The sequence below is a fragment of the Nonomuraea sp. NPDC050680 genome (assembly GCF_040654555.1).
Lineage (GTDB): Bacteria > Actinomycetota > Actinomycetes > Streptosporangiales > Streptosporangiaceae > Nonomuraea.
In genome coordinates this window covers 227,276-325,180 of record NZ_JBFAIF010000011.1, presented here as the reverse complement: position 1 = coordinate 325,180, position 97,905 = coordinate 227,276, and the positions used below count along the sequence as shown (strand labels likewise).

Below are 97,905 nucleotides of genomic sequence, written 5' to 3'. Positions count from 1 at the left end.
CCCGGTGCGCTTAGCAGCGCACGCCGGGTTCGGGAGGCGGTTCGGGGAGACCCACCAGTGGCAACACCGGCAGGGCGCCCCGGACCGACCTCACTGTGTGTGTCAACGGCCGATTGCGTGTCGCCGCTGGTGGCCGGATTGAGGTCCCCAGCCAAGTGACGTTGACTACTTCTTGGTGAGGGATCCCGGGCCGCGTTTGCGGGCTTGGCGCATGCGGAAGGACTCGCCCTCGGTGACCACGACGATGCTGTGGATGGTGGCCTTCAAATCGGCCGGCCCCACGTACCGATAGGTGCGCCTCCGGTCATTCATGCGAGCCAACCTAAGGCAGTTCCGCGACAAGCCCCATGGCGATCAGAGCGGGAAGCCTCACCGGACCAGCCCAGAAAGTAGAGCCTGCCATGTGGCCTGTCCCCCTCGTGTACTCATGCGGTGCGTCTCGAAGGCCTTCCCAGAGACTGGGTCGGTGCGCCGGAGGAACGTTTGGCCGCCCGTGGCGCACAGTTCGTAGACGACGTCATCGCAGTGGCGGGTCCAGAGGAGTGCCCTACGCCGTGGCTCGTTTCGTGCCTTGAGCCAAACCAGGTGTGTGCAGTTCGGTTGCGGCTCGGGGAGGTGCGGGGATAGGCAGTCGCTCATGTGGCTGGGTTCGCGGGGGTGAGTGGGATGAGCGCCCAGACGGTGCGGCCAGCGTCGTCGCCGTGTACGCCCCAGCGGGTGGTCAGGGTCTCCACCAGGTGCAGGCCGCGCCCGTTCTGGTCCTCGTCTTCGGCCTGGTGTAGGTGCGGGGTGGCGGGGCCGCCTTCGTCGAGGACGGCGAGGATCAGGAGGGTGCTGCCTGCGTGCAGGGTTACGCCGAATCGACCGCCAGGTAGCCCACTGCGGGTGTGGCGGATGGCGTTGGTGGCGAGCTCGGAGACGATCAGTTGCACTGTGTCTGTTTCGGGGCGGTCTCCCAGGTAGCTGCTGACGAACTGGCGCGCCTCGCGGATCTGGCTCCTTGTGCCGGGGAAGTTGCGACACCATCGGTAGATTTCTGCGGGGTTGTTGAGCGCTGGGGACATCGCGGTTTCCTCGCGTTCGTGCAGGTCAAAGCACTTCCAATCGCCATTGATACTTAAAGTACTGGTGCTATACTTCAAGTACAAGCGACTTGGTGTACTTGCGCCGCACAATAAGTACTGGTCGACTAAAGAAGCCGGACCCCAGACGTCGGCGGCGACCCAGGAGGGTGCACATGTTCGGACTAATGGTCCGTTTCACCTGTAAGGACGAGGCGAGCGCTACGACGTTCGACACCCTCGTCGGTGAGACAATCGAGGCGATCCGCCGGCACGAGCCGGGAACGATCGTGTACGCCTCGCACCGGGTGGACGGTCAGCCGCTGCAGCGGATCTTCTACGAGCTGTACCAGGACCGCGACGCCTTCGACGCCCACGAGCAGACCGAGCACACCAGGCGCTTCCTGGCAGCTCGCGACGAGCTGCTGGCCTCGGTTGAAGTTGACTGGCTAGACCTGCTGAGCGGGAAGGGCACGACGTCGTGAGCATGGAGTATCAGCGGGCGCTTGGACGGCGTATCGCTCAAGAGCGCAAACGGCGTGGCCTGTCGCAGGCCGAGTTGGCCCGGCTGGTCGATCGGTCGGTGGCGTGGATCTCGCAGGTGGAGCGGGGCGTGCGCAAGGTCGATCGCATGTCCGTGCTGGAGAAAGTCGCCGAGACGCTGGATGTGCCGCTGTCGGAACTGGCCGCCGAAGCGCCCGTGGTCGCCGCCACCAATGAGGAGATGCCGGGAACGGCCGGGCTGCGACTGGTGTTGTCCGGCTCTCACTCCTTGCAGGCTACGTTGCACGCCACGCCGGTGCCGGCCATCGATCAACTCAAGCCGCAGGTAGATCACGCGTGGGAGCTGACGCATCAGAGCCGGTATGTCGAGCTGACCGAGTTGCTGCGCGGCCTGGTGCCCACTTTGGAGAGCGCGGTGCGATCCGCGCCCGCCGAACGCCAGGCCGAGTTGTTCGAACTGCTGGCGGTGACCTATCAGGCATGCGCGGCATCGCTGGCCAAGCTGGGCGAGCCGGATGCGGCGTGGATCGCGGCGGATCGGGCCATCAGCGCGGCCGAGAGGGCAGGCAACCCGTTGCTGATGGCGGCGGGGGCGTTCCGGCTGGGGTTCGTGTTCCTGGGGGCACGTCACTTCGATCAGGTGGAGGAGACGGCCCGTACGGCTGCTGAGGCGCTGTGGTTCCTGACCGATCAAGGCAGCATGGAGGCAATGTCGCTGTGGGGCGGGCTGACCTTGCAGCGGGCGGTGGCGGCCGCGCGGCTCAATCAGGCCGACATGGCCTATGAACACCTGTCACGAGCCCGTGAGATGGCGGCGCGGGTCGGCGAGGGGCGCAACGACTACAACACCGAGTTCGGCCCGGCCAACGTGGCACTGCATGAGGTGGCCGTGGCGGTGGAAGTGGGCGACGCCGGTCACGCCCTGCGCGTCGGAGCCGCGGTGGAAACCTCGTCACTGTCGGCGGAGCGACGGGCGCGGCTGGCCATAGATCTGGCGCGGGCGCATGCGCAGCGTCGTCAGGTTGATGAGGCAGTGACGCAACTCCTCGAAGCTGAAAGCATCACGCCTGAACAGGTCCGTAACCATCGGATCGTCCGCCAGCTCACCTCCGACCTGTTGTCGATGCAAGATCAGGCTTCACCCGAGCTGCGGGAATTGGCTGAGCGGGTGGGGGCGTAATCGTCTAACGAATCGGCGAAGCGGGTTTTGGCTGGGGGTTTGGGGGGCTGCGCCCCCCAATGCCACAGCCCGAGCCCCAGGCGCGAAGCGCCCCAACGAGGACCACGCCTGTGAAGCCGGGGGCTTGGGGGGTCGCACCCCCCAATGTCACGGCCTGAGCCCCCGCGAAGACGATGCTTGTGGGCTATTTGAGAAGCTGCCGGGCCATCACCATGCGCTGGATCTGGTTGGTGCCCTCATAAATTTGGGTGATCTTGGCATCGCGCATCATTCGCTCCACCGGGTAGTCGCGTGTGTACCCGTACCCGCCCAGCAGTTGCACCGCGTCCGTGGTGATCTCCATTGCCGCGTCCGAGGCCGCGCACTTCGCGGCGCTCGACAAGAACGTGAGGTCCTTCTGTGGCTGGCCATGCATGGCCAGTTCGGACTTGGCCGCCGCGTGGTACGTCAGCTGCCGGGCCGCCTCCAGCTTCATCGCCATGTCCGCGACCATGAACTGCAGCCCCTGGAAGTCCGCGATCGGCCGGCCGAACTGCTTGCGCTCCTTGATGTACCCGATGGCGTAGTCCAGCGCCCCCTGAGCGATGCCCAGGGCCTGGGCGGCGATGGTGATGCGGGTGTGGTCGAGGGTCGCCAGGGCGGTCTTGAAGCCGGTGCCCGGGTCGCCGATCATGCGGGAGGCGGGGATGCGGACGTTCTCCAGGATCACCTGGCGGGTGGGCGAGCCCTTGATCCCCAGCTTCTTCTCCTTTGGCCCGAAAGAGACGCCTTCGTCGGATTTTTCCACGATAAAAGCGGAAATGCCGCGAGGGCCGGCCGATTGGTCCGTGACCGCCATCAGCGTGTAGTACTCCGAGACGCCCGCATTGGTGATCCACATTTTTGTGCCGTTGAGCACGTAGTGGTCGCCGTCCAGCACCGCCCGGGTGCGCATGGCCGCGGCGTCCGAGCCCGCCTCCCCCTCAGAGAGCGCGTACGAGAACATCGCGTCCCCACGGGCCACCGGCGCCAGGTAACGGGTCTTGAGGTCGGCCGAGGCCGACAGCAGCAGGGGGACCGTGCCGAGTTTGTTCACCGCCGGGATGAGCGAGGACGACGCGCAGGCGCGGGCCACCTCCTCGATCACGATCACCGTGGCCAGCGCGTCCGCCCCGGCGCCCCCGTATTCTTCCGGGACGTGAACGGCGTGCAGGTCAGCCGCCACGAGCGCCTTGTAGACGTCCCAGGGGAACTCCTCGGTCTCGTCCGTCTCCGCGGCGCGCGGGGCGATCTTCTCGTCGGCGAGGGCTCGAATCGTCTCCCGGAGCATGTCGTGCTCTTCGGCGGGCGCGTACAAAGGGAAGTCCATGGCGAAATACTAGGACGTCCGACCATCTTGTTACTAGGCGGTACAGTTTGCGGAAACGCCCAGGTGGCACAGAACGAGGTAGCGCGGGCCGGTAACATGCCTGGCACTCGAAAGGAGCTCTCTCGTGCCATATCGCCTCACGGTGATCGGGACCGGATACCTGGGCATCACGCATGCGTCCTGCATGGCGGATCTCGGATTCGACGTCCTGGGCCTTGATATAGACGCCGACAAGGTTCGCCGGCTCAACAGCGGTGAGCTCCCGATCCACGAACCGGGGCTCGAACCCGTTCTCCGTCGTGGACTCGACTCCGGTCGCCTGCGCTTCACCACGTCCTACGAGGAGGCGGCGGCCTTCGGCGACGTGCACTTCGTCTGTGTGGGCACGCCGCAGAAGCGCGGCGAGTACGCCGCCGACGTCTCCTACATGGACAACGCCATCGAGTCGCTGGCCCCCCACCTCGACCGCGAGTGCCTGGTGGTGGGCAAGTCGACGGTGCCGGTGGGCACCGCCGAGCGGCTCGCCGACAAGCTGGCCCGGCTCGCCCCCGCCGGGGCCGAGGTCGAGCTCGCCTGGAACCCCGAGTTCCTGCGTGAGGGCTATGCCGTCGAGGACACGCTCAAGCCCGACCGCATCGTGATCGGCGTGCGTTCCGAGCGGGCGGAGAAGGTGCTGCGCGACGTCTACCAACCGCTCGGGGAGATCCCGATGGTGGTCACCGACTTCGCGACGTCCGAGCTGGTCAAGACGGCCGCCAACGCGTTCCTCGCCACCAAGATCTCCTTCATCAACGCGATGGCCGAGGTCTGCGAGGCCGCCCACGCCGACGTCACGCAGCTGTCGGAGGCGCTGTCGTACGACGACCGCATCGGCGGCCGGTTCCTCAACGCCGGGCTCGGGTTCGGCGGCGGCTGCCTGCCCAAGGACATCCGCGCGTTCATGGCGCGGGCGGGCGAACTGGGGGCGGACCAGGCGCTGACGTTCCTGCGCGAGGTCGACGCGATCAACATGCGCCGCCGCGCCCGCATGGTGGACCTGGCGCGCGAGCTGGCGGGCGGTTCCTTCCACGGTTGTACGGTCGGCGTGCTCGGCGCCGCCTTCAAGCCGAACTCCGACGACATCCGCGACTCCCCCGCCCTCGACGTGGCCGTCACGATTGGCCAGCAGGGCGGCCAGGTGACCGTGTACGACCCGATCGCGCTGGACAACGCCCGAAAGGCACATCCCGAGCTGCACTACGGCGGATCGGCTCTGGAGGCCGTCCGAGGGGCACATGTGGTGCTGCTGCTCACGGAGTGGCCGGAATTCGTCGACCTGGACCCGGAGGAGCTCGGCCAGGTGGTCGCGGCCCGCCGCATCGTCGACGGCCGCAACGCTCTGAACACCGAAACCTGGCGCTCAGCGGGCTGGCACTACCGCGCCCTCGGCCGCCCCTAAAGCACCAATACCCCTGTAGCACCAATACCCCCGCTAAAGCACTGATACCCGCCCGGCCGGCCGAAGGGCAGCTGCCCAACGGCCGGCCGGCGGGCACTAACCGCTCAGCCGAGCCACTTCCGCGCGGAGGCGTTCGCCCTTGGCGTGGGCCTGTTCCTTCAGCTCGCCCTGGAACTTCTCCATGCGTCCCCGCAGCTCAGGGTCCGACACCGCCAAGATGCGTACGGCCAGCAGACCCGCGTTACGCGCCCCGCCCACGGCCACAGTGGCCACCGGCACCCCGGCCGGCATCTGGACGATCGACAGCAGCGAATCCATCCCGTCCAGGTACTTCAGGGGCACCGGCACCCCGATCACGGGCAGCGGCGTCACCGAGGCCAGCATCCCCGGCAAGTGGGCCGCGCCCCCCGCCCCGGCAATGATGACCTGGACGCCGCGCGCCGCGGCCTGACGGCCGTATTCGATCATCTCCGTCGGCATCCGGTGCGCGGAGACCACGTCGGCCTCGAACGGTACGCCGAACTCCGCCACCGCCTCAGCCGCGGCCTTCATCACCGGCCAGTCGGAGTCACTGCCCATCACAATGCCGATCATCGCGATGCCCCCCATGCCCACAGAGATCTCACGTGTACTCCCCAGTGGTCAGGTAGACGGCGGCGTGCCTGGCACGGGCGCGTACGGTCTCGAGGTCGTCACCCACAGCGGTCACATGGCCGATCTTGCGGCCGGGCCGGACCTCTTTGCCGTAGAAGTGCAGTTTGATGCCGGGATCGTGGGCCATCACGTGCTCGTACCGCTTGAACAGGTCAGGGTCGTCGCCGCCGAGCAGATTGGCCATGACGACGACGGGCGCGCTCATCGACGGCGAGCCGAGCGGCAGGTCGAGCACGGCCCGCAGGTGCTGCTCGAACTGCGACGTGCGGGAGCCGTCGATCGTCCAGTGGCCGCTGTTGTGCGGCCGCATGGCCAGCTCGTTGACCAGCAGCCCGTCGGCCGTCTGGAACATCTCCACGGCCAGCAGCCCGGTCACGCCCAGCTCGTGCGCGATCTGCAGGGCGATCCGCTGGGCCTCGGCGGCCTCCTCCGGGTCGAGGCCGGGGGCGGGCGCGAGCACCTCGACGCAGATCCCGTCCTGCTGCACGGTCTCCACGACCGGGTAGCTGACGCCCTGTCCGTGGGGCGAGCGGGCCACGAGTACGGCCAGCTCCCGCTCGAACGGCACGAACGCCTCGGCCATCAGCGGCACGCCACCGCTCAGGGCCTCCTCGACCTCGGCAGGGGTCCGGCAGACCCAGACCCCGCGGCCGTCGTAGCCGCCCCTGATCGCCTTCAGCACGACCGGCCAGCCGTGCTCGGCGGCGAAGGCCGACACCTCCTTGACGCCCTCAGCGCCGGACGCCGAGACGCCCTCGGCAGCGGAGGCCGAGACACCATCGGCGGCGCCGCCCGACACGCGGGTCCAGGCCGGGCAGGGCGCGCCGAACGAGGTCAGCCGCTCGCGCATCACGGCCTTGTCCTGGGCGTGCACCAGCGCGTCGGCCCCTGGCCGAACCGCGTAGCCGTCGGCGGCCAGCGCCCTGATGTGCTCGGTCGGCACATGCTCGTGGTCGAACGTGATCGCGTGACAGCCCGTGGCGAATTCGCGCAGGTCGGCCAGCTCACGGTAGTCGCCGAGCCGCGTGTCGACGATGACCCTGGCGGCGCTCTCGTCAGAGGTGTTGGCCAGCACCCGCAACTCGACGCCCAGCGCGATGGCGGACTGCTGCGTCATCCTGGCCAGCTGGCCGGCGCCGACCATGCCGACGACCGGCCCGATAGGACTGTTTGCACTCACGCCAGCTGAGCTTACCCAACCTGCTCAGGCGGGGCCGCGCCGCACGCCGACCGTGGTCAGGCCCCGCGCCGCCTTGATGACGCCGGCCAGCACGATGATCTCGGCGTCCTTCTTCAGCGGGTGGGCCAAGACTGACGCGCCCGCCTTCGGGCGCTGCCGGTAGACGACGCGCAGCGCGTCGAAGACGAGCATGGTGTCGGCCGACAGGGGGATGGCCATCGTGGGCTGTTCGGGCAGCTCGACGTCGATGTCGAGCCGGTCCGGCCGGACCCGCCCGGGCAGCCCGGCCAGCTCGTCCCGCAGGGCTCGTACCGGATCCCCTGGTGGGAAGCGCACGCCCGCCACCCCGGCCGGGTCGGTGAGGTAGGTGAGGTGGCGCTGCGCCACCACCCGGGCCTGGCTGATCAGCCCCGCGTCGGGGGTGATGGTGGTCGGCGTCTCCGGCGGCGCCCCGCGCGCGGGGATGGGGCCCGCGCCGAGCCGCCAGCGTCCGCCCTCGCGCAGGAACACGAAGTACGCCGGCGACGGCTTGCTCGCCAGGGCCGCGAACCAGTCGCCGTCGCCGGGCAGGAAGAAGACGGGGTCGCTGTAGAGAGCCGGGCGGCCGTTCCGGGTGCCCTCACAGGCACGACCGCCCAGCGTCCTCTCCACCCACGTGGTCAGGTCGGCGACGGCGGCGCAGTCCCGCCGCTTCCATGCCTGGTCGAGCTGGCCGAGCAGCTGGAACGCCTGTTCGGCCGTCGCCGTGTCGACGCCGTGGGCGGCCGCCGGAGCGGAGGTCGGACCCTCGGGAGGCGCCACCGTGGCGACGCCTGCGGTGCCGCAACCGGCGGCCATGACGGTCAGGCCGACGAGCAGGACGAGCAGTCGAAGCGGCACAGGTGAACCCCGAGGGTCGTGGCCGTCTGCGACGGCGGTCCGTCTGAGCCCATCGCCGGTACGTACCGGCGATCTGCCACCGCAGCGTAACGCTCCCGATTCGTAATTGTCGGGCATAAGGCGATATTTGTAAGCGTGTTGATAGGGGTGGGATGTCATCCGCCATGGCCCACCACCAGCCTGACGGCCGGTACGCTGAAGTGGTCATGACCTGATTTGCGCCACGACCGGGAAGGGCCGAGTTGCAGACGTGAACTTCGCCAAGGGGCTCTACCAGCGGTTCTCGTCTCTCCTGCATGAGCTGACGAAGTTCGGGACCATCGGCATCATCGCCTTCGTGGTCGACACCGGCACGCTCAACCTCTTCCGAGGGGCCTTCGGCATGGGCCCCATGACCTCCAAGGTCCTGGCCACGATCATCTCAGCGACGGTCGCCTACCTGGGCAACCGCTTCTGGACCTTCCGACACCGCGAGCAGAGCGGCCTGCGCCGCGAATACTTCCTGTTCTTCCTGCTCAACGGCATCGCCCTGCTCTTCGGGCTGCTGGCGATCGGTTTCACCCAGTACACCCTCCGCCTGGAGAGCCTGCTCGCCTTCAACATCGCGAACATCGTGGGCGTCGCTCTCGGCACGCTGTTCCGCTACTGGTCGTACAAGAAGTGGGTGTTCCTGGAGGCCACCGAGCCCATCCCCGCGGAGCTGCCCGGGGTCAAGCAGGACCGCTGACCACGCGGGTCCGGTCGTTCTCCTCGGCGTGGCGCAGGAAGATGGCGAACGTCGCCGGACGGCGCCGTACCAGCTCCAGACGACCGCCGTCGGCGGCGGCCAGCGCGCGGGCCAGGGTCAGCCCCAGGCCGGTGCCCCCAGCCCCGCTGACGTTGCGTTCGAAGACCTTGGGGGCGATGTCGTCGGCGATGCCGGGGCCCTCGTCGGACACCTCGGTCACCACGTAGTTGTCGCCACTGGTCGTGGTGACGGTGACGGTGCCGCCGCCGTGCCGCAGGGAGTTCTCCAGCAGTGAGGCGATGACCTGGCCGAACCCGCCGGTGGTGGCCAGCGCCCTGAGCCCGCGCGAGCCTTCGAGCAGCAGCGAGCGGCCCTCGCCGCGGAAGACCGGCTCCCACTCGGTGACCTGCTGGACCAGGACCTCGTCGATGCCGACGGGCTTGGCCTGGGCGTGCCGCTGGCGGCGGGCGGCGGCCAGCAGCTCGTCGATCACGGCGGTGAGCCGCTCGGCCTGCACGATGGCCGCCTCCCCCTCCTCACGGACCACCTCCGGCTCCTCGCAGGCGGCCACGATCTCCTCCAGGCGCATGGTGAGGCCGGTCAGCGGGGTGCGGAGCTGGTGGGAGGCGTCGGTGGCGAACTCGCGTTCTCTGGTGAGCAGGTCGGAGATGCGGGTGGCGCTGCGGTCCAGCACCTGAGCCACCCGGTCGAGCTCGGGTATGCCGTAGCGATGTTTGCTGGGCCGGGCGTCCCCGGACCCGAGCCGGTCGGCGATCTTCGCCAGGTCCTGCAAGGGCAGCGTCAAGCGGCGTGACTGCACGATGGCCAGGCCGACCGCCACCGCCAGAGCCGCGACGGCCAGGGCCACGATCAGGAGCAGGCGTGCTCGAACATCCTGCTCCACCTGGTCCCGGTCGCGGCTCACCCGGACATAGATCCCGTTCTCGGACTGGGCGTCCGCGGTCATCTCGTGGCCGGGCGGCGGTGGGGCGCCGACGATGGTCGCCTTGGGCTGGGTGGCGCGCTCGTAGATCTGGATATAGCGGTCGGGGTACTTCTGTTTGAGTTGCTGAGGATCGAGAGGTGTGTCCTGGATTCGGGCGTACTCGACCTCCCCCACCAGGCGCGTCGCCTCCGCCCTGAGCTCCTGGGCCGCCTCGTCGACGATCAGACGGCTGACCACGATGCCCAGGGGGACCCCCAGCAGCAGGACCGCGATGACCGCGACGAGCAGGGTGGATGTGAGCAGGCGGCGGCGCATCTCCTACTCGCGTTCGAAGCGGAAGCCGACTCCTCGGACGGTGGTGATGTAGCGAGGCTTGGCCGCGTCGTCGCCCAGCTTGCGGCGCAGCCAGGAGATGTGCATGTCCAGGGTCTTGGTGGAGCCCCACCAGTTCGTGTCCCACACCTCCCGCATGATCTGCTCGCGGGTGACGACCTTGCCCGCGTCGCGGACGAGCACGCGCAGCAGGTCGAATTCCTTGGTCGTAAGATGCAGCTCCTTCTCTCCCATCCAGGCTCGGCGGGAGTCGGCGTCGATGCGGACGCCCTGCACCACCGGCGTCTCCGAGGTGCCCCGGCGCAGCAGCGCACGCACCCTGGCGAGCAGCTCGGCGAGCCGGAACGGCTTGGTGACGTAGTCGTCGGCGCCGGCGTCGAGGCCGACGACGGTGTCGACCTCGTCGACGCGGGCGGTGAGTATCAGGACCGGAGTGCCGTGCCCTTCGGCGCGGATCCGGCGCGCGACCTCCAGCCCATCCATCTCTGGCAGGCCGAGGTCAAGAACGATGAGGTCGATGCCACCCGACAGGGCCCTTTCCAGGGCCTGCGGGCCGTCGGGGCTCACCTCAACCTGATAGCCCTCGCGGCGCAGCGCACGCGCGAGCGGCTCGGAAATCGAGGTGTCATCCTCGGCGAGAAGTACGCAGGTCATAAAGCGATCGTAGGACCTTAGGCGATCGTTTCCCGGTCACAGCGCGCGGTTTGACTCGTCGTTGACCTATCCATTGACCTGGGCAAACACAGATAAATGTCGGTTAGTCCCGCTTAAATTACCGCACTTGCCGGAGACAAAGGCGATTCCCGATCTTGCAGAATCGCAAAACCTTCTGTGCCGCCCGGCGTGTCGCGAAAACGCGCGCGCCCGCCGGGAGTACCGGCGGGCGCGCGTGGGACGGCTCGGTGGAGACTCACTCATCCGAGGAGGGCGGTTCGGCGTAGCGGGCCAGGTAGAGCTGCTCGCCCAGTGCCCCGATCAAGGACAGCTCGGTCTCCAGGTAGTCGATGTGGAGCTCCTCGTCCGCGAGGATGTCCTCGAAGATCCGCGCGGAGGTCGCGTCGCCCTTCTCCCGCATGAGCTGGATGCCCGGCCGCAGCCGGGTCACGACCGACAGCTCCACCTCCAGGTCGGCCCGCAACTGCTCCTCGACCGTCTGTCCGATGTGCAGGGTGCCGAGGCGCTGGTAGTTGGGCAGCCCCTCAAGGAAAAGGATGCGATCGGTGAGGCGCTCGGCGTGGCGCATCTCATCGAATGATTCGGCTCGGGTGTGCTCCGCGAGCTTGGTGTAGCCCCAGTTCTGCTGCATCTTGGCGTGCAGGAAATACTGGTTGATCGCGGTCAGCTCAGCGGTGAGCTGCTCGTTGAGCAGCTCTATGATCTGGATGTCGCCCTGCATGAACGGGCTCCTCGTGCTATGCGGTTGCGAGTTCCTCAGACCGCTTCAGGATCGCACATATCTTCCTGACACAAGTCGCGCAGTCGCCCCCTGCGCCCGTGGTGTCGCGGATCTGCTTGGCGCTCCTCGCACCCGCGGCAATGCAGTCGTGGACCTCGTTCTCGGTCACGGCACGACAGACACAGACGTACATGCGGAGAAAAGCCTCTCGCGACGAAGGGACACCAAAGGTTAGGCACACCTAAGGTAACTCACTTCGGTAAGGCTTGCCTATGTTAGGTAGGACACAGATCAGTGACCCCGGGCGATCCACTCCTCCAGGTGCGGCGCCTCGGCCCCGATCGACGTCGAGTCGCCGTGGCCGGTGTGCACGACCGTCTCGCCCGGCAGCCCCAGCAGCCGCCGGGCGATCGAGTCGACGATGGTGTCGAACGACGAGAACGACCGGCCGGTCGCGCCGGGGCCGCCCTTGAACAGCGTGTCGCCGCTGAACAGGACGCCCAGGTCGGGGGCGTACAGGCAGACCGCGCCGGGCGCGTGGCCAGGGGTGTGGAGCACCTCCAGCGCGATCCCGCCGACCCCGATCTTCTCGCCGTCGGCCAGGGGTTCGTACGGCACCTCCTGGCCGTACACCTGGTCCCAGAGGACCTGGTCGGCGGGGTGCAGCCGGATCGGCGCCCCGGTCAGCTCGGCGAGCTCCTGAGCGGCGTTGATGTGGTCGTTGTGCGCGTGCGTGCAGATGACGGCCTTGACCGTCCGCTCGCCGACGCGGTCGGCGATGGCCCGCGCGTCGTGCGCCGCGTCGATGACGACCACCTCGCGGGCGTCGCCGACCAGCCAGACGTTGTTGTCGACGTCCCACGTGCCGCCGTCGAGCGAGAACGTCCCCGAGGTGATGACTCTGTCGATCATCTAGAGGACCACCACCGAGCGCAGTACCTCGCCGCGGTGCATCTTGGCGAAGGCCTCCTCGACCTCGTCCAGCGCGATGGTCTCCGACACGAACTTGTCGAGCGGCAGCCGCCCCTGCAGGAACAGGTCGATCAGCATGGGGAAGTCGCGCGAGGGCAGGCAGTCGCCGTACCACGAGGACTTGAGCGAGCCGCCGCGCCCGAACACGTCGAGCAGCGGCAGCTCCAGCGCCATCTCGGGCGTCGGCACGCCGACGAGCACGACGGTGCCGGCCAGGTCGCGGGCGTAGAACGCCTGCTTGTACGTCTCCGGACGGCCGACGGCCTCGATGACCACGTCGGCGCCGAAGCCGCCGGTGAGGTCGCGGATCGCCTCGACCGGGTCGTTCGCCCGCGAGTTGACCGTGTCGGTGGCGCCGAAGCCGCGGGCCCACTCGAGCTTGTTGTCGTCCACGTCGACCGCGATGACCTTCGCGGCGCCGGCGAGCGAGGCGCCCAGGATCGCGGCGTCGCCCACGCCACCGCAGCCGATGACGGCGACCGTGTCGCCCCTGGAGACGTTGCCCGTGTTGAGCGCGGCCCCCAGCCCGGCCATGACACCGCAGCCGAGCAGCCCGGCCACCTCGGCGGGCGCGTCGGCGGAGACCTTGGTGCACTGCCCCGCGGCGACCAGCGTCTTGCCCAGGAACGCGCCGATGCCCAGCGCGGGCGAGAGCTCGGTGCCGTCGGCCAGCGTCATCTTCTGGGCGGCGTTGTGGGTGTTGAAGCAGTACCACGGGCGCCCGCGCAGGCAGGCCCGGCACTGGCCGCACACGGCCCGCCAGTTGAGGATCACGAAGTCGCCGGGCTCGACCCCGGTGACGCCCTCGCCCACCGCCTCGACCACGCCTGCGGCCTCGTGCCCGAGCAGGAACGGGAAGTCGTCGTTGATGCCGCCCTCCCGATAGTGCAGGTCCGTATGGCAGACCCCACAGGCCTTGACGGTCACCACCGCCTCCCCTGGTCCGGGGTCGGGCACGAGCACCGTCTCGACCGACACTTCCTGGCCCTTACCTCGGGCGATGACTCCCTGCACTTCGTACGGCATGGCAGCCATCTTGTGTCAAGGGGATGATCTCCGCAAGGCGTAGGGCTGCACCATCCCGATCCCCCGCGCCGGCCTGCGCCGGATCCTGCGGAGCTCGAAGCCGGTGTCGCCGTCGAGACCCTCGGCCAGTTCGGCGTCCACGACGATGGTGCCGGCCCGGGCGATGGCAGTAAGCCGGGCGGCCAGATTCACGGTGGTGCCGAAGACGTCGCCCAGCATGGGCAGGACCGGCCCATAGGCCAGGCCGATGCGCAGGTCGCCCGGCTCCACCAGGTCGAGCGCGATCGCCGCCGCGTCGGCCGGGGTCTGGGCGGTGAACAGGACCTCGTCGCCGAGCGTCTTGACCAGCCGGCCGCCATGCGCCGCCACCACGTCGGAGGCCCGCGCCTCGAACCCTTCGACCAGCTCGGCCAGCTCCCGCTCGTCGAGCTCGCGGGCGCGCCGGGTGAAGGAGACGAGGTCGGCGAAGCCCACCGCGATCGACACGCGGGCGGGGATGTTCTCCTCGTCGAGGTCGGCGACGGACAGCAGCCGGGTGCCCGCGGCGGCCAGCTGGGCCCGCCAGACGTGGATCAGTACCTGCTCGAAGTCGGGCAATAGCTGCCGGGCGGTGTCGAGCACCCGGCCGAGGTCGTCGTCGGAGGGCCGCTCGCCGGGCGGCAGCATCGCGCCGATCATGATCTCGGCCTGCCACTGGGCCAGCCTGGCCGTGGTCTGGCCGAGCGCGCGGGCCATCCGGATGACGGTCGGCTCGTCGAGCAGGCCGCCGTCGAGCATCCCGCTCACCCGCCGCAGCGCGTCGACGTCACCGTCGGAGAAGGCCACCGCGTCGTCGGCGAGCGAGGCGAAGCCCAGCGCCCGCCAGATGCGCTCGGCCAGCGCCGGCGACACGCCGGCCTCGGCCGACACCTCCGCCTTGGTGTGACGGGCGGGCATGCCGACCAGCAGCCGGTCGATCTCCTCAGCGGTGGGTCTGTTCAATGGCCGTCGATGTCTCCGTCGGAAGCGTCCTCCAGAAGGCGGAACAGGTCGGTCCTGACGTCCTGGATGTGGGGGATGTCGCGCAGGGCGATCTGCCCCCGGTCCCCCGCCGACTCGACGGTGAGCGTGCCGCAGCCGAGGATGCGCTCGAAGAAGGTCTGGTCGGAGCTGACCGTGTTGACCTTGGCCATCGGGATCTCGTCCGTCGACTTGTTGAGCACGCCCGTGCTGATCGTGAAGCGGTGGGTGGTGAGCACGTAGCCGGTGTTCTTCCACTGCAGGTACGGCACGAACGACCAGACCGTCAGCAGGAGCACGGCGACGATGCCGACGGCGATCCTGGCGTAGTTGGCGTACTCGAAGCTGCCGGGGATGAGGAAGAGCGCCACGCCCGAGGCGGCGACGATCAGCACGAGCGCGATGAAGGGCACCACGAGCCGCTTCCAGTGCGGGTGGAACGACCTGATGCGTCGCTCACCCTGCGTCAAGTGGTGGTCGGGGAGGGTCATGGGCAAATGGTGTCACCTCCGCGCCCCCGGGGCTACGAGGACGCGCGAACGTGGACGACGTCGCCCGCGCTCAATGTGTGCCGCTGGCCGTGGGAGGTCACCTGGAGGTGTCCGGCCTGGTCGATGCCGGTCGCCTGGCCGGTCAGCACCTGGTCGCCGGGCAGCTCGATCCGTACCTCCCGGCCGATGGTGGCGCTCGAGGCCTGGTAGGCGGCGCGCAGGCCGCACGCGTCGGCGTCGCCGCCCGCCTCGGACCAGTCGCGGTAGTGCCTTTCGACCTCCCTGAGCACGGCCCTGAGCAGCGGATCCCGGTCCACGCACGCGGCCTGCTCGATGGCCAGCGAGGTGGCCGTCTCCACGGGGAGTTCCTCGGGCTTGAGCGAGACGTTCAGGCCCATCCCGATGACCACGGCGTCCTCTGCCCGCTCGGCCAGGATCCCGGCCAGCTTGCGCTCACCGATCAGCAGGTCGTTCGGCCACTTGAGCCGTACGTCCACCTCGGCCAGCCGGCGCACGGCCGAGGCCGCCGCCACGCCGTACAGCAGCGCCAGCCACCCCTGCGCGGCGACGGGCACCCGCGGGCGGAGCAGCACGGAGACGGTCAGGCCGGAGCGCGGCGGCGCGGTCCAGGTGCGGCCCAGCCTGCCCCGGCCGGCCACCTGCGACTCGGCGACCAGGATCCGGCCTTCCTCGGCGCCCTGTCTCGCGGTCTCGGCGAGGTCGGCGTTGGTCGAGCCGGTGCTCTCGACGACGCTCACGCCGGTCCACAGGCTGCCGGGGCGTACGAGGGCGCGGTTGAGCGACGCCTCGGACAGAGGCGGGCGGTCGAGGTCGGAGTAGCGCGAGTCCGGCATTCCTCCATCTTCGCGCAAGCTCGACTGTCCTCTGGCGCCCCACACGGGTGAAGATGGGGAGATGAGCAGACGTCTGGATCCGCGTAACTGGGCCTCGTGGCGGCCGTTCGGTCTCGGGTTGCGCAAGCCGAACAACTATCTGGAGCTGCTGAAGGCGTTTCGATCGGTCAAGGGCAACAGGCATTACGCCTGGCGGATTCTCCAGCAGGGCACGTGCGACGGGTGCGCACTGGGCACGCGGGGCATGCGCGACTGGACGATGGACGAGATCCACCTGTGCAACATCCGGCTGCGGCTGCTGCCGCTGAACACGATGCCGGCGCTCGACGTCTCACTGCTGGGCGACGTCTCCGGGCTGGCCGGTAAGAAGAGCGCCGAGCTGCGGGAGCTGGGGCGGCTTCCGTACCCCATGCTCCGGCGGGCGGGAGAGCCGGGCTTCCGGCGGATCTCGTGGGACGAGGCGCTGGGAGTGGCCGCCGACGGGCTGCGGGACGCGCGCTTCGGCACCTACCTGACCAGCCGTGGCATGCCGAACGAGAACTACTACGTGGCGCAGAAGGCGGTCCGCGCGCTGGGCACCAACAGCGTGGACAACGCGGCGCGCATCTGCCACTCCCCCTCGACCGTCGCGCTCAAGCAGACGATCGGCGCGGCGGCCACCACCTGCTCCTACACCGACTGGATCGGCTCCGACCTGATCGTCTTCATCGGGTCGAACCCGTCCAACAACCAGCCCGTGGCGATGAAGTACCTCTATCACGCCAAGAAGGCCGGCACCCGTGTGGCCATGGTCAACGCCTACCGCGAGCCCGGCATGGACCGCTACTGGGTGCCGTCGAACGCCGAGTCGGCGGTGTTCGGGACGAAGATCACCGATGAGTTCTTCGGCGTGAACGTGGGCGGCGACATCGGCTTCCTCAACGGCGTGCTCAAGCACCTGATCGAGAACGACTGGGTGGACAAGGCGTTCGTCGACCAGCGGACCTCCGGTTTCGCGGAGGTACGTCAGGCGCTGGCGGACCAGTCCTGGGAGGCCCTGGAGGCGCTGTCCGGGTCGACCCGCGACGAGATGCTCCGGCTGGCCCGGCTGCTCGGCGAGGCGAAGTCGGCGGTGCTGGTCTGGTCGATGGGCATCACGCAGCACGCCTTCGGCGAGGACAACGTCCGCTCGATCGTGAACCTGGCCCTGGCGCGCGGGTTCCTGGGGCGCGACAACTGCGGGCTGATGCCGATCCGCGGGCACAGCGGGGTGCAGGGCGGGGCCGAGATGGGCGCGTACGCCACCGGCCTGCCGGGCGGCCTGCCGATCACGCCAGAAAACGCCGCCAAATTTACCGATATTTGGGGATTTGAGGTGCCGACGGCGCCGGGTCTGACCGCGACCGACATGATCGACGCGGCCCACTCGGGCGACCTGGACGCGCTCATCTCCTCGGGCGGCAACTTCCTGGAGGTGCTGCCCGATCCCGGCTACTGCCGGGAGGCGCTGGCCCGGCTCAAGCTCCGGGTGCACATCGACATCGTGCTGTCCTCGCAGATGCTGGTGCCCTCCGAGGGCGACGTGCTGCTGCTGCCCGCACAGACCCGCTACGAGATGACCGGCGGGGTGACCGAGACCTCCACCGAGCGCCGGATCATCTTCTCGCCCGAGATCGAGGGCCCCCGGATCGGCGAGGCGTGGCCGGAGTGGAAGATCTTCGGCGAACTGGCCGCCCACACAAACCCCGAAATTTCGGCAAAAGTCCGCTTCACCGGGACCTCGCGGATCCGCGAGGAGATCGAGCAGGCGGTGCCGTTCTACCAGGGCATTTCCGGCCTCAAGGCTTTCGGGGACAACGTCCAGTACGGCGGGCGCCACCTGTTCGCCGACGGCCGCTTCAACACCCCTGACGGGCGGGGCGTGTTCTCCGCCGTCGAGCCGCCCGCGCTGGAGCGCCCCGACGGCACGTTCATGGTGGCCACGCGGCGCGGCAAGCAGTTCAACAGCATGGTCCACGAGCGCCTGGACGGCTTCAACGGCGCGATGCGCGAGGCCGTACTGATGAGCCCCTATGACGCCGACCGCCTCGGCCTGCCCGACGGCACGCCGGTCGAGCTGCGGTCGGGCGAGCGTACGTACAAGGGCAAGATCCTCCGGGCCCCCCTGATGCCCGGCAATCTGCAGATCCACTGGCCGGAGGGCAACGTACTCCTCGACGAGACCAGACGCTCCCCTCAGGCCAGGATCCCGGACTACAACGCACTCGTCACCGTGCGGCGGCTATGACCGACCGGCTGACCCGCGTGGGTCCCACCACCCGCATCCGCGTCCGCGAGCTGTCCGGCTCCACGGTCCGCGACCGGCGCGACGACCTGGCCACCGAGGAGCCGCTGGAGATCCGCCTCACCGCGCTGGACGGGACGCGCAAGACCGTCGCCATCACCATGCGCACCCCCGGCCACGACTTCGAGCTGGCCGCCGGGTTCCTGCACGGCGAGGGCCTGGTCAAGCCCGGCGGCATCGCGGCCATCGCGTACTGCACCGACGAGGACCTCCCGCCGGAGGCCCGCTACAACACGGTCACCGTACGCCTGCACGGCCCGATCCCCGACCTGCCCACGCTGGACCGCCACTTCCTCACCTCCAGCGCCTGCGGCGTGTGCGGCTCGGCCAGCCTCGACGACCTGCACGACCGCTGCGCGCCGCTCCCCCGCGGCACCCTCGAACTCACCCCCGAGATCCTGTACGGCCTGCCGGACGCGCTGCGGGCGGCCCAGGGGGTGTTCGGCAAGACGGGGGGCCTGCACGCGGCCGGGCTGTTCCGGCCCGACGGGACGCTGGTGGCGCTCAGGGAGGACGTGGGCCGGCACAACGCGGTGGACAAACTGGTCGGCTGGGCATCACTCGGCCAGCGACTCCCCCTGGCCGAACACGTACTGATGGTCAGCGGCCGGGCCAGCTACGAGATCATGCAGAAGGCGCTGGCCGCGGGCGTGCCCGCGGTGTGCGCCGTGTCGGCCCCCTCGTCGCTGGCCGTGGACCTGGCCAGGGAGTTCGGCATGACGCTCGTCGGGTTCCTGCGCGGGCAGCGGTGCAACGTGTACGCGGGACAGGAGCGGATATTGGCGGAATGAAGCGTTCCGTTCTGCTATAGTTGGAACAGAACAACCCGTTCCGACAAGGAGCCCGCGATGAGCGTTCACCCCTTCCGCATCGACATCCCCCAGGCCGACCTCGACGACCTGCGGACCCGCCTCGCCATGACCCGCTTCACCGATGAGATCGCGGACGCCGACCAAGGGGTGGGCGTGGAGCGGGTACGCCGCCTGGTCGGCCGCTGGCTCGACGGCTTCGACTGGCGGGCCCAGGAGGCCAGGCTCAACGCCTACCCGCAGTTCACCACGGAGATCGACGGGCAGAACATCCACTTCATCCATGCCCGCTCGGCCAACCCCGACGCCCTGCCCCTGATCCTGACCCACGGCTGGCCCGGCTCGATCGTCGAATACCTCAACGCCATCGAACCGCTGTCGCGGCACTTCCACCTCGTCGTGCCGTCACTCCCCGGCTACGGCTTCTCCGGCCCGACCACCGAGCTGGGCTGGAACAACCAGCGCATCGCCAGGGCCTGGGCCGAGCTGATGTCCCGCCTGGGCTACGACCGCTTTGGCGCGGTGGGCAACGACGCGGGCTCGATGATCTCCCCCGAGATCGGCCGGCTCGCCCCCGAGCACGTCGTCGGCGTCCATGTGACGCAGCTGTTCTCCTTCCCCTCCGGTGACCCGGCCGAGTTCGCGAACCTGAGCGAGGAGGACCAGGCCGGGCTGGCCGTACTCGACTGGTTCTGGAAGGAGAAGGGCGCCTTCAACGTCCTGCAGTCGCAGCAGCCGCAGACGCTCGCCCACGCCATCACCGACTCACCCGCCGGGCTGGTGGGCTGGCTCGCCCAGCTCTTCGACGAGGACCTCGACGACGACTTCGTGCTGACCAACGCGGCGATCCACTGGTTCACCGGCACCGCCGGCTCGGCCTTGCGCCTGTACTGGGAGAACGCCCGCGCCGAGACCCCGACGGAGCCCACCACCGTACCGACCGCGCTGGCCATGGCGGAGGGCGACTTCAAATCCATCCGCGCCTTCGCCGAGCGCGACCACACCGGCATCGTCTCCTGGAAGACCCTCGCCGCCCCGGCCCACGGCCACTACACGGCCCACACCGCCACAGAAGCCATCACCACCGACATCAGAGCCTTCTTCGACGGCCTCCGCTGAAGCTTTCGGCAATGTGAGCTTTCAGGAAACTGAGCTTTCAGCAGGCCGAGCTTTCGGCAAACCAGGAGCGGCGCGGTCAGACTCCTTCGACCGGGCCGCTCACTTACGTATATGTTCCGTGCAGCATCGCGCCACATCCACGCGTATCTGGTCGAACGATCGGTTGCGGCCCACCGGCCTGCCCAGAACGCCGAGCTTCGCCGCCTGGTCGAGGATCTCAGGAGCATCGGACTCGCGGTAGCGGCGGCCGGCCCCACTGACCTCATTCATCAAGATCTTCTTAGGGTCCGGGAGCCGCCCTGTGTCCTTGCCCTTGTGCTTGGCGGGGAGAGACCAGGACGCGGCGATGGCCGACAACGCATCGGGGAAGAGCAGCAGCAAGGCTTCGATCTCCGACACCGCGAGGGCGTAGTGGACGTTACCGAGGGCGGATTCGAGTGCCTTCTGGACGCGTTCGCGGATGATCGGATAGGCGTCGCTATCGGTGTTGTCGAGGTCCTCGTGGACGAACACGCATGCCACGCTGGTGTCATCCCGTACAGCCCGCGCCCGCACCTTGCTCGCCAGGGTTTCGGCACGGGCGGCGAGGTTCGGCCCACTGGCCTGGTGCAGCCGCACCTTGTCGTTGATCTCCACAATCCGGCCCGCCATCTGCGGACAAAACTCCTCAAGGAGCACACGGAGGGCGAGACGGTCGTTCCTGTCCTCTCCCGCTACGACCACGACCGGCTTCTTCGTGGGCCGGACACGGGTGCCTCCCCGCCGGCTCACAGATCACCACCCAGCACGCCGGAAAACCACAGCTCGCCAAGCGGGAGTCCTTCGCTGGCCCGGACGATCTCCTCGACCTTGACCGTGGAGATGGCCGGGATCAGCGAGGAACCGTCGTCGCCACGCTCGCAGATGACGATCTCCTCGGGTTTGAGCCGGTCGGCGAGAGCGGGAGAGTGGGTGGCGATGATGAACTGGGTCTTCTCGCTCGCCTCCCGGACCCGTTCCACCAGCAGTTCGAGCGCCTGTGGGTGAAGACCATGGTCGATCTCCTCAACACAGGTCAGCGCGGGTGGAGCGGGGTCGTACAGCATGGCCAGGAGACCGAGCAGGCGGATGGTTCCGTAGGAGGCGTCGAGCAGGGAGGTGGGTTCGCGCAGACCGCGCTCCCTGAGTACGACCACGACCGAGTGAGCCCCCCCGGACGGATACTCGAAATCGAGGGATTCGACTTGAGGAAGCGCCTCCACGGCATCGGCCTGGAGCCGACTCCAGGCATCCTCATCCGAGTTTCGGAGGGCGAGAAGGAACGCCGCGAGATTGGCGGCATTGTCGGCGATCGGTTCTTGCCCGCCACGATGCACCCGTGATGGCAGGCTCGCTTTGGAGACGTCGACGTCGAAGACCCTGAAGGCCCGCAGCATGTCCGCCACGAGGGTGGGCGCCATGCTGAACTTCTTTTCCGCCAGTCGTGGGAGTGTGGAAAGTCCGCTGCTCAGGGGCTGGATGCCGACCTCGTCCGACTTCCGGTCGGCGGTGTCGACCCCGAGCGGTGGCCATTCGGAGCGACTCTCGAACTCGCCTTCGCCGACGGTCCGTAGCTGAGCCTTCGCCCTCGTCCCTTCCACTGTGATGGTCCGCAACCGATGCTGCACGTCGGCGGACCTGAAAACCTCCTCCCTGGCGAGAGGAGTATTTGTGATCTTCAATACGTATTCGTCGGGAGCCCCTGCCAAAGAGGTAGACCATGCTCCTTTGATCCCGATGAGGAGATGGCCAGGCCGCTCGGCACCGCCCCTGAACACCAGCTCATCGAAGCCACCGCGGGCAGCCAGTACAGGCTCCAGGTCGGTTCTGACGATGTCGGCCAGAAAGTCGAAGACCTTCAGCACATTCGTCTTACCCGCGCCATTCGGCCCGACCAGCACGTTGACGGGCCCGAGGGGCATGGTGATCTGTCGCAGACTGCGAAAGTTCTCCACCCGTAGTTCGGAAAGCCGCTGCTCCGCCATGCTGGTCATCTTCTCATCCGGGAGGCGTCTCAACCGGTGTTCTGCAGGCCCGCCGCCACCCCGTTGACCGAGAGCAAAAGCAGCGTCGAGAGGCGTTCGCGTTCGTGGTCCGACAGGGTGCCGGTGCGCATGGCCGTCAACGCTCGTAGCTGCAGGTGCGACAGCGCGTCCACGTACGGGTCGCGGAGCTGGACGGCGCGGGAGAGGACCTTGCGGTTCTCCAGGAGGCGGGTGTGGCCGGTGACGCGCAGCACCAGGCTGCGGGTCCGGTCGTACTCCTCCATGACCTGGCGGCCGAAGTCGTGGCGGCCGCCGAGTGCCAGGTAGCGTTCGGCGATCGACCTGTCGGTCTTGGCCAGGGACATCTCCGCGTTGTCGAGCATCGCGTTGAACAGCGGCCACTCGGCGTAGGCCGCCTTCAGCTCGTCGAGTGAGGCCACCGCGGCCAGGCCGGTGCCCAGGCCGTACCAGCCGGGCAGGTTGACCCGGGTCTGGGCCCAGGCGAAGACCCAGGGGATGGCGCGCAGGTCGTCGAGCGAGCGCGGGGCGCCGAGGCCGCGGCGGGCGGGGCGGGAGCCGAGGCGCAGGGAGCCGATCTCCTCCAGCGGGCTGACCAGGGCGAACCACTCCGGGAAGCCGGGGGCTTCGGTGAGCGAGCGGTAGGCCTGCTCCGAGGCCGTGGCCACCTGCTCGGCGAGCGAGCGGAAGCGGTCGGCCGCGGCGGCGGTGCGGGAGCCGACCGTGGGTGAGGAAGCCATCAGCACCGCGTTCGTGACCTGCTCCAGGTGGCGGCGGGCGATGGCGATGTGGCCATAGCGGGCGAAGATGACCTCGCCCTGCTCGGTGACCTTGAAGCGGCCGGCGACCGAGCCGGGCGCCTGGGCGAGCACCGCGCGGTTGGCCGGGCCGCCGCCACGGCCGAGCGCACCGCCGCGGCCGTGGAACATGCGCAGCTTCACCTCGTGCTTCAGCGCCCAGGCGGTCAGCTGCTCCTGGGCCTCGTACAGGCGCAGTGTCGCGGCGGCCGGGCCGAGCTCCTTGGCCGAGTCGGAGTAGCCGAGCATGATCTCCATGCGCCTGCCGTTGGCGGCCAGCCGCTCGCGCATCGCCGGCAGCTCCAGCATGCCGGACAGCACGTCCGGGGAGTTGGCCAGGTCCTGGCCCGACTCGAACAGCGGCACCACGTCAAGCACGGGCGCGCGCTTGCCGAGCGCGTGCTCGGCCAGCTCGTAGACGGCGGCGATGTCGTCGGCGGAGCGGGTGAAGGAGACGACGTAGCGGGAGCAGGCCGTGATGCCGAACCGCTCCTGGATCCAGGCGATCACCCGGATCGTGGCCAGCACCTCCTCGGTGCGCTCCGACAGCTCGCCGCCCGCCCTGATCTCCTCCAGCGCGGCCGCGTGCACCTGGGAGTGCTGGCGTACCTCCAGCTCGGCCAGGTGGAAGCCGAACGTCTCGACCTGCCAGATGAGCTGCTGCAGCTCCCCGTACGCCTGACGCGCGGCATTGCCGGACAGCGACTCCTGAGCCAGGCGCAGGTCGGCGAGCAGCTCGGCCGGCGCGCGGTAGGCGAGGTCGAGGTCGCGGCGGAGGGTGGCGGCGATGCGGGCGGCCACGAACATCAGCCACTGCCGGTGCGGCTCGCGCGGCGAGCGGGTGGCCATCTCCGAGACCACCTCGGGATGGGCGTCGACGGCCGCGGCCAGCGCCGCCCTGAGCTCCGGCGACGGCGGCGCGAACTGCTCGGCCGCGGTGAGCGTGCGGGCGATGCGGGTGCAGGCCGTCTCCAGGGCGGTCAGCACGTGGTCGGACTGGATCTGGACGGTCTCGCGGGTGACCTTGGCGGTCACGTTGGGGTTGCCGTCGCGGTCGCCGCCGATCCAGCTGCCGTAGCGGATGAAGGGCCGGGCCAGCGGCGGGCGGGTGCCGGTGCCGTCGCCGAGCGCCGCGTCGAGCGAGCGGTAGACCTGCGGCACCATGCGGAACAGCGTCTCGTCGAAGGCGGCCATGGCCGTGCGTACCTCGTCGAGCGGGTCGAGCTTGGTGGAGCGCAGCTGGGCCGTACGCCACAGCAGGTCGATCTCCTCCAGCAGCCGCCGGCGGCTCTCGGCGCGCTCGGAGGCGCCGCGCCCGGCGGCGTTGTACTCGCTGAGCTGGCCGCTGACCCGCTGGATCGCGGTGACGACCGCGCGGCGGCGCGCCTCTGTCGGGTGGGCGGTCAGGACCGGGTGCAGCTCCAGCCCCTCGACCAGCTCGGCGACGCGCTCGTGTCCCAGCTCGTGTACGGCCTGCGCCAGCGACTCCCGCTCGACCCGGCCCTCGGTGTCACGTTCGCGCAGGATGCGGATGCGGTAGTGCTCCTCGGCCAGGTTGGCCAGATGGAAGTAACAGGTGAACGCGCGGGCGATCTGCACGGCCCGGTCGATCTCCCACTGCGCGACCATGGCGGTGATCTCGTCACCGGTGACCTCGCCCCTGCGGGCGGCGATCACGGCCTTGCGCAGGCGTTCGACGTCGGCCAACAGGTCCTCGCCGCCCTGCTCGGCGATCACCTGTCCGAGCAGCTTGCCGAGCAACCGCACGTCATTGCGCAGCTCATCGGGCATCTCGGTGACCGCGGCACTGCGACGCTCAATCCCCTGGTCAATCATGCTTCCACGGTATCCACAAGCGTGGAATGTCCGGAAGGCGGTCTCACGTATTGGACTAGACCAATGGTCAGGTGGGCCGCGACACCGCGGCGAGCAGCTCGGGGAGCCGGGGGAAGCCGATCTTCGCACCGAGCCGCCGGCCCAGCACCTCGGCCAGCAGCCCGTAGAACGGCGCGAGCACGGACACCCAGAGCAATCCGAAGAGCAGCGGCACCACGAACGGCAGCGCCAGGAGGGAGATGCCCAGCAGCGCGCCCAGACCGGAGACGAACGCCTGGCCGCCCTGACCGGGCGCGGCCCCGCTGAAGGCGTTCATCCGTTCGGGCATGGTGTAGGGAATGACGACGCTGGTCACGGAGCCGACGCCGAACCCGGTCCCGAGCGCGCCCAGGCCGATGAGCACCGCCGGGACGATCGACTCCGGGTGGCCGGCGAACAGCCCGGCAGCGACGGCGATCACCGCGAGCAGCGGCGCCGCGACCAGCGCGCCGGCCAGGTGGCGCCCGGCCAGGTCGGTGCTGAGGCCGCGCTCCGAGCCCATGGTCACGGCGTTCATCCAGAGCGAGCGGCCGTCGATGCCGAACGAGTTGGCCGACTGCAGGGCGATCATCATCCCGGCCGACGCGGTGAGCAGGATCGGCATCGACGGCCCGACCTCTCCGGAACGGGTGACCGAGAAGCCCAGCACGAGGGCCACCAGGACGGAGGAGAACCAGCCGACCCGGTAGCGGGGCTCGCGCCTGATGTACTTGAGCTCCTTGGTGACCACGGCGGCCAGCGGCCCACTCGGCACGAACCGGTCGACCAGGCCGCTCCCCCTGCGTACGGAGGCCGCGCGGGTGGAGGAGTCGGGTGTGACCAGGGCCCGGCTCAGCGCCTTGATCCACAGCCAGCCGACCACCACCACCACGAGGGCCACGACGACGAGCTCGGCCAGCCCGGTCAGGCCGCCGTCTGCCATCGCGTGCGCGGCCAGGCCCGAGGGCGTCCACCTGAGCAGGGCCGAGACTTGGCGCAGCATCCCCGCCGGGTCGCCGATGTTGCTGTTGAGCAGCAGGTTCGGCAGCTGTGCGAGCAGCACGACGAAGATCGCGGCCACGGCCAGCACGTCCCGGCCGCGCCTGGTGCGCATCGCGCTGGACAGGGCCGTGGTGACCAGCCGGGAGGCGACCAGGCAGAGCGCGAACTGCAGGAGCACGGCGACGATCCCGACCAGGACGCCGCCGACGCCGGTGGCGAGCCCCACCAGGGCGCCCGCCGTGACGATCAGCGTGGCCAGCGGCCAGACGCCGGTGGCGGAGGCGGTGAACATGCCGACCGCGAGCCGGGAGGTGGGTAGCGGGAACAGCGACAGCCGCGCCGGGTCGAGCGTGTCGTCCAGGCCGAACGCCAGCAGCGGCACGACCATCCAGCCGATGAGCATGACCGAGAACACCACGACGACGATCGACGCCGCGACGTCGTGCGGCGCCAGCCGGAGCAGGCTCATCAGCAGGAAGCCGATGACGCTCACGAACACGGACATGATGAGGGTGAAAATGAAGCCGAGCTTGCGCTGTATGTCGCCGCGGAGGTTGCCGACCAGCAACCGGAGCTTGAGCTGGGCGAAGAGCGCGACAGTATTCACGCCGGCTCCTCTCCCCGCCCGTGCTCTTCTCGCCCAAGCTCTTCTCGCCCGTGCTCTCCCCGCCCAAGCTCTTCTCGCCCGTACTCCCCCCGCCCGAGCTTGCCCCGCCCGAGCCAGGTCAGGCCGGAGTCGCCGTTGTCGCGCGGCCCGCCGACCAGCTCCAGGAATGCCTGGTTGAGGCTGCGGCCGGCGCGTACCTTCTCCAGCGGGCCCTGGGCCACGATGTGCCCCGCGCTCATCACCGACACCCAGTCGCACAGCCGCTCGACGAGGTCCATCACGTGGCTGGAGAAGATCACGGTCGAGCCCGACGCGGTGAAGCGCCGGAGCACCTCGGTGAGGGTGTTGGCGCTGACCGGATCGACGCCCTCGAACGGCTCGTCGAGGAAGAGCACGGAGGGGTTGTGCAGCAGCGCCGCCGCCAGGCCGATCTTCTTGCGCATGCCGGTGGAGTAGTCGACGACGAGCTTGTCGGCGGCGTCTGCCAGGTCCATCACCTGCAGCAGCTCGCCGGTGCGCTGCTCGACGTCGGCCTTGGCGATGCCGCGCAGCCTGCCGTTGTAGAGGAGTAACTCGCGGCCCGACAGGCGTTCGAACAGCCGCAGCCCCTCGGGCAGCACGCCGATGCGGGCCTTGACCTCGATGGGGTCGCGCCACACGTTGAAGCCGTCGATCTCGGCCTGGCCTCCGTCGGGGCGGAGCAGCCCGGTGATCATGCTCAGGGATGTCGTCTTGCCGGCGCCGTTGGGGCCGACGAGCCCGGCGAAGCTGCCTGCCGGGACCACGAGGTCGATGCCGGCCACCGCGATCTGCGGGCCGTATCGCTTGAACAGGCCGTGCGTGTGAACCGCCTCCGTCATGGATCCACTGTAGGAGCCGGGTTAATGTTGCGCGCATGACTGCTGCCGAGGCCGTACCGGACCCGCCGGATATCCACACCACCGCCGGGAAGATCGCCGACCTCGAACGCCGGCTCGACGAGGCGGTCCACGCCGGCTCGGCGGCGGCGGTGGCCAAGCAGCGCGCCAAGGGCAGGATGACCGCGCGGGAGCGGGTGCTGGCGCTGCTCGACGAGGACTCGTTCGTGGAGTTCGACGAGTTCGCCAGGCACCGGTCCACGATGTTCGGGCTGGAGAGCAGGCGACCGTACGGCGACGGCGTGATCACCGGCCACGGCACGATCGACGGGCGCCAGGTGTGCGTGTTCTCGCAGGACGCGACCGTGTTCGGCGGCTCGCTCGGCGAGGTCTACGGCGAGAAGATCGTCAAGGTGCTCGACCTGGCGCTGAAGACCGGCTGCCCGATCATCGGCATCAACGAGGGCGGCGGCGCCCGCATCCAGGAGGGCGTGGTCGCGCTCGGCCTCTACGCCGAGATCTTCAAGCGCAACGTGCATGCCTCGGGCGTGATCCCGCAGATCTCGCTCATCATGGGCGCCGCAGCCGGCGGGCACGTCTACTCCCCCGCGCTGACCGACTTTGTGGTGATGGTCGACCAGACGTCGCAGATGTTCATCACCGGGCCCGACGTGATCAAGACGGTGACCGGCGAGGAGGTCACGTTCGAGGAGCTCGGCGGCGCGCACACGCACAACACCAAGTCGGGCGTGGCCCACTACCAGGCCACCGACGAGAGCGACGCGCTCGACTACGTCAAGGCGCTGCTGTCCTACCTGCCCTCCAACAACCTGGACGAGGCGCCGGTGTTCGAGAGCGCCGGTGACCTGGAGCCCGATCCCGAGCTCGACCTGCTGATCCCGGACTCGGCGAACCAGCCCTACGACATGCACCGGGTGATCGAGCACGTGCTCGACGACGGTGAGTTCCTGGAGGTCCACGCGCTGTTCGCGCCCAATGTGGTGGTCGGGTACGGCCGGGCCGACGGGCAGGCGGTAGGCGTGGTGGCCAACCAGCCCATGCATTTCGCGGGGTGTCTGGATATCAACGCCTCCGAGAAGGCAGCCCGCTTTATTCGAACATGTGATGCTTTTAATATCCCGATCCTGACTTTTGTTGATGTCCCGGGATTCCTCCCAGGGACCGATCAGGAATGGAACGGAATCATCCGCCGCGGCGCCAAGCTCCTCTACGCCTACGCCGAGGCGACCGTGCCACTGGTGACGGTCATCACCCGCAAGGCGTACGGTGGGGCGTACGACGTCATGGGGTCCAAGCACCTGGGCGCGGACGTCAACCTGGCGTGGCCCACGGCGCAGATCGCGGTCATGGGCGCGCAGGGTGCCGTCAACATCCTCTACCGGCGCGAGCTCTCCGCGGCGGGCGACGATGCCGACGCCGAGCGGGCCAGGCTGGTGACCGAATATGAGGACACGCTGGCCAACCCGTACATCGCGGCCGAGCGCGGCTACGTCGACGCGGTGATCAGACCCGCCGAGACACGGGCTCAGGTCGTCAGGGCGCTACGGGCGCTACGGAACAAGCGGGCCTCGCTGCCGCCGAAGAAGCATGGGAACATCCCGCTATGAGCGCCTATCTGCGGATTGTTCGTGGTGACGCCACGCCGGAGGAGCTCGCCGCCCTCGTGGCCGTTCTCGCCATCCGGCAGGCCGCGCCGGAGCCGGCGGTCGTACCGCGAAGTCAAACATGGCGAAACCCGGCGAGAGCGATGCGTAAGGCAGTCGTACCGGGGAAGTCGAGTTGGCGGATGAGCGCCCTTCCCTAGATAGATCCCGGGAATCGGGTGTCAAGTTCTCGTGGAGTTGGGACTATCTAGAGAAAGTAGGCGTATATAGTCAGCCGATCAACTAACCGCGGCCTGGAGGACACATGGCCATCCCAGACCTCATGCCGCATGCTGTGGCAGCGAAGTACGCCGTCCTGGTGGACGTCGGTTATCTCTATGCTGCCGCAGGCGAAGTGCTGCTGGGCGCCAAGGAGCGCAAAGAATATCGAGTTGCCGCCGACGAGCTGATCCAGAGTCTACAGAAACATGCGCTGGAACGTATATCTGGCGAACTGCTGCGGATCTATTGGTATGACGCCGCTCGCGACCGTGTGCCGACCGTCGATCAGCGGGTCATCGCCCAGTTGCCCTGGGTCAAGGTACGGCTTGGCAACCTGAACGCCCGTGGCCAGCAGAAGGGCGTGGACGCGCAGATCAGGAGCGACCTGGAGGCCCTGGCCCGGCATCATGCGGTGACTGACACGATCTTGCTCGCCGGGGACGAGGACATGGTCCCCGCGGTGGAGGCGGCGCAGGCGTACGGGGTGCGCATCCACCTGTGGGGCGTCGAGCCGCCGTACGGCACCAACCAGGCCGAACGGCTGGTTTGGGAGTCGGACACCGTGGAAGTGATCACTGCTGAATTCCTGAGGCCCTTTTTCAGTCGTTCTCCGCAACCCGTTCCGGTCGCGCCGCCGGTGGCCGCTCCATCGCCCGCGCAGGTGTTCGCCGGGCGCGCGCCCGTCAAACCGCACGTCAAGCCCGGCCAGGTGGCCAAGCTCGGGCCCAGCCGGCCACGCGTCGAGGACGTGGGCGAACACGTGGCACAGAAGTGGATACTCACGCGTGGCCGCGACAACATCCGCGACCTGCTGCCGGGGCCGATCCTGCCGACGGTCATCGACACCGAGCTGCTCATCGAGGCGGAGAAGGAGCTCGGCCACTCGTTGCGGCCCTTCCCCGAGGCGCGGGTGTGGCTGCGCGACGGGTTCTGGGCGCGCGTCTACCGGGAGTTCGACCTGGGTGTGGGCGTCTCGTCGAAGTGACATCTCGGGCAACCCACTGAAGCGACGTCCGATTTCCGCTGGTCGGCGGGTTTGACCTGCTGACCAGCGATTTAACGATCAGGTCCGATTCCCGCCAGTCGATGGGCCGGGCGAACGCATACGCTCGGTGTCATGTCACCACTTGAGCTCGACTTCGACTCCTGCTACCGGGCGGTCGCCGCCCGGGACGCCCGATTCGACGGGCGCTTCTACACGGCGGTGACCTCGACGCGGATCTACTGCCGCCCGATCTGCCCGGCTCGCACCCCGGCCTCGCGCAACGTGCGGTTCTACCGGCACGCGGCGTCGGCGGAGGCGGCTGGCTTCCGCCCGTGCAAGCGCTGCCGCCCGGAGCTCTCCCCCGGCGATCCGGGATGGGACCTGCGCGGTGACCTCATCGGGCGGGCGCTGCGGCTGATCGACGACGGCGCCGCCGACGAGCGCGGAGTGGCGGGGCTGGCCACGCGGCTGCACATCACCGAGCGGCACCTGCACCGGCTGTTCGTGGCCGAGCTGGGCGTGGGGCCGCTGGCGGTGGCCAGGACCAAGCGGCTGCTGCTGGCCAAGCAGCTGCTGACCGAGACGCGGCTGCCGGTCACCGAGGTGGCGTTCGCGGCCGGGTTCGGGAGTGTGCGGCAGTTCAACGCGACGATGCGGGAGACCTACGGGTTCACGCCCAGCGAGCTCCGCGCGACCGCGGGCGGCCCTTCAGGCCCCTCCGTCTCGGCGCCGCCGACGGTCGAGGTCGTGGCCGGACCCGCGACCCTCCGGTTGCGCCTGCACCGGCGGGAGCCGTACGACATCGCGGGCGTGTTCTCCTTCCTGACCTCGCGCGCGATCCCCGGCCTGGAGGTGGCGAGCCCGGCGTCCTACATCCGGGCCGTCCCCGGCGGGACGATCACGCTCACCCCCGAGCCCGGTCACATCGCGCTCGACGTCGCCGTGGACGACACCCGGCAGCTGGCCCGCATCGTGGCCCGCTGCCGCCGCCTGCTCGACCTCGACGCCGACCCCGACGCCATCGCGGCCGCGCTGGGCGAGACCTCCCTGCGCCCGCTCATCGAATCCCGGCCCGGCCTGCGGGTGCCGGGCACGTTCGACGGCTTCGAGCTGGCCGTACGCGCCGTCGTGGGTCAGCAGATCTCCGTCGCGGGTGCCCGCACCCTGCTCGGCCGGATCGTCTCGCGGGCCGGGCGGCTCACCGAGCGCCCCGGGCTGACCCACCTGTTCCCCACTGCCGAGGAGTTGCTCGCGGCGGACCTCACGGGGCTGGGGCTCACCAACCGTCGCGTCGCGACGCTCAAGGAGCTGGCCATCGCCGTCTCCGAGGGCCGGATCGACCTCGACGGCGGCCAGGATCCGGGCGAGGCCATGGCCGAGCTGCTCGACGTTCCCGGCATCGGCCCCTGGACCGCCAGCTATGTCGCGCTGCGCGCGCTGCGCGACCCCGACGCCTGGCCCATCGGCGACCTGGTGCTCAAGAAGCGCATGGCCTGCCTGGGCATTCCCGACGACCACATCGAACGGTGGCGGCCCTGGCGGGCCTACGCCGCCCTGCATCTCTGGAGTTCCTCATGATCGACGCCCAAGTCATGCCGACCCCGATCGGCTCGCTGTCCCTGCTGTGCCGCGACGGCGTACTGGTCGCGGCCGGCTTCACCGCCGACCCCTCGGACATGTTCGTCCGGCTGTCGCCCGCGCTGCAGGCCGAAGGGCTGGACGTGGTCGACGACCTGGGCGCCGCCGCGCAGGCCGTACGCGACTACCTGGACGGCGACCTGCCGGCCTTGGACGCCATCCCGGTCGAGCAGCCGGGCACGGCCACCCGCAAGCGCCTCCACCAGGCGCTCCGCGAGGTCAAGCCGGGCACCACGGTGTCGTACGCCGAGCTGGCCGAACGCGCCGGCATGCCCAGGACGGCGGCCCGCGCGGCCGGGTCTGCCTGCTCCCAGAACCTCATCGCCCCCTTCGTCCCCTGCCACCGTGTGCTGCCCGGTTCGGGTGGCTATGGCGGCTACTACTACGGCGTACCGGTCAAGGAGTGGCTGCTCGCCCACGAGTCCGGCCGGCTCTAGCAACTCCCCGTCATGGCGCGGCAGCGCTCTGTACGATTGGGTGGATGGCCGGAGCACACGAATACAGGGGCGAGCCGGGGCGGACGCCGGCTCAGTTGATCCTCGGATTTCTGGACGCACGTGACATCTCGGTGCCCGAGGAGGCTCGGGCGCGCATCCGCACATGCACAGACCAGAGCCTCCTCGACCGATGGACCGTCAGGGCCGTGACCGCGCTGAGCGTGGACGAGCTGTTCGGCTGAGCCGAAACCACGGGGCCCGGTGGCGTTGCTGATACGGGGCCGGCTGGACCTGGCGGCGGCCCGGTGGCGTTGCTGATACGGGGCCGGCTGGACCTGGCGGCGGCCCGGTGGCGGTGTCAGGTGGCCGGGACGAGTTGGCGGCGGGCCTGCACGCCGGCGAGTCCCGCCACCGCCAGCCCGGTCAGCCCGAGCAGCGCGGCGGTCCAGGCCGGAGCCGTGTAGCCGAAGCCCGCGTCGATGGTCAGCCCCGCCACGAACGACCCGATCGCGTTACCCAGGTTGAAGGCGCCGATGTTGGCCGCGGAGGCGAGCGTCGGCGCACCCGCGGCGGCGTCCAGGACCCGGGTCTGCAGCGGCGGCACGGTCGCGAAGGCGGCCACCCCGAACAGCGTGATCGTCACGATGAACGCGACCTGGTTCCCCGCCACCAGCGCGAGGACCACGCCCAGCAGCGTGAGCAGGGCAACCGAGCCGTAGATGCTCGGCATGACGGCGCGGTCGGCGAGCCGGCCGCCGATCAGGTTGCCGACGACGAGCCCCACCCCGAACACGGCCATGACGACCGGCACGGCACCAGGAGAGAATCCGCCGACACTCGTCATGATCGGCGAGATGAAGGTGATCACCGCGAACACCGGCGCGAACCCGAACACGGTCATGGCCAGCGCCAGCCATACACCGCCCTTGCGGAAGGTCGCCAGCTCGCGCAGCATCCCACCGCCCGCGGGCCGCGGTTGGGCCGGCACCAGGGCGAGCACGCCGATCAGCCCGGCGACGCCGATGGCCACCACGACCCAGAACGTCGCCCGCCAGCCGAACGCCTGCCCGATCCAGGTGCCGAGCGGCACTCCGAGCACGTTCGCCAGGGTCAGGCCGGTGAACATGAGCGCGATGGCGCTGGCCCGCTTCTGCGGAGCGACCAGGTCCGCGGCCACCACGGATCCGATGCCGAAGTAGGCACCGTGCGCGAACGCCGACAGGAACCGGCCGACCATGAGCACGCCGTACGAGGGCGCGAGGGCGGAGAGCAGGTTGCCCACGATGAACAGCGCCATCAGCGACAGCAGCATGGTCTTGCGGGACAACCGGCCGCCGAGCATGGTCAGCGGCGGTCCGCCGATGGCCACGCCCAGGGCGTACCCGGACACGAGCAGGCCGGCGGCGGGGATCGTGACGGCGAAGTCCGCGGCCAGCTCCGGCAGCAGCCCATTGATGATGAACTCGGTGGTGCCGATGCCGAAGGCGCTGATCGCGAGGGCGAACAGGGCGAGTGGCATAGAATACTCCTCAGACGACGTTAGTCAGCGTAGACATTATTTGCACGCGCCGACTAACCGACCATACAACCTTGTCTGGGAAGGTGTCACATGCCGCTGGCCGATGACGCAGTCGAGGCGCGCGCCCAGGGCTGGCGCACGCTCGCCGCGCTGCACGCCAGGATCGAGGACCGGCTGGAGCGGGCCCTGCAGAAAGAGCACGAGCTGAGCGTGAGCGAATACACCGTGCTCGACGTGCTGGGCCGCCAGGACGGCTGGCACATGCGCATGCAGCAGCTCGCCCGCGCGGTCGTGCTGAGCCAGAGCGCCACCACCCGCCTGGTGACACGGCTGGAGAACCGTGGGCTGCTGTCCCGCTACCTGTGCGAGGACGACCGCAGGGGCATCTACACCGAGGTCACCCCGGCCGGCCGCGAGCTGCTCGCCCAGGCCGGCCCCACGCACGACACCGTGCTCAAGGAGGTGCTGGCGGAGGCGGCGGAGCTGCCGGAGCTCGCCCCGCTCGCCGCCGTCATCGCCTGAGGCAGCCGTCAAGGCGCCCATCAAGGCGCCGTGAAAGAGACCGTCTACGGTCTGACGTTGCTCTGTACCTCACCCACCGGCACGTCGCGGGTCACCCCCACCTCGACCGGCGCGAACTGGACCGGCACCGCCTGGCCCACCACGGTCACCGGCCACACGGTCGTCACGGTCAGCTGGTAGACCTGCCGCGGCTGGTCGATCGACGAGCGCAGATACTGCACGCCACAGGTGAACGCGGCCCCCTTGGCGTACGGCTTGCCGGTGGCCCCGCACTGCTCGCGTACCTCGGCCCGGTCCTTGCCGGTGCCCGCGTCGATCTTGATGTCCTGGAGCGTGGCGACCACGGTCGCGCTCATGACGCCGGGCAGCGTCGCGGTCGCCGTACGCCGAGGCTGACCGATGCCTTCCAGCCACACGAACGTCGGCAGGTTGACGAAGCTCTTGGCGTCCGGGCTCAGCTTGACCGTCGGCTGGGGCACGGTGATCGCCGCCCGCGCGATCTCGGCCAGCTGCGCGATGGTGATGCCGGAGGGCGGCGTCTCGTTCGGCGGTACGAAGACGAACAGGTCCAGCCCGGCCCAGCAGGTGGCGCCGTTGGGGTCGGACGCGTCGTAGGCGGGCGTCCACCAGTTCCCCGGTTGCCCCTTCTTGTCCTTGAACTGCTGGACGAACTTATTGAAACTGTCCTCGTCGGCCTTCACCCTGGCGAACTGGGTCTTCGAGTCCGTCTGGAACTTGAGCATCTCATCGGCGCTGAGCCCCGGCTCGTACCAGCAGGGCCGTTTGATCCGGTAGCCGTCGCGCTTGCCGCCTTTGCCCACGTCGCCGGTGACCTCGACGTTGGAGTGCCTGAGTTCGACGAACGCCGTTGTGTCGTGCTGGCCCGTCCTGACCTCCGTGGTGGATTGGGGGGCGGGCGTGGGCGAGGCCAGCAGGAGCGAGCCTGCCATGAGCACCGGGATCAGGGGATTCATCAGGTGCACCCTTCTTTGTCCTGGCGGAATTCCCTGATCCGCCACACACCGTCGTCGCCGCGATGCGCGAGCACGGTTTGGAGGTAAGGAGCGCGCACCCAGTCGGGCTGGGGCGCGACCGCCTTGCCGGTGGGCGTGGAGACGAGGCGTACGCCCCGCTCGTCCACGCAGGTGTCGACCTGGGCACCCTTGCCCATGACCGACGTGATCCGCAGTCTGTAGAGACGCGCGACGCCGCGCGCCGACTCCTGCCGGTCGGCGAACCCGCGCGCCCATTCGCCGGCCTGCGGAATCACCGACGGCTCGACATGACGCAGATAGCCGGTGTCGCCGGTGACGACCGCCTTCCACCGCTCCACGTAGTAGTCGGCGAAGAGCCGCTGCAGCGCGCCGGCCGACGTCCCCTTCTCCACCTTGACCTTCAGCTCGTCGCCGACATCGACCGTCTTGCCCTGGACGGGCGTGGGAGCGGGCGCCGCGGCGGTCTCACCGGTCTCGCCGGTGGCGGGTGTCGCCACGCCGCCGGGGGTGTACGGCCGGTCGGGCGGGCCGCAGCCCGACGCGAGCAGGAGCGCCAGCATTACCGCCATCCGCCTCATGCCGTCGACTCCCTCACTATGTGGATGCGCCACGACGGCAGCAGCTCGTCGATCAGCGCCTCGGTCTCGGGCGCCATCCCGCCGCCATAGGGGTGGGACGACGAGCGCCTGGTCAGCCCCTCGACGACCGTCCGGAGCCGCAGGACGTCCCCGGTGGCGTGCGTGGCCCGCAGCAGGTCGCGCCAGAGCCCCTCGTCGTCGGTGGCGAGCAGCAGGGCCGCGCGTACGGCCGCGACCGCGGCGTCCGGCTCGCCGTGCGCCAGCCGGAGCTCGCACAGCCGGTGGGCGGCGTCGGCGACCCCGGCCGCGACGTCGTACTCCAGGTCGTCGCCCGCCAGCCAGGCGTATCTCCCGAGCGGGCGACCGCTCAGCAACGGGCCTCTGACCAGGCCGAGCGCCTTCTCCAGGAGTACGGTCCGCGCCGTGGGGTCGCCGTGCGAGCGGCGGACCAGCTCGCGGAAGAGTGCCCAGTCGGTGCGTACCGCGGGCCCCAGCCGCAGCCTGCCCGCCTCGTCGACGTGCAGGTGCTCGCGGCCCAGCCAGTCGACGACCCTGGCGATCGTGGCGTCCCTGACCATGGGCTGCACGCCGCGCGGCCACAGGACGCCGCCGAGCACGACGGGGTGTACGCCGCCGGGATGCGTGGCCAGGTAGACCAGTAGCTCGGTGGCCAGCGCCATCCGCCCCTCTTCGAGCGGGTCGCGGCCGACGATCTCGATGGGGCCGAGCATCCTGACCTCCACCGCGGGTGGCGCCAGCTCCACCAGCGGCTCCGCCTCGGGCACCGCCTCGCCGTCGAGTCGCTCCGCCGTACGGAAGAGGTCGATCAGCGCCTGGTAGTGGCGGCGCGGCAGCAGTTGGGCGGTCACCTCGAAGCCCAGCTCGGCGATCTTCGCCTTGCCGTCCTCGGTGATCTCCAGGGTCCAGGTGGCGTGCGGTACGTCGCCCGTCACCACGTATCCGGCGGTGTCCTTGCGGGCGAGCAGCGCCAGGCGGCGCGCCTCCTCGTGGGTGGGCGCCACGGCGGACAGCAGGTAGTGGGCGTCGCGCGGGCTGCCGGTGACGCGCCCGGTGAGCACCTCCTGGCGCGGGGCGGCGGTGGCCTCCAGCTCGGGCAGTACCTCGGCCAGGCTGCCCACGGCCCTGATCCGCTCAGGCGCGATCGCCGTCAGCTCGTCGCCGAAGCCGACGAGCGTGATGCGCATCCGGTCGGACCAGCGGTTGGTCGCCAGCTCCACGGCCAGCGCCGCGAGCGCCGCGGTGGTCTGCGGGCCGCGGATGTTGATCAGGCCCTGCGCCGCCTCCAGGTCGATCAGCACCCGGCCGCTCTCGTCGGCGCCGAGCGAGACCAGCCCCGGGTACGGGGCGCCGCCGGGCTGCTCCTCCAGCAGGCGGCCCTCGTGCGCGGCCAGCCGCCACACCTGGCCGCCGTCCTGAGCCGTCCACGGCGCGGGCGCGTCGCCGTCAGGCGGGTGGATCCACAGGTCGAGGTTGCGTGGCGACAGGTGCGCGGCGTAGACGGTCGGCGGGGTGCGGCCCTGCGTGGCCAGCTCGGCGCCGAGCAGCCTGAGCCCGATGTCGAGGATGCGCGTGCCCGGCGCGTCGGCGCCCAGCCGCAGCGCGACCTCAGCCTTGGCCGCGTCGTCGCGCGGCCGGACGATACGGCGGCCGAACGCGCGCCGCCACAGCTGCTCGCGCCGCCGCCTGGCCAGCACGACCAGCAGACCGGCCGCGGCCAGCGACGCGGCGGCCAGGTAGTCGGTCAGGTCCACGCCGGGGCTCTGCACGACGGGCTGCTCGGCTCCGGTCTCGTGTCGCGCGTGCGCCGGCCCCTGCTTGACGCTGGAGGTCTGGCGCGCCTCGTCGGCGACCCGCTGGTGTTCGCCATGAGACCCCGCCGGGTGCTGCTTCAGCGTCTGGGCCCGCGCCTGGTTCACCGGCACGACGTGCGCGTGGCGCGCGTCGTCCGGCATGTCGAGCACCCAGCCCGGCCTGATCAGGTCGGCCATCCGCAGGCGGGTGCCGTCGGGCTGCTCCTTGTGCTGGTTGAGCCGGTAGATCTCCGGATATCGGCGCCCGTCACCCAGGCACTTCTCGGCGATCTCCCACAGGCTCTCGTGGTGCCGGCCGTGGGGCGGCTGGACCACGTACACCTTCTTGGTGGCATGCGCCTCCACCGGCTGCTCCACGATCGGCGCGGAGTAGGCGACCGTCGTCATGGGCGGCGCGGTGGGCGGCGGCGCCGCCAGCTTGACGAGGGGTACGACCATGGCCCCGGCGGTGAACAGCACCAGCACGGCCGAGACGAGCCTGTTGGCCAGCGCCTGGGACCCGCCGGAGAGCGGCACCCGGGCGGGCATGCCCACCCTGCGTACGCCCGCGTAGACCTCGACGATCACGCATGAGAAGAACTGCAGCCAGGCCAGCCACACGAACAGCACCAGGACGGCCGTGATCGTGCTCGGCCCGACGTGGCTGTTGAGCACGTCGAGATCGAGCAGTTCGGGAGAGATCGGCGGCCCGACGAACGTGAGCAGCGCGTACGGCACACCGCCGACGATCGCCACGAGCACCGCCAGCGCGCCGAGGCCGGCCAGCACGTCGCCCACGCTCCGCCTGGCCGGGATGCGCACGGGCGTCTGCCCGGGCCCGTGCGGCCGGCCCGCTGGACGCGCGGGGTCTCGCGTCGGCATCGGCTCTCCCTTCTCCGTGTTCAGGGTCCTGCGTGGTGGTGCTCTGATCCATCGGGTGAGCGGAATCGGTCTGGCTCACCTGGCCTGCGGCCCGGCCGTGGCCTCGCCCTCCATCTCGGTGCCGGGGAAGCCGATGGCCTGCAGGAAGAAGGCCGTCCACCGCACCTTCACGGCGACGGTCACGCTGTCCTGTCCCTGCGCGACGGTGCATGTGCCCCTGGTCACGTCGGCGCTGCCCGCCGCCGCGATCACCTCGTCGGCCCGGTCGCACACCTGGCCGTCGCCGAGCAGCCGGATCTCGCCCGTCTCGTGGAGATGGTCGGCGTCGATCTGGTCGGCGCCCGCCCGCGCGGCCTGCTCGGCGACGTCGGCGGCCCGCAGCCGCGCGTTGATCGCCCCGCCGCCGTCGACGAGCAGCCCCGCCAGCAGGAACACCGCCACGGAGAACAGCACGGTGAAGACCGACATCGACCCGCGGTCGCGACGGCTCACGTGATCGCGACGGCTCACGCGGTCACGGCGGCTCATTCGGTTCTCCTGAACTGTTCCAGGGGCACCACCGAGGTTCCGGTCATCCGCTTGGTGCCGGAGAACCCCAGGAAGCTGAGGTCCAGCTCGCAGGTGACCTCGGCCTGCACCTGGCCGCCCTCCTCCCACTTGGAGCCGGCGAGGGACACCGCCGGGCTCTGGCACCGCCCGTCGAGCGCGGCCTTGACGTTCCTGTCGGCCGCCTCGCCCGCGTCGCCGAACGACCGCCGCACCGAGGCGGCCCGAGCCGCGTCCCGCGCCGCGCCGTTGACCTCGCCCTGCGCCTCGACCAGCCGGCCCGCCCCCGCCAGGAACATCAGGAACAGCAGGAAGACGGGCGCCAGCATGACCGTCTCCACGGCCATCGAGCCGCGCTCACGCCGCCGGTTCTGGCTCATCCGCAGTCGTCTCCCCCGTCGTCCGGGCGGAAGCACTCGACGGGACCGCCCGAGGTGGCCGTGATCGTGAACGTGAGCTCCGGAAGGAGCGGGATGACCTGTACGGCGCTGCCGGTCACGGTGACGAAGCGCTCGTCGGGATCCTTCTCCGCGGTCGTGACCGCGGCGTTCGAGAGCAGGCGGGGGCCGATGGCACGGACGATGTCGGTGGCCTTGGTGGAGGCCGCGCCCTCCCAGTCGCCCGAGTCGAAGGGGGCCGACCTGGCCACCCTGGCGCCTTCCTTGGCGGCCGCCTCGGCCACCTGACGGCCGTGGAACCAGAGCGCCACCTGCACGATGAGCAGCACGACCGCCAGGATGACCGGCATCAGCAGGGCGAGCTCGATCACCGAGGCGCCGCGGTCGCGCCGTCCGCTCCCTCGTGTTCGGCGGCGCCGCCCCGGGAGCCGGTCTGGTCGCCGAGGGTGCCCGCGCGGGCGCCGGGCACCTGTCACGTGCGCCCGCCGGTCTGGCCGAAGCTGGTTTGGAGGTCGGCCTGCTTCCCCTCGACCAGCTGCTTGATCAGCGTGGCCAGGCCGAGGGCGACACCGGCGATGATCGCGGAGATGATCACCCACTCGACCGCCGAGGCGCCCCGGCTGGGGGCGGTGCGGGCGCGCTGGATACGTACGCCGAGGTATGCCTGCAGGTAGATGACCCAGGGATGATTCATTAGGACCCCAACATCTTCATAGCGGCGGGATAACTGAGAAAGATCACAAAGCCCGCGCAGAGCAGCAACTGGGCGACGAGCATCGACTGGGAGCGCTCACCGGCGCGGCCCTCGATCTCGGCCAGCTCGCGGCGGCGCAGCGTGGCGGCCCTCGCGGTCAGGGAGGCGCGGACCTTGGCGCCGTCGTCGGCGACCAGGCCGAGCGCGGCGGACAGGTCGCGCAGCTCGTCGACGTTGATCTCCTCGCCGAGCTGGCCGAGCGCCTGCCAGGGGGTGATGCCGACGATCCTGGCGCCGGCCAGCGCCTCGCGGATGCGCGACATCGCCCAGTTGGGCTGGTCACCGCTGACCGAGACCGCCATCATCAGCGCCTCGGGCACGCCGCGCCCGCCCGCGAGGTTCATCGAGACCAGGTCGAGGAAGGCGCCGACGACGTGCCGGAAGTCGCGCCTCTTCGCCGCCGCGTCGCGTCGTACCTGAACGTCGGGCAGGAAGAAGAAGACCAGCGACACGAGTACGGCCGCCCAGAACGGAATGGTCAGGGACGTACCCCACTCCATCAGCACCAGCCAGCCGAGCAGCACCGGGAACGCCAGCAGCCCGGCCGACGCGAGCAGCGCCTTCGTGGCCAGGTAGCCCTCGAACGACCGCCCGACCAGCGCCAGGTCGGCCTTGACCGACCGGACCTCCCAGCCCCGCGCCTGGTAGAGGCGGGCCAGCCGGACGCCCAGACCGCGGCGGAAGGCGGAGACCTCCTCGTCGGGCAGGGCAAGCTGGATACGCGGCGCGTCGGCGTCCTCGCGGACGGCCTCGATCGCGAGCAGCCGCGACACGAGGCCGGGGCGGGCCGGGAACAACGCCCGGAGCAGCAGGAACAGGCCGAGGCCCAGCACGCAGCCGGCCAGCACACCCTCAACCATGACCGCCCCCTCTCTCCGTGACCGCCCTCTCCGTGACCGCCCTCTCCGTGACCGCCCTCTCCGTGACCGTCCTATCCATGGCCGTCCTATCCATGGCCGTCTCCTACGAGCAGGCGGGTGGGCTTGTCGAACCGGGCGAGCCGCCGCATCCAGGCGAATCCGGCGCCGAACAGCCCCGCCACGACCGCCAGCACGGCCTGGCCGAGCAGGCCGCGGTATTCGCTGACGTAGGAGGGGTTGAAGACGACGAGCAGCCCGGCGAAGACCAGCGCGGTGATCACCACGATCTGGACGCTGCGCCTGGTGGCCCGGCGTTCGGCCTCGACGCGGCGGCGCATGTCGAGCTCCTCGCGGGCGGACACGGCCAGCGCCCCGAGCACGTCGCGCAGGCCGGGGCCACGCAGCTTGGAGTTGAGTATCAGTGCGGCCACCACCAGGTCGGCCGAGGGATCGTCGAGCTCGTCGGCGAAGAGCGCGAGCGCCTCCGGCAGCGCCATGCGGGTGTGGAGGCGGTCGACCAGGGCGCGCAGGTGCGGTTTGAGCGTGGGCGCGGCGGCCCTGATCGACGACGGGATGGCCTGTTCGAGCCCGGCCGCGCCGGCGATCGTGTCACGCAGCGACTCCGTCCAGGCGGCCAGCCCTTCGAGGCGGCGCATGGCGGCTCGTTCCTCGGCGGCGCCGCCCGACAGGCCGCGCCAGGCGAACACCAGCAGCACCGTGCCCACCGCCGCGACCGCCCAGCCGGTCACGACCAGCACCAGGGTGGCGGCCACCGCGGCGATGGCGGTGCGGGTGGTGAGCGTCTTGAGCAGCTCGCGCTTGGGGCGGGCGGGCCGGACGCGCATGCCGTACAGGGAGAGGAAGAACAGGAACAGCCCACCGCCGACAAGCGCGCCGGCGAGCAGGGCGAGGGGATCGAGGTCGATCACAGCCAGCCTCCGGGGTTGTATCCGTGGGCGGCGAGCTCCTCCAGGCAGGAGACGGGGGCGTGGGGCAGGGCGGCGCCGTCGGGGCCCGGGATGAACACCTCGCTCGACAGGACGCGGCCGTCGCAGCCGTTGACCTCGCGGATGCTGGAGACGTAGCGGCGCAACGTGCCGCCACGGCTGTAGTCGTTGCGCTTCTCGACGAAGACCACGAAGTCGATCGCGCCCGCGATGAGCATGTGGGTGGCGTCGATCGGCAGCCGTTCGCGGGCCTGCAGGGCGTAGGTGGAGATGCGGTTGAACACCTCCATGCTGGAGTTCGCGTGGATGGTGGACAGGGAGCCGTCGTTGCCCTGGGTCATCGCGTTGAGCATCGTGACGATCTCGTCGCCGAGCACCTCGCCGACGATCACCCGGCTGGGGTTCATCCGGAGCGACCTCCTGACCAGCTCGGCCATGCTGATCTCGCCCTGACCCTCGGAGTTGGGCAGGCGCTGCTCGAAGGCGACGACGTTGGGGTGGAGCTCGGGGAACTGGTCGAGGCCGAGCTCCAGGGCGCGTTCGACGGTGATCAGGCGCTCGTGGTGCGGGATCTCGTTGGCCAGGGCTCTGAGCAGGGTGGTCTTACCGGCGTTCGTGGAGCCGGCGATCATGATGTTCTTGCGGGCGCCGACCGCCGCGCTGAGGAACCTGCCCACCTCCGGGCTCAACGTGCCGTTGCCCACGAGGTCCGACATGAACACCTTGCCCAGACGGGCGCGGCGGATCGAGACGGCCGGCCTGAGCGTGACGTCCATGACGGCGCTCAGCCGCGAGCCGTCGGGCAAGCGCAGGTCGAGCTGTGGGTTGGCGGTGTCGAACGGCCTGCTCGACAGCCCCGAGTAGGCCGCCAGGATCTGGATCAGCTCGATGAGCTCGTCGTCGGACTCGGCGACCGGCTCCCGCATGAGCTCCTGGCCGTCGGCGTAGCTGACGAAGACGCGGTCGCAGCCGTTGATGTCGATGTTCTCGACCTCGGTGTCGTCGAGCAGCGGCTGGAGGCGGCCCACGCCGAACAGCGCGGCGTGGATCCCGGCGGCCAGCGCCTCCTCCTCCTCGACCGTGGGAGGAGTGCGGCCCAGGCCGATCTCGCTGCGCGCGTGCTCCTCCAGGACCTGGGAGATCAGCGCTCTGGCGAACTGGCGCTCGTCTTCGCCGGTCATCGAGACCAGGCCATTGACCTGGTCGAGACGGCGCTGGTGGGCCAGGCGGTCGCCGACTTCTTGGCGGAAGCGCTTGACCAGGGAGTGATCGATCACGGGCTGCTCACTCTCGCGAGGACGCGTGTCGTACTCCCGGTTGTACGTAGCGGACCTCTCGCGAGGTTGAACGCCATACCGAAATTCATAGATTGCTCACCAGCCGTCCCGCGAGATCGCGCGCCGTACGGATGAGCAGACAGCGGTCGAGGCGCCCGCCCCACTGGCCGCGCAGCAGCTCAGCGCCCTTGGGATCGTGCGCGAGGCCGTGGACGAACTTGACGCTCGGACCGACGATCCTGCGTACGTCGTCGATCGAGGAGCGGTAGTTGCGCGGGTCGGCGATCACGACCACGCCGTGGGCCTTGGTGATGGACAGGCGTTCGCGCAGGTGGGCGACGTGGTCGAGGGTGGCCCTGGTCAGCAGCACGACCTGCTCGGCCTGCGCCATCAGGTCACCGAGCTGCGGATGGCCGCCGAGCCGGCCGCAGTCGGCGATCACGTCGGCATCCGGGATGGCGGCCAGCGCCCTGCCCAGCGGACCCCACAGCCAGGGCAGCCCGGCCGCCTGCTCGCCGTGGGTGAGCCCGGCCAGCACGTCGAGGCCGCCGACGATCTTCTGGGTGTGCTGGTGGATCTGCGCGGGCTCCAGGCCGCGCCGGGCGGTCGCGGCCAGCGTGAGCAGGCCCTTGCCCGGGTTGAGCACACCGCCGTCGGCCGCGGGCAGCCGGTAGGCGAGATCGCCGCCCGCGGGGTCGCATTCGGCGAGGAGCACGGGACGCGGCCACACCGCCGCGAGGGCCGTCGCGGCAGTGGTCACACCAGGCGCGCCCTTGTCGGCGGCCAGTACGATCAGCGCCACGTCAACTTACTCCGGGCAGGTCGGCCACGGCGATCTCACCGCTGGAGGCGTATTGGACGATGGTCTTCGCCGCCGGGGCGTCGACGATCACGGTGATCAGGATGGATCCGCCGGCTCTGCCGCCGTCGCTGACGCTCTCGACGAGCGCGCTCTGTGCGAGGACGCGGCTTTCCGCCTGGTCGGTGCGGGCGGGGACGTACACGACCTGGACCCGATGGCTTCTGTCCAGGCCCGCTGGGAACTGTCCCGGTTTCAGGGAGAGGCCCACCTTGGCCTTGCCGGGCACCAGCTCGCTGCTGGCTCTGACGCCCATGTTGTGGGTCAGCAGGGTGCCGGGCACGATCGTGACGGCCGCGAAGCTCTTCACCACCTCGCCCCTCTGTGACCAGGAGACGTAGTCGAGACCGGTGTTGGCGATCTGCACCTCTTCGAGCGCGGCCAGGGTGAACTGCTGCCCGGCGCCGATCTGCTGGGTGACCCTGATCGCCGAGACGCGGTCGCCGCTGCGCAGCACGAGCATCGTCGTGGCGAGCGCGCCGCCGAGGATCAGGAGCACGGCGAGGGCGGCCAGGGCGGGTTTGCGTTCGCGGGGTGGCACGGGGAGCTTGCGCGAGGCAGGGCCGGACAACCCCGCCGTGTTGACGGCAGGCTTTTCACTGGTCCTCATGGGTGGGGGGCTCCCATTGTGAATTGTCGAATTCACGCCATTATGTGCACCCGTCGGTGGTGGCGGGGCTGGAATGCGAGGAACCATGCTCGTTTCGCAGGTGGCTTGGTGTCAACAAGAAATAATCAATGCCTATTGTTTACAGTGAGTTGACCTGGGTGGTTTTTCAGGATAAGCGCGGCGATGGTGGGACAGATCGGGGTTCTGGCGAACCCTGACCTCGCTGACGTGGGCCGATCCCCGATGCCTCTTTTTTCACACCATTCCCATCCTTAACATGCGATGGCGCCTACGCCCTAAATGGGCAGCCAAATCATCTACTTTCCACAGGCCGTAATTACCGTCCGCGGTTATCCACAGGTCGGCCCATCCATGCCATTGCCGCCAACCGCGGGACCTACCCTTTGTTCTGGCGTTACCTTTGCGCCCAGGCCCGATCGAGGAGACGGCACATGCGGATCATGCTCACCGTGCTCGGCGAGCAAGGCGATCGTGACGTTGTGATCGAGGGTGACAACGGCGCCACGGTGGCGAGGGTGAGTGAAGCCCTCAGCGGTCAGGCGCCGCTGGCCGAGGTCGTCCGCCTGCCCAGGGCGCGCGCCCCCTACGGCATGTCGGCGGCCGAGCCCGGCGCCCGCCCCTCTGCGCGGCACACCCGGCCCGGCGGATCGTCCGAAGCCGGCCGGTTCGACGCGCCCCACCCACCTGACGTCTCGGGCGGCCGCGATCCTGATCGACGTGACATCCCGGGCAGCCGCGATCCTGATCGGCGTGACGTCGGCGGCGCGTCCATCCGGGATCGGGGCGACGGGTTCGGCCGGGTGGGCTCCGTGCTCTGGCGCAACGGGCGGCCGCTCGACCCGCGCGCCATGGCCGGGGCGGTGCTGCGCGACGGCGACAAGGTCACGCTCGACGCTCACCTCGCCCGCGCCACGATCATCGAGGAGCCCGGCGGCGTGGCCGAGGTGCGGGTGGTGGGCGGACCGGCCGCGGGCGCCGTTCACCGTCTGGGCCTGGGCGTGCACGTCATCGGATCCGACCCGATGTGCGCGATGACCGTCGCCGATCCGTCCCTCGCCCCCGAGGCCGCCATCCTGCGCGTGACCCCCGACACGATCACGGTCGAGCCGGCCCGGAGCCGGACGCCCCAACAGGCGCAGCGCCTCAAGCTCAAGGGCCGGTGGGCCGACGAGGTCGCCGAGCTCACCGCCCGGGTCGCCGAGCGCGAGGCGGCGGAGGCGGAGCCCGTCCACTACGAGCCGCCCGAGCTGGCCGCCCAGCCACTCACCGAAGCCGTCGACTGGGCCGAGCACACGCTGCTGACCTGCGGCTCATCGGTGTTCACGCTGACCGCGATCGAGCCGCAGGACGCGCACCTGGCACCCCTCCCGGAAGGCGGCGTCGCCTACAACCGGCCGCCGCGGCTGCGCAGGCCGGAGCCCGAGCGCACCTTCGAACGCCCCCTGGAGCCCAGCCGCGCCGAGGGGATGCGCCTGCAACTGCTGGCCGCGCTCCTGCCCGCGGTGATGGGCGTCACGCTGGCCTACGTCATGCGGCAGCCCTACTACCTGCTCATCGCCCTGATGACCCCTCTCATCATGATCGGGCAGTGGTGGAGTGACCGCCGCCACGGCAAGAAGCAGCACAGGAAGGCCGCCAAGAAATACAAAGAGCGCCTGGAGGCGTACGAGCTGGCGGTCGAGCAGGCCAGGGCCGAGGACGAGCTGATCCGCCGATCCGACGCGCCCGACCCGGCGCAGGTGCTGCTCACCGCCACCGGCCCGCGCAGACGGCTGTGGGAGCGCCGCATCCACGATCCCGACGCGCTGCGGCTCAGGGTCGGGCTGGCCGACCTGCCGGCCAACCTGGAGCTGTCCGAGGAGAAGGGCGGCGCGATCTCCCCGCCGATCTGCCGGTCCGTGCCGGTGGCGCTGGCCATGCGCCGGCTCGGAGTGGCGGGAGTCACCGGCCCGCGCGACACCGCGACCGGCCTGACCGGCTGGCTGATCGGCCAGGCGGCGACCCTGCACAGCCCCCGTGACCTGGCCATCGTGGTCCTGTCCGCGCACGCCGACGGCGAGCGTCGCTGGGGCTGGGTCCGCTGGCTGCCGCACTGCGCCCCGCGCGGCGGCGAGGACTGCGTGGCCCTGGTCGGCACCGACCCGGAGTCCGCCGCCCACCGCGTCGCCGAGCTGGCCGCCCTCATCGACGAACGCCAGAACACCGCCATCCCCGAGCTCGGCAAGATCCCCACCGGCTGGGACGACCTGGGCGGCCCGGAGGCACCGGCTCTGACCTCCTATGACGTACGCCCCTACGACGTCCTCGTCGTGCTCGACGGCGCCCAGGTCCTGCGCGGTCTGCCCGGCATGCCGCAGATCCTGCGCCAGGGCCCCCGCTCGGGGGTCTTCACCCTCGCCATCGACGACGACCAGAGCCTGCTCCCCGAGGAGTGCGCCACCGTCGCCGCGTGCGCCGCGGACGGTCAGGTGCGCCTCCTCGGCGGCGGTCTGGAGATCATCGGCCCGGTTCTGGCCGACCTGGTCTCACCGTCGTGGTGCGACCGCGTGGCCAGGGCGCTCGGCCCGATCCGTGACGTGAGCAGGGACGACCCGGCCGGCCACCTCCCCGAGGCGGTCCGCCTCCTCGACCTCCTGAGCCTGCCCGCCCCCTCCGGCCACGACCTCGCCACCCGCTGGCACGGCCACGGGTCCACGAAGGCGGTCATCGGCATCGGCCCGGACGGCCCGTTCTCCGTCGACCTGAGGGTGGACGGTCCGCACGGCCTGATCGCCGGCACCACGGGCGCGGGCAAGTCGGAGCTGCTGCAGACGCTCATCTGCTCGCTGGCGGTGGCCAACCGGCCGGACCAGCTGACGTTCGTGCTGGTCGACTACAAGGGCGGGGCCGCGTTCAAGGAGTGCGTACGGCTGCCGCACACGGTCGGCATGGTCAGCGACCTCGACGGCCACCTGACGCAGCGGGCCCTCGACTCCCTGGCCGCCGAGATCCGGCGCCGCGAACGCCTGCTGCTGGCCGCGGGCGCCAAGGACATCGACGACTACACCGGCGAGCCGCTGCCCAGGCTCGTGCTGATCATCGACGAGTTCGCGGCCCTGGTGGCCGAGCTGCCCGACTTCGTCAACGGCCTGGTCGACATCGCCCGCAGGGGCCGTTCGCTCGGCATCCACCTGATCCTGGCCACCCAGCGGCCGGCCGGCGTGGTCACGGCCGACATCCAGGCCAACACCTCGCTGCGGATCGCGCTCCGGGTCACCGAGCCCGCCGAATCCTCCGACGTCATCGACCTGCCGGACGCGGCGCACATCTCCAAGTCGACGCCTGGCCGGTGTTACGTGAAGTCAGGGGTGGGGGCGGCGGCGGCCGTACAGACCGCCCGGGTGGGAGGCAGGAGCCCGGTGGCGAGCGCGTCACTCAGAGCCGACGCGACGGGCGCGGGCGCGACACTCGGCCCTGGCGCGACGCTCGGCCCGGCCGCCACGCTCGACCCCGGCCGCTTGGCGGGCGGCGGCGGCCTAGCGGGTGTGGGCGGCTTGGCGGGCGGTGGCGGCCTGGCGGGCAGAGGTAGCTTGGCAGGTGCGAGCGGCCTGGCGGGTGCGGGCGGTCGGCTGCGGGTGGTCGACGTGGACTGGCGGTCCTTGGGCAGAGCGCTGCCGCCGCTCCCGGAGCCGCCGGAGGGGTCGACGATCACCGATCTCACCGTCCTCGCCGACGCCCTCATCGAGGCCGCGCGCCTGACCGGCGTACCGGAGCAACCAAGCCCTTGGCTGGAGCCGCTGCCCTCGGCCGTGACCCTCGACGAAGTCACCGCCGCCCTGACGGTAGGGCCGTCGGGGACCTTCGCCGAAGTCAGGCCGCTGGCCTTCGGGATGATCGATCGACCCTGGGCGCAGGATCGGCGCCCGCTGGCGCTGGACCTGGCCCAGGGCGGCCACCTGCTCATCGCGGGAGCGGCCCGCAGCGGCAGGTCCACCGCGCTACGAACGATCGCGGGCGCCATCGCCGCACAAGCCTCCCCGGCCGACGTCCACCTGCACGCCATCGACTGCGGATCGGGCGCGCTGCTCCCGCTGATGGCCATGCCGCACTGTGGCGCGGTCGTCACCCGCGACCAACTCGACCGCGTCGAACGCCTGCTGTCCCGCCTGCGCGCCGAGGTGGGCCGCCGTCAGCAACTGCTCGCCGAGGCCGGACACGCCTCACTGGCCGAATACCGCCAGGCGGGCCACCGCCTCCCCTGGCTGGTGCTCATGGTCGACCGCTGGGAGGGCTACGTGGCGGCCTTCGAGGGCTACGACTACGGCCGCCTCACGGAGTCGCTCCTGCAACTCCTCAGGGAGGGTCCGGCGGTGGGGCTGCGGGCGGTGGTGACGGGTGACCGTTCGTGCCTGCTCGGCCAGGTCTCCACGGTCTTCGACGACCGCCTCCTCCTCCGCCTGGCGGACCCGGCCGACTACGGGCTGGCCGGCCTGCCGATGAAGGGCCTGCCCGCCTCGATGCCCGCCGGCCGGGCCCTCTCGATCGGCGAACACGGCATCATCGAGAGCCAGATCGCCCTCCTGACCCACGACCCGTCGGGCCCCGCCCAGGTAGCCGCCCTCCAGTCCCTCGCCCGCGCCATGGCCCCGCTCCGCAGCGTCCCGACGTACGCATCTACTGCGGCACCCGCGAGAGGCACCCTTCAGCCCACTGCGACCGCCGCTGCGGCATCTGTGACAAACCTCCACGAAACCTTGGTGGGCGCCCTAGACGGCATCTCGGGCGGCATGTCGGACGGCACCTCGGGCGGCAATATCCCGGGTGGCACGTCGGACGGCACCTCGGGCGGCTCATCGGACGGCACTATCCCGGGTGGCACGCCAGGTGGCGACTTCCGGGGCGACTCGCCAGAGGGGTCGGGCGAAAGGGGTCGGTCGACTCGGCTGGGGCGCGGCGCCTGGCTCTGGGAGGGAGAGCCCCCGCTTCGGGTCGACGCGCTTCCCATGCGCATCACCGCCGGCCAGGCCATGGACCTGGAGCCGAACTTCACCCACCCTTCGCCGCTATGGGCACTGATCGGCGCAGGCGGGGACGCCCTGGCTCCGATGGGTCTGGACCTCCTCGCCCACGGCCCCGGCGCCGTCGTCGCCGGACCGGCCCGCTCCGGTCGCTCCTCGGTGCTGGTGACGGCCGCCAGGTCGCTCATCTCGTACGGCACGCCGGTCATCGCCATCGCTCCTCGGCGTAGCCCGCTACGTACGCTGGAGGGTGCCCTCGCCATCCTCGGCGGCGACGGAGCGGGGCTGCAGGAGCTGCTCGCCGACCGCGACCGCTATGTGGTGATCGTGGACGACGCCGAGCTGATCAACCCGGACTCCCCCCTCGGGCCGGTCCTGGAAGATGTCCTCCGATCAGGCCGGGACGGAGACCACGGCCTCATCATCGCGGGCGCGACAGGCGACCTGGCGACGGCCTACCGCGGCTTCGTCGCCGAAACCCGCAAGTCGCGCACCGGCGTACTCCTGTCGGTGCAGAGCCCGGCCGACGGCGACCTGTTCACGGTCCGTCTACCGCGCGGTGCCGTCGGAGGCCCACCGGGACGCGGCCTGCTGATCACCATGGGCAACACAACCCCCATCCAAGCGGCCATCTCGGACACCGGTCCGCCGTAGAACGGCCATATTGCACTGATCGGTCCAAAACGTGCTACCGTCGCGGCATGGCACGACCGAGGGAGTTTGAGGAGGAGCGGGCGATCGAGGCGGCCATGCGGGCATTCTGGAGCGCGGGCTACGAAGGGACCTCGACCCAGGACCTGTGCGAGGCCACCGGGCTGGGGCGGAGCAGCATCTACAACACGTTCAAGAGCAAGCATGATCTGTTCGACAAGGCCCTGCGGCGCTACATGGACAGCAAGACCGCCTGGCTGACGGAGATGCTCGAAGGGGATCTTCCGGTTCGGGAGAAGGTGCGGACTCTGTTGTGGCAGGCCGTCGATGTCGAGGCCGGGGATCCGATCGGGTGTCTGGTGGTCAACTCTCTGGTGGAGTTGGCGCCGCGAGATCCGGAGGTGGCCGAGCAGCTTCGGCGGGATGGTGAGCGGCGACTGGCGGCGCTCCGGGCGGCGTTTGAGCTCGGACAGAGCCGGGGCGAGTTGCCGGCCGATAAGGATCCGGTCGCACTGGCGCATTTCGTTGTCGCGGCGATCAGCGGCATGCGAGTGATGGCGCGCGGGGGTTCGGATCGGACGGCATTGGAGTCGGTCGCGAAGACCACGCTCCACGCGCTCCTCTGACGCCTCGACACGCCTCACGCGAGCAGCTGACACCCACCCCGGGCGCGCACCACACGAGCAGCCTGACACGGCCGAGCACACACCACACGAGCAGCCTGACGGAACCCCGACGCAATTACGCACGGGCAGCCCGATGCGGCGCCATGCGGGCAGCCCGATGCGGCGCCACACGGGCAGCCCAATACGGCGCCGCGTCAGGTTGCTCGCATGGCACCACGCGGGCCGCCTGGCGCGGCCCCCTGCGGGCAGTCTGGCGCGGCTGCTCGTGAGCAGGCCGGACGGTGGTCCATCGCTTCAGACGAGCACGCGTCATTTCGCGTCTCTTGATTTTGAACTGTTCTATCTAAAACTAGGAGAGATTCCCATGCCGTTGGCTGTGTACATCCTGGGGTTGTCGATTTTCGCCCAGGGCACTTCCGAGCTCTTGCTTGCGGGGCTGTTGCCCGAAATGGCGGCCGACCTGGGAGTGTCCGTTCCCCATGCGGGGTTGCTGATCTCCGGGTTCGCGCTCGGGATGCTGGTGGGGTCGCCGGTGCTGGCCGTGGTGACCCTGCGGTGGCCGCGTCGTACGGCGTTGCTGACGTTTCTGGCGATCTTTGCCCTTACGCATGTCGTCGGGGCGGTGACGCCGAGCTACGGAGTGCTGTTCGGGGCCCGGGTGGTGGGGGCGTTCGTGTACGCGGGCTTCTGGGCGGTGGCGGCGGTAACCGCCGTGGGGCTCGTTCCGGAGAGCGCGCGGGGTAAGGCCATGAGCATCGTGGCGGGCGGACTTACCGTGGCCACCATCGTGGGGCTTCCCGCGGGGACGGTCATCGGGCAGCAGTTCGGGTGGCGGGCGGCGTTCTGGGCGGTCACGGTGCTGTCGAGCCTGGCGGCGGTCGGAGTGGTGGCCACCATTCCCGGCGGGCGGCCCGAGCCGGGAAGCGTGCCGCAACTGGGGCAAGAGCTGCGGAACATGCTCAACTCACGGCTCTGGCTCTCGTACGGGACGACGGCGCTGGCGACCGGCGCGGTGCTGGTCACGTTCAGTTATCTCGGCGCGATGCTCATCGACACCACCGGACTGACGGCGGGGTGGGTTCCCGTGGTGCTGGGTTTGTACGGGGTGGGGTCGCTGATCGGCATCGGCCTGGGTGGACGTCATGCTGACGCGCGGCCTTTTACGACCTTGTATGTGGGCATAGCGGGAGTTGTTGTTATCTCGGCAGGTTTGGGGATTTTCGCCGGGATGCCGGGGATTGCCATCGGGCTGATCTTCCTGCTGGGGGCGTTCGGGTTCTCCACGAATCCGGCCCTGAACACACGGGTGTTCACCGTCGGCAAGGATGCTCCGACGCTGGCCGCTGCCACCAACTTCTCGGCCTTCAACGTCGGGATCACCGTGGGGCCGTGGGTGGGCGGGCTGGCGATCGGGGCGGGGTTCGGGTACCCGGTGGTGGCCTGGATCGGGGCCGGGCTTGGGCTCGCCGCGCTCGCGACCGTGGGGTTGTCAGCCGTACTGGACAAGAGGCTGCTGCGTACGAGTGTCCCGGCCGCCTGCGAAGCCCTCAGCCGATCCGGTCGCTGACGACGCCGCCGTCCGTCGTCTCGTCTAGCTTCCGGGACCGGAAGCGCCGATGGCGAGCGCTCTATGGAGGGGTGCCAGGCGATCTGGTCGCTGGCGACACCCTCCGTCGTCTCGTCGCGGAAGCCGTCAGCCGATGCGGTCGCTGACTACGCCGTCCATTTCGCCACACCACACGTCGTCGTCCTCGGTCAACCAGGTGCAGCCCTCACTGGTGTCGGAGCTGGCGCCGGACATGGGGCTGGACATGGGCATGAACGGCATGCCCATCCCGTTCCCGGTGCCTGCCTTGATCGCGGTTTGGGCGTTCGGCACGGCCGAGGCCATGCCGCCGCTACCCCCGGCACTCGTGAGAGGGCCGGATGAAGGCGAGGAGGAGTTCGGGGAGCTCGGGGAGTTGATGGTGTGGGGGCTGGTGCTTGTGGGGTTGGAGTTGGGGGTGGGGGTGTTGGCCGGGTTCCAGTCCGAGGGGCGCTGGAAGTCCTCTAGTTTGGTGGAGGTGGGGGCGGCCAAATCCTTGGTGGGGTCGGTCATGCCCTTCGTCGGGTCTGTCACGCCCTTGGTGGGGTCTGTGATGCCGCCCGGGGGGTTGGTCGCACCCTTTGTCGGATCCGTTGCCCCAGGGTCCGTGGCGCCCTTGGTGGGGTCCGTGGCGCCGTTGCTCGGGTCGGAGGTCTGCGTGTCGTTCGGGAGCTTGGGCGTGGGGGTGTCGACGCCGTTCCGGTTCGAGCCGTCAGAGTCGATGCCGCCGTTGTCGCCCGTGCCGCTGTTGTCACCCGTGCCGTTGTAGCCGCCCGGTCCGTTGTAGCCGTCTCCCGGTCCCCCCGGTCCCCCCGGTCCCCCCGGTCCCCCGGGGTTGGAGAAGTCCGTGTTCACCGGCTTGACGGGAGGGGGTACGACGGTGGGGTCCTTGATGTCCGGGATCTCTTTGTGGAAGGAGTCGGGCAACTGCTGGTAGGTCAGCGTGAGGTCGTCGTTCAGCAGGCGCAGGTGCTTGCCGGCGAGTTCGTCCTGGGAGCCCCATTCGACGCCTTTGTCCATGGTGCGATACCAGCCGGGGCTGGAGTCGTCGAAGGTGAAGGTGTTGTCGCTCCAGGCCAAGCCCGACTTGTCCATGAACTCCTGATGCTCAACGAGCCTGTCACCGAGTGACTGCAGCGGGCGGCCCATCCAGTTGAGCTTGTCCGACACTTCGCGGACCGTCGCGTGCAGCACCCGGAGGGCTTCCTGCGCCTCGACCGACGCCTTGCCCTCCCAGCACTTGGCCATCTCGACGTTGATCTGCTCGATGACCTTCTGAGCGCCGGCCAGGGTCGAGCAGGCGTCGAGGTAGGCGTTGCCCGCCTGTTTGACGGCCGTCGCGTCCAGCGACTTGATGAAGTTCTTGACCTCGGCGACGCTCCTGCCGTCGTCGTCCACATCAAGAGGTGGGCACGACGTCTTGATCATGTGCGTCTTCTTCTGGACCTTGAGCTTCTTGTCCTCGGCCATGGGGGCTCCTACACGTCCTTCGTGCCGACGTTGGCGATGTCCACGCGCTCGTAGTTGCCCGCGCCCGCGTTGATCAGCTCGATGGCGATCCGCGTCTTCTCAGCGATCTCGCGGTAGGCCTCGGTGAACTCTTTGTGGCCGTTCTGGACCGTGGCGACGAAGCTCTGCCCGCCTTCCCAGCGCTTGATCTGGTCGACGGCCACCTTCATGCCGACGAGGTTGGCCTTCATGTCCAGGTCGTTGACGGACCCGGGCTTGTCCCCGACGAACTTGGCGAACTCATCCGTGAGCTGCTCGGCGAGCTTTTTGAGCTTGCTGGCGCTGTACGTGACGCCCTCGCGCTCGGGATCGAGCCCAGCCCAATCCGACTCCAGGTGCCAACCCTGGGCCGGCGGCGGACTCAACTTATCGGGATCTGACACAGCACCCTCCCCGAACACTACTGGCAACGAAGTTTACTCGTATATCACGATCTCATGGCCTCATTTGCGACATAACCCCCACTACCCCCATAGGCAACACTTCTATGCTGTCCTCAGGCCGGATCGGAACGGAGTGGGATGCAGACCCGCAAGGATCTCTACCAGGCACATCGGCTCATGACCCAGCGCCTGGGCATGGCCCTGTTGCAGGGCGAGCCAGACCTGCCCGAGTCGCCGATGCGGCGGCACAACGTGGCGACGTTCGCCGGGATCATGGTCGGCGTACTCATCATCGCGGGATTCGGCATCTGGGGCATGCTCAAGCCGGGCGGCGCGACCAACCTGAGGGACGCCGGGCAGCTCATCGTCGAGGAGGAGACCGGCGCCGCCTACGTCTACAGCCAGCAGACCGGAAAGCTGCTGCCCGTGGCCAACTACGTCTCCGCCCGGCTCCTGCTGGACAGCGACGCCATCAAGGTCAAGACGGTGTCCGCGGAGTCGCTGGCCGGGTTCGCGCGCGGCGGGCAGGTGGGCATCGCGGGTGCTCCCGACTCGCTGCCCAAGCCCGAGCGGCTCATCAAGTCGCCCTGGTCGGCCTGCGTGGTGGAGGCGACCGACCCCTCCGGGGGGCGTAAGTCGTACGTGACGCTGGTGGGCGGGACCGACGTCGGCGGCGCACCCGCCGGAAACGACGCGTTGCTCGTCAACGACGGGCGGCAGAACTGGGCGCTCTGGGGCAACCAGCGCATGGCCGTGAGGAACGTGGACCGGCTCACCGACCAGACGCCCCGGCGGGTGCCGATCTCGTGGATCAACGCCATCGCCGAGGGGTCGGACTTCGCCGCGCCGCCGATCCTCCAGCGCGGCCGCACCATCCGTGGCCCCGGCGGCACGACGTTCAAGGTCGGGCAGGTCTTCAAGGTCGCGCCGGTCGCGGGCGCCCCCGCGCGCTGGTACGTCATGCTCGCGGACGGCCTCGCGCCGATCACCCAGACGCAGGCCACCCTGCTGATCCAGGATCCGGCCAGCCAGACGGCGTACGGCAAGCAGCACGTACGGGAGATCCTGATCGACGCGGCGAACGCCAACGCGGCGAAGGTCTCGGCCCAGCGGATCACCGGCGGCGGCATGCCGGCGACGATGCCGCGCTTCCAGGTGCCCGCCGGCTCGGCACCGCTGTGCATGGTCTACGCCAACACCGTGAAGGGGTCCGTGAAGGGCACGCTCACGGTCGGGAGCCGCATCGGCATCCCGACGCCGGGGTCGAGCGGCAACCCGGAGAGGTTCGACCAGGTGTTGCTGCCCCCGGGCGCGGCGGCCCTGGTGGGCCTGCTGCCCGGTGAGAACCAGCTCTCCAACGTGCAGCAGTTCTACCTGGTCACCGACCAGGGGAAGAAGTACCGGCTGGCCTCGCCCGACGTACTGACCAAGCTGGGCTACGACGCCGCGAACGTCGCCCCGCTACCTGCCCACCTCCTGCGGCTAATCCCCGAGGGGCCGACGCTCGACCCGGCGGCCGCCAGGACGCCGGTCTCGGACACCCCGGTCATCCGCCCAACAGGCTCCTAAACAGCAGGTTTCCTGGACGCAAATACTTGTAAACATTAGTATCAAAGGGGTAAATCGGGCTTTGTGATACGCGGGGGGCTCATGGTGGACAAGGCCGAGGGATATGAGGTCATACCGCCGGACCTGAAGAAGGCCATGGAGGTCTGCGCCAAGCAGGCCCCGATCGTCCGCAACGCCATGATCGCCTTCACGCCCGCGAAACTGAGCAAGAGCGACTTCGGCCTCGCGCCCGGCGCCGACGAGCTGGGCGCCGCGTACGTCGACGGCACCGCGGAGAACGACCACCGGGACAAGCGGTACGAGTCGGTCTACGGCTACCTCGGCGACCTGGCCGAGGCCCTGGAGTTCATCACCACGGCCCTTGAGGTCTCGGCGTACAACTACAAGGCCGCCCATCAGGCCAGCGACGTCGGAGGCACCAGATGAGCCAACACGGCAGCATGAATCCGCTCGAATGGGACTGGACGGCCTGGCACTTCGAGATCAACTGGGGCTCGCTGCTCAACCCCGCCCCACTGCTCGACACGATCAGGTCCATGTGGCGCGCGCTCCCCACGCTCATCGGCGGCGATGAGACCGAAGGACGGCTCAAGGCCGCCGCCGCGGCGCACGACAACCTCGCCTCCAACCTGAACAAGGTCTTCGAGGTCCTCGACGCGCGCGCCCATGGCCAGCACGACGGCTACGTCGACAAGATCGTGAAGGAGTGGAAGGGCAAGGCCGCCGACGACTTCAGGAAGGTCTGGGGCCTCGTACTCAGGCACGACAACCGCGTCGCTCTCATGAAGAGCTGCACGGAGATCGCCAACATCCTCAGGATGGTCGCCGACTCGGCCGCCCACACCAGGAAGGCCATCTACGAGCTGCTCAAGACGGCGATCATCTGGTACGCCGCCTTCTATGCCCTTCGATGGGCGGCCGGAGTTTGGGGCGGCTGGCTGGCGGCGGGAGCCGCCTACATGCGGACGACGAAGATCGTGCTTCTGGCGGCCCAGGTCCTCACCAGGTTCGCGTCCGTCCTGAGGATCTGCGCCGGCGCCCTCAAGGTCCTGCCCGTGGTCGGCCGGCTGAAGTGGGTGGCCAAGCTCGGTTCCGCGACGCGCACCGCCACGGCCATGACGAAGACGGAGCTGGCGGTCGCGAAGTTCAGGAAGTACTCGGCCTACGCCGACAAGTTCGCCGCCGCGAGCTTCAAGACCTACGCCAAGACCTCCGGCAGCGTGTACGGCGGGGTCATCGGCACGCAGATGGTGGGCCAGGGCATCAGCGGCCACAGCATCTTCAACCTCAGCCCCATGACCTTCACCCAGGCGGCCCGTATCACCACGGGCGCCACGCTGGCGGCCACCTTCGCCCCCATGTCCGGTTTCTTCGGCAAGGGGCTGGTCCAGGGCGGTACGGCGGCGAGTTGGGCGGCGGGGCTGACCAAGACGGGCGCCGCCGTCGGAGAGTCCGGCATGGCCTTCGGCGGTTTCGTCGCGATGCGGAACTGGACGTACGAGCAGATCAAGCACAAGCTCCCCGGAGCCAAGATCGCGGGGAAGCCGGGCAACTTCCACAAGCAGTTCTGGGGCGGCATCCCCACCTCCGCCTTTCGTGTGTGGCGGCCCCTGGCCACCAACCCGGACTACGGCGACCTGCCCAAGTCGGACGTGCCCGTCGCCAACGGCCACGCGACCCCGCCCGCACGGGTCGGCACGGCGAAGGTCGGCTACTGGCCGTTCGAACGCGGCTCGCTGTCCGACATCGCCCAGAAGGTGTACGGGGACCCGGGCCGGTGGCAGGAGATCTACGACGCCAACCGGGACATCATCGGTGACGACCCGCGCAAACTGGAGCGCGGGCAGGTGCTGCGGATCCCGCTGGACGAGTGAGCGTCAGGCCCGGGCCGCGCCGGGGCAGCTTCCCGCTGGACGAGTGAAGCGCCACGATGGGTGCGGGTCAGACCTGGGCTGTGCCGCCGGGCAGCTTCCCGGTCAGGGAGTCGTCCATCTTCACGGTGAGGCCGCCCATCTTCTCGTCGTACGTCATGCCGGCGTCGGAGAAGGGCGGCATGCCACCTGACTTCATCGCGCTCATCTCGGTGGGGATGGAAGCCTCCAGCATGGGGAAGAGCTTTCCGGTCATCTCGGTCTGCTGGGCGGACATGTAGAGGGCTCCGCCGAGGGCTGCGACGATGAGGCCCTGCTTGACGATCAGCTTCTTGATGGTCTGCAGGGTGAGGGAGCCCCGCACGGCCACCAGCACCTCGGCCATGGCCCTGGTGAACGGGGTGGCGGACGAGGCCAGCTTGTACAAACCATAGGCTGTCATCGCGGCGGCCACCAGCAGGGCCACCCCGGCGCCGACGTAGTAAGCCTTGGACGCCGAGTTGACGGCCTCCCCGGTGTCGTTACGCGTCTCCTTGAGGGTCTTGACCCCGTTCTTGAAGGCCGTGTGGATGCCCTCGAAGGTGTCGAAGGCCCCGCCATCCCACTTGCCCGAGGTCTTCAGCTGCTTCTTGAGGTGGTCCAGCCCGTCGGCCAGTTCGTCCAGTTCGGACATCAGTCCGGCGTGGTCGATGCTCTGCCAGGCCTTGGCGGCGTCCGCCATCGCCCCGGGGTTCGACACCAGCGTGCCGATGCCGGCGGCGACATAGAAGGCCCAGGGCTGCTGGATCACGAGGGCTGCGGCGGACGCCGTGCCCGCCGCCGTCAGGTAGAGGCCCGCGCCTAGCTCACTCATCTGGAATCCCGCCCGATCACTTCAGGCGCGATCTCATCGTCGCCGCCCCAGACGCCCTCGTCCTCGCCGAGCAGCGCGTTCTCGCGTTCCTTCTCGTTGTCGCCACCGGCCCCGGCACCGCCCATCGGCATCATCGGCATCATCGGCATGCCGGACATCCCGCTCGAACCGTTCAGACCTCGCAGACCAGCCGGTACGGCACCCGCACCCGTGCCTCCGCCGATGCCCGTGCCGAACCCGGTACCGGTGCCGGTGCCGCCGCCAGTGCCGACCCCCGGGCCGGTCCTGGTGGTGGAACCGTTCAGGTCCGGAGACAGGTTGCTGAGGTCCGGGTTCTTGACCTGCGGGGTGTTCAGCGAGTTGGGGTCGAACTGGGACAGCTTCGTCCCGTCGGGCAGCTTGCTGTCGATATCGGGCATCTTCTGGTCGGGCAGTTTCGGCTGGCCGTTGAGCGCCGAGTCGATACTCGGCACCTTCATGTCGGCCTGGTTCCCCAGGGAAGACGATGGCAGGTCCGTCTTGGGCAGGTCCGTCGAAGGGAGATCACTCGACGGCAGATCGGTCTTCGGGAGGTCGGTCTTCGGAAGATCCGTCGAGGGAAGGTCCGGCTTGGGCAGACCGGTGTCGGTCCCCGGCGGCTTGCCTATGCCGGACAGATCAGGCACTCCGGCGCCGCCGTTCGGCAGGCCGGGGTTGCCGAGGTTCCCGAGATTGCCGAGGCCTTTGGGCCCGCCGCCGAGGCTGTTCGGGTCGAAGTCGATGTTCTTGAGCTGGTCGCCGTTGGCATCATCGGCCGCCTGGTAGTTCTTGGATGCCTGCTTGAGCGCGGTCTTCCAGCTCTCCAGCGCCTTGCGCCCCTTGGCCAGCGCGTCCGCCTGACGTTCGATCGCCTTTTCGTGGACACTGCTGACGCCGAGGCCGACCACACCGAAATGCGGCCACTGTACACGAAGGTTCTCCGTCTTGCCCTCTAACGCGGAGATGATCCCAGCGTGGTTGTCTATCGACTCGCTGTTGCTGCTGAGCGCGCTGGCCTTGAATGAGACGCCGGGCGACATCGTCGGCAGCCGCCCGCCGTTCTGCAACTGCGCAAGCTGGGCCGCCTGGCTGGAGTTCTGCCCCGAGTCGCCCATCCCACTCCTTGTCGCGCGGTCAGCAGATGACCGGGTCGGTCACGTCGTGCGCTGAGTTCCAGTCGTCCTTGTCCGCGGGGAGCCAGGTCATCCGCTCGAAGTCGCCCTGGTCCTGGCCCCCGCCGGCGCCGGACATCGGCATGAACGGCATGCCGGACATGCCGTTCGCCGAGGTCCGCATGCCCGCCGCGAGCCCTTGGCCCGGGGCGCCCATGGCGCCGTTCGGCGAGCCGAGCACCGAGGGGACGCTGGGCGTGCCGGTGGGTGACAGGACACCCACCGGGTTGGGGGCGATGGTGCTCACCGGATTGCCGGTCGGGGTGATGCCGGTCGGGGTGATGACCGGCGTGGTCGGCGAGTAGGACGACACTTCCGTGCCGTTCGGGTCCAGGCCGCCCTTGGGGTTGTCGCTGCTGGTCTTGTCGTCCTGGCCGAGCACCGGCGGGACCGTCTGGTCCTGTTTGCCGGAGTCGCCGGTCTGCGAGGGATCCTGGCTGCCGGTGCCGTCGCCCGGCGTGGTGCCGCTCTGGTCTCCGGTGCCGTTGCCGTTCTGGTCGCCACCGTTCTGGTCGCTGCCGTTCTGGCCGTTACCGTCCTGGCCGTTGCCGGTGTCCGAGCCAGGCTTGCCGCCCGAGTCGGAGCCGTTCTGGTCACCGGAGCCCGGGCCGCCCGTGCTGCCGCCTCGCGAGCCGTCGGAGCCCGTACCACCGCTGCCTGTGGAGCCCGTGTCTCCGGAAGAACCGCTGTAGCCGTCCGGCGACCCGTTCCCGCCGTTCCCGTTCCCGCCGGCGTTGATGCCTTTGCCGGTCGGGTATCCGGGGTCGCGGTAAGAGCCCGTACCGCCCGTACCGCCCGGAATCGTGACGGCGGGCAGCTCATAGGACACGTCGTGCGGGACCTGCAGAGTGTAGAGATCAACGATCTTCTTGTTGAGCTCCTGCATCGCCTGCTGGGCTTCGCGGTCCGCGGCGGCCTTCGCGGCCTTCGCGTTGGCGGCTTCGTCCACCATGATCTCGGAGCTGGGGACGTCGCCTTGGGAGCTCTTGTTCGCCGAGATGCCCTCGACCTTCGCGATCGTCTCGGGAAGGTAGCCCGCGTACTGGCGCAGGGCGGAGCCCATCATCTCCAGCTTGGTGGACAGCTCGCCGCCGGAGGCGTGCAGCATCTGCAGCGCGTGGCGCGCCTTGCCGGCGTCGGGGCCCTTCCACACAGTGAGGATCTTGCCCGCGTGCTCTTCCAGCGCGTTGACGGCCGACTCGATCGCGCTCGACGCCTTCTCGTAGGCGAACCCGGCATCCTCGATCTGGGTGGGCTGGGTGTTGTTCAGCATCGTCAGGATCTCGTCCTTGGATGCGTCTACCGTCCCGCCCTCTGGCATCTTGTCGAACGACAGGATGACGACGACCTGCCTGCCGCCCTTGCCCTCGGCCATCAGCCCTTGCCCTCATTGGCCTTGTCACCGGCGCCATGGTTGGCGGCGCTCGCCTCGACGGCAGCGCACACGTCCTTGTAGGCGTCGACGAATTCCTTATAAACCTGCGCGAACTTCTTGCCGCCGCTGTTGGCGCCGACAGTCTGGCTGAAGGCGCTGGCATCGTGCCACGTACCGATCTGCGCCTCGGACAGCTGGCAGTGGTCCAGGATGCCGTTCACGGAGCCGTTGGTGTAGCCCTCCGCCGAGCCGGGTCCCGTCATACCGCCGAGGTACGACTTGAGCTCTTCGGCGATCGCCCGCATCTGGGTGGGGGAATGCTCCCGCCCCGGTCCCGAGTCGAACAGATCAGGATCGATGTACAGAGGGTCTTGCCCCTCCATTGCGTCCTTCTGGGTCATCCCCATCCCCCCACAGAAAAAGGAACCCGGCCGGCGCTTATAGGCACCGGCCGAGGGAGGCACGATCGCCGCAACGGACTTCTAGTCGGTCCAGATGCTGATGTTGCGCCGCTCAGCGTTCTCGTAGTTGCCCTTGGCGATGCTGACGGCCTTGGCCGCTTCGAACAGCTGCTTGCCCATCTCCACCTCGAGGGCGTCCCACTGGGCCTTCTTGCCGTCGAAGAACGTCTTCGCCTCACCCTCCCAGTCGGTGCCGAGGGTGGTCTTGACGTCGTTGTAGAGATCGTCCGTCACCCGGTCCAGCTCGGTGACGATCGACTTCAGCTGCTCGTACGCCGCTTCCATGTTGGGGAAGTGGGCGTAGGTGTAGTCCTCTGGGGTGAACGTGTCGGCCATGAGTGTCTCCGTCCTACTTACGTACTGGGGGGCTTAGCTCGACGCGTTGATCAGCGAGTCGATACGACCGCCGGCGCCCGCGGAGTTGAGTCCGCTGGAGACGTCCATGTTCTGCTGCGCGGCGGTGGAGTACACGCCGGCACCCATGTTCAGCTTGTCGTAGATGCTCTCGAGGATCTTGATGACTTGCTGGAAGTCGACATCCCAAGCGTCGAGCGCCTTGCCGAACTGCTGAGAGGCGCCGCCCTTCCAGCCCGCGGCCATCAGGTCGCCCTTGATGGTCTGCACCCGCTGGCGCATGCCCTCGATGTACTGGGCGGTGGTCTCACACTGGCCTGCGGCCTTGATGAGCTTCGTGGGCGCGGTACCCATAAGTGTTGCCATTGGACCTCCAGGTCAACAAGGTCTGGTTCTGTACGGCGGCGCCGTAGGTACGGTCAACCCGGGTACCCCCGCAAACAACATCAAATGGCATGCTAGCCCCCATCTGCCCCAGAAATAACAGATACTTAACATAACGGCTAGATCACCGTTAGGCGACTTTTAGGTAAACGCGCAGGTAGGCGGCCTGGCGATTTCTGACTTCGGCTACTGGCCTGGGGTCGCGGCTCGTCGTAAAGCTCACAACCTGTACGGCTCAGCCGCCTCACGGCTACGCTTTTGTCGCTTCTGTGTTGATTGCTGGGAGGGCGACAGGGTGGCCGAATTCGGGAGCATGGGGCGGCCGAGCATCGACAGCCTGCTCAATTGGAGCTCTTCCTCACCGCAGGACGGGCCGGGTGAGATCCAGGTGGGCACCGCGCTCCCCGGCTCGGTCGACGGCGCGACGACCGTCCTGACCGCGGGTGGCGGTGGCGGTGACTCTCCGCGGGCGGATCAGGCGGGTCCCGTCCACGATCCGTCGATCCCGCCCGACCAGGCAGGACCCGCCAACGACCAGATCCCGCCGGATCAGGTGGGGCCGGCCGACGGCCAGGGGGATCCGACGGTGGCCGAGATCCAGTCCGACCAGCTGAGCTTCGGGCCCGAGTCGGTGGGCGACGTGGCCGACGGCGAGCCCGGCTCGGTCGATCCGCAGGCCGCCGACGGAGACCCGGCGTGGGAGCCCTCGGACGCCGACGCGAGCGGCGACCCGGACAACCCCGACGCCTCGGACGACGCGACCGAGGACCCGGACGCCCCGCAGAGCCAGGACGACACCGGGAACCCGGACAATCCCAGCGACCAGGACGGCACTGACACCGGCGACCAGTCGAACACCGGTGACCAGGGCGACACCTCGGACCCGCAGCAGACCGACCCCGGCACCTCCGACGGCCAGCAGGACCCCTCCGGCTCCGAGACCGACCCCCAAGGCCAGACGGACCCGAACGGCCAGCAAGACCCCGCGGACCCGCAGACCGACCCGAACGGCCAGACCGACCCGAGCCAAACCGACCCGAGCCAGACCGATCCCGGCCAGACCGACCCCAGCCAGCCCGGCGGCCAGGACGACACGACCGTCCCCGAGACTCCCTCGACGGACCCGCCGGCCGATGGCGGCCCCGAAGACTCGAGCTCCAGCCTCCCGGAAACGCCCACCCCCGAAACGCCGAGCACCGACCTGCCGGCTGCCCCGACCCCGGAAACTCCCTCCGCTGAGACCCCCGGCACCGGAGGCGGCGACACGCCGTCCATCCCCTCCGGAGGCGGCGGTGGCGGAGGCGGCCAGGACCAGGGCGACGGCAAGACAGATGGCAAGGGGGGCAAGGGGGGCAAGGGGGGCAAGACAGGCGGCAAGGACACCGGCGGCACCGCGAAGGACGACAAACTCGCCGGAAGCGGGGTTAGCGGCGGCTGGCGCAAGGCCCGCCCCGAGGTCATGGAGAAGCTCGGCAAGAAGATCGGACCGAGTAAAGACGGCAACGGCGACACCCCGGGCGACCACATGGGCGCCGCGGAGAACACCGCCCGGAACATCGACATCGGTTTCCCGGGGTTCGGCCTGATGGGCGCGATGGCGTTCACCCCCGCGTACCACTCGGCCCGCTCGTCGGCCGCCGATTATCTCAAGAGCGCCAAGAACCAACTGGGCGCCTGGGACGAGCAGCTCCAGCAGGGAGCCGGCATCGTCCGTCAGGCCAACGACAAGAGCACCGCGAAGAATTGATCTCAGGGGCGACATGGATTTCTACTCGAACGGGACGACCTACTACTCCGTGGCGATGGGTCTGTGCCTCTATGGCGCGGTCCTGCCATCCAATCCCGCACTCAAAACGATGTGCAAGTTCGCCGGGACGATGATCGGCACGATGTACTCCAGCCCCAGCGACATCCGCGAAGCGGCCAGGAACACCCGCGGCATGACCACGACGGTCAACAACGCGGCGGCGTCCATCGACTCGGCCCTGGACACCATCGACCATGACGACTGGGAGAAGATGGCGCGGCCGGACGTCGACAGCGCGGTGAAGAAGTTCACCGCCGAGGCCAAGAAGAGCTCGCCATCCTACGAAGGGCTCGCGGGAGCGCTCGACCAGCTCGCCAAGCATTCCTTCCAGATGTCCGTGGCCGGCTTGTCCGTAGCCACAGTCCTGGTCGCCCTCTCCCATGCCAGCGCCGCGGGTAAGCTCTTCCCTCCCACCACCGTGGCGACGGAGCTCGCCACCAGCCTCTCTGGCGGGGCGGCGCTCGCCACACTGAGGTCAATCGCGGGCAGCGGCCTGCAGGTCTACCTGGCAGCTGCGGGCGTCGCCGGAGCGGCGGCCATGTACCTGAGCCAGAGCGCCTCGCAGAACATGAACAAGGCCGTCACGCCCACCGACCCCAAGTCGACGCCGGCGTTCGAGCAGGTCTACATCCCCAACCTGCCGAGGATCGGCAAGGACGGCCAGCCCCTCGGGATGAAGAAGGACGCCTAGACGACGCTCAGAGGTCCAGGCGGCGGCGGATGCGGTCGAGCTCGCCCATGACGTCCTCGAACGTCCGGTTGTAGGCGGACTCGGCCTCCTTGATCTTGTTCAGGGCGGCGTCGGGGTCCTCGACGTACTTCATCGGGTTGTCCTCGTCGCCGAACGCCTGGCCCATGGCCTCGGTGACCTGGTGCTGCAGGTCCGCGGTCGCGGCCTGGAGCTGCTCCTTGATGAGCTCGGCGAGCTCGCCCGAGCTCAGCCGCATCGCCTTGGGATGCAGCTGGAGCTCGCGCAGCCCCTCGCTGCCGTACGCGATCGTGACCAGGCCGTCGTCGTCCTGGGCCCGCCCGACGAGGTCGGTCATGTTCTTCTGGAGCTCTTCGATGCGGGCGAACTGCTCGTCCGCGCCCTTGAGAAGCTTCTCGATGTCGATGTTCGCGAAGTCCCCAAACTCCTGCATCTTCACTCCACTCTCACAACATTGTTAAATCGCGCAGCAACCTATCACCCGGACAAACCGCGCACCCAGGAATAGACCTCGAGAACGCCCAGCGCGAGCGGGAAGAGCTCGACGATCAGGATGACGTCCACGATGTCCGCCGCGCGGCCCCAGAACGGCGACGGCTTGCCCGTGGGCAGCCAGAGGCCGATGCCGACGGCGGTCAGTGCCAGCCACAACATGACGATCGCCACGGCCACGGCGCCGATGACGCCGGATTTCGGGCCGAGGGTCAGCGCGAGCAGGCCGAAGGCGGTCAGACCGACGGTGATCAGCCACAGCCGCTGGCGTACCCCGCGGAAGACCCGGGCCCGCATCATCAGCGTCAACCCGAGCGTCCCGGTCATGAGGGAGGCGATCCAGCCGCCGTACGTGGCCAGCAGCACCTCGGAGACCAGCGCCACCAGCCCGATCGCGATGATCATGCCGGTGGCGTAGCGCTGGGCGATGACGGTCCGCTCCTGGATGGCCGCGCTGTTCAGGCGCTGGTTGTCGGCCCGCAGTTCCTCGGCGGTGGTGGGCATGGCCGGGAGCGGCACCTTGGCCAGGCGGAACGACAGCGTGGGGACCAGCGGGCTCAACGCCAGCAGGATCGACACCGTCACCGCGGCCACTCCCGCGGGTGACGGTCCCCACACCATGACCACGGCCGCGCCTATCGCCCCGAAGGTCGTGGCGATGGCCGTACCGAGGAATCCCGGCACGCCGTCGGAGATCAGCGCGCCCGCGATGGTGGCCACCAGTGCGGTGCAGGCCAGCGCGGCCAGCAGGTGGGGAGCACCGATACCGGCCAGGGTGCCGCGGCTGGCCGGCGCGAACAGGCCCGCGATGAAGCCGTACGGCAGCGCCCCGTGCCCGATCAGGGCACCCGCCAGGGAGTCGCCCACCGCTCTCGACAGGGCCGCGCCGGTGGCCACGACCACCAGCGCCATCAGCCCGGCCACGACCGTGACGACCAGCGCGGGCGCTCCGGACAGCGCCAGGGCGAGCGCGCCCAGGACCAGCAGGCCGAGCGCGCCGCTCGCGCCCATCATCCGGGTGTGCTTGGTCTCCCAGGTGCCCGAGGAGTTCTTGACTCCGGTCGCGACCACGTCGGCCACGTCGTCGTACAGCGCGGGCGGCAGGATCGCCTCGCGCGGCCTCAGGTAGAGCACCTCGCCGTCGAGTATGCCCAGCGCGCCGAGGCTCTGGCCCAGGTCGAGCGGGGAGCCGCCGAGCCGCTGCAGCGTCCAGCCGGGCGCGGCGGCGGACTCGCCGCCCAGCTCGTCCAGGGCGCGCAGCAGGCCGGGCAGCACGTGCGGCAGCGGGATGTCGGCGGGCAGCGCCAGGTCGGCCTTGCGCCGCGGTCCCACGATCGTCACGTGGCACAGCGCGGGCAGCGGCACATGCACCTGGGCGAGCGAGCTCACCTGCATGGGTCCCTGCGGATGCGGGGGTCCCTGCAGGTGCGGCGGGCCTGGCAGGCGCGGGGGACCCTGCGGATACGGCCCCTGAACGGCCGGTCCGTGGACCATCGATCCCATGGCTGGACTCCGTCCCACAAGCATCATGGACAAGAGAGAACATATCGGGTCGCTTCTGGTAAGAAGGTCAGCAACCGATACGGAGGACCATCCCACGGTGAGCATTGTCGTTGTCCGGCGACCCGAACGCCGTCCCAGCCCCAAGCCGCCGCGCGGGGAGATCCTGCTCGAATCGCCCCCTGAGATCCCCGAGGTCCAGGGGCAGGGCTTCATGCTGGTGCTCACGTACCTGCCCATGGTGGCGGGCGCCGCGGCGATGGCCCTGATGTTCACCGCGGGCGGCAACTCCAACCCGATCATGTACGTGGCGAGCGGTATGTTCGCGGTCTCCATGCTCGGCATGACGCTGGGACAGATGGGCCGCCAGTCGGGCGAGCGCAAGCACAAGCTCAACGGGGCCCGCCGCGACTACTTCCGCTACCTGTCGCAGGTGCGCAAGAAGGTCAGGCGGGCCGCCAAGCAGCAGCGCGAGGCGCTGGAGTGGAGCGGCCCCGAGCCCGACGCGCTCTGGTGGATCGCGATGGGCCCCCGCCTGTGGGAACGCCGGCCGCGCGACGACGACTTCAGCACGGTACGGCTCGGCACCGGCGTACAGAAGCTGGCCATCCAGCTCATCCCGCCGGACTCCAAGCCGGTGGAGGACCTCGACGCGCTGTCGGCCGGCGCGCTGCGCAGGTTCGTCAGGGCGCACGCGACGGTGTCGGAGCTGCCCGTGGCGGTGGCGCTGGGCTCGTTCGCGCGCATCAAGCTCAGCGGCGACCCGGCGGCCATGCGGGAGCTGGTGCGGGCCATGATCGGCCAGATGGCGGTGTTCCACTCGCCGGACGACCTGCGGATCATGGTGTGCGCCGGCCAGGAGTGGATGGGCCACTGGGACTGGGTCAAGTGGCTGCCCCACGCGCTGCACCCCGACGAGGTCGACGCCGCCGGACCGGTACGGCTGATGGCCGAGAACATGAGCGAGCTGGACCGCCTGGTGGGCGCCGAGCTCAAGGAGCGGGCCAGGTTCCGGCCCGGCTCGCCCGCGGACGCCCTGCCGTACCACGTGCTCATCGTCGACGGCGGGCACGTGCCCCACGACTCGCAGCTCGGCACGGACGCCATCCAGGGCGTCACGGTGATCGACCTGTCCGGGGCCACGGGGCCGGTGGAGGAGAAGGCCATGCTGCGGCTGGAGATCCAGCCCGACGGCTTCCACATGATCAAGCTGGACCACGCCGGCAAGGAGCAGAAGACCCGGCTCGGCAACCCCGACAAGCTCGACTACCTGCGGGCGGAGGGGCTGGCCAGACAGCTCGCGCCGCTGCGCGCCTCGGCCACCAGCGGCGGCGAGGTCGAGGACGTGCTGGCGGTCAACACCACGCTGACCGACCTGCTCGGCATCGGCGACCCCACGCGGCTGGACCCGGCGCTGACCTGGCGGCCACGGGCGGGTCGTAACCGGCTGCGGGTGCCCATCGGCCTGGGCGCCGACGGCCGGATGGTCGAGCTGGACATCAAGGAGTCGGCGCAGGGCGGCATGGGCCCGCACGGCCTGGTCATCGGCGCCACCGGCTCCGGCAAGAGCGAGCTGCTGCGCACGCTGGTGCTCGGCCTGGCCGTCACCCACTCGTCGGAGATACTCAACTTCGTCCTGGTCGACTTCAAGGGCGGCGCCACCTTCCTCGGGCTCGACACGCTCACCCACGTCTCCGCGGTCATCACCAACCTGGAGGACGAGCTTCCGCTGGTCGACCGCATGTACGACGCGCTGCACGGTGAGATGGTGCGCCGTCAGGAGCTGCTGCGCTCGGCCGGCAACTACGCCTCGCTGCGGGACTACGAGCGGGCCCGCGAGCAGGGCGCCGCGCTCGCGCCGATGCCGACGCTCTTCGTCGTGCTGGACGAGTTCAGCGAGCTGCTGTCGGCCAAGCCGGAGTTCATCGAGCTGTTCGTGATGATCGGGCGGCTCGGCCGCTCGCTCGGCGTGCACCTGCTGCTGGCCTCCCAGCGGCTGGAGGAGGGCCGGCTGCGCGGCCTGGACACGCACCTGTCCTACCGGATCGGCCTGCGGACGTTCTCGGCCATGGAGAGCCGCGTCGTGCTCGGCGTGGCCGACGCCTACGAGCTGCCGTCCGCGCCGGGCAACGGCTTCCTCAAGTTCGACACGACCGGCATGACCCGGTTCAAGGCCGCGTACGTCTCCGGCCCCCACCAGAGCGACCCCCGTGGCACGGCGGCCGAGGGCGATGACACGACGATCCGCCAGGTCGTCGAGTACGGCCCCGGCTACGCGCCGCTCCCGGTCGTGGAGGAGCCGGCCAAGGAGGTCGCCAAGCCGGAGGAGGAGCGGGGGCCGCGGAGCAGCCTGCTGGACATCGTCGTCCAGCGTCTGGCCGGTCAGGGCCCCGCCGCGCACCGGATCTGGCTGCCGCCGCTCGGCGAGCCGCCGACACTCGCGCACCTGCTGCCGCCGCTGTCCGTGACTCCGGAGCTGGGCCTGTCCACGCCCGGCTGGGACGGCAGGGGTCGCCTCGCGGGGGTCGTGGGCATCATCGACAAGCCGTTCGAGCAGCGTCGCGACCCGTACTGGCTGGACCTGTCGGGCGCGGCCGGCCACGTCGGCGTCGCGGGCGGCACGCAGAGCGGCAAGAGCAACGTGCTGCGCACGCTGGTGACCAGCATGGCGCTCACGCACACGCCGCGCGAGGTGCAGTTCTACTGCCTGGACTTCGGCGGTGGCGCGCTGGCCGCCCTGGACGGCCTGCCGCACGTCGGCGGCGTGGCCACCCGCATGGACGCGGACCGGGTACGCCGGACCGTCGCGGAGATCGCCGCCATCCTCCAGCAGCGCGAGCGCGACTTCGCCGCGAGCGGCATCGACTCGATCGCCACCTACCGCCGTCTCGTGGCCGCCGGAGAGTACGAGGGCGACGGCTGGGGGGACATCTTCCTGCTGATCGACGGCTGGCTGACCATCCGCCAGGAGTTCGAGGCCCTGGAAGGGGTCATCACCGACATGGCGGCCCGAGGGCTCGGCTACGGCATCCACATCGTCGCCTCCACCAACAAGTGGTCGGAGTTCCGCGCGGGGATCAGGGACCTGTTCGGCACCCGGCTGGAGTTCAAGCTCGGTGACGCCTACGAGTCGGAGGTCAGCCGCAAGGCGGCGCTGGCCGTACCGGAAGGTGTGCCCGGACGCGGGCTGACCAAGGAGGGCATGCACTTCCTGTCCGCGCTGCCGCGCATCGACGGGGTGCGTGGCGCCGACGACCTCTCCGCCGGTGTGCGGTCGCTGGTGGAGGTCGTACGGGCCTCCTGGCAGGGTCCCGCCGCCCGCCCCGTGCGGCTGCTGCCGTCGCTGCTGCCCGCCGCGGCGCTGCCCGAACCCGCACTCACCGGGCCGAACCGGATCGCCATCGGCATCGACGAGGCCGCCCTGGCGCCGGTCGCGATCGACTTCGACGTGGACCCGCACTTCGTCGTGTTCGGCGACACCGAGTGCGGCAAGTCGAACGTGCTCAAGCTCATCATGGAGGGCCTGGTCGCCAGGAAGACGCCCAAGGAATGCATGATGATCGTGCTCGACTACCGGCGCGCCCTGCTCGACACCGCGGTCACCGAGCACCGCATCGGATACGCGGCCTCCAGCACCGCGGCGGCCGAGCTGATCCAGGACGCCCGCACCGCGCTGCTCAAGCGGCTGCCCCCGGCGGACCTCACGCCGGAGCAGCTCAGGGAGCGCAGCTGGTGGCAGGGCTCCGACCTGTACATCATCGTGGACGACTACGACCTCGTCGCCACCTCGAACAACCCGCTGGCGCCCCTGGCCGAGCTGCTGCCGCAGGCCCGCGACATCGGGCTGCACCTGATCATCTCCCGCCAGATGGGTGGCGCGAGCCGGTCCATGTTCGACCCGGCCGTCCAGCGGCTCAAGGAGATGGCCAGTCCGGCGCTGATCATGTCGGGCAACAAGGACGAGGGCGCGCTGTTCGGCAACGTACGGCCGCAGCCGCTCCCGCAGGGCCGCGGCTTCTACGTGGACCGGAGGTCGGGCGCGCGCCTGATCCAGACGGCCTTCCTGGACACGCCGTAGGTTGTCACCCGTGTCACATGTGCGCTACCGGCTGACCGGAACGTCCTTCCCCGGCACGGTGGACCTGACGGTCCGGGCCGACGGGCGGGCCCGGCTGGAGCACGCGCGAGCAGGCGGGGTCCGGGCCTGGACCGCCGAGCTGGACCCGGCCGTGTGGCCGTGGCTCCTGGACGCCCTGCGCTCGGCGCGCTTCCCTGACGTGGCGGCGCCCACGCCGCTGCCGGGCTCCGCACTGCGAGAGGTGACCGTGGTCACCACCGAGGTCGCGGGGTCCGCCGAAGGCGCCGAGAACGGTGATCGCGGTCCGGATGGTGACAGCGGTCCGGACGGTGGCAGCGGTCCGGATGGTGAGGGCGGTCCGGACGGTGGGCCGGCCGGGTCGTTGCTGTTCGGGTGGCGTGATGGCGGCGAGCTGGGGCTGGAGCCGGTCCTGCGGATACTCGACGCGCTGGTGTACCAGGTCGGCGATGGTGCCGTCAGGGAGACGGCGAACGAGTTGCCGCGGCTGGCCCACCGCTCCGCCCCGGACCGCGCGCTGCCGCCGCCGGATCCCGGCTCGCCGGCCGCCGCCGCTTTCGGGACCGTGGGCGGGCAACCGGCGTACGCGCTGTCCCGCCCCGGGCGCACTTTCAGCCTGTACGGCCTGCCGTACGGCGAGGACCTGGGCGCCGCCACCGTCACCGACGCGCCCACCCGGGCGGTCGCGCTCGGCACGGCCGGTGGCCGGGAGATCGTCGCCACCGGCGGCGACGACCTGGTCATCAGGGTCTGGGACACCGGCACCGGGCAGCAGCTCCACGCCACGACCGGCCACGGCGGCCCGGTCCTGGCACTGACCGCCTCCGGTGGGCTGATCTACACAGGCGGCGCCGACGGCGTGTTGCGCGTCTGGGACGCCGCGGGGTCGCTGGGCGAGCTGGCGGACCGGCACGAGAGCTCGATCAACGCGGTGTGCGTCGATGGCACGCTGCTGGTCACCGGCTCCGACGACGGGGCTGTGCGGCTCACCGACCTGTCAGACGGCCGCACCCTGCACTCGCTGCCCGGCCACACGGGCTGGGTGAACGCGGTCGCCGCCGCCGGCGGGCTCGTCGCGTCGGCGGGCTCCGACCGGTTGATCCGGCTCTGGGACGCGGGCACCGGGCAGGAGCTGCGCGTACTGGAGGGACACGAGGCGAGCGTGACCGGGCTGGCCTTCCTCAGCGTGGCGGGGCGCCCGGCGCTGGCATCCTGCGCGCTGGACGGCCGGGTCACCGTCCATGCCCCGCACACCGGAACGCTCCTGGCCACCTGGCACTCAGGCCGATGGACCGCCGCCATCACCACCGCACCGAAGCCACCGGCGCACACGGAACCCACCGCACCCGAGGGACCGGCCACCACCGCCACGCCGGAAGAGCGGGCCACCACCGGAGCCGGTGTCGTGTCGGAGTGGCTGGTGACCGCCGGTGATGGGGTCCGTGTCTGGGCGGCCGATGGCACTCCGGCGCGGGAGCTCACCGGCGCCGTCGCGGACGCGGTCGCCACCGATGGGGCGCTTGTGGCCGCCGGCTCCCCTGACGGCACGCCGTGGTTCTGGCGGCTGGCCGACGGCGGTTTCCTGCCCGAGACGTCCGCAGCCGCCGTCTCCGGGGACGGCGGCATCACGGCTCTGGCCTTCGACGGCGGCAGCCTGGTCTGCGGCACCGACAGTGGCACCGTCCGCGTACATCATCCGGTGGACGGCGTGATCGCGGTGCCGACGCCGCACACCGGTCAGGTGCTCGCGCTCGCCCTCGACGGCGACCTGCTGGTCTCGGGCGGCATGGACGGGACGGTCAGGACCTGGGAAGCGGTCTCGGGCCGGCCGCTGCGCCGCCTGACCGGCCATACGGCAGGCGTCACGTGCCTGACCACGGGCCGGGTCGGCGGCCGGGTCGTGATCGCGTCGAGCGGGTACGACCGAGTGGTCAGGACCTGGGACGCGACGACAGGCCGGCCGCTGTCGGTGGTGCACGGGCACCCGCTGCCGGTGTACGCGCTGGCGTTCGGCACGGTCGGCGGCCGGGCCGTACTCGCCGCCGGCAGCTATGACGGGCTGGTGCCGGTGCGCGACGCCGAGACGGGCGAGGACGTCGTCGTGCTCGAAGGCAACCCGGGCACGGTCCGGTGCCTGCGCTTCATCGGTCCCGAGGGTCTCGACGGCTCCGACCGTCCCGATGTGCTGGCCGTGGGCTGCGACGACGGCACCGTACGACTGTGGCGCCTGCCGGACGGCGAGCGGGTCGGCGAGACCCGGCTGGGTGACGTCCCACTCGCCCTGTCCAGCGATCTGTACGCGGTCACCCACAACGGGCTGAGCCGCCTGACGCCCCCACAATCGCAGTGACCCAGAACGGGCCGAACCGCCCCACGCCCAGTTCGGTCGAGGCGGCCTCGGCCGTCTACGGTGGGCCGAGCACGTCGTCCACGCCCAGCTGATCAAGGACCTTGAGCGCCAGCTCGACATATGACGCCTCATAGTGGAAGTCGAACGGCCTACTGCCAGGTGCCTCGTCGAGGTGTCCGATCGTCACACCGCGGTGTTCTGAAGGCACGAACTCCACCCGGACGAGCAGCACCGAGCCGTCCGGCAGCACGTACCTGCCGTCGACGAACCGGCTGAGAGCCGCCCGCACGCGCCTGCCGAAGTAGCCCATGTCCGCCCGCGACATGTCGGAACGGTAGGCGAACTTGACGGTGTACTCGGTAATGCGCCGTACCACTCCGCCGCTTGGTTCGAGGGTCAGGTCGCGACGCTCGATGGCCGCGACCCCCGGGTCACGTGCCCCCATGTTCACCGGCTGGACCTGCCTGCGCGCGGCCACCAGATCGGCCGGTTGGAAGGCGTGCGGTTTCCCCCCGTGCGGCGTGGCCCCCCAGTCGGTGATCGCCTCGCCCACCCTTCGCGCGTCCCCTGTCGGCCGCTCGCGCGCGGCTACGGCGTCCGGCTGGGGAACCGGTTCGGTCGAGGCGGCCTCGGCCGTCCGCGGTGGGCCGAGCACGTCGTCCACGCCCAGCTGATCGAGGACCTTGAGCGCCAGCTCGACGTGTGGCGCCTCGTAGGGGAAGTCGAACGGCCTACTGCCAGGTGCCTCGTCGCGATGTCCGATCGTCACACCGCGGTGTTCCGCAGGTACGAACTCCACCCGGACGAGCAGCACCGAGCCGTCCGGCAGCACGTATCTGCCGTTGACGAACCGGTCGAGACCTGCCCGCACGCGCGTGCCAAGGTGGCCCAGCGGCGACGTATCGGAACGGTAGGCGAACCTGACGGTGTACTCCGTGACGGGCCGCATCGCTCCGTCACGTGCCTCGACGGTCATGTCGCGACGCTCGATGGCCGCGACCCGTGGGTCACGTGCCCCCATGTTCACCGGCTGGGTCCGCTTGCGCGCGGCCACCAGATGGTCCGGTTGGAAGGTGTGCGGTTTCCCCCCGTGCGGCCTGGCCCCCCAGTCGGTGACCGCCTCGCCCACCCTTCGCGCGTCCCACGCCAGCCCCTTGTTGTGCGAGCCCGCATGCGGGGACTCCCCAGGAGCCTTGGGCGGCCCGGCTGGCTGCCCGGATCCCTGGTCGCCGTGCACCTGCTCCACGAGCCGGGCGAACTGGTCGCCGCCGAACGCGCCGTCCTGCCACTCCCCCGCCTGCTTGCTCCGCAGCTCGGTGGTGACGCGAGCGTGGTCGACCGACCCCTCGGCCAGAACGGGCGAGCGCTCCGCCGCGCGGCTGAACAAGGTGGCGGCGCGGCGGACGCCGGCCTCACTGGGTGGCTCGCCGAAGAACTCTCCGGCCGCCCTGTGCAGGACCTGAGGTCCCGTCTCACCCGGCTCCGGCCGCCCGCCAGCAGAAGTGAACCACTCCCGCAACCTCGACAGGCCCTCGATCATCCTCGCGTTGGCAGGACCGCCCAGCACCGCCTCGCTCCGCGCCCTGACCCAGGCTCCGTCGAGCGGCCCCAGCTCCGGCCTCCAGCCAAGGTGCGTCACCAGACCGGACAAGCGGTACAGATCTCGGATCGTCATGGCATCGGGGACGGCACCGTAGAGCGTGTGGCCGACGTCCCAGAGCGCGCGGACGTAGTCGAGATGGCGCTGGGCGACGCGGTCTCCGAACAGGGCGTGGGCACGGTCCAGCAACCGCACGTGGTCGATCAGGTCGCCGCTCCGGTGCGGGAAGTCGACGAGCAGGTCCCGCACGTGGTCGGGCAGACGCAGTTGGTCGGGCGTGTAGGCGGCCCGCGTCCACTCCTCGGCCGGCTGCCGGAAGCCGGCCTCCCCCTCGACGAACCGATGCGAGGCGGGCACCAGGTCGTGGAGGTGCACCATGTGGTGGTCGAGCGGCGCGACCAGCGGCGGGACCTCATGTCCCGCGTGGTCAAGCAGCACGAAGTTGTCCACTCCCACGCGGAGCGCGTCGCCCATCACATTGTCGCCCGGCTCCATGCCCCGGTCGGTGAGCGTTCTGCGGCCAGGCGCCTCGTAGTCGAGGTACTCGTCGGCCAGCCCGAGATGATGCCCCACCTCGTGCGCATGCACGTGCGCGTCGGTGTCCGCGTACCAGGTCAGCATGTCGGAGCGGCCACCGGCGGCGCGGAAGGTCACCACGTCGCGATCGCCGGGCCGCGCGTTGTGCACCTCCTGGCACTCCAGCCGGATGTGCAGCTGGCTGCCGTCGCTGAGCCGGTGCTGGTGGTTGTAGTACAGGTCCACACCGTCGAGCGCGTTGGACTTGAGCTGCATCACCTGGTCAGGGGTCATGCCGTCCGCGACCACGTACTTGATCTTGATGGTGAACTCGGTCACCCGCCGGACCTCGTCGCCGACGATCGCGAAGCGGCGCGCCTCCACGCGCGCGCTGGCATCGAGCGCCGGATGCTGCGGGTTACGGCTCTCGACCACCCATGGGGTCGCCTGCCGCCTGAGGTGGGCCCACTCGCTCGACCTGAGCGCCTGCCCCGGGTCGATGACGTTGGTCAGCACACCCCGGAGCCGCGCCATGACGGACTGGTCGTGAACCGGCAGGAGCGGAGTGCGGTAGTCGGGGTCGAACTCGAAACTACGTGCCGGGCGTGCCCGTATGCCGTCGCCCGTGTCGCTGGTCGACGAGTGCGGAGCGGGGTCCGGTGAGCGAGGCGGCGTCGCTCCCTCGAACGTCCGAGTCCGCTCCCCGAACGTCGGGCCCGCCGCCCGCGGCTCCACGATCACGGACCCGGGAGGCGCGTCCAGCACCGAGACCGTGCCGCTGGCGTTCTTCGCGATCTGCTCGAAGGCGAACCCGACGTCGTTGTACCAGTCGCTGTGCCCGAGCGCCCGGAACTCCGCCCGCAGCGCCTCGACGCGGGGCCGGAGCGCCTCGATGTCGGCCTTGCTGAGCGGGTTGGGCGCCCAGTCGGCCAGCTCGCCCTTGTCGCGGAAGAAGTGGCGGCTGAAGGGGCTGTTCGTGTCGGGTAACCGCCCGGTGAAGGCCTTGTCTCCGTCGTAGGCCTTGACTCTGCCGTCGGTGCCCTCCAGGAAGTCGTGCCGCAGGGAGAAGCGGTCGTGGTTGCCGGTCAGCGCGTCGAGCAGGCCGAGGAGGATCCCCTCGCGGGTGTTGTGCAGACGCGACAGATGCCACTTGCCATCGGGCTCGCGGTGGACCGGCACCTGCTTGCCGTCGACCCAGTCGATGAGCAGCCGTCGCTCGCCGACGATGTGGGTCGCGGCGACGTCGGCGCCGACCGCGCGGCCGAGCCGCGAGCTGAGATGGTCGCGGTCGCGCCGATCCGTCCCGGAGAACTCCTTGTCGACGGCGTGGCTGCCGTCGGCCAGCCTGACCTTCTCCACCTTCACCGTCTCGCCACCGGCGCCGGCCAGCCGTTCGCGCGCGACCACGCCGCGCCGGGCGCTCTCGCTGAACGTCGCGTGGTCCCTGAGCCGGACGGGTCCGGTCTCGCCCGGGCGCGCCCAGTTGATCAGCTGGTCGATGCTGCGCCGGAAGATGTTCCGCTCCTCCTGCGGGTGCGGCCGGGCGTGCTCACCGTCGGCCGGCGCACGAGGGTCACCGGCGTCGGCGAGCCTCGTCCGCCCGTTTCCCTCCGCGTCATCCGGCCCCGTGCCGTTCCGGGAGCCGGGGTCGCCCGGGTCGTCGAAGCGCGCGTGCTCGTCCAGCGGCCTGGGCCCGGGGTGGCCGCCGTCCGGGCTCCAGCTCGCCCAATGCGCGTCGGCGCCGCCCGCCACGCCCGACGACAGGCCCTTCAGCACCAGCAGCCAATCGACCGAGCCGTCACCGCTCCACAGCTCCGAGCCCAGCACGGCGCCCGCGTTCGCCACCCCTGACTGGCCCATCAGCATCCACAGCGACCGCGTGGGGAACGCCCACGCCAGCGCGGTCAGCAACCCGCCGGTCAGCGCTCCGGTGGCCGCCGACGAGCCCACCTGCCGCCAGTCCACCCCCTCCCGGCGCGACTGCGTCCCCTGGACCAGGAGATCCATCCCGCCGAGCAACCCGCCGAACAGCGCGATGTTGATCATCAGCCGGCGGGCGAACTGGCGCACCGTCCACCGCGCCGCCTGCGCGCGTACGCCGATCAGCCGCACCGTCAGGCCGCCCGCGGGCGACACCAGCGCCCACGTCAGCCACGCCAGCTGCACCACCAGCAGCAGTACGGCCAGCCGCATCATCCGCTTGGTGAACTGGACCTGCACGCCCAGTTCGTTGCACGCGAACGCCAGGTCCACCAGGGACTTCACCAGGGCCGCCTGGCGACCGCCCACCTCCCGGGACACCCTGCGGGTGAACGCCCGCAGTGCGGGCCCGTCCCACCCGTCGGCGTACAGCCGGATGCCTTCCCCGTCGGCCCCGGCGGCCACCCTCCGGGCCGCCTTCGCCAGCGCGTCGGCGAGCCGGAACAGACCGTCCTCATCGCCTTTGGGCCAGTCCGTTCCCAGTACCCAGCCCACCCACGGACGGACCCAAGCGGGCACGGGTACCCCATCGAGGACCACGAACGTCAGCCCCGAGTGTCGATCTCGGTTGCCTCGTATGTCTTGGCGTTGACGTGCATCCCGTCTCGGGTACCTTCCAGCTCGTCGATGTAGTCGTCGAAGTCCTTGAAGATGGCCTTCGTCCGGTTGGGGAAGCTCTTCTCGAACTCCGCGCCGTACTGGTCGTCACCCATAGGCCGGCCCTCGGCGGCGAACACCTGACGCAGTTCCTCACGCACCTCGCGCACGTGATCGGCCTCCTCCCGCGCCATTTCGGCCCCGCGCCGGATACCTGCCCAGCGCGCGGAGTAGCCCTCCAGCTGCCCCACCAGTTTCTCCTTCCTCAAGGACATCCTCGATAACTGTCCACTATGCTCATGTTTCGTGCACTTCGCAGCAATACGTCTGGGGGTCCCATGAGCGGCGGCTGGGTCGACGTGCACTTCCAGGCGCTCGAAGAATGCGGAAGACGGGCCCGCAAAGTGGCCAACATGCTCGACCTGGACGACGCGTTCGAGGGCACCAAGTCCACCGCGCCGACCGGGGGGACCTCGTCGAAGACCTTCGGTGACCTCAAGGACTCCGGTGACCTGGCCACGGACGTCGACAAGGTCTGGCGGGCGCTCAAGGACGAACTGCAGGCGGGCAAGAGCCGCCTGAACAACGTCGAGAAGGCCATCGACCAGGTGGAGACCAACCTGCGCAAGGCCTCGAAGGCCTCCGGCGGATGAGCGGCGTCGGCGATCTGCCCGGGGGTGGCCGGCTGGCCGCCCTCCTGGCCAAGGTGACCGGCAATCCGCAGGCGATCAGGAGCACCGCGAACGCGTGGCGGACGGCGGCCGGTCACGTCACCAGGTCGACCAACTCCCTGACCAAGTCGGTCGGCGAGGTGGACAAGGCCTGGCAGGGCGGCTCGGCCGACGCCTTCACCAAGCACATGGCCGCCTACCCGCGGGCGAGCACCGGTCTCAATGACGCGCTGTCGGCCTGCGCCGACGCCCTTGACAAGGCGGCCACCTCGCTGGAGGACGCCCACGGCAAGGTGAACGCCCTCTGCCAGGACGCGGTCGAACGCGCGGCGGAGTACAAGACCCAGTACGCGAAGCTGAACCCGAAAGCCACCGCCCAGGACGCCGAGGACGCTCTGGCCAAGACGACGATCGTCAGCGGCAACGTCACGAAGGCCGAGAAGCTGGTCGAGAAGGCCGAAGGCGACCTGGAGGACGCCAAGAAGGCGCTGGCCAAGGAGCTCGGCGCGGACGGCGAGTTCGGCTTCTTCACCAAGGTCCCCCAGCCGGACGGGGCCGACTTCGAGCCGGGCGACCACAAGGTCGAGTGGGTCAGGACACCGTTCGACGACAAGCGCACCTCGCTGGAGTCGGCGGCCGCCGCCGGTGGCAGCGACGGCGGCGGCGCGAGCGGTGGCGCCGGCTACGCCTACAGCGGCGGCGTCTCCTCGGCCGGCAACGCGCCGGCGCCCAAGGCCGAAGTGGTCGAGTGGATCAAGGAGGCCCTCCGGGTCATCAAGTCACCGGAGATGGCCGACACGCTGCGGGCCAGGGGGCTGCTGGACAAGATCCAGGATCTCGACCCGAACGACCCCAAGGTCATCCAACAGATCTGGACCATCATCTACAACGAGTCCGGGGGCAACCCGAGCGCCATCAACAACTGGGACATCAACGCCAAGAACGGCGTGCCATCGCAGGGACTGATGCAGACCATCCCGCCCACGTTCAACTCCAACAGCCTGCCCGGGCACAAGCAGATCCTGGAGCCGGTGGACAACATCATCGCCGGGGTCCTATACACGTACAAGCGGTATGGATCGCTTGACGGCCACCCGGGCCTCGCCTCAATGGCGCAGGGCGGCGGGTACCGCCCCTACTAAGTGGTCTCCTGGTTGGGCTCCACCCAGTCGAACTTGTCGGAGCCCGGAGGCAGCTGACCGGGCTTGGCCGGAGCCTGGAACGAGGGGAACTTGGCGGCGTTGATGGTCGCCTGCTCGAAGTCGATCGCGGCGGCGCCGTTCGGCGTGATGTAGCCGAACTGGTGCCCCTTCTTGATCACCGTGGACATGACGTCGCCCGCCCCGCGCAGACCCGACACCAGCGTCAAGGTCAGCACGGCCACCGCGCCGTTGGTGCCCGAGGCGATGAACTTCTCCAGCAGCCCGCCATACAGCTTGGTGTGGGGGAACGCCTGCAGTTGCTTGGCGAACATCAGCAGGGTGAGCGTGGTCACGCCCAGCGTGGCCAGCTTGACCCAGTAGCTCCGGTATCCGGCGGCCACCTCGTCGACCATGCCGCCGACGTCGCCGAGCACACCGCGCAGCGCGCCGATCTCCCGGTGGAAGACCCACACGACCCGCTCGAACTCCTGCTGGTCGAGGGCGATCCAGCCGCTGCGCGACGCGGCGACGAGCTGGGGCAGCAGTTGCTTGACCCCGTCGTCGAGCCGGTTGGAGATGCCGTTCTTCCAGTTCGCGGCCGCCTGCGCCATGCCCGGCTCGTTGGCGATGGCCGTACCCGCGACGATCACGGCGGGGACCAGCCAAGCCGAGATCCGGCCCAGCCGCTTGATCGACTCCAGCACCTTGGGCCCGATCGGCTCCGGCACCTGCGCAGGCGGCCCGAAGGTGGGCGGCTTGTAGGGGTTGTAGCCCGGGGTGTTGGGCGCGTTGTAGCCGGGATACCTGTAGGGCGAGTAGCCGGTGTTCGCGGTGGAGGGCGGGTTGTAGGCAGGGTGCCGCAGGTTGCCGTTATAGCTCATTTCGTTGTAACTCATTTGCGATACCGCACGGCGCTGGCCTTCTCGGCGGTGTGCCAGTTGCGCTCGCCCTGCGTGAGCGCCCCCGACCAGCTGTCGATCGTCTTCTCCGCCTCGCCCAGCGTGCTGTCGGCCCACCGGCACATGCCGTCGTAGGTGCCGCCCAGCACCATCTCCCCGAGTACGCCGAAGCCCGGGGCCTCGACCCCGACCGTGCCGACCAGGCTCCTGACGAAGGACAACGCCACCTTCAGCTCATCGTCCACCCGATCCCGCAGGTGACCGATGGCCGTGGAGGTGACGTAGATCTCCTGCCCCGGAGCAGCCGCTTTCATTGTCATATGTACAAATTCTTCCTGATGTCGGGTCTCGTCTCCTCGCTCTCATGGCAGTCTTAATGATCAGTTAGACGACTGGACGGCTCCCGATTGGCGTTCGTTAACCTGCTGCCGGTGGCGTGGGGCGCATGGATTCCATTGACCCCCGCCTCATGGAGCTCGACCGGCTCGTACAGGCCAGCGAACGGACGATGCGCGAGCTCGAGAACGCCACGCGGGAGCTACGTCAGCTGAGCGGCTCGGGCGAGAGCCGCGGCGGAGCGGTCTCCGCGCGCGTGGACGCCGACAGCAGGCTGGTCGACGTGCAGATCACCCACCGGGCCATGCGGCTGGATCCGGAAGAGCTGGGCCGCGAGGTGGTCGAGGCCGTACGCGCGGCCCAGGAGGACCACGAGCGGCAGGCCCGCGACCTGCTAGGGCTCGGGATGGTGCCCGGCGACCAGGATTTGCTGGGCACGTTCAAGCGCGATCTGGACGAGCTGCAGGACGCCTACGCCCGGGAGACCGGCGAACGGCTCGAAGGGATGCGCCGCACCCAGCGCGCCTGGGAGGACTGATCTCCAGACAGCGGCCGGAGCCGGTGAGGACCCCGGACAGTGGCCGGAGCCGGTGAGGACTTCCCCGGACAGCGGCGGGGCCGGTGAGGATCGCTCCTCACCGGCCCCGCTTTTCGCGCTGTCTCAGCCGCAGTTGCTGTATCCGGCGCTGGTGCTCCCGGAGCCCGCGCTGCCCGAGAACTTCACGCACTTGCCCTTGGCGGGCAGCTTGACCGGACCGGCGTAGTACTCGTAGCTGCCGGAGTCGGTCCTGCTCCCCCCGCCCTGCACGTCGAGGGTGGCGCTGACCGGGCTCTTCACACCCACGTTCGCGGTCTTCATGGTGACCACGCAGTTCTCACCGCTGCCGCTGTTGTAGAGCTGGTAGGTCACCCCGCCCGCGAATGAACCGCTGCGCTGCACGCTGAACCCGGATCCGCACACCTGCGTCGGCGTGTAGGGGTTCGTCTTGGGCGGCGTCGGCGTCGGCTTGGCGGTTGTCTTGGTGGGCGTCGGCTTGGGCGACTGAGTGGTCTTCGTCGGCGTCGGCTTGGGCGACTGAGTGGTCTTCGTCGGCGTCGGCTTGGGCGACTCGGTCGTCTTCGTCGGCTCCGGCTCCTTGGTCTTGCTCGGCTCCGGCGTCGGCTCCGGCTCCTTGGTCTTCGTCGGGGTCGGCGTCGGCTCCTGCTTCGACTCGGTCGGCGTCGGCGTCGGCGTGTGGCGCTTCCTGCCCTTGCGCTCGGTAGAGGCGCTCGCGGTGGGCTGCGTCGCCGTCGGCTGGGCGACGGGCTGCGTCACCGTCGGCTGGGTCACCGGCTGCGTGAGGATCGGCTGCGGTGTCGGGACCGTGCTGAACTCCGGCGCCGTGGGCGCCTGCGAGGGATAGTCGGTCGGCAGCACCAGCGGGACCACGTCGGTCGGGTCGGGGCTGGCCGACGCCCAGGGCACCGTCACGTCGGGCTGCGACTGCTGCGGATCGGGCTGGCCGGGTTGCTGCTGCTGCTGTTGCTGCGTGGAGGAGTCACCTCCACCACCGCCGATCGCCAGCGTGCCACCCTTCGTGGCCTGCGACGCGGAGTTGGAGACCGGCTCCAGCTTGGCGTAGTGACCGGCACCCCACAGCCCCACGCCGGACAGCAGCATGACGGCCGTGACCGCCGCGGCGAGCCCGATGGGGAACGACTTGCGCCGGGGAGCGGCCGCGCCGCCCTGGGCCGGTACCTGCCACACCTGCGGCGGCCCGCCGGGCGCCCCTTCCCAGGTGGGTCCCTGCTGCGGCACGGGCGGCGGACCCCACGTCTGTTGCGGGACCGGCACCCCTTCGAGCGGCTGCTGGTGCTCCACCGGCACCTGCAACGGCGGGAGCTGGATGGTCTGCGGCGGGAAGAGCTCGTCCTGGGGCGCCGGGATCGGCTCCGGCGGCGGCACGGTGGCGACGACGCCCACCCGCGGCGCGGCGGCCCCGCTCTTGTCCCCAAGGAGCTGCAGCAGCGCCGTGTAGGTGGTCGGCCGCTGCGCGACGTCCTTGGACAGCGCGGACAGGACCACCCGGCGCAGCGGCTCGGCCAGTGCGCCGACCTCGGGCTCCTCGTTGAGCACCGCCTGGGCGTCGTGCCCGAACGGCGGCTGCCCGGTCGCGGCGAAGACGATCGACGCGGCCCAGGCGAACACGTCGGCGTAGGGGCCGTAACCCAGGCCGCTGAGCTGCTCGGGCGAGCGGTAACCCAGCTCGCCGACGGCCTCACCGAGGTCGATGTCCGTCACGCGCGGGCCGTCGGCGGCGAGAAGCACGTTGTGCGGGGTGAGCCCGCGGTGCGTGACCCCGGCGAGGTGGACGGCGGTCAGGGCGGTCAGCACGCCCACGGCCACCCGCTCCAGGGTGTCGCCGTCGAGCGGCCCCTCGGCCGTCACCGTTTCGGCCAGGCTGCGGCCCTCGATGTGCTCGCGCACGATGTACGGCTGCTCGCCGTGCATGCCGGCGTCCAGAGTCCTGGCGACGTACACGCTCGAAATGCGCTGTACGCCCTTGAACCGCTCGGCGTCCTGCGGACCCGCGCCCGGAACGGCCGGGAGCAGCTTGATCACTCGGGTGGGTCCGTCCTCGGACTCCTTGCCGAGGTACGCGACTCCTCGCGGCCCCTCGTCCAGCCGTCCAAAGAGGGTGTGAGCGCCTAAACGCTCAGGATCACCCGGCTGCAGAGGGTGCATCTCTTTCCCTTCAAGTCAAAACGCGATCTGCAGTACATTCAACCAAACCTGTCACATTTGCATCAGTAGTTTCGGACGCAACCTGACATTTAACCGTCAGGACATCAGGCCGCCGGCCGACCGGGACGCCATCCGCGCCGGCGACCCAGCGGGACGAGCAAGGCGCAGGCCGCCCCCACGCCGGCGATGACCAGCGCGCCGACCATCACCAGGAGAGAGATGTTCGTCGCGTGCTCGTCGGGCGCCGGGACCTTGGCCACCACGTCGGCGGGCAGCGGCGAGGGCGGAGGCGCGGCGACCACCGGGGCGCCGGCCGGGTCGAAGGACAGCGTCGCGGTGACGGCGAGCAGCGGGTTGACCATCCCGGCTCCGGTGCCCGTGCCCACCGAGCCGTCGGCCGTGGCGGTGATGCGCTGGCGTACCTGCTCCTGGTCGAGCTTGGGGAAGCGGGAGCGGACGAGCGCGGCGACCCCGGCCACGTACGGCGCGGCGAAGCTGGTGCCCTCCAGGCCGCGCATGTAGCTCTTGCCCGTCCACGGGGCGGTGATGTCCACGCCCGGCCCGAGCACGCCGACCGGCGTGGCCGTGTTGGAGGAGTCGGCGCGACGGCCGTCGGTGCTGGCCGAGCCGACGGCGAGCACGCCGTCATAGGCCGCGGGGTAGGCGGGCTCGGGCGGCCCGTCCTCCTTGGTGATGTTGCCGGCGGCGGCCACGACCACGATGTCCCTGGACAGGGCGTACTGGATGACCGCCCTCAGATCGGGATGGTCGGCGGCCCGCACCGAGACGTTGATCACGTCCGCCTTGCGGTCCACCGCCTCCTTGATCCCCTTGACCAGGTCGGCGACCTCGCCCTCCTCGCTGTTGCTCTGCTTCACCGAGATGAGCTGGGCTTCGGGGGCGACGCCGTGGAAGGGGACCCCGGCGAGGTAGCGGCCGGCGATGATGCCCGCGACGGCGGTGCCGTGCCCCACGCAGTCGCGGTAGCCGGTGTGAGTGATGTCGATGAACTTGGAGATCTGGATCTGCGGGTGCTGGTAGTCGACGCCGCTGTCGACGACGGCGACCTTCACGCCCGCGCCCCGGGTGAGGCGCCACACGTTCTTGATGTCGAGCCTTCGCTGGGCCCACGGCTCGGTGCCGGGCAGCTGCGTCGTCCCCTTGCGCGGCTTGCACTCGACGGGCGCTCCCCGCTCCGCCTGCACCGCGGCGAGGGCGGGGGCCGAGGTGAGCTGCAGGGCGAGCACGCCCGCCGCGAGAGTCCGTCCGATCATGGCGGAAGAGCGTAGCTTGCCGACCTGAACGAAAGAAGCCCTGGTCGTCCTTGAACGAAAGAAGCCCCGGCGATCAGGCCGGGGCCCCTCCGCGAGAATCAGCGGGTCGCGGACTCGATGTTGCCCCGGTAGGTGTTGATCACCCGAGAGGCCTCCTGGAGCTCTTCCGCCATGCGCTGGAAGGCCGTCCGGTAGTTCTGCCAGGCCCCTTGGAAGCGCTCCGCTCCCGGGCCTGTCCAAGCGGTGCCGACCTTGGCGGCCTCGCGGTCCAGCGCGGTCATCGTGGTGCGCACCGCCTCGGACTGCTGAGTGAATTGGGTGGCCATCTGCTGCATTTCCCCGGGGTCGCCACCGAGCAGGCTCTGGCTCATGCATACCTCCTGGATCGACTGAAAGCGCCCTCAACATAGACGCGTCGTTCGCGCCTCGCTCCTGTTATGCCGAGCGGCTATGGTCTTCCAGAGGAATATTCGGATCTAAGGAGCAGCCGGCCATGCGCGAGGTTGTGGTCACCGGGGGTGGCACCGGGATCGGCTACGCGGTCGCGGCGGCGTTCGCCGCCGCGGGCGACCGGGTCACGATCACCGGGCGGCGCGAGCATGTGCTGAAGGAGGCCGCGTCCCGGCTCGGCGCCGACTTCCTGCCCTTCGACGCCGCGAGCCCCGCCGCCGTGAAGGTGGCGGCGAGCCGCCTGCCCGAGCGGGTCGACGTCCTGGTCAACAACGCGGGCGGCAACACCAACCTCGACCGGCGGCAGTCCGACGACCTGCTGGACGTGGCCGAGGGATGGCTGGCCAACCTCAACGCCAACCTGCTGTCCGCCGTGCTCGTCACGACCGCGCTGCTGCCGCGCTTCGCCAAGGGCGGGCGGATCATCACGATCGGCTCGATCGCCGCCCGCGGCACGGGCTCCGGCTCGTACGGCGCGGCCAAGGCGGCCGTCGAGGCGTGGACCGCCGACCTGGCCGCCCAGCTAGGCCCCCGGAGCGTCACCGCCAACGTGGTCTCCCCCGGCCTGGTGGTCGACACCGAGTTCTTCCGCGGCCGCCTGACCGAGGAGGGCATCAGGGCCCGCGTCGAGAACACCCGCAACGGCCGCCCCGGCACCCCATCTGACGTCGCCGACAGTGTTGTGTTCCTCGCCTCTCCGGGTGCGCGGCACCTGACGGGGCAGGTGCTCCATGTGAACGGCGGGGCGTACTTGGGTCGCTGAGAGGCGGCCGACAACGAGCACTTAAACTCCGTTCAGTGCTTGTGGAGGACGGGCCTTGTCGAGGAAGGGCGTCGGAAGGACGTAGGTCGGTGCAGAAGGTTCTGATCGCCAACCGGGGCGAGATCGCCGTCCGGATAGCCCGGGCATGCAAGGACGCCGGGATCGGCAGCGTGGCCGTCTACGCCGAGCAGGACCTCGACTCCCTGCACGCGAAGATCGCCGACGAGGCGTACGCGCTGGGCGGCCGGTCCCCCGCCGAGACCTACCTCGACATCGGCAAGCTGCTGGAGATCGCCCGGCGCTCCGGCGCCGACGCCGTGCACCCCGGTTACGGCTTCCTGGCCGAGAACGCCGGCTTCGCCCAGGCCGTCATCGACGCGGGCCTGATCTGGATCGGCCCGCCGCCCGCCGCCATCGCCGCGCTCGGCGACAAGGTCCAGGCCAGGCACATCGCGCAGAAGGTCGGCGCGCCGCTGGTCGCCGGCACCAAGGATCCGGTGTCGGGGGCGGCGGAGGTGGTCGCCTTCGCCGAGGAGCACGGGCTGCCCATCGCGATCAAGGCCGCCTATGGCGGCGGCGGCCGGGGCATCAAGGTCGCCCGCCGGCTGGAGGAGGTCGCCGAGCTCTACGACTCGGCCGTACGCGAGGCGACCGCCTCGTTCGGCCGCGGCGAGTGCTTCGTGGAGCGCTACCTCGACCGCCCCCGGCACGTCGAGACCCAGTGCCTGGCCGACCGCGACGGCAACGTGGTCGTGGTCGGCACCCGCGACTGCTCGCTCCAGCGCCGTCACCAGAAGCTGGTGGAGGAGGCGCCCGCGCCGTTCCTGTCCGAGTCGCAGGTCGAGACCCTCTACACCAGCTCCAAGGCGATCCTGCGCGAGGCCGGCTACGTCGGCGCGGGCACCTGCGAGTTCCTCGTCGGCCAGGACGGCACGATCTCCTTCCTCGAGGTCAACACCCGTCTTCAGGTCGAGCACCCGGTCAGCGAGGAGGTGTCGGGCCTCGACCTGGTCCGTGAGATGTTCCGCATCGCCGACGGCGGGACACTCGGCTACGCCGACCCGCGGCCGCGCGGCCACTCGATCGAGTTCCGGGTCAACGCCGAGGACGCCGGCCGTAACTTCCTACCCGCCCCGGGCACCCTCACCGTCATGCGCGCGCCGTCGGGTCCCGGGGTGCGGCTCGACTCGGGGTTCGAGGCCGGGATGACCGTGCCGCAGACGTTCGACTCGCTGGTGGCCAAGCTGATCGTGACCGGCCGTACGCGTACGGAGGCGCTGGAGCGCTCGCGCCGCGCGCTGGCCGAGTTCGAGATCGACGGCATGCCGACCGTCCTGCCCTTCCACCGCGCGGTCGTGTCGGACCCGGCCTTCACCGCCGAGCCGTTCGCCGTCCACACCCGGTGGATCGAGACCGAGTTCGACAACACGATCCCGCCCTACTCGGGCGACGGCTCCGCCGACGAGCCCGCCGCCCGGGAGTCGGTGACGGTCGAGGTCGGCGGCAAGCGCCTCGAAGTGATCCTTCCCTCCGGCCTCGGTACGACCGCCACAGGCTCCGCGCCGCCCGCGCCCAGGAAGTCCAGACGCGGCGGCGCGAACAAGCCCGCTGCGGGCGGCGACGCGCTGGTCAGCCCGATGCAGGGCACCATCGTCAAGGTCGTCGCGACCGACGGCGACACGGTGGCGGAGGGCGACGCGATCGTGGTGCTGGAGGCCATGAAGATGGAGCAGCCACTGACCGCGCACAAGGCGGGCACCGTCACGGGCCTGACCGCCGCGGTCGGGCAGACCGTCACGTCGGGCGCCACGATCTGCGAGATCAAGGACGCTTGACGATGCTTGAGGTCCCTTGAGGTCCCTTGAGGTCCCTTGAGGTCGCTTGATGTCGCTTGATGTCGCTTGATGTCGCTTGATGTCGCTTGATCGAGCCGGAGGCGTCAGGAACCTTGACCACGCCGCGCGCTCGACCGACTCCATACGGGTAACGTGCGCTGTAGAGGAACTTTGTCGAGTGCCCGTTCGTCATCCTGGGCGAAGGAGGCTTGCTGCCAATGACCCATTCGCTGCGCCGAGCAGGGGCCGCGATCGCGGCTCTGATCGCCGGTCTTTTCGTCGTCCTTGCGCTGTCCCCTGCCGCCAACGCGGCGGCCGCACCCCCTGACGCATCGAGCGTTGTGTCCTATTGGAAGGACAAGAAGGATCCGCTATTCGTGCAGTCGGGATCCCCGCTGACCTCGGACCAGCAGTCCGAGATCCGCGACACGTTGAAGGGTTCCAAGAGTGACATCTACGTCGCGGCCCTGCCCGACGGCACATTGACGACGGCCAACGCCAAGCAGTACCTCGACACCCTTGGCACGGCCACCGCGGCCGCCAAGAACGGGGGCCGGGTCACCGTGGCGGTGCTCGACGGCAACTCCCTGTTCGCGGAGTCCAACTTCGGCAAGGCCGGTCTCACCAACAAGCTGTCCCAGCTCGCGGTGCGTAACCACGACGACGTCGTGTCCGGCATGAATGACTTTGTCGAGCGCATCAACCTCGCCTCCGAGGGCAAGAAGGCCGCGCTCGACTCCGGCCCGGTGGGCGGCAGCGGCGGCGGCAGCGGCGCGCTGATCGCCCTGGGCGCGCTCGTCGTGGTCGGCGGCGGTGGCTACTTCGTCTACTCCAAGAACAAGAAGAAGAAGCAGGCCATCCAGGACGCCAAGGACCTGGCCGCGGTCAAGCAGACCGTGGAGGAGGACGTCACCAAGCTCGGCGAGGAGATCACCGCGCTGGACACCGACGTCGCGCTCTCCGGCCAGAGCGGCCAGCACATCACCGAGTGGCAGCAGGCGCTCGACTCCTACGAGAAGGCCAAGACGCAGCTCGCGGCGGTGCAGCGGGCCGACCAGGTTCGCGAGGTGACCCAGACGCTGGAGGACGGCCGCTACGCGCTGGCCGTGGTGAAGGCCAAGGTCGGCAACCAGCCGGTCCCCGAGCGGCGGGCGCCCTGCTTCTTCAACCCGCAGCACGGCCCGTCCGTACGTGACGTGCGCTGGGCGCCGCCCGGCGGCGCGGTGCGCGACGTACCCGCCTGCGCGAGCGACGCGGAGGCCGTGGAGCGCGGCTTCGACCCGCAGATGCGGGAGGTCATGGTCGACGGCCAGCGGCGTCCCTACTACGACGCGGGCCCGGCCTACCAGCCTTACGCCTACGGCTACTACGGCGGCTTCGGCGACGTCATGACCGGCATGTTCATCGGCACCATGATGGGCAGCATGCTCGGCGGCGGCTTCGGCGGCTACGGCGCCGGTTACTCCGAGGGCTTCTCCGACGGCGGTGGCGGCGGCGACTTCGGTGGCGGCGGCGACTTCGGCGGGGGCGGCGGCTTCGGCGACTTCGGTGGTGGCGGCGACTTCGGCGGTGGCGACTTCGGCGGCGGCGACTGGTAAAGCGACCAGCGAATGACCGGGCGCGTTCCCTTCGGGGGGCGCGCCCGGTTTCGTGGAAGCCCGGTCAGATCCCGATCTGCGCCTCAGGCTGCATCAACCGCCGGGCTGCCTCGGTGATGGATCCCGACAAAGACGGATAAACCGCGAAGGTGTGGGCCAGCTGATCCACCGTGAGCCGCTGCTGCACCGCCACCGACAGCGCCAGGATCAGCTCCGACGCCCGCGGCGCCACCACGACCCCGCCCAGCACGATCCCGGTGTGCGGACGGCAGAACAGCTTGACGAAGCCGTCGTTGAACCCCGACATCTTGGCGCGGGCATTGGTGGCCAGCGGCAGCTTGACCACGTTGGCCTCGATCTCGCCGGCCTCGATCGAGCGCTGTGCCACCCCGACCGCGGCGATCTCCGGATCGGTGAAGATGTTGGAGGCCACCGTGGCCAGCCGGAGCGGCTGGACAGCCTCGCCCAGCGCGTGCCAGACCCCGATGCGGCCCTGCATGGCGGCGACCGAGGCGAGCATGAGCACGCCGGTGCAGTCACCCGCCGCGTAGACGCCCGGCGCGGAGGTGCGCGAGACCTTGTCGACCTTGATGAAGCCGTTCCTGTCGAGCTGGACCCCGGCCTCCTCCAGGCCGATGCCGCCCGTGTTGGGCACCATGCCGACCGTCATCAGCGCGTGGGAGCCCTCGGCCGTGCGGCCGTCTTCGAGCGTGACCACGACACCGTCGGCGGTCCGCTTGACGGAGGCGGCGCGTGAGCGGCCCATGACGTTCATGCCGCGGCGCCGGTAGACCTCTTCGAGCACCTCGGCGCCGTCGGCGTCCTCGTTGGGCATCATCCGGTCGCGGCTGGAGACCAGCGTGACCTCGGCGCCCAGCGAGCGGTAGGCGCCCGCGAACTCGGCACCCGTCACCCCGGAACCGACCACGATCAGGTGCTCGGGCAGCGCGTCGAGGTCATAAAGCTGGCGCCAGGTCAGGACGCGCTCGCCGTCGGGCTCGGCCCCCGGCAGGATGCGCGGCGTCGCGCCGGTCGCCACGATGACCACGTCGGCCTTGATCGCGCGGTCGCCCGCCTTGACCAACTGCGGGTCGACCAGCCGCCCGCGGGCCTTGATGATCTCGACGCCCTCGGCGGCGACCCGGGTCTCGATGTCGGCCGACTGGGCCTGCGCCAGCTCCTTGACCCGCTTGTTGACCAGCGGCAGATCGACGCTCGCCACGCCGACGTCGCCATCGAGCCCGCCGGTGAATCCGACGCCCAGCGAGGGGGCGTCGAGCAGGGCCTGTTTACGCACGGAGGTGGCGATGAGCGTCTTGGACGGCACGCAGTCGGTCAGCACGCAGGCACCGCCAGGCCCGTCCTGTTCGACCATGGTGACCTGCGCGCCTAGCTGCGCCGCCACCAGAGCCGCCTCGTAGCCGCCTGGTCCGCCACCGATGATCACGATCCTCGTCACGTCCCTATTGTCCCGCATGGCGCGCGCTGACGACGAACGGGGCGGCCGGTCGCGCGCTACTCTTATCTGCTGTGCCTGTATACGCGGCCTACGGCAGCAACATGGACCCCGAGCAGATGGCCATGCGCGCCCCTCATTCCCCGATCCGGGGCGTGGGCTGGCTGCAGGGTTGGCGCCTGACGTTCGGCGGCGAATACTTCGGTTGGGAGGGCGCGCTCTCCACCATCGTCGAAGACCCCGACGAGCACGTCTTCGTGGTCCTCTACGACGTGCCCGAGTTGGACGCCAACTCGCTCGACCAGTGGGAGGGCGCGGTCCGCGGCCTCTACCACAAGGTGCGGCTGCGGGTGCAGACGCTCGACGGCGAGCAGGTGGCCTGGTTCTACGTGCTCGACGGCTACGAGGGCGGCCTGCCCTCCGCCCGCTACCTGGGCATCCTGGCCGACGCCGCCGAGCGGGCGGGCGCCCCCGACGACTACGTCAAGGAGTTGCGGGGACGCCCCTGCAAATCGATCGGCGACTAGCTCAGCGGCTGGTCCTTGGTCTCCTTCAGCGCGAAGACGTACACCAGCGTGGAGACCAGGGCGAGCGCCGACATGTACCACGGGAAGAGCCCCGCGTTGCCCGCGTCCTTCAGCGCCGTGCCGATGAGCGGCGCGGTGCCGCCGAAGATGGCGACGGTCAGCGAGTACGGGAAGCCCGCCCCCGCCGCCCGCACCCGGGTCGGGAACAACTCGGAGTTGACCGCGGCCGAGACCGAGGTGAAGCAGCCGAGGAAGATCATGCCGAGGCACTGGATGAACAGCAGGCTGGAGAACGAGTTCGTCAGCATGCCGAGCAGCGGCACCGGCAGGATCGTGAACGCCAGGCCGAAGGTGATCAGCATGGGCCGGCGCCCGACCCGGTCCGACAGCATGCCGAGCAGCGGCTGCAGGATCATGAAGAAGACCAGCGAGATCGTGCTGACTGTGAGCGACTGGCCCTTGTCGAAGCCCACGTTCTGCTGGGCGTAGGTCGGCAGGAAGGTCGTCCAGGTGTAGTAGGCGACCGTGCCCGCCACGGTGATGCCGACGATCATGGCGGCCTTGGTCGGGTAACGGACCAGGAACTCGAACAGGCCCGGACGCTCGGTCTTGCCCTCCTGAATCTCGCTGACCACCGCGCTGGTCTCCTCGGCGCCCTTGCGGATCCACAGACCCACGAGGCTGATCACCGCGCCCACCACGAACGGGATGCGCCAGCCGTAGGAGCTCATGTCGGCTTCGGCGAGGTTGGCGGCCAGCAGGGCGGCCAGGCCGGAGGCGAAGAGCTGGCCGATGGTGGTGCTGACGTACTGGAAGCTCGAGAACAACCCGCGACGCCCGGGAGGGGCCGACTCGACCAGGAACGTGGTCGCCGCGGCGAACTCACCGCCGACCGAGAGTCCCTGGATCAGCCGCGCCAGCGTCAGGATGATCGGCGCGAGCACACCTGCCGCCTCGTACGTCGGCGTGATCGCCAGCAGCAGCGAGCCGCCGCCCATCAGGATGATCGTGAAGGTCATCGCAGACTTGCGGCCGTACCGGTCGGCGAACGCGCCCACCAGCAGGCCGCCCAGCGGGCGCATGAAGAAGCCGACCGCGAACACCGCGAAGGCGCTCAGCACCGGAACCAGACTGTTCGTGCCGGACTTGGGGAAGATCTGCTCGGCGAAATAGACGGTCAGGAAGCTGTAGGTGTACCAGTCGAACCACTCGACGACGTTGCCGATGCTGGCCGCCATGAGCTGTCGGACACGGCTTTTGGGGATGCCGAGTGGCGATGGTGCCACGGGGGAGGTCGCCACGGGGGCTCCTTTGCTGACAACTGCGATGATGGCCTACTGTGCATTCGGGCGACCGAAACAGTCAAATGCCTCGCCACATATTTACAAACCCGACATAGAGACGGCTCCCCGTGGATGTTCTCGACCGGCGGCTGGTCGCCGCCCTCCAGGTCAGCCCCCGCGCGTCGTGGGGCGAGATCGGGCGGGCCGTCGGCGAGCACGAGCGCACGGTCGCGCGCCGGTTACAGCGGCTGATCGCCGACGGCATGGTGCGCGTCACCGCGATCTATGACGACCTGCGTTCGGGCCACGGCCGACCCGTGCATCTGCATGTCCAGGTCCGTCCCGGTACGGCGGCGCAGGTCGCCAAGGCGCTGGCCGACCGGCCCGACACGCGCTCGGTCTACTCGCTGACCGGGGCGGCCGACCTCGCCTGCGAGCTGGTCGCACGGTCGCGGGAGGACCTGCACGACATCCTCACCTCGGAGATCAGCGAGATCGACGGGGTGTTGCAGACGCAGACACAAGTCGTCCTCCACACGTTCAGAACGGTCGCCGAGTGGCACGCGCCCTACCTCAGCGAGCAGGAGGCGGCCCAGCTGCGCCCGGCCCCGGTCCTCGACGTCCTTCCCGACGAGGACGGCCTTTCGCCTCTGGAGCAGGAGATCGCCGAGCTGCTGGCCGGTGACGGCCGGATCGCGTTCACGGCGATCGCCGAGCGGCTGGACATCTCGGTGCCGACCGCCCGCAGACGGGTGTCCTCGCTGCTCGAACGGCGGCTCCTGCTGCTGCGGGCCGAGGTCGAGCCCGCGCTGCTCGGCCTGGAGGTGGAGGGCAAGCTCTGGCTCAAGGTCCGGCCGCACGGGCTCGACCTGGTCGGCCAGCGGCTCGCCGCGCACCCCAGCGTGCGTTACTGCGCGGCCACCTCGGGCACGCATTCCCTGATCGTCCAGGTGGCGGTGGCCCATGAGGCCGACCTCTACCGTTTCCTGACGGGCGTCGTCGGCCCGCTCGACGAGGTCACCGACCTGGACGTCACCCTCATCACCCGCGCCTACAAACGCGGTCATTTGCACAAGTCCGGCCTGCTCACCCTGGAGAGGACACCATGACGCCCGCCGAGAACGAAGTCGCCGAACTCTGCGCCGAACTCATCCGCGTCGACAGCAGCAACTACGGGGACGGCACCGGCCCCGGCGAGCGGGCCGCCGCCGAGGCCGTCATGGCCAGGCTGGACGAGGTCGGCATCGAGGCCACCTACATCGAGAGCGAGCCGGGCCGGGGCAACGTCGTCACCCGCGTCGAAGGCACCGACCCGTCGCTGCCCGCGCTCCTGGTCCACGGCCACCTCGACGTGGTGCCCGCCAACGCGGCCGACTGGTCCGTCGACCCGTTCGGCGGCGAGGTGCGCGACGGCTACATCTGGGGCCGGGGCGCGGTGGACATGAAGGACATGGACGCGATGATGCTGGCCGTACTCCGCCAGCTCACCCGCGAGGGCCGCAAGCCGCGCCGCGACCTCGTCTTCGCCTGGGTCGCCGACGAGGAGGCGGGCGGCACGTACGGCGCCAAGCACCTCACCAAGCACCACCCCGAGCTGTTCGAGGGCGTCACCGAGGCGATCAGTGAGGTGGGCGGTTACTCCCTGGAGGTGGACCCGTCGCTGCGGCTCTACCTGATCGAGACCGCGCAGAAGGGCCTCGGCTGGATGAAGCTCATCGCCGACGGCACCGCCGGGCACGGCTCGATGCTCAACACCGACAACGCGGTCACCGAGGTGGCCAAGGCCGTGGCCAGGGTCGGCGCCCACAAGTGGCCGATCACCCTCACCCCGACGGTCCGCCAGTTCCTCACCGAGGTCGCGGACGCCTTCGGCCTGCCCTTCGACGAGGACGACCCGGCGCCCATCCTGGACAAGATCGGGCCGCTCGTCCGCTTCGTCGGCGCGACGCTGAGCCACACCGCCAACCCGACCCAGCTCAACGCCGGCTACAAGTCGAACGTCATCCCCGGCCAGGCCACCGCCGTGATCGACGGCCGCTTCCTGCCCGGCCACGAGGACGAGTTCTTCAAGACGATCGACTCGCTGATCGGCCCGAACATCCGCCGCGAGTTCGTGCACCACGACATCGCGCTGGAGACCACGTTCGACGGCGCCCTGGTCGAGTCGATGATCGCGGCGCTGAAGGCCGAGGACCCCACCGCGCGGGCCGTGCCGTACTGCATGTCCGGCGGCACCGACAACAAGACCTTCTTCGCCGACCTGGGCGTGCGCGGGTTCGGGTTCGTGCCGCTGCGGCTGCCCGGGGACATGGACTTCGCGTCGATGTTCCACGGCGTGGACGAGCGGGTGCCGGTGGACGCGCTCCAGTTCGGGGTACGGGTGCTCGACAGGCTCCTCCTAAACTACTGACGTGAGCAACGACCCCTACTCCCTGGCCAGAGCCGCCGCTGAGGCGCTGAAGAGCGCTTGCGGCCTCGACACCTTCGACGTCGCCCTCGTCATGGGGTCCGGCTGGGTGCCGGCCGCGGACGCGATCGGCGAGACGGTCACGGAGATCCCCTTCACCGACCTGCCCGGTTTCTCCGCTCCGGCCGTGGCCGGGCACGGCGGCAAGATCCGTCTCCTCCGCACCCCCGGTGGGCGGCACGCGCTCGTCTTCCTCGGTCGCAGCCACCTCTACGAGGGCCGCGGCGTCGACTCCGTCGTCCACGGCGTACGCACCGCCGCCGCGGCGGGGGTCGGCACGATCGTGCTGACCAACGCGGCCGGTGGGCTGCGCCCCGAGACGCAGCAGGTCGGCGACCCGGTGCTGATCAGCGACCACATCAACATGACCGGGGCCAACCCGATCACCGGCACCACGTTCATCGACCTGACCGAGGTCTACTCGCGGCGGCTGCGCGCGCTCGTACAGGAGGTGGACCCGACCATCGCCGAGGGCGTCTACGTGGCCTTCCGCGGCCCAACCTACGAGACGCCCGCCGAGATCCGCATGCTGCGCACGCTGGGCGGCGACATGATCGGCATGTCCACCGTCCTGGAGGCCATCGCGGCCCGTGAGGCCGGGCTCGAGGTGCTGGGCGTCTCCCTGGTCACCAACCCGGGGGCCGGGCTGGCGGACGAGCCGCTCAACCACGAAGAGGTTCTACAGGTCGGCCGCGCGACCGCCGCCCGCATGGGCACCCTGCTGGCCAAGATCGTGGACCGCCTGTGACCGCCGATGCCCGCACAATTACCGACCTGGTCCAGGCGGCCCGTCTCTGGCTGGCTCAGGATCCTGATCCCGAGACCCGGGCCGAGTTGTCCGCCCTGCTCGACTCCGGCGACGTCGAGGCGCTGCGCGACCGCTTCGGCGCCGGGCTGGAGTTCGGTACCGCCGGTCTGCGCGGTGAGCTGGGCGCGGGCCCCGACCGGATGAACCGGGTGACCGTCATGCGGGCCGCGGCCGGTCTGGCCCAGGTGCTCGGCCCCGGCAGGCACGTCGTCATCGGCTACGACGCCCGCCACAAGTCCGACGTCTTCGCCCGCGACACCGCGGCCGTGCTGACCGGCGCCGGGCTGCACGCCTCACTGCTACCCTGCCCGCTGCCGACGCCCATTCTCGCCTACGCCGTCCGCCACCTCGGCGCCGACGCCGGTGTGATGGTCACCGCCAGCCACAACCCGCCCCGCGACAACGGCTACAAGGTCTACTGGGGCGACGGCTCCCAGATCGTGCCGCCGATCGACGCCGAGATCTCCGCCGCCATCGAGTCGGTGGGCCGCGTCGACCAGTTGCCGCTCGACGCCCCCGGCACGCTGACCGAGCTGGGCGAGAGCATCATCGACGACTACATCGACGCGGTGACCACGCTGCCGCTCGGCGACGCCCGCGAGCTGCGGGTCGCCTACACGCCGCTGCACGGCGTCGGGTCGGGCACGCTGACCGGCGCATTCCTGGCCGCCGGATTCGAGACCCCGATGGCCGTCGAGGAGCAGCGCAACGCCGACCCCGACTTCCCGACGGTGGCGTTCCCCAATCCGGAGGAACCTGGCGCGATCGACCTGGCCGTGGCGCTGGCCAAGAAGATCAACGCCGATCTCGTCCTGGCGAACGACCCCGACGCCGACCGATGCGCCGTGGCCGTGCCGCTGGGCGACGGCTCCTGGCGCATGCTGACCGGCGACGAGGTGGGCGGCCTGCTGGCCGAGCACGTGATCACGCACACGTCCGGCGATCGCCTGGTGGCCACCACGATCGTCTCCTCGACGCTGCTGAGCAAGATCGCCGCCGCCCACGGCGTCCGCTACGGCGAGACGCTGACCGGCTTCAAGTGGATCATCAAGGCGGGCCCCGGGCTGGTCTTCGGTTACGAGGAGGCGATCGGCTACAGCGTCGGCTCCGACGCCGGGCTGCCCGTCCACGACAAGGACGGCATCGGCGCCGCCCTGACCGTGGCCGGCATCGCCGCGGCGGCCAAGCGTGCCGGACGTACCCTGCTCGACCTGCTCGACGACCAGGCCCGGCGCTACGGGCTGCACGCCACCGCGCAGCTGTCCGTCCGAGTCGAGGACCTGTCGCTGATCGCCGGGGCCATGGCCCGGCTGC

The 97,905-nt window shown here is 69.9% G+C and carries 87 protein-coding genes (1 of these 87 running past the window's edge); 35 read left to right on the top strand and 52 right to left on the bottom strand.

What is annotated here, in order from left to right; genetic code table 11:
- Positions 1-165: 165 nt before the first annotated feature.
- Complete coding sequence (locus tag AB0H88_RS32445) at positions 166-312, bottom strand: hypothetical protein (RefSeq protein ID WP_357651160.1); 147 nt, start codon at positions 310-312, stop codon at positions 166-168.
- 323 nt (positions 313-635) lie between these two features.
- Positions 636-1,064 (bottom strand): ATP-binding protein, encoded by a 429-nt coding sequence (locus AB0H88_RS32440; protein WP_357651158.1) that lies wholly within the window; start codon positions 1,062-1,064, stop codon positions 636-638.
- A 173-nt stretch (positions 1,065-1,237) separates the two neighbouring features.
- On the opposite strand from AB0H88_RS32440, the gene AB0H88_RS32435 reads away from it, so the two are divergent.
- Both AB0H88_RS32435 and AB0H88_RS32430 read left to right on the top strand, forming a co-directional pair.
- On the top strand, positions 1,238-1,546 hold the full coding sequence (locus AB0H88_RS32435; RefSeq protein ID WP_357651156.1) for an antibiotic biosynthesis monooxygenase: 309 nt from the start codon (positions 1,238-1,240) through the stop codon (positions 1,544-1,546).
- A gap of 2 nt (positions 1,547-1,548) precedes the next feature.
- On the top strand, positions 1,549-2,745 hold the full coding sequence (locus tag AB0H88_RS32430) for a helix-turn-helix transcriptional regulator (RefSeq protein WP_357651175.1): 1,197 nt from the start codon (positions 1,549-1,551) through the stop codon (positions 2,743-2,745).
- Positions 2,746-2,929: 184 nt separating this feature from the next.
- Here AB0H88_RS32430 and AB0H88_RS32425 read toward each other — a convergent pair whose 3' ends face one another.
- Positions 2,930-4,093, bottom strand: coding sequence for an acyl-CoA dehydrogenase family protein (locus AB0H88_RS32425; protein ID WP_357651154.1), 1,164 nt, complete (start codon positions 4,091-4,093; stop codon positions 2,930-2,932).
- A 124-nt stretch (positions 4,094-4,217) separates the two neighbouring features.
- Between AB0H88_RS32425 and AB0H88_RS32420 the strand changes: the two genes are divergently transcribed.
- On the top strand, positions 4,218-5,531 hold the full coding sequence (locus tag AB0H88_RS32420; protein WP_357651153.1) for a UDP-glucose/GDP-mannose dehydrogenase family protein: 1,314 nt from the start codon (positions 4,218-4,220) through the stop codon (positions 5,529-5,531).
- Between the two features lie 96 nt (positions 5,532-5,627).
- On the opposite strand, the gene purE is transcribed toward AB0H88_RS32420, so the two are convergent.
- From purE to AB0H88_RS32405, 3 genes are read right to left on the bottom strand one after another with little or no spacing between them, the layout of a single operon-like run.
- On the bottom strand, positions 5,628-6,125 hold the full coding sequence (gene purE, locus AB0H88_RS32415; RefSeq protein ID WP_357651151.1) for a 5-(carboxyamino)imidazole ribonucleotide mutase: 498 nt from the start codon (positions 6,123-6,125) through the stop codon (positions 5,628-5,630).
- A gap of 28 nt (positions 6,126-6,153) precedes the next feature.
- Positions 6,154-7,365: a 5-(carboxyamino)imidazole ribonucleotide synthase gene (locus AB0H88_RS32410; RefSeq protein ID WP_357651149.1), complete on the bottom strand. Its 1,212-nt coding sequence runs from the start codon at positions 7,363-7,365 to the stop codon at positions 6,154-6,156.
- Between the two features lie 24 nt (positions 7,366-7,389).
- Positions 7,390-8,244, bottom strand: a complete 855-nt coding sequence (locus AB0H88_RS32405) for a hypothetical protein (protein ID WP_357651147.1) — start codon at positions 8,242-8,244, stop codon at positions 7,390-7,392.
- Positions 8,245-8,494: 250 nt separating this feature from the next.
- On the opposite strand from AB0H88_RS32405, the gene AB0H88_RS32400 reads away from it, so the two are divergent.
- Complete coding sequence (locus AB0H88_RS32400; protein WP_357651145.1) at positions 8,495-8,971, top strand: GtrA family protein; 477 nt, start codon at positions 8,495-8,497, stop codon at positions 8,969-8,971.
- On the opposite strand, the gene AB0H88_RS32395 is transcribed toward AB0H88_RS32400, so the two are convergent.
- From AB0H88_RS32395 to AB0H88_RS32355, 9 genes are all read right to left on the bottom strand, one after another.
- Complete coding sequence (locus AB0H88_RS32395; protein ID WP_357651143.1) at positions 8,955-10,232, bottom strand: ATP-binding protein; 1,278 nt, start codon at positions 10,230-10,232, stop codon at positions 8,955-8,957. The two genes, AB0H88_RS32400 and AB0H88_RS32395, sit on opposite strands and share 17 nt — an antisense overlap.
- Positions 10,233-10,235: 3 nt before the next feature.
- Complete coding sequence (locus AB0H88_RS32390; RefSeq protein WP_043620820.1) at positions 10,236-10,904, bottom strand: response regulator transcription factor; 669 nt, start codon at positions 10,902-10,904, stop codon at positions 10,236-10,238.
- Positions 10,905-11,160: 256 nt separating this feature from the next.
- On the bottom strand, positions 11,161-11,646 hold the full coding sequence (gene bfr, locus AB0H88_RS32385; RefSeq protein ID WP_357651141.1) for a bacterioferritin: 486 nt from the start codon (positions 11,644-11,646) through the stop codon (positions 11,161-11,163).
- Positions 11,647-11,662: 16 nt separating this feature from the next.
- Positions 11,663-11,839: a (2Fe-2S)-binding protein gene (locus AB0H88_RS32380; protein WP_357651140.1), complete on the bottom strand. Its 177-nt coding sequence runs from the start codon at positions 11,837-11,839 to the stop codon at positions 11,663-11,665.
- A gap of 98 nt (positions 11,840-11,937) precedes the next feature.
- Complete coding sequence (locus AB0H88_RS32375) at positions 11,938-12,558, bottom strand: MBL fold metallo-hydrolase (protein WP_357651138.1); 621 nt, start codon at positions 12,556-12,558, stop codon at positions 11,938-11,940.
- Complete coding sequence (locus AB0H88_RS32370; protein WP_357651136.1) at positions 12,559-13,644, bottom strand: S-(hydroxymethyl)mycothiol dehydrogenase; 1,086 nt, start codon at positions 13,642-13,644, stop codon at positions 12,559-12,561.
- A 15-nt stretch (positions 13,645-13,659) separates the two neighbouring features.
- Complete coding sequence (locus AB0H88_RS32365; RefSeq protein WP_357651174.1) at positions 13,660-14,580, bottom strand: adenylate/guanylate cyclase domain-containing protein; 921 nt, start codon at positions 14,578-14,580, stop codon at positions 13,660-13,662.
- A gap of 41 nt (positions 14,581-14,621) precedes the next feature.
- Positions 14,622-15,134 (bottom strand): PH domain-containing protein, encoded by a 513-nt coding sequence (locus AB0H88_RS32360; protein WP_357651134.1) that lies wholly within the window; start codon positions 15,132-15,134, stop codon positions 14,622-14,624.
- 32 nt (positions 15,135-15,166) lie between these two features.
- Complete coding sequence (locus AB0H88_RS32355; protein WP_357651132.1) at positions 15,167-15,988, bottom strand: biotin--[acetyl-CoA-carboxylase] ligase; 822 nt, start codon at positions 15,986-15,988, stop codon at positions 15,167-15,169.
- A 61-nt stretch (positions 15,989-16,049) separates the two neighbouring features.
- On the opposite strand from AB0H88_RS32355, the gene AB0H88_RS32350 reads away from it, so the two are divergent.
- Genes AB0H88_RS32350 through AB0H88_RS32340 form a run of 3 tightly spaced genes read left to right on the top strand, consistent with a single transcriptional unit; the run spans position 16,050 to position 20,239 of the window.
- Complete coding sequence (locus AB0H88_RS32350; protein WP_357651130.1) at positions 16,050-18,254, top strand: FdhF/YdeP family oxidoreductase; 2,205 nt, start codon at positions 16,050-16,052, stop codon at positions 18,252-18,254.
- Positions 18,251-19,102, top strand: a complete 852-nt coding sequence (fdhD, locus tag AB0H88_RS32345) for a formate dehydrogenase accessory sulfurtransferase FdhD (protein WP_357651128.1) — start codon at positions 18,251-18,253, stop codon at positions 19,100-19,102. Before AB0H88_RS32350 ends, fdhD begins: the two co-directional genes overlap by 4 nt.
- 57 nt (positions 19,103-19,159) lie before the next feature.
- Positions 19,160-20,239, top strand: coding sequence for an epoxide hydrolase (locus AB0H88_RS32340; protein ID WP_357651126.1), 1,080 nt, complete (start codon positions 19,160-19,162; stop codon positions 20,237-20,239).
- A 99-nt stretch (positions 20,240-20,338) separates the two neighbouring features.
- Here the strand turns inward: AB0H88_RS32340 and AB0H88_RS32335 are convergent, their stop codons facing one another.
- The 5 genes from AB0H88_RS32335 to AB0H88_RS32315 all read right to left on the bottom strand — a co-directional run bounded on the left by AB0H88_RS32335 (position 20,339) and on the right by AB0H88_RS32315 (position 27,380).
- Positions 20,339-20,890, bottom strand: a complete 552-nt coding sequence (locus AB0H88_RS32335; RefSeq protein WP_357651124.1) for a hypothetical protein — start codon at positions 20,888-20,890, stop codon at positions 20,339-20,341.
- A 116-nt stretch (positions 20,891-21,006) separates the two neighbouring features.
- Positions 21,007-22,242, bottom strand: coding sequence for an AAA family ATPase (locus tag AB0H88_RS32330; RefSeq protein WP_357651122.1), 1,236 nt, complete (start codon positions 22,240-22,242; stop codon positions 21,007-21,009).
- 29 nt (positions 22,243-22,271) lie between these two features.
- A complete protein-coding gene (locus tag AB0H88_RS32325) occupies positions 22,272-24,893 on the bottom strand; it encodes a phosphoenolpyruvate carboxylase (protein ID WP_357651120.1) in 2,622 nt (873 codons plus the stop codon).
- A gap of 67 nt (positions 24,894-24,960) precedes the next feature.
- On the bottom strand, positions 24,961-26,520 hold the full coding sequence (locus AB0H88_RS32320) for a hypothetical protein (RefSeq protein ID WP_357651118.1): 1,560 nt from the start codon (positions 26,518-26,520) through the stop codon (positions 24,961-24,963).
- A complete protein-coding gene (locus tag AB0H88_RS32315; RefSeq protein ID WP_357651116.1) occupies positions 26,517-27,380 on the bottom strand; it encodes an ABC transporter ATP-binding protein in 864 nt (287 codons plus the stop codon). Before AB0H88_RS32315 ends, AB0H88_RS32320 begins: the two co-directional genes overlap by 4 nt.
- Before the next feature lie 35 nt (positions 27,381-27,415).
- On the opposite strand from AB0H88_RS32315, the gene AB0H88_RS32310 reads away from it, so the two are divergent.
- The 6 genes from AB0H88_RS32310 (at position 27,416) to AB0H88_RS32285 (ending at position 32,565) form a co-directional block, all read left to right on the top strand.
- The gene (locus tag AB0H88_RS32310; RefSeq protein WP_357651115.1) at positions 27,416-29,005 is read left to right on the top strand and encodes an acyl-CoA carboxylase subunit beta; all 1,590 of its coding nucleotides are present in this window, start codon (positions 27,416-27,418) and stop codon (positions 29,003-29,005) included.
- Positions 29,002-29,202 (top strand): acyl-CoA carboxylase subunit epsilon, encoded by a 201-nt coding sequence (locus AB0H88_RS32305; RefSeq protein ID WP_357651113.1) that lies wholly within the window; start codon positions 29,002-29,004, stop codon positions 29,200-29,202. Before AB0H88_RS32310 ends, AB0H88_RS32305 begins: the two co-directional genes overlap by 4 nt.
- A gap of 104 nt (positions 29,203-29,306) precedes the next feature.
- On the top strand, positions 29,307-30,248 hold the full coding sequence (locus tag AB0H88_RS32300) for an NYN domain-containing protein (RefSeq protein ID WP_357651111.1): 942 nt from the start codon (positions 29,307-29,309) through the stop codon (positions 30,246-30,248).
- A gap of 132 nt (positions 30,249-30,380) precedes the next feature.
- On the top strand, positions 30,381-31,826 hold the full coding sequence (locus tag AB0H88_RS32295) for an Ada metal-binding domain-containing protein (protein WP_357651109.1): 1,446 nt from the start codon (positions 30,381-30,383) through the stop codon (positions 31,824-31,826).
- Positions 31,823-32,323 (top strand): methylated-DNA--[protein]-cysteine S-methyltransferase, encoded by a 501-nt coding sequence (locus AB0H88_RS32290; RefSeq protein ID WP_357651107.1) that lies wholly within the window; start codon positions 31,823-31,825, stop codon positions 32,321-32,323. Before AB0H88_RS32295 ends, AB0H88_RS32290 begins: the two co-directional genes overlap by 4 nt.
- 44 nt (positions 32,324-32,367) lie before the next feature.
- Positions 32,368-32,565 carry a hypothetical protein gene (locus tag AB0H88_RS32285; protein ID WP_357651105.1) on the top strand — a complete coding sequence of 66 codons (198 nt, stop codon included), beginning with the start codon at positions 32,368-32,370 and terminating at the stop codon, positions 32,563-32,565.
- A gap of 116 nt (positions 32,566-32,681) precedes the next feature.
- Here AB0H88_RS32285 and AB0H88_RS32280 read toward each other — a convergent pair whose 3' ends face one another.
- Complete coding sequence (locus AB0H88_RS32280; protein WP_357651104.1) at positions 32,682-33,842, bottom strand: MFS transporter; 1,161 nt, start codon at positions 33,840-33,842, stop codon at positions 32,682-32,684.
- Positions 33,843-33,932: 90 nt separating this feature from the next.
- On the opposite strand from AB0H88_RS32280, the gene AB0H88_RS32275 reads away from it, so the two are divergent.
- Positions 33,933-34,364, top strand: a complete 432-nt coding sequence (locus AB0H88_RS32275; RefSeq protein WP_357651102.1) for a MarR family transcriptional regulator — start codon at positions 33,933-33,935, stop codon at positions 34,362-34,364.
- Positions 34,365-34,408: 44 nt separating this feature from the next.
- On the opposite strand, the gene AB0H88_RS32270 is transcribed toward AB0H88_RS32275, so the two are convergent.
- The 12 genes from AB0H88_RS32270 to AB0H88_RS32215 form a co-directional block, all read right to left on the bottom strand.
- Positions 34,409-35,338 carry a hypothetical protein gene (locus AB0H88_RS32270; protein ID WP_357651101.1) on the bottom strand — a complete coding sequence of 310 codons (930 nt, stop codon included), beginning with the start codon at positions 35,336-35,338 and terminating at the stop codon, positions 34,409-34,411.
- Complete coding sequence (locus tag AB0H88_RS32265; RefSeq protein WP_357651099.1) at positions 35,338-35,937, bottom strand: hypothetical protein; 600 nt, start codon at positions 35,935-35,937, stop codon at positions 35,338-35,340. Before AB0H88_RS32265 ends, AB0H88_RS32270 begins: the two co-directional genes overlap by 1 nt.
- Positions 35,934-38,630 (bottom strand): BTAD domain-containing putative transcriptional regulator, encoded by a 2,697-nt coding sequence (locus AB0H88_RS32260; RefSeq protein WP_357651097.1) that lies wholly within the window; start codon positions 38,628-38,630, stop codon positions 35,934-35,936. Before AB0H88_RS32260 ends, AB0H88_RS32265 begins: the two co-directional genes overlap by 4 nt.
- A 75-nt stretch (positions 38,631-38,705) precedes the next feature.
- Positions 38,706-39,158 (bottom strand): flp pilus-assembly TadE/G-like family protein, encoded by a 453-nt coding sequence (locus AB0H88_RS32255; RefSeq protein WP_357651095.1) that lies wholly within the window; start codon positions 39,156-39,158, stop codon positions 38,706-38,708.
- A complete protein-coding gene (locus AB0H88_RS32250) occupies positions 39,155-39,556 on the bottom strand; it encodes a TadE family protein (protein WP_357651093.1) in 402 nt (133 codons plus the stop codon). The genes AB0H88_RS32255 and AB0H88_RS32250 overlap by 4 nt, the downstream gene beginning before the upstream one ends.
- On the bottom strand, positions 39,553-39,945 hold the full coding sequence (locus tag AB0H88_RS32245; RefSeq protein ID WP_357651091.1) for a TadE/TadG family type IV pilus assembly protein: 393 nt from the start codon (positions 39,943-39,945) through the stop codon (positions 39,553-39,555). The genes AB0H88_RS32250 and AB0H88_RS32245 overlap by 4 nt, the downstream gene beginning before the upstream one ends.
- 101 nt (positions 39,946-40,046) lie before the next feature.
- Positions 40,047-40,268: a hypothetical protein gene (locus AB0H88_RS32240; RefSeq protein WP_357651089.1), complete on the bottom strand. Its 222-nt coding sequence runs from the start codon at positions 40,266-40,268 to the stop codon at positions 40,047-40,049.
- Positions 40,268-41,188: a type II secretion system F family protein gene (locus AB0H88_RS32235; protein ID WP_357651087.1), complete on the bottom strand. Its 921-nt coding sequence runs from the start codon at positions 41,186-41,188 to the stop codon at positions 40,268-40,270. The genes AB0H88_RS32240 and AB0H88_RS32235 overlap by 1 nt, the downstream gene beginning before the upstream one ends.
- Positions 41,189-41,274: 86 nt before the next feature.
- A complete protein-coding gene (locus AB0H88_RS32230; RefSeq protein WP_357651086.1) occupies positions 41,275-42,117 on the bottom strand; it encodes a type II secretion system F family protein in 843 nt (280 codons plus the stop codon).
- Positions 42,114-43,412 carry an ATPase, T2SS/T4P/T4SS family gene (locus tag AB0H88_RS32225; protein WP_357651083.1) on the bottom strand — a complete coding sequence of 433 codons (1,299 nt, stop codon included), beginning with the start codon at positions 43,410-43,412 and terminating at the stop codon, positions 42,114-42,116. Before AB0H88_RS32225 ends, AB0H88_RS32230 begins: the two co-directional genes overlap by 4 nt.
- 85 nt (positions 43,413-43,497) lie before the next feature.
- Positions 43,498-44,214 (bottom strand): hypothetical protein, encoded by a 717-nt coding sequence (locus tag AB0H88_RS32220; protein ID WP_357651081.1) that lies wholly within the window; start codon positions 44,212-44,214, stop codon positions 43,498-43,500.
- Position 44,215: 1 nt separating this feature from the next.
- Positions 44,216-44,881: a hypothetical protein gene (locus AB0H88_RS32215; protein ID WP_357651080.1), complete on the bottom strand. Its 666-nt coding sequence runs from the start codon at positions 44,879-44,881 to the stop codon at positions 44,216-44,218.
- A gap of 452 nt (positions 44,882-45,333) precedes the next feature.
- Here AB0H88_RS32215 and AB0H88_RS32210 point away from each other — a divergent pair, with 452 nt between their 5' ends.
- The 3 genes from AB0H88_RS32210 to AB0H88_RS32200 all read left to right on the top strand — a co-directional run bounded on the left by AB0H88_RS32210 (position 45,334) and on the right by AB0H88_RS32200 (position 52,743).
- A complete protein-coding gene (locus AB0H88_RS32210) occupies positions 45,334-50,553 on the top strand; it encodes an FtsK/SpoIIIE domain-containing protein (RefSeq protein WP_357651078.1) in 5,220 nt (1,739 codons plus the stop codon).
- 47 nt (positions 50,554-50,600) lie between these two features.
- Positions 50,601-51,176: a TetR/AcrR family transcriptional regulator gene (locus tag AB0H88_RS32205; protein ID WP_357651076.1), complete on the top strand. Its 576-nt coding sequence runs from the start codon at positions 50,601-50,603 to the stop codon at positions 51,174-51,176.
- Positions 51,177-51,540: 364 nt separating this feature from the next.
- The gene (locus AB0H88_RS32200) at positions 51,541-52,743 is read left to right on the top strand and encodes a Cmx/CmrA family chloramphenicol efflux MFS transporter (protein WP_357651074.1); all 1,203 of its coding nucleotides are present in this window, start codon (positions 51,541-51,543) and stop codon (positions 52,741-52,743) included.
- Positions 52,744-52,869: 126 nt separating this feature from the next.
- Here AB0H88_RS32200 and AB0H88_RS32195 read toward each other — a convergent pair whose 3' ends face one another.
- Both AB0H88_RS32195 and AB0H88_RS32190 read right to left on the bottom strand, forming a co-directional pair.
- Positions 52,870-54,231 (bottom strand): hypothetical protein, encoded by a 1,362-nt coding sequence (locus AB0H88_RS32195; RefSeq protein WP_357651072.1) that lies wholly within the window; start codon positions 54,229-54,231, stop codon positions 52,870-52,872.
- Between the two features lie 8 nt (positions 54,232-54,239).
- Positions 54,240-54,653: a hypothetical protein gene (locus AB0H88_RS32190; RefSeq protein ID WP_357651070.1), complete on the bottom strand. Its 414-nt coding sequence runs from the start codon at positions 54,651-54,653 to the stop codon at positions 54,240-54,242.
- Positions 54,654-54,791: 138 nt separating this feature from the next.
- On the opposite strand from AB0H88_RS32190, the gene eccB reads away from it, so the two are divergent.
- From eccB to AB0H88_RS32175, 3 genes are all read left to right on the top strand, one after another.
- Positions 54,792-56,222, top strand: a complete 1,431-nt coding sequence (gene eccB / locus AB0H88_RS32185; protein WP_357651068.1) for a type VII secretion protein EccB — start codon at positions 54,792-54,794, stop codon at positions 56,220-56,222.
- 81 nt (positions 56,223-56,303) lie between these two features.
- A complete protein-coding gene (locus AB0H88_RS32180; RefSeq protein WP_357651066.1) occupies positions 56,304-56,648 on the top strand; it encodes a hypothetical protein in 345 nt (114 codons plus the stop codon).
- A gap of 14 nt (positions 56,649-56,662) precedes the next feature.
- Positions 56,663-58,096 (top strand): hypothetical protein, encoded by a 1,434-nt coding sequence (locus AB0H88_RS32175; protein WP_357651064.1) that lies wholly within the window; start codon positions 56,663-56,665, stop codon positions 58,094-58,096.
- Between the two features lie 67 nt (positions 58,097-58,163).
- Here the strand turns inward: AB0H88_RS32175 and AB0H88_RS32170 are convergent, their stop codons facing one another.
- From AB0H88_RS32170 to AB0H88_RS32145, 6 genes are all read right to left on the bottom strand, one after another.
- Complete coding sequence (locus tag AB0H88_RS32170; RefSeq protein WP_357651062.1) at positions 58,164-58,946, bottom strand: WXG100 family type VII secretion target; 783 nt, start codon at positions 58,944-58,946, stop codon at positions 58,164-58,166.
- Positions 58,943-60,079 (bottom strand): type VII secretion target, encoded by a 1,137-nt coding sequence (locus tag AB0H88_RS32165; RefSeq protein WP_357651060.1) that lies wholly within the window; start codon positions 60,077-60,079, stop codon positions 58,943-58,945. Before AB0H88_RS32165 ends, AB0H88_RS32170 begins: the two co-directional genes overlap by 4 nt.
- 19 nt (positions 60,080-60,098) lie before the next feature.
- Positions 60,099-61,511 carry a WXG100 family type VII secretion target gene (locus AB0H88_RS32160; protein ID WP_357651058.1) on the bottom strand — a complete coding sequence of 471 codons (1,413 nt, stop codon included), beginning with the start codon at positions 61,509-61,511 and terminating at the stop codon, positions 60,099-60,101.
- The gene (locus AB0H88_RS32155) at positions 61,511-61,912 is read right to left on the bottom strand and encodes a hypothetical protein (RefSeq protein WP_357651056.1); all 402 of its coding nucleotides are present in this window, start codon (positions 61,910-61,912) and stop codon (positions 61,511-61,513) included. The genes AB0H88_RS32160 and AB0H88_RS32155 overlap by 1 nt, the downstream gene beginning before the upstream one ends.
- An 81-nt stretch (positions 61,913-61,993) precedes the next feature.
- A complete protein-coding gene (locus tag AB0H88_RS32150) occupies positions 61,994-62,308 on the bottom strand; it encodes a WXG100 family type VII secretion target (protein WP_357651054.1) in 315 nt (104 codons plus the stop codon).
- A 33-nt stretch (positions 62,309-62,341) separates the two neighbouring features.
- Positions 62,342-62,692, bottom strand: coding sequence for a WXG100 family type VII secretion target (locus tag AB0H88_RS32145; protein ID WP_357651052.1), 351 nt, complete (start codon positions 62,690-62,692; stop codon positions 62,342-62,344).
- A gap of 313 nt (positions 62,693-63,005) precedes the next feature.
- On the opposite strand from AB0H88_RS32145, the gene AB0H88_RS32140 reads away from it, so the two are divergent.
- Together AB0H88_RS32140 and AB0H88_RS32135 are read left to right on the top strand one after the other, a co-directional pair.
- Positions 63,006-64,457: a hypothetical protein gene (locus AB0H88_RS32140; protein ID WP_357651050.1), complete on the top strand. Its 1,452-nt coding sequence runs from the start codon at positions 63,006-63,008 to the stop codon at positions 64,455-64,457.
- A gap of 13 nt (positions 64,458-64,470) precedes the next feature.
- The gene (locus AB0H88_RS32135; RefSeq protein ID WP_357651048.1) at positions 64,471-65,208 is read left to right on the top strand and encodes a hypothetical protein; all 738 of its coding nucleotides are present in this window, start codon (positions 64,471-64,473) and stop codon (positions 65,206-65,208) included.
- Positions 65,209-65,215: 7 nt separating this feature from the next.
- On the opposite strand, the gene AB0H88_RS32130 is transcribed toward AB0H88_RS32135, so the two are convergent.
- Together AB0H88_RS32130 and eccD are read right to left on the bottom strand one after the other, a co-directional pair.
- Positions 65,216-65,659, bottom strand: coding sequence for a YbaB/EbfC family nucleoid-associated protein (locus tag AB0H88_RS32130; protein ID WP_357651046.1), 444 nt, complete (start codon positions 65,657-65,659; stop codon positions 65,216-65,218).
- Between the two features lie 44 nt (positions 65,660-65,703).
- Positions 65,704-67,221, bottom strand: coding sequence for a type VII secretion integral membrane protein EccD (gene eccD / locus AB0H88_RS32125; RefSeq protein ID WP_357651044.1), 1,518 nt, complete (start codon positions 67,219-67,221; stop codon positions 65,704-65,706).
- A gap of 97 nt (positions 67,222-67,318) precedes the next feature.
- On the opposite strand from eccD, the gene eccCa reads away from it, so the two are divergent.
- Positions 67,319-71,296 carry a type VII secretion protein EccCa gene (gene eccCa, locus AB0H88_RS32120; protein WP_357651042.1) on the top strand — a complete coding sequence of 1,326 codons (3,978 nt, stop codon included), beginning with the start codon at positions 67,319-67,321 and terminating at the stop codon, positions 71,294-71,296.
- 10 nt (positions 71,297-71,306) lie between these two features.
- Positions 71,307-73,664 carry a WD40 repeat domain-containing protein gene (locus tag AB0H88_RS32115; protein ID WP_357651040.1) on the top strand — a complete coding sequence of 786 codons (2,358 nt, stop codon included), beginning with the start codon at positions 71,307-71,309 and terminating at the stop codon, positions 73,662-73,664.
- Positions 73,665-73,719: 55 nt separating this feature from the next.
- Here AB0H88_RS32115 and AB0H88_RS32110 read toward each other — a convergent pair whose 3' ends face one another.
- Positions 73,720-78,279, bottom strand: coding sequence for a hypothetical protein (locus AB0H88_RS32110; RefSeq protein ID WP_357651038.1), 4,560 nt, complete (start codon positions 78,277-78,279; stop codon positions 73,720-73,722).
- A gap of 26 nt (positions 78,280-78,305) precedes the next feature.
- The gene (locus AB0H88_RS32105; RefSeq protein WP_357651036.1) at positions 78,306-78,608 is read right to left on the bottom strand and encodes a hypothetical protein; all 303 of its coding nucleotides are present in this window, start codon (positions 78,606-78,608) and stop codon (positions 78,306-78,308) included.
- Positions 78,609-78,695: 87 nt separating this feature from the next.
- Here AB0H88_RS32105 and AB0H88_RS32100 point away from each other — a divergent pair, with 87 nt between their 5' ends.
- Positions 78,696-79,010, top strand: coding sequence for a hypothetical protein (locus AB0H88_RS32100; protein ID WP_357651034.1), 315 nt, complete (start codon positions 78,696-78,698; stop codon positions 79,008-79,010).
- A complete protein-coding gene (locus AB0H88_RS32095) occupies positions 79,007-80,170 on the top strand; it encodes a WXG100 family type VII secretion target (RefSeq protein WP_357651033.1) in 1,164 nt (387 codons plus the stop codon). Before AB0H88_RS32100 ends, AB0H88_RS32095 begins: the two co-directional genes overlap by 4 nt.
- On the opposite strand, the gene AB0H88_RS32090 is transcribed toward AB0H88_RS32095, so the two are convergent.
- Both AB0H88_RS32090 and AB0H88_RS32085 read right to left on the bottom strand, forming a co-directional pair.
- Positions 80,167-81,066, bottom strand: coding sequence for a hypothetical protein (locus AB0H88_RS32090; protein WP_357651031.1), 900 nt, complete (start codon positions 81,064-81,066; stop codon positions 80,167-80,169). The two genes, AB0H88_RS32095 and AB0H88_RS32090, sit on opposite strands and share 4 nt — an antisense overlap.
- Positions 81,063-81,389: a hypothetical protein gene (locus AB0H88_RS32085; RefSeq protein WP_357651029.1), complete on the bottom strand. Its 327-nt coding sequence runs from the start codon at positions 81,387-81,389 to the stop codon at positions 81,063-81,065. Before AB0H88_RS32085 ends, AB0H88_RS32090 begins: the two co-directional genes overlap by 4 nt.
- 125 nt (positions 81,390-81,514) lie before the next feature.
- Here AB0H88_RS32085 and AB0H88_RS32080 point away from each other — a divergent pair, with 125 nt between their 5' ends.
- On the top strand, positions 81,515-81,943 hold the full coding sequence (locus AB0H88_RS32080; RefSeq protein ID WP_357651027.1) for a YbaB/EbfC family nucleoid-associated protein: 429 nt from the start codon (positions 81,515-81,517) through the stop codon (positions 81,941-81,943).
- Positions 81,944-82,066: 123 nt separating this feature from the next.
- On the opposite strand, the gene AB0H88_RS32075 is transcribed toward AB0H88_RS32080, so the two are convergent.
- The 3 genes from AB0H88_RS32075 to AB0H88_RS32065 form a co-directional block, all read right to left on the bottom strand.
- Positions 82,067-84,130 (bottom strand): serine/threonine protein kinase, encoded by a 2,064-nt coding sequence (locus AB0H88_RS32075; protein WP_357651025.1) that lies wholly within the window; start codon positions 84,128-84,130, stop codon positions 82,067-82,069.
- A 104-nt stretch (positions 84,131-84,234) separates the two neighbouring features.
- Complete coding sequence (locus tag AB0H88_RS32070; RefSeq protein WP_357651023.1) at positions 84,235-85,404, bottom strand: S8 family serine peptidase; 1,170 nt, start codon at positions 85,402-85,404, stop codon at positions 84,235-84,237.
- A 98-nt stretch (positions 85,405-85,502) separates the two neighbouring features.
- The gene (locus tag AB0H88_RS32065; protein ID WP_357651021.1) at positions 85,503-85,775 is read right to left on the bottom strand and encodes a WXG100 family type VII secretion target; all 273 of its coding nucleotides are present in this window, start codon (positions 85,773-85,775) and stop codon (positions 85,503-85,505) included.
- A gap of 122 nt (positions 85,776-85,897) precedes the next feature.
- Here AB0H88_RS32065 and AB0H88_RS32060 point away from each other — a divergent pair, with 122 nt between their 5' ends.
- The 3 genes from AB0H88_RS32060 to AB0H88_RS32050 all read left to right on the top strand — a co-directional run bounded on the left by AB0H88_RS32060 (position 85,898) and on the right by AB0H88_RS32050 (position 90,050).
- Positions 85,898-86,617 carry an SDR family oxidoreductase gene (locus AB0H88_RS32060; RefSeq protein WP_357651019.1) on the top strand — a complete coding sequence of 240 codons (720 nt, stop codon included), beginning with the start codon at positions 85,898-85,900 and terminating at the stop codon, positions 86,615-86,617.
- A gap of 89 nt (positions 86,618-86,706) precedes the next feature.
- Entirely contained in the window at positions 86,707-88,452 is a 1,746-nt protein-coding gene (locus AB0H88_RS32055) for a biotin carboxylase N-terminal domain-containing protein (protein WP_357651017.1), read from the top strand.
- A 218-nt stretch (positions 88,453-88,670) separates the two neighbouring features.
- Complete coding sequence (locus tag AB0H88_RS32050) at positions 88,671-90,050, top strand: hypothetical protein (RefSeq protein ID WP_357651015.1); 1,380 nt, start codon at positions 88,671-88,673, stop codon at positions 90,048-90,050.
- Positions 90,051-90,114: 64 nt separating this feature from the next.
- Here AB0H88_RS32050 and AB0H88_RS32045 read toward each other — a convergent pair whose 3' ends face one another.
- A complete protein-coding gene (locus AB0H88_RS32045; RefSeq protein ID WP_357651013.1) occupies positions 90,115-91,509 on the bottom strand; it encodes an NAD(P)H-quinone dehydrogenase in 1,395 nt (464 codons plus the stop codon).
- Between the two features lie 71 nt (positions 91,510-91,580).
- On the opposite strand from AB0H88_RS32045, the gene AB0H88_RS32040 reads away from it, so the two are divergent.
- Complete coding sequence (locus AB0H88_RS32040; protein ID WP_225293571.1) at positions 91,581-92,033, top strand: gamma-glutamylcyclotransferase; 453 nt, start codon at positions 91,581-91,583, stop codon at positions 92,031-92,033.
- On the opposite strand, the gene AB0H88_RS32035 is transcribed toward AB0H88_RS32040, so the two are convergent.
- On the bottom strand, positions 92,030-93,334 hold the full coding sequence (locus AB0H88_RS32035; protein WP_357651011.1) for an MFS transporter: 1,305 nt from the start codon (positions 93,332-93,334) through the stop codon (positions 92,030-92,032). The genes AB0H88_RS32040 and AB0H88_RS32035 overlap by 4 nt on opposite strands.
- A 110-nt stretch (positions 93,335-93,444) precedes the next feature.
- Here AB0H88_RS32035 and AB0H88_RS32030 point away from each other — a divergent pair, with 110 nt between their 5' ends.
- The 4 genes in view from AB0H88_RS32030 to AB0H88_RS32015 are tightly spaced (at most 1 nt apart) and all read left to right on the top strand, a layout consistent with a single transcriptional unit that may run on beyond the window.
- Complete coding sequence (locus AB0H88_RS32030; RefSeq protein WP_357651009.1) at positions 93,445-94,425, top strand: Lrp/AsnC family transcriptional regulator; 981 nt, start codon at positions 93,445-93,447, stop codon at positions 94,423-94,425.
- Positions 94,422-95,726, top strand: a complete 1,305-nt coding sequence (locus tag AB0H88_RS32025; RefSeq protein WP_357651007.1) for a M20/M25/M40 family metallo-hydrolase — start codon at positions 94,422-94,424, stop codon at positions 95,724-95,726. The genes AB0H88_RS32030 and AB0H88_RS32025 overlap by 4 nt, the downstream gene beginning before the upstream one ends.
- A gap of 1 nt (position 95,727) precedes the next feature.
- Complete coding sequence (locus AB0H88_RS32020; protein ID WP_357651005.1) at positions 95,728-96,531, top strand: purine-nucleoside phosphorylase; 804 nt, start codon at positions 95,728-95,730, stop codon at positions 96,529-96,531.
- A protein-coding gene (locus AB0H88_RS32015) for a phospho-sugar mutase (protein ID WP_357651003.1) crosses the window boundary here: on the top strand, positions 96,528-97,905 show its 5' portion. Its footprint extends 275 nt past the window's final position; 1,378 of the gene's 1,653 nt are visible here — the first part of the coding sequence; its start codon is at positions 96,528-96,530; the stop codon falls past the right edge of the window. Before AB0H88_RS32020 ends, AB0H88_RS32015 begins: the two co-directional genes overlap by 4 nt.

Excerpts from the sequence above, each read along its gene's own strand:
- AB0H88_RS32350 (WP_357651130.1), top strand. The coding sequence starts at position 16,050 with ATGAGCAGACGTCTGGATCCGCGTAACTGGGCCTCGTGGCGGCCGTTC.
- AB0H88_RS32295 (WP_357651109.1), top strand. The coding sequence starts at position 30,381 with ATGTCACCACTTGAGCTCGACTTCGACTCCTGCTACCGGGCGGTCGCC.
- AB0H88_RS32170 (WP_357651062.1), bottom strand. The coding sequence starts at position 58,946 with ATGAGTGAGCTAGGCGCGGGCCTCTACCTGACGGCGGCGGGCACGGCG.
- AB0H88_RS32280 (WP_357651104.1), bottom strand. The coding sequence starts at position 33,842 with ATGCCACTCGCCCTGTTCGCCCTCGCGATCAGCGCCTTCGGCATCGGC.
- AB0H88_RS32310 (WP_357651115.1), top strand. The coding sequence starts at position 27,416 with ATGACTGCTGCCGAGGCCGTACCGGACCCGCCGGATATCCACACCACC.
- AB0H88_RS32315 (WP_357651116.1), bottom strand. The coding sequence starts at position 27,380 with ATGACGGAGGCGGTTCACACGCACGGCCTGTTCAAGCGATACGGCCCG.
- AB0H88_RS32390 (WP_043620820.1), bottom strand. The coding sequence starts at position 10,904 with ATGACCTGCGTACTTCTCGCCGAGGATGACACCTCGATTTCCGAGCCG.
- AB0H88_RS32265 (WP_357651099.1), bottom strand. The coding sequence starts at position 35,937 with ATGAGGCGGATGGCGGTAATGCTGGCGCTCCTGCTCGCGTCGGGCTGC.
- AB0H88_RS32250 (WP_357651093.1), bottom strand. The coding sequence starts at position 39,556 with ATGAGCCAGAACCGGCGGCGTGAGCGCGGCTCGATGGCCGTGGAGACG.
- AB0H88_RS32150 (WP_357651054.1), bottom strand. The coding sequence starts at position 62,308 with ATGGCCGACACGTTCACCCCAGAGGACTACACCTACGCCCACTTCCCC.
- AB0H88_RS32305 (WP_357651113.1), top strand. The coding sequence starts at position 29,002 with ATGAGCGCCTATCTGCGGATTGTTCGTGGTGACGCCACGCCGGAGGAG.
- AB0H88_RS32085 (WP_357651029.1), bottom strand. The coding sequence starts at position 81,389 with ATGACAATGAAAGCGGCTGCTCCGGGGCAGGAGATCTACGTCACCTCC.
- AB0H88_RS32180 (WP_357651066.1), top strand. The coding sequence starts at position 56,304 with ATGGTGGACAAGGCCGAGGGATATGAGGTCATACCGCCGGACCTGAAG.
- AB0H88_RS32260 (WP_357651097.1), bottom strand. The coding sequence starts at position 38,630 with ATGCCGACGCGAGACCCCGCGCGTCCAGCGGGCCGGCCGCACGGGCCC.
- AB0H88_RS32270 (WP_357651101.1), bottom strand. The coding sequence starts at position 35,338 with ATGAATCCCCTGATCCCGGTGCTCATGGCAGGCTCGCTCCTGCTGGCC.
- purE (WP_357651151.1), bottom strand. The coding sequence starts at position 6,125 with ATGATCGGCATTGTGATGGGCAGTGACTCCGACTGGCCGGTGATGAAG.
- AB0H88_RS32425 (WP_357651154.1), bottom strand. The coding sequence starts at position 4,093 with ATGGACTTCCCTTTGTACGCGCCCGCCGAAGAGCACGACATGCTCCGG.
- AB0H88_RS32090 (WP_357651031.1), bottom strand. The coding sequence starts at position 81,066 with ATGAGTTACAACGAAATGAGCTATAACGGCAACCTGCGGCACCCTGCC.
- AB0H88_RS32200 (WP_357651074.1), top strand. The coding sequence starts at position 51,541 with ATGCCGTTGGCTGTGTACATCCTGGGGTTGTCGATTTTCGCCCAGGGC.
- AB0H88_RS32070 (WP_357651023.1), bottom strand. The coding sequence starts at position 85,404 with ATGATCGGACGGACTCTCGCGGCGGGCGTGCTCGCCCTGCAGCTCACC.
- AB0H88_RS32325 (WP_357651120.1), bottom strand. The coding sequence starts at position 24,893 with ATGATTGACCAGGGGATTGAGCGTCGCAGTGCCGCGGTCACCGAGATG.
- AB0H88_RS32065 (WP_357651021.1), bottom strand. The coding sequence starts at position 85,775 with ATGAGCCAGAGCCTGCTCGGTGGCGACCCCGGGGAAATGCAGCAGATG.
- eccB (WP_357651068.1), top strand. The coding sequence starts at position 54,792 with ATGCAGACCCGCAAGGATCTCTACCAGGCACATCGGCTCATGACCCAG.
- AB0H88_RS32290 (WP_357651107.1), top strand. The coding sequence starts at position 31,823 with ATGATCGACGCCCAAGTCATGCCGACCCCGATCGGCTCGCTGTCCCTG.
- AB0H88_RS32235 (WP_357651087.1), bottom strand. The coding sequence starts at position 41,188 with ATGGTTGAGGGTGTGCTGGCCGGCTGCGTGCTGGGCCTCGGCCTGTTC.
- AB0H88_RS32165 (WP_357651060.1), bottom strand. The coding sequence starts at position 60,079 with ATGGGCGACTCGGGGCAGAACTCCAGCCAGGCGGCCCAGCTTGCGCAG.
- bfr (WP_357651141.1), bottom strand. The coding sequence starts at position 11,646 with ATGCAGGGCGACATCCAGATCATAGAGCTGCTCAACGAGCAGCTCACC.
- AB0H88_RS32360 (WP_357651134.1), bottom strand. The coding sequence starts at position 15,134 with ATGACCCTCCCCGACCACCACTTGACGCAGGGTGAGCGACGCATCAGG.
- AB0H88_RS32025 (WP_357651007.1), top strand. The coding sequence starts at position 94,422 with ATGACGCCCGCCGAGAACGAAGTCGCCGAACTCTGCGCCGAACTCATC.
- AB0H88_RS32175 (WP_357651064.1), top strand. The coding sequence starts at position 56,663 with ATGAATCCGCTCGAATGGGACTGGACGGCCTGGCACTTCGAGATCAAC.
- eccD (WP_357651044.1), bottom strand. The coding sequence starts at position 67,221 with ATGGGATCGATGGTCCACGGACCGGCCGTTCAGGGGCCGTATCCGCAG.
- AB0H88_RS32300 (WP_357651111.1), top strand. The coding sequence starts at position 29,307 with ATGGCCATCCCAGACCTCATGCCGCATGCTGTGGCAGCGAAGTACGCC.
- AB0H88_RS32370 (WP_357651136.1), bottom strand. The coding sequence starts at position 13,644 with ATGCCGTACGAAGTGCAGGGAGTCATCGCCCGAGGTAAGGGCCAGGAA.
- AB0H88_RS32355 (WP_357651132.1), bottom strand. The coding sequence starts at position 15,988 with ATGCCGGACTCGCGCTACTCCGACCTCGACCGCCCGCCTCTGTCCGAG.
- AB0H88_RS32205 (WP_357651076.1), top strand. The coding sequence starts at position 50,601 with ATGGCACGACCGAGGGAGTTTGAGGAGGAGCGGGCGATCGAGGCGGCC.
- AB0H88_RS32275 (WP_357651102.1), top strand. The coding sequence starts at position 33,933 with ATGCCGCTGGCCGATGACGCAGTCGAGGCGCGCGCCCAGGGCTGGCGC.
- AB0H88_RS32440 (WP_357651158.1), bottom strand. The coding sequence starts at position 1,064 with ATGTCCCCAGCGCTCAACAACCCCGCAGAAATCTACCGATGGTGTCGC.
- AB0H88_RS32050 (WP_357651015.1), top strand. The coding sequence starts at position 88,671 with ATGACCCATTCGCTGCGCCGAGCAGGGGCCGCGATCGCGGCTCTGATC.
- AB0H88_RS32340 (WP_357651126.1), top strand. The coding sequence starts at position 19,160 with ATGAGCGTTCACCCCTTCCGCATCGACATCCCCCAGGCCGACCTCGAC.
- AB0H88_RS32195 (WP_357651072.1), bottom strand. The coding sequence starts at position 54,231 with ATGGCCGAGGACAAGAAGCTCAAGGTCCAGAAGAAGACGCACATGATC.
- AB0H88_RS32255 (WP_357651095.1), bottom strand. The coding sequence starts at position 39,158 with ATGAGCCGCCGTGACCGCGTGAGCCGTCGCGATCACGTGAGCCGTCGC.
- AB0H88_RS32330 (WP_357651122.1), bottom strand. The coding sequence starts at position 22,242 with ATGGCGGAGCAGCGGCTTTCCGAACTACGGGTGGAGAACTTTCGCAGT.
- AB0H88_RS32100 (WP_357651034.1), top strand. The coding sequence starts at position 78,696 with ATGAGCGGCGGCTGGGTCGACGTGCACTTCCAGGCGCTCGAAGAATGC.
- AB0H88_RS32135 (WP_357651048.1), top strand. The coding sequence starts at position 64,471 with ATGGATTTCTACTCGAACGGGACGACCTACTACTCCGTGGCGATGGGT.
- AB0H88_RS32075 (WP_357651025.1), bottom strand. The coding sequence starts at position 84,130 with ATGCACCCTCTGCAGCCGGGTGATCCTGAGCGTTTAGGCGCTCACACC.
- AB0H88_RS32365 (WP_357651174.1), bottom strand. The coding sequence starts at position 14,580 with ATGCCCGCCCGTCACACCAAGGCGGAGGTGTCGGCCGAGGCCGGCGTG.
- AB0H88_RS32375 (WP_357651138.1), bottom strand. The coding sequence starts at position 12,558 with ATGATCGACAGAGTCATCACCTCGGGGACGTTCTCGCTCGACGGCGGC.
- AB0H88_RS32080 (WP_357651027.1), top strand. The coding sequence starts at position 81,515 with ATGGATTCCATTGACCCCCGCCTCATGGAGCTCGACCGGCTCGTACAG.
- AB0H88_RS32130 (WP_357651046.1), bottom strand. The coding sequence starts at position 65,659 with ATGCAGGAGTTTGGGGACTTCGCGAACATCGACATCGAGAAGCTTCTC.
- AB0H88_RS32240 (WP_357651089.1), bottom strand. The coding sequence starts at position 40,268 with ATGAATCATCCCTGGGTCATCTACCTGCAGGCATACCTCGGCGTACGT.
- fdhD (WP_357651128.1), top strand. The coding sequence starts at position 18,251 with ATGACCGACCGGCTGACCCGCGTGGGTCCCACCACCCGCATCCGCGTC.
- AB0H88_RS32160 (WP_357651058.1), bottom strand. The coding sequence starts at position 61,511 with ATGGCCGAGGGCAAGGGCGGCAGGCAGGTCGTCGTCATCCTGTCGTTC.
- AB0H88_RS32445 (WP_357651160.1), bottom strand. The coding sequence starts at position 312 with ATGAATGACCGGAGGCGCACCTATCGGTACGTGGGGCCGGCCGATTTG.
- AB0H88_RS32210 (WP_357651078.1), top strand. The coding sequence starts at position 45,334 with ATGCGGATCATGCTCACCGTGCTCGGCGAGCAAGGCGATCGTGACGTT.
- AB0H88_RS32395 (WP_357651143.1), bottom strand. The coding sequence starts at position 10,232 with ATGCGCCGCCGCCTGCTCACATCCACCCTGCTCGTCGCGGTCATCGCG.
- AB0H88_RS32145 (WP_357651052.1), bottom strand. The coding sequence starts at position 62,692 with ATGGCAACACTTATGGGTACCGCGCCCACGAAGCTCATCAAGGCCGCA.
- AB0H88_RS32335 (WP_357651124.1), bottom strand. The coding sequence starts at position 20,890 with ATGGCGGGCCGGATTGTGGAGATCAACGACAAGGTGCGGCTGCACCAG.
- AB0H88_RS32215 (WP_357651080.1), bottom strand. The coding sequence starts at position 44,881 with ATGAGGACCAGTGAAAAGCCTGCCGTCAACACGGCGGGGTTGTCCGGC.
- AB0H88_RS32435 (WP_357651156.1), top strand. The coding sequence starts at position 1,238 with ATGTTCGGACTAATGGTCCGTTTCACCTGTAAGGACGAGGCGAGCGCT.
- AB0H88_RS32155 (WP_357651056.1), bottom strand. The coding sequence starts at position 61,912 with ATGACCCAGAAGGACGCAATGGAGGGGCAAGACCCTCTGTACATCGAT.
- AB0H88_RS32060 (WP_357651019.1), top strand. The coding sequence starts at position 85,898 with ATGCGCGAGGTTGTGGTCACCGGGGGTGGCACCGGGATCGGCTACGCG.
- AB0H88_RS32430 (WP_357651175.1), top strand. The coding sequence starts at position 1,549 with ATGGAGTATCAGCGGGCGCTTGGACGGCGTATCGCTCAAGAGCGCAAA.
- AB0H88_RS32285 (WP_357651105.1), top strand. The coding sequence starts at position 32,368 with ATGGCCGGAGCACACGAATACAGGGGCGAGCCGGGGCGGACGCCGGCT.
- AB0H88_RS32095 (WP_357651033.1), top strand. The coding sequence starts at position 79,007 with ATGAGCGGCGTCGGCGATCTGCCCGGGGGTGGCCGGCTGGCCGCCCTC.
- AB0H88_RS32380 (WP_357651140.1), bottom strand. The coding sequence starts at position 11,839 with ATGTACGTCTGTGTCTGTCGTGCCGTGACCGAGAACGAGGTCCACGAC.